At 43.1% G+C, this 99,811-nt stretch carries 90 protein-coding genes; 53 read left to right on the top strand and 37 right to left on the bottom strand.

What is annotated here, in order from left to right; all coding sequences use genetic code 11:
• The coding region (locus FTW16_RS24005) for an urea transporter (protein WP_146492766.1) at nt 1-799 on the top strand (799 nt) is incomplete at its 5' end.
• Between the two features lie 4 nt (nt 800-803).
• Here the strand turns inward: FTW16_RS24005 and FTW16_RS24000 are convergent.
• The 10 genes from FTW16_RS24000 to FTW16_RS23955 all read right to left on the bottom strand — a co-directional run bounded on the left by FTW16_RS24000 (nt 804) and on the right by FTW16_RS23955 (nt 12,118).
• The gene (locus FTW16_RS24000; RefSeq protein WP_146492765.1) at nt 804-2,078 is read right to left on the bottom strand and encodes a BatD family protein; all 1,275 of its coding nucleotides are present in this window, start codon (nt 2,076-2,078) and stop codon (nt 804-806) included.
• Nucleotides 2,065-3,660, bottom strand: coding sequence for a vWA domain-containing protein (locus tag FTW16_RS23995; RefSeq protein WP_261383519.1), 1,596 nt, complete (start codon nt 3,658-3,660; stop codon nt 2,065-2,067). Before FTW16_RS23995 ends, FTW16_RS24000 begins: the two co-directional genes overlap by 14 nt.
• The gene (locus tag FTW16_RS23990) at nt 3,657-4,823 is read right to left on the bottom strand and encodes a VWA domain-containing protein (protein WP_146492764.1); all 1,167 of its coding nucleotides are present in this window, start codon (nt 4,821-4,823) and stop codon (nt 3,657-3,659) included. Before FTW16_RS23990 ends, FTW16_RS23995 begins: the two co-directional genes overlap by 4 nt.
• On the bottom strand, nt 4,810-5,322 hold the full coding sequence (locus FTW16_RS23985) for a DUF4381 domain-containing protein (protein ID WP_146492763.1): 513 nt from the start codon (nt 5,320-5,322) through the stop codon (nt 4,810-4,812). The genes FTW16_RS23990 and FTW16_RS23985 overlap by 14 nt, the downstream gene beginning before the upstream one ends.
• Nucleotides 5,312-6,256, bottom strand: coding sequence for a DUF58 domain-containing protein (locus FTW16_RS23980; RefSeq protein ID WP_146492762.1), 945 nt, complete (start codon nt 6,254-6,256; stop codon nt 5,312-5,314). Before FTW16_RS23980 ends, FTW16_RS23985 begins: the two co-directional genes overlap by 11 nt.
• Before the next feature lie 11 nt (nt 6,257-6,267).
• Nucleotides 6,268-7,296 (bottom strand): AAA family ATPase, encoded by a 1,029-nt coding sequence (locus tag FTW16_RS23975; protein WP_146492761.1) that lies wholly within the window; start codon nt 7,294-7,296, stop codon nt 6,268-6,270.
• A gap of 63 nt (nt 7,297-7,359) precedes the next feature.
• Nucleotides 7,360-8,391, bottom strand: coding sequence for a tetratricopeptide repeat protein (locus FTW16_RS23970; protein ID WP_146492760.1), 1,032 nt, complete (start codon nt 8,389-8,391; stop codon nt 7,360-7,362).
• A complete protein-coding gene (locus FTW16_RS23965; protein WP_146492759.1) occupies nt 8,388-8,924 on the bottom strand; it encodes a hypothetical protein in 537 nt (178 codons plus the stop codon). Before FTW16_RS23965 ends, FTW16_RS23970 begins: the two co-directional genes overlap by 4 nt.
• A 12-nt stretch (nt 8,925-8,936) precedes the next feature.
• Nucleotides 8,937-10,247 (bottom strand): anaerobic sulfatase maturase, encoded by a 1,311-nt coding sequence (locus tag FTW16_RS23960; RefSeq protein WP_409994461.1) that lies wholly within the window; start codon nt 10,245-10,247, stop codon nt 8,937-8,939.
• 290 nt (nt 10,248-10,537) lie between these two features.
• A complete protein-coding gene (locus FTW16_RS23955; RefSeq protein WP_061017566.1) occupies nt 10,538-12,118 on the bottom strand; it encodes an arylsulfatase in 1,581 nt (526 codons plus the stop codon).
• A gap of 216 nt (nt 12,119-12,334) precedes the next feature.
• On the opposite strand from FTW16_RS23955, the gene FTW16_RS23950 reads away from it, so the two are divergent.
• From FTW16_RS23950 to FTW16_RS23925, 6 genes are all read left to right on the top strand, one after another.
• Nucleotides 12,335-13,114: a response regulator transcription factor gene (locus FTW16_RS23950; protein ID WP_146492757.1), complete on the top strand. Its 780-nt coding sequence runs from the start codon at nt 12,335-12,337 to the stop codon at nt 13,112-13,114.
• Between the two features lie 244 nt (nt 13,115-13,358).
• On the top strand, nt 13,359-14,186 hold the full coding sequence (locus FTW16_RS23945) for an SDR family oxidoreductase (protein WP_146492756.1): 828 nt from the start codon (nt 13,359-13,361) through the stop codon (nt 14,184-14,186).
• 359 nt (nt 14,187-14,545) lie between these two features.
• Complete coding sequence (locus tag FTW16_RS23940) at nt 14,546-15,973, top strand: sodium-dependent transporter (RefSeq protein ID WP_146492755.1); 1,428 nt, start codon at nt 14,546-14,548, stop codon at nt 15,971-15,973.
• Between the two features lie 250 nt (nt 15,974-16,223).
• Nucleotides 16,224-16,547, top strand: a complete 324-nt coding sequence (locus tag FTW16_RS23935; RefSeq protein ID WP_146492754.1) for an MFS transporter — start codon at nt 16,224-16,226, stop codon at nt 16,545-16,547.
• 2 nt (nt 16,548-16,549) lie between these two features.
• Nucleotides 16,550-17,773 carry an HlyD family secretion protein gene (locus FTW16_RS23930; protein WP_146492753.1) on the top strand — a complete coding sequence of 408 codons (1,224 nt, stop codon included), beginning with the start codon at nt 16,550-16,552 and terminating at the stop codon, nt 17,771-17,773.
• Nucleotides 17,774-18,163: 390 nt separating this feature from the next.
• Nucleotides 18,164-19,354, top strand: coding sequence for an OmpP1/FadL family transporter (locus FTW16_RS23925; protein ID WP_146492752.1), 1,191 nt, complete (start codon nt 18,164-18,166; stop codon nt 19,352-19,354).
• A 58-nt stretch (nt 19,355-19,412) separates the two neighbouring features.
• On the opposite strand, the gene FTW16_RS23920 is transcribed toward FTW16_RS23925, so the two are convergent.
• Entirely contained in the window at nt 19,413-20,174 is a 762-nt protein-coding gene (locus FTW16_RS23920) for a hypothetical protein (RefSeq protein ID WP_146492751.1), read from the bottom strand.
• A gap of 132 nt (nt 20,175-20,306) precedes the next feature.
• Between FTW16_RS23920 and FTW16_RS23915 the strand changes: the two genes are divergently transcribed.
• The 3 genes from FTW16_RS23915 to FTW16_RS23905 all read left to right on the top strand — a co-directional run bounded on the left by FTW16_RS23915 (nt 20,307) and on the right by FTW16_RS23905 (nt 22,568).
• On the top strand, nt 20,307-21,263 hold the full coding sequence (locus FTW16_RS23915; RefSeq protein WP_146492750.1) for a LysR family transcriptional regulator: 957 nt from the start codon (nt 20,307-20,309) through the stop codon (nt 21,261-21,263).
• Between the two features lie 216 nt (nt 21,264-21,479).
• Nucleotides 21,480-22,133 (top strand): OmpA family protein, encoded by a 654-nt coding sequence (locus FTW16_RS23910; protein ID WP_146492749.1) that lies wholly within the window; start codon nt 21,480-21,482, stop codon nt 22,131-22,133.
• A gap of 24 nt (nt 22,134-22,157) precedes the next feature.
• Nucleotides 22,158-22,568, top strand: coding sequence for a hypothetical protein (locus tag FTW16_RS23905; protein ID WP_060981647.1), 411 nt, complete (start codon nt 22,158-22,160; stop codon nt 22,566-22,568).
• A 20-nt stretch (nt 22,569-22,588) separates the two neighbouring features.
• Here FTW16_RS23905 and FTW16_RS23900 read toward each other — a convergent pair whose 3' ends face one another.
• On the bottom strand, nt 22,589-23,596 hold the full coding sequence (locus FTW16_RS23900; RefSeq protein WP_146492748.1) for an AraC family transcriptional regulator: 1,008 nt from the start codon (nt 23,594-23,596) through the stop codon (nt 22,589-22,591).
• Between the two features lie 133 nt (nt 23,597-23,729).
• Here FTW16_RS23900 and FTW16_RS23895 point away from each other — a divergent pair, with 133 nt between their 5' ends.
• Both FTW16_RS23895 and FTW16_RS23890 read left to right on the top strand, forming a co-directional pair.
• Nucleotides 23,730-24,080 (top strand): MFS transporter, encoded by a 351-nt coding sequence (locus FTW16_RS23895; protein WP_146492747.1) that lies wholly within the window; start codon nt 23,730-23,732, stop codon nt 24,078-24,080.
• Complete coding sequence (locus FTW16_RS23890; protein WP_146492746.1) at nt 24,074-25,297, top strand: HlyD family secretion protein; 1,224 nt, start codon at nt 24,074-24,076, stop codon at nt 25,295-25,297. The genes FTW16_RS23895 and FTW16_RS23890 overlap by 7 nt, the downstream gene beginning before the upstream one ends.
• Nucleotides 25,298-25,687: 390 nt before the next feature.
• Here the strand turns inward: FTW16_RS23890 and FTW16_RS23885 are convergent, their stop codons facing one another.
• Nucleotides 25,688-25,993: a hypothetical protein gene (locus FTW16_RS23885; protein WP_146492745.1), complete on the bottom strand. Its 306-nt coding sequence runs from the start codon at nt 25,991-25,993 to the stop codon at nt 25,688-25,690.
• 15 nt (nt 25,994-26,008) lie between these two features.
• Between FTW16_RS23885 and codB the strand changes: the two genes are divergently transcribed.
• The 4 genes from codB to FTW16_RS23865 all read left to right on the top strand — a co-directional run bounded on the left by codB (nt 26,009) and on the right by FTW16_RS23865 (nt 30,549).
• On the top strand, nt 26,009-27,247 hold the full coding sequence (codB, locus tag FTW16_RS23880; protein WP_060981651.1) for a cytosine permease: 1,239 nt from the start codon (nt 26,009-26,011) through the stop codon (nt 27,245-27,247).
• A 9-nt stretch (nt 27,248-27,256) separates the two neighbouring features.
• Nucleotides 27,257-28,534: a cytosine deaminase gene (locus FTW16_RS23875; protein ID WP_146492744.1), complete on the top strand. Its 1,278-nt coding sequence runs from the start codon at nt 27,257-27,259 to the stop codon at nt 28,532-28,534.
• 361 nt (nt 28,535-28,895) lie between these two features.
• Complete coding sequence (locus FTW16_RS23870; RefSeq protein WP_004730009.1) at nt 28,896-29,108, top strand: cold-shock protein; 213 nt, start codon at nt 28,896-28,898, stop codon at nt 29,106-29,108.
• A gap of 424 nt (nt 29,109-29,532) precedes the next feature.
• On the top strand, nt 29,533-30,549 hold the full coding sequence (locus FTW16_RS23865; RefSeq protein ID WP_060981653.1) for a GGDEF domain-containing protein: 1,017 nt from the start codon (nt 29,533-29,535) through the stop codon (nt 30,547-30,549).
• Between the two features lie 185 nt (nt 30,550-30,734).
• On the opposite strand, the gene FTW16_RS23860 is transcribed toward FTW16_RS23865, so the two are convergent.
• Nucleotides 30,735-31,331 (bottom strand): hypothetical protein, encoded by a 597-nt coding sequence (locus FTW16_RS23860; RefSeq protein WP_146492743.1) that lies wholly within the window; start codon nt 31,329-31,331, stop codon nt 30,735-30,737.
• Nucleotides 31,332-31,500: 169 nt separating this feature from the next.
• Here FTW16_RS23860 and FTW16_RS23855 point away from each other — a divergent pair, with 169 nt between their 5' ends.
• Nucleotides 31,501-33,030 carry a DUF3612 domain-containing protein gene (locus FTW16_RS23855; RefSeq protein WP_019823380.1) on the top strand — a complete coding sequence of 510 codons (1,530 nt, stop codon included), beginning with the start codon at nt 31,501-31,503 and terminating at the stop codon, nt 33,028-33,030.
• A gap of 532 nt (nt 33,031-33,562) precedes the next feature.
• Here the strand turns inward: FTW16_RS23855 and FTW16_RS23850 are convergent.
• Together FTW16_RS23850 and FTW16_RS23845 are read right to left on the bottom strand one after the other, a co-directional pair.
• On the bottom strand, nt 33,563-35,191 hold the full coding sequence (locus FTW16_RS23850) for a DEAD/DEAH box helicase (protein ID WP_146492742.1): 1,629 nt from the start codon (nt 35,189-35,191) through the stop codon (nt 33,563-33,565).
• 163 nt (nt 35,192-35,354) lie between these two features.
• Nucleotides 35,355-36,710, bottom strand: a complete 1,356-nt coding sequence (locus FTW16_RS23845; protein ID WP_146492741.1) for a diguanylate cyclase domain-containing protein — start codon at nt 36,708-36,710, stop codon at nt 35,355-35,357.
• Between the two features lie 283 nt (nt 36,711-36,993).
• Between FTW16_RS23845 and FTW16_RS23840 the strand changes: the two genes are divergently transcribed.
• Nucleotides 36,994-38,130, top strand: coding sequence for a DUF3541 domain-containing protein (locus FTW16_RS23840; RefSeq protein ID WP_146492740.1), 1,137 nt, complete (start codon nt 36,994-36,996; stop codon nt 38,128-38,130).
• 110 nt (nt 38,131-38,240) lie between these two features.
• Here the strand turns inward: FTW16_RS23840 and FTW16_RS23835 are convergent, their stop codons facing one another.
• From FTW16_RS23835 to FTW16_RS23825, 3 genes are all read right to left on the bottom strand, one after another.
• Entirely contained in the window at nt 38,241-38,849 is a 609-nt protein-coding gene (locus tag FTW16_RS23835) for a class I SAM-dependent methyltransferase (protein WP_146492739.1), read from the bottom strand.
• Between the two features lie 31 nt (nt 38,850-38,880).
• On the bottom strand, nt 38,881-39,150 hold the full coding sequence (locus FTW16_RS23830) for a hypothetical protein (RefSeq protein ID WP_146492738.1): 270 nt from the start codon (nt 39,148-39,150) through the stop codon (nt 38,881-38,883).
• 248 nt (nt 39,151-39,398) lie between these two features.
• The gene (locus tag FTW16_RS23825; protein WP_146492737.1) at nt 39,399-40,607 is read right to left on the bottom strand and encodes a NupC/NupG family nucleoside CNT transporter; all 1,209 of its coding nucleotides are present in this window, start codon (nt 40,605-40,607) and stop codon (nt 39,399-39,401) included.
• Between the two features lie 613 nt (nt 40,608-41,220).
• Here FTW16_RS23825 and FTW16_RS23820 point away from each other — a divergent pair.
• The 4 genes from FTW16_RS23820 to FTW16_RS23805 all read left to right on the top strand — a co-directional run bounded on the left by FTW16_RS23820 (nt 41,221) and on the right by FTW16_RS23805 (nt 43,964).
• On the top strand, nt 41,221-41,697 hold the full coding sequence (locus FTW16_RS23820) for a hypothetical protein (RefSeq protein ID WP_146492768.1): 477 nt from the start codon (nt 41,221-41,223) through the stop codon (nt 41,695-41,697).
• A gap of 284 nt (nt 41,698-41,981) precedes the next feature.
• Nucleotides 41,982-42,251, top strand: coding sequence for a PTS sugar transporter subunit IIB (locus FTW16_RS23815; RefSeq protein WP_017064872.1), 270 nt, complete (start codon nt 41,982-41,984; stop codon nt 42,249-42,251).
• Nucleotides 42,252-42,261: 10 nt separating this feature from the next.
• Nucleotides 42,262-43,518 (top strand): PTS ascorbate transporter subunit IIC, encoded by a 1,257-nt coding sequence (locus tag FTW16_RS23810; RefSeq protein ID WP_146492736.1) that lies wholly within the window; start codon nt 42,262-42,264, stop codon nt 43,516-43,518.
• Nucleotides 43,515-43,964 (top strand): PTS sugar transporter subunit IIA, encoded by a 450-nt coding sequence (locus tag FTW16_RS23805; protein ID WP_029405610.1) that lies wholly within the window; start codon nt 43,515-43,517, stop codon nt 43,962-43,964. Before FTW16_RS23810 ends, FTW16_RS23805 begins: the two co-directional genes overlap by 4 nt.
• Nucleotides 43,965-44,100: 136 nt before the next feature.
• Here the strand turns inward: FTW16_RS23805 and FTW16_RS23800 are convergent, their stop codons facing one another.
• The gene (locus FTW16_RS23800; RefSeq protein WP_146492735.1) at nt 44,101-45,366 is read right to left on the bottom strand and encodes an HD-GYP domain-containing protein; all 1,266 of its coding nucleotides are present in this window, start codon (nt 45,364-45,366) and stop codon (nt 44,101-44,103) included.
• 226 nt (nt 45,367-45,592) lie between these two features.
• Between FTW16_RS23800 and FTW16_RS23795 the strand changes: the two genes are divergently transcribed.
• Entirely contained in the window at nt 45,593-46,129 is a 537-nt protein-coding gene (locus FTW16_RS23795) for a GNAT family N-acetyltransferase (RefSeq protein WP_146492734.1), read from the top strand.
• Nucleotides 46,130-46,204: 75 nt separating this feature from the next.
• Here the strand turns inward: FTW16_RS23795 and FTW16_RS23790 are convergent, their stop codons facing one another.
• Both FTW16_RS23790 and FTW16_RS23785 read right to left on the bottom strand, forming a co-directional pair.
• Complete coding sequence (locus FTW16_RS23790; RefSeq protein WP_146492733.1) at nt 46,205-47,554, bottom strand: sensor histidine kinase; 1,350 nt, start codon at nt 47,552-47,554, stop codon at nt 46,205-46,207.
• On the bottom strand, nt 47,547-48,227 hold the full coding sequence (locus FTW16_RS23785; RefSeq protein ID WP_146492732.1) for a response regulator transcription factor: 681 nt from the start codon (nt 48,225-48,227) through the stop codon (nt 47,547-47,549). Before FTW16_RS23785 ends, FTW16_RS23790 begins: the two co-directional genes overlap by 8 nt.
• Before the next feature lie 533 nt (nt 48,228-48,760).
• Between FTW16_RS23785 and FTW16_RS23780 the strand changes: the two genes are divergently transcribed.
• The 4 genes from FTW16_RS23780 (at nt 48,761) to FTW16_RS23765 (ending at nt 54,707) form a co-directional block, all read left to right on the top strand.
• Nucleotides 48,761-49,318, top strand: coding sequence for a hypothetical protein (locus FTW16_RS23780; protein ID WP_146492731.1), 558 nt, complete (start codon nt 48,761-48,763; stop codon nt 49,316-49,318).
• Nucleotides 49,319-49,416: 98 nt separating this feature from the next.
• Complete coding sequence (locus tag FTW16_RS23775; protein WP_146492730.1) at nt 49,417-51,423, top strand: putative bifunctional diguanylate cyclase/phosphodiesterase; 2,007 nt, start codon at nt 49,417-49,419, stop codon at nt 51,421-51,423.
• A 250-nt stretch (nt 51,424-51,673) separates the two neighbouring features.
• Nucleotides 51,674-52,153, top strand: coding sequence for a type II secretion system protein (locus FTW16_RS23770; RefSeq protein ID WP_146492729.1), 480 nt, complete (start codon nt 51,674-51,676; stop codon nt 52,151-52,153).
• A gap of 808 nt (nt 52,154-52,961) precedes the next feature.
• Complete coding sequence (locus FTW16_RS23765; RefSeq protein ID WP_146492728.1) at nt 52,962-54,707, top strand: EAL domain-containing protein; 1,746 nt, start codon at nt 52,962-52,964, stop codon at nt 54,705-54,707.
• 21 nt (nt 54,708-54,728) lie between these two features.
• On the opposite strand, the gene FTW16_RS23760 is transcribed toward FTW16_RS23765, so the two are convergent.
• The gene (locus FTW16_RS23760; protein WP_146492727.1) at nt 54,729-57,314 is read right to left on the bottom strand and encodes an EAL domain-containing protein; all 2,586 of its coding nucleotides are present in this window, start codon (nt 57,312-57,314) and stop codon (nt 54,729-54,731) included.
• A 160-nt stretch (nt 57,315-57,474) separates the two neighbouring features.
• Here FTW16_RS23760 and FTW16_RS23755 point away from each other — a divergent pair, with 160 nt between their 5' ends.
• From FTW16_RS23755 to FTW16_RS23730, 6 genes are all read left to right on the top strand, one after another.
• Nucleotides 57,475-57,846, top strand: coding sequence for a GntR family transcriptional regulator (locus FTW16_RS23755; RefSeq protein ID WP_146492726.1), 372 nt, complete (start codon nt 57,475-57,477; stop codon nt 57,844-57,846).
• Nucleotides 57,843-58,697: an ABC transporter ATP-binding protein gene (locus FTW16_RS23750; protein WP_146492725.1), complete on the top strand. Its 855-nt coding sequence runs from the start codon at nt 57,843-57,845 to the stop codon at nt 58,695-58,697. The genes FTW16_RS23755 and FTW16_RS23750 overlap by 4 nt, the downstream gene beginning before the upstream one ends.
• Nucleotides 58,697-59,554, top strand: coding sequence for a hypothetical protein (locus FTW16_RS23745; RefSeq protein WP_146492724.1), 858 nt, complete (start codon nt 58,697-58,699; stop codon nt 59,552-59,554). The genes FTW16_RS23750 and FTW16_RS23745 overlap by 1 nt, the downstream gene beginning before the upstream one ends.
• A 1,037-nt stretch (nt 59,555-60,591) precedes the next feature.
• Nucleotides 60,592-60,879 carry a putative quinol monooxygenase gene (locus FTW16_RS23740; RefSeq protein WP_146492723.1) on the top strand — a complete coding sequence of 96 codons (288 nt, stop codon included), beginning with the start codon at nt 60,592-60,594 and terminating at the stop codon, nt 60,877-60,879.
• Entirely contained in the window at nt 60,879-61,433 is a 555-nt protein-coding gene (locus FTW16_RS23735) for a nucleotidyltransferase family protein (RefSeq protein ID WP_146492722.1), read from the top strand. Before FTW16_RS23740 ends, FTW16_RS23735 begins: the two co-directional genes overlap by 1 nt.
• Before the next feature lie 151 nt (nt 61,434-61,584).
• Nucleotides 61,585-62,010, top strand: a complete 426-nt coding sequence (locus FTW16_RS23730) for a bifunctional diaminohydroxyphosphoribosylaminopyrimidine deaminase/5-amino-6-(5-phosphoribosylamino)uracil reductase RibD (protein ID WP_146492721.1) — start codon at nt 61,585-61,587, stop codon at nt 62,008-62,010.
• A 76-nt stretch (nt 62,011-62,086) separates the two neighbouring features.
• Here FTW16_RS23730 and FTW16_RS23725 read toward each other — a convergent pair whose 3' ends face one another.
• On the bottom strand, nt 62,087-62,539 hold the full coding sequence (locus FTW16_RS23725) for an NUDIX hydrolase (RefSeq protein WP_146492720.1): 453 nt from the start codon (nt 62,537-62,539) through the stop codon (nt 62,087-62,089).
• Nucleotides 62,540-62,819: 280 nt separating this feature from the next.
• Here FTW16_RS23725 and FTW16_RS23720 point away from each other — a divergent pair, with 280 nt between their 5' ends.
• The 3 genes from FTW16_RS23720 to FTW16_RS23710 all read left to right on the top strand — a co-directional run bounded on the left by FTW16_RS23720 (nt 62,820) and on the right by FTW16_RS23710 (nt 66,265).
• Complete coding sequence (locus FTW16_RS23720) at nt 62,820-64,532, top strand: RluA family pseudouridine synthase (RefSeq protein ID WP_146492719.1); 1,713 nt, start codon at nt 62,820-62,822, stop codon at nt 64,530-64,532.
• Between the two features lie 196 nt (nt 64,533-64,728).
• Complete coding sequence (locus FTW16_RS23715; RefSeq protein ID WP_146492718.1) at nt 64,729-65,124, top strand: hypothetical protein; 396 nt, start codon at nt 64,729-64,731, stop codon at nt 65,122-65,124.
• A 124-nt stretch (nt 65,125-65,248) separates the two neighbouring features.
• Nucleotides 65,249-66,265, top strand: coding sequence for an alpha/beta hydrolase family protein (locus FTW16_RS23710; protein WP_146492717.1), 1,017 nt, complete (start codon nt 65,249-65,251; stop codon nt 66,263-66,265).
• A gap of 30 nt (nt 66,266-66,295) precedes the next feature.
• Here FTW16_RS23710 and FTW16_RS23705 read toward each other — a convergent pair whose 3' ends face one another.
• On the bottom strand, nt 66,296-67,354 hold the full coding sequence (locus tag FTW16_RS23705; RefSeq protein WP_146492716.1) for a helix-turn-helix domain-containing protein: 1,059 nt from the start codon (nt 67,352-67,354) through the stop codon (nt 66,296-66,298).
• A gap of 106 nt (nt 67,355-67,460) precedes the next feature.
• Nucleotides 67,461-68,417 (bottom strand): GlxA family transcriptional regulator, encoded by a 957-nt coding sequence (locus FTW16_RS23700; RefSeq protein ID WP_146492715.1) that lies wholly within the window; start codon nt 68,415-68,417, stop codon nt 67,461-67,463.
• 89 nt (nt 68,418-68,506) lie between these two features.
• On the opposite strand from FTW16_RS23700, the gene FTW16_RS23695 reads away from it, so the two are divergent.
• Entirely contained in the window at nt 68,507-69,070 is a 564-nt protein-coding gene (locus tag FTW16_RS23695) for a cysteine hydrolase family protein (RefSeq protein WP_146492714.1), read from the top strand.
• Between the two features lie 90 nt (nt 69,071-69,160).
• Here FTW16_RS23695 and FTW16_RS23690 read toward each other — a convergent pair whose 3' ends face one another.
• The 3 genes from FTW16_RS23690 to FTW16_RS23680 all read right to left on the bottom strand — a co-directional run bounded on the left by FTW16_RS23690 (nt 69,161) and on the right by FTW16_RS23680 (nt 72,047).
• Complete coding sequence (locus tag FTW16_RS23690; protein ID WP_146492713.1) at nt 69,161-70,519, bottom strand: Na+/H+ antiporter NhaC family protein; 1,359 nt, start codon at nt 70,517-70,519, stop codon at nt 69,161-69,163.
• Nucleotides 70,520-70,754: 235 nt separating this feature from the next.
• A complete protein-coding gene (locus FTW16_RS23685) occupies nt 70,755-71,537 on the bottom strand; it encodes a 2-keto-4-pentenoate hydratase (RefSeq protein WP_146492712.1) in 783 nt (260 codons plus the stop codon).
• A 204-nt stretch (nt 71,538-71,741) separates the two neighbouring features.
• Nucleotides 71,742-72,047, bottom strand: coding sequence for a DUF3861 domain-containing protein (locus FTW16_RS23680; RefSeq protein ID WP_146492767.1), 306 nt, complete (start codon nt 72,045-72,047; stop codon nt 71,742-71,744).
• A gap of 102 nt (nt 72,048-72,149) precedes the next feature.
• Between FTW16_RS23680 and FTW16_RS23675 the strand changes: the two genes are divergently transcribed.
• Entirely contained in the window at nt 72,150-72,575 is a 426-nt protein-coding gene (locus FTW16_RS23675) for a MarR family winged helix-turn-helix transcriptional regulator (protein WP_146492711.1), read from the top strand.
• A gap of 129 nt (nt 72,576-72,704) precedes the next feature.
• On the opposite strand, the gene FTW16_RS23670 is transcribed toward FTW16_RS23675, so the two are convergent.
• A complete protein-coding gene (locus FTW16_RS23670) occupies nt 72,705-74,489 on the bottom strand; it encodes an SgrR family transcriptional regulator (protein WP_146492710.1) in 1,785 nt (594 codons plus the stop codon).
• A 602-nt stretch (nt 74,490-75,091) separates the two neighbouring features.
• Here FTW16_RS23670 and rimK point away from each other — a divergent pair.
• Together rimK and FTW16_RS23660 are read left to right on the top strand one after the other, a co-directional pair.
• Nucleotides 75,092-75,997 (top strand): 30S ribosomal protein S6--L-glutamate ligase, encoded by a 906-nt coding sequence (gene rimK, locus FTW16_RS23665; RefSeq protein WP_019824669.1) that lies wholly within the window; start codon nt 75,092-75,094, stop codon nt 75,995-75,997.
• 32 nt (nt 75,998-76,029) lie between these two features.
• Nucleotides 76,030-76,458, top strand: coding sequence for an ATP-dependent zinc protease (locus tag FTW16_RS23660; protein ID WP_017631356.1), 429 nt, complete (start codon nt 76,030-76,032; stop codon nt 76,456-76,458).
• 129 nt (nt 76,459-76,587) lie between these two features.
• Here FTW16_RS23660 and FTW16_RS23655 read toward each other — a convergent pair whose 3' ends face one another.
• Nucleotides 76,588-77,376: an MBL fold metallo-hydrolase gene (locus tag FTW16_RS23655; protein WP_146492709.1), complete on the bottom strand. Its 789-nt coding sequence runs from the start codon at nt 77,374-77,376 to the stop codon at nt 76,588-76,590.
• Between the two features lie 370 nt (nt 77,377-77,746).
• Here FTW16_RS23655 and FTW16_RS23650 point away from each other — a divergent pair, with 370 nt between their 5' ends.
• From FTW16_RS23650 to FTW16_RS23640, 3 genes are all read left to right on the top strand, one after another.
• Nucleotides 77,747-78,349, top strand: a complete 603-nt coding sequence (locus FTW16_RS23650; protein WP_108020116.1) for a 2OG-Fe(II) oxygenase — start codon at nt 77,747-77,749, stop codon at nt 78,347-78,349.
• Nucleotides 78,350-78,552: 203 nt separating this feature from the next.
• Nucleotides 78,553-79,272, top strand: a complete 720-nt coding sequence (locus tag FTW16_RS23645; RefSeq protein ID WP_146492708.1) for a glycerophosphodiester phosphodiesterase family protein — start codon at nt 78,553-78,555, stop codon at nt 79,270-79,272.
• Nucleotides 79,273-79,432: 160 nt separating this feature from the next.
• Nucleotides 79,433-80,170 (top strand): sulfite exporter TauE/SafE family protein, encoded by a 738-nt coding sequence (locus tag FTW16_RS23640; protein WP_060981690.1) that lies wholly within the window; start codon nt 79,433-79,435, stop codon nt 80,168-80,170.
• A gap of 42 nt (nt 80,171-80,212) precedes the next feature.
• On the opposite strand, the gene FTW16_RS23635 is transcribed toward FTW16_RS23640, so the two are convergent.
• Together FTW16_RS23635 and FTW16_RS23630 are read right to left on the bottom strand one after the other, a co-directional pair.
• Nucleotides 80,213-80,986 carry a murein L,D-transpeptidase family protein gene (locus FTW16_RS23635; protein WP_146492707.1) on the bottom strand — a complete coding sequence of 258 codons (774 nt, stop codon included), beginning with the start codon at nt 80,984-80,986 and terminating at the stop codon, nt 80,213-80,215.
• A 2-nt stretch (nt 80,987-80,988) separates the two neighbouring features.
• The gene (locus FTW16_RS23630; protein WP_146492706.1) at nt 80,989-81,471 is read right to left on the bottom strand and encodes a GNAT family N-acetyltransferase; all 483 of its coding nucleotides are present in this window, start codon (nt 81,469-81,471) and stop codon (nt 80,989-80,991) included.
• Between the two features lie 209 nt (nt 81,472-81,680).
• On the opposite strand from FTW16_RS23630, the gene FTW16_RS23625 reads away from it, so the two are divergent.
• The 3 genes from FTW16_RS23625 to grxB all read left to right on the top strand — a co-directional run bounded on the left by FTW16_RS23625 (nt 81,681) and on the right by grxB (nt 83,961).
• Nucleotides 81,681-82,661: a Gfo/Idh/MocA family protein gene (locus FTW16_RS23625; protein WP_146492705.1), complete on the top strand. Its 981-nt coding sequence runs from the start codon at nt 81,681-81,683 to the stop codon at nt 82,659-82,661.
• Nucleotides 82,662-82,824: 163 nt separating this feature from the next.
• Complete coding sequence (locus FTW16_RS23620; RefSeq protein ID WP_009846296.1) at nt 82,825-82,986, top strand: hypothetical protein; 162 nt, start codon at nt 82,825-82,827, stop codon at nt 82,984-82,986.
• Nucleotides 82,987-83,328: 342 nt separating this feature from the next.
• On the top strand, nt 83,329-83,961 hold the full coding sequence (grxB, locus tag FTW16_RS23615) for a glutaredoxin 2 (RefSeq protein WP_146492704.1): 633 nt from the start codon (nt 83,329-83,331) through the stop codon (nt 83,959-83,961).
• A gap of 199 nt (nt 83,962-84,160) precedes the next feature.
• On the opposite strand, the gene FTW16_RS23610 is transcribed toward grxB, so the two are convergent.
• Together FTW16_RS23610 and FTW16_RS23605 are read right to left on the bottom strand one after the other, a co-directional pair.
• Nucleotides 84,161-86,125, bottom strand: coding sequence for a CHASE3 domain-containing protein (locus tag FTW16_RS23610; RefSeq protein ID WP_146492703.1), 1,965 nt, complete (start codon nt 86,123-86,125; stop codon nt 84,161-84,163).
• A 268-nt stretch (nt 86,126-86,393) separates the two neighbouring features.
• Nucleotides 86,394-87,227 (bottom strand): pyruvate, water dikinase regulatory protein, encoded by an 834-nt coding sequence (locus FTW16_RS23605; RefSeq protein WP_146492702.1) that lies wholly within the window; start codon nt 87,225-87,227, stop codon nt 86,394-86,396.
• A 178-nt stretch (nt 87,228-87,405) separates the two neighbouring features.
• Between FTW16_RS23605 and ppsA the strand changes: the two genes are divergently transcribed.
• Nucleotides 87,406-89,778, top strand: coding sequence for a phosphoenolpyruvate synthase (ppsA, locus tag FTW16_RS23600; RefSeq protein WP_146492701.1), 2,373 nt, complete (start codon nt 87,406-87,408; stop codon nt 89,776-89,778).
• A 79-nt stretch (nt 89,779-89,857) separates the two neighbouring features.
• Here the strand turns inward: ppsA and FTW16_RS23595 are convergent, their stop codons facing one another.
• Nucleotides 89,858-90,973, bottom strand: coding sequence for a hypothetical protein (locus FTW16_RS23595; RefSeq protein WP_146492700.1), 1,116 nt, complete (start codon nt 90,971-90,973; stop codon nt 89,858-89,860).
• A 321-nt stretch (nt 90,974-91,294) separates the two neighbouring features.
• On the opposite strand from FTW16_RS23595, the gene FTW16_RS23590 reads away from it, so the two are divergent.
• The 5 genes from FTW16_RS23590 (at nt 91,295) to FTW16_RS23570 (ending at nt 97,059) form a co-directional block, all read left to right on the top strand.
• Nucleotides 91,295-92,629, top strand: coding sequence for an MATE family efflux transporter (locus FTW16_RS23590; RefSeq protein WP_146492699.1), 1,335 nt, complete (start codon nt 91,295-91,297; stop codon nt 92,627-92,629).
• 512 nt (nt 92,630-93,141) lie between these two features.
• Nucleotides 93,142-93,807 (top strand): transcriptional regulator, encoded by a 666-nt coding sequence (locus tag FTW16_RS23585; protein WP_146492698.1) that lies wholly within the window; start codon nt 93,142-93,144, stop codon nt 93,805-93,807.
• A 24-nt stretch (nt 93,808-93,831) separates the two neighbouring features.
• Nucleotides 93,832-94,215 (top strand): RidA family protein, encoded by a 384-nt coding sequence (locus tag FTW16_RS23580; protein ID WP_017111552.1) that lies wholly within the window; start codon nt 93,832-93,834, stop codon nt 94,213-94,215.
• A gap of 37 nt (nt 94,216-94,252) precedes the next feature.
• Entirely contained in the window at nt 94,253-95,659 is a 1,407-nt protein-coding gene (locus tag FTW16_RS23575; protein WP_017102501.1) for a cation:dicarboxylate symporter family transporter, read from the top strand.
• Nucleotides 95,660-95,736: 77 nt separating this feature from the next.
• Nucleotides 95,737-97,059 (top strand): CoA-disulfide reductase, encoded by a 1,323-nt coding sequence (locus FTW16_RS23570; RefSeq protein WP_146492697.1) that lies wholly within the window; start codon nt 95,737-95,739, stop codon nt 97,057-97,059.
• An 84-nt stretch (nt 97,060-97,143) separates the two neighbouring features.
• On the opposite strand, the gene FTW16_RS23565 is transcribed toward FTW16_RS23570, so the two are convergent.
• Nucleotides 97,144-97,998, bottom strand: coding sequence for a glycerophosphodiester phosphodiesterase family protein (locus FTW16_RS23565; RefSeq protein WP_146492696.1), 855 nt, complete (start codon nt 97,996-97,998; stop codon nt 97,144-97,146).
• Between FTW16_RS23565 and FTW16_RS23560 the strand changes: the two genes are divergently transcribed.
• On the top strand, nt 97,898-99,481 hold the full coding sequence (locus FTW16_RS23560) for a sulfatase-like hydrolase/transferase (protein WP_261383517.1): 1,584 nt from the start codon (nt 97,898-97,900) through the stop codon (nt 99,479-99,481). The two genes, FTW16_RS23565 and FTW16_RS23560, sit on opposite strands and share 101 nt — an antisense overlap.
• The last annotated feature ends 330 nt before the right edge of the window (nt 99,482-99,811 follow it).

Genomic DNA, 99,811 nt, shown 5'->3' with positions numbered 1-99,811 from the left:
TGTCTACACCAACACCAACACCAACACCAACACCAACACCAACACCAACACCAACACCAACACCAACACCAACACCAACAAGGCAGCTTACGATATTGATAGTGGTATGTATGCGTTAAATGGGGCTTTAATTGGTTTATTTATCGGTAACTTTTTTGGTGTCACACCATTGTTGGTTCTAGTGGCTGTGTTAGGCGCATTACTCACAGTCCCGATTGCCAACATTGTATTCAGATTTAAAAAATATCGCGGTTACACTAGCGCCTTTATCCTCACCTCTTGGCTGATTTATGCTATCCAATCGACCTTAGATCTATCGGCATTTTCTCCATCCAACTCCGTATTGATACCAATAATCAGTTTTGAGGCAAACTCGTGGTTCAACCTACCGACAGTGGTGATCCCGTTGTTAAAAGGGATCAGCCAAGTCAGCTTTATAGACAATGCGTTGTCAGGGCTCGTTATCTTAATCGCCATCGCGCTTAACAACCTAAAGCATGCCACTTGGGTTGTGCTAGCAGTAATAATGAGCACCATTTTCAGTAAGATGATTGGTGCTTCTAACGAACTGGTTGCCCAAGGTTTTTATGGGTACAACGCCATTCTTGCCACTCTAGCGCTTGTGCTCTATCCGCGGATCTCTTGGCCGTTAATCCTATTAGGCATTCTTTTGAGCTGCCTTGTGACACTTGGCTTTCATGAACTGTCACTACTGCCACTCACCGCCCCTTTTGTTTTAAGTACTTGGGGGATTGTCTATCTGTCTGGAGTGATGAAAAAAAATCGCGTTACCAGTTAACGGTTTAATCCGCCTGATTTAGCTGACAAGAGAAAGCTATCAGTACTTTAAACAAGACTAATCGAGAACATTCATTCTTTCGTAGTTTTTCATGCTCAGAGCTTTCCTTATATCTTTGCCATATCATCTCAATACCTTCGACCGTTTCTACTCTGGGGGCCAGCACTCTAGATTGAAAATGCTCCAGTAAAACCAGATAAATCGAACTCTCGAACAAAGGTATATCTTTCTTATAGATAGCTTGAGCTAAACAAAACCATTTGCTCTTAGGCTTTGCTTTAACATAGCGGTACAACAATGCTGTACTCAAAATCACAAGAACAACGATGACAGCGAGTCCGACCAATAGCACCTTGTACTGCTCCATAAAAGAAGCAAAGGTGTGCGACACTTGCCAACTTCGCTCAGGTAAGACAAGAGTTCTTTGCTGTTGAAACTCTGAATCCCACCAAAAAACGCTAACCGCAGGAAGCGTAACCTGGCCAGCGTTGTTCACTATATAAGTCACCCTTTCTAACCTTTGAGCCTGACGCACACCCCTTTGCTCATCATCTCGATACTGAGTTGATTCAGGATATACCAAAAATTGACTCGTTAAGGAATCAGGGAGTGTCGTGATTTCCGGCAAAAGTGCACTGATGGTGTCATGCGCGGATAACGTAATTTCACGAGTGATCGCGTCGCCTACACTGAGCTGTTCTTCCAAGCTCTGTGTGCTTTCATTTTGAGAGACAAGCGTCCACTTTTCTTTTAGCCTAGCTTCAGCACCTGTTAACCATTTCTGATCAGACGTCATATTGGCAGAAGGCTTATGAGCATTGAAAGACAAAGCCTTCGTCATCACCACCCCATCAACATTATTGCTGCCGTGCTTTACGCCAATCTCAAGCGCGACAGGAGGGATTTGATACTCTCCACTATGTAATGGGTAAAGCACAATTTCCCAGAGTTGTTTGGAGTACACTTTCCCATCAATACGTTCTGTGGAGTTCACAGCAAAAGAACTCATAGGCAACACGACCGCATTATCAACCTCGATACGGTGCACCTTGGTGCCTTTGGTGAACCATGTGTCTGTCATCACTTCAATATTGAGAGTAACCTGCTCATGCACTGCAATATCTAAACTGGCATGACTCAGCCAAGTATTAAGTTTTACATTGCCTTGCTCATAGAGTGAGGCTAGCTTCTGACTGTGGGTATTAGGCTGGCTATAAGCAAAATGACTCATTAAGCTAATAGCCAAACACAAAAGCTGAAATAACTTACTTAGCTTCATCTTTCCACTCCGTTTGGTTAGCTACCCCTTGCTGATACTGCAATGCAAACTTGGTTGAGATAAAGCTCGATAGATCACTCTGAACTCGCTTCATCCATTTTTCGTTGGCACCTGGATCACTCAAGATTTGTTCAGCGGATAAGACTTCTTGAATCACTTGATCTTGTTCTACTTGCTGCTTTACACCATCCGAGCGTTTTGGCTTATCACCATTTTCTCGGCTCACCTGACGTTCATTGCTTTTCGATTGTTCCTTCGTAAAACTATCAATATAAGCAATCACATCTTCAACAATCTTTAAGTTATGAAGTGCTTCTTGATTATCAGGATCTTGCTCCAAGATCTCTCGATACAAAGACCTTGCCGCAACAAACTCTTTTTGATTCGCTAATGAAGCCGCCGCACCTAATTGCCCCTGTAAGGTATCACTGCGCATATAGAATTGTTGTGCCACTTCGTATTCGCCAGCTTGGTAATAGGCCGTTGCTTTCCAGTACTCATTTTCAAAGATTTGCGCGGCTTGTTGGTATTCTTGATCTTGATAATACAGAGCTCCCTGCTGATCTTTAGTCAGCCAAATATCGACCAACGAAAACTCTGCTGCGTATAAATTAGGGCTGTAAGTCGCGCTATAAAATAGAGAAACCACAACGCACCATTGAACTAGCCAACCTTTTCTAAACCACAATAAATACGGTACCAGCACCACCCACACCAAAGGGTAACTTGCATCAAACCAAGGCTCAGCTTGGTCTGCTGAAAGCTCAGCAAAAGACGTTACTTTCCCACTAAGGTTATGTATATCTTGGTTATCTTGAGTAAAAGCAACGAAGTCACCATGCACAGAGCTGGCTAATTGCGATAGAGTTTCAATTTCCATAGGTAACGGGGATGGAACATCTTGATTGCCAACACCATAAACAAGCAGTTGATAGCCTTTTTCCTTGAAATAACCTTGATACTCACGGTAAGCCAGTTGATTAACGGCATCGGTCACCAGCAATACTGTTGCATTGTCAGTTTCAGATACCAATTTGTTGATGATAGGTAAGGTATATTCCGCAAACTTCCCCTCTCTTGGCATTACTTCGGGGTGAATAGCCTCTAATAGAGGCTTAAACACCGCAATATCTTGCGTTAAAGGCATCGCTAAATGAGCGGAGCCCGAATAGACGACTAACGCGGTTTTCCCTTTGCCTTGCAGGGCGATAAGCCGCGCTATTTTTTGCTTTGCTCTAAACAGACGACTTGGCGCAACATCCTTTTGTAACATTGACTCAGAGACATCAAGCACAATTACCAAAGGCGTAGTGTCTTCTGCAAAAGGCGAAGGCTGACGATACCAACTTGGCCCAGAAGCAATCACTATCACGACCAAGCAGATGACACTGAGCAAAAAGATCGGAAGGTGCTTAACACGAGACGACTCACCAACACGCAAAGCATCAGACAAGTGCTTGGGCAAATGGGTTACCCACGAATTCTGTTTTTGGCTGCGGCGCCAGTTCATGATCAACACCACAACAAGTGGCACGATTAATAGCAGCCATTCAGGGCGAATAAAATGAAAATTTCCCATCATAAAGCCCTCGCTTTTAGAGTCTCAGGCGTGATACGAAGTCGCAAAACAGATCGAACCACTATAAACACTAAGTGATAGATGAAGGCGATAAGCAAAGGCACATAATGAAGGCTTTGTTTTGGCTGATAACGGTAACTTTCAAACACACTAGGTTCGAGTTCATTGATGGTGTCGTATACGTTATCCAGCTCAGTAGGTGACATCGCTAGAAAGCTCTGCCCTCCCGTTAACTTGGCAACAGTATCAATGACTTCCATATCAATCGCTTGCTCACCTGAAGTGTTCGGGCTCCCCATTGCCACAAGATGAATTTTAATGTTGTGCGCAGCAGCCACTTTCGCGGCATCAATCGGCGGCACTAAGCTGTCGGTATCATTGCCATCGGTAAGTAAAATCATCAAGTGATCTCGGCCAAGATGTTTGTGAGTAAGGCGTTCATGCTCATGTTTTTCAGGAGCAAGGTTTTGATGATCTAGGTTTTGATGATCTAAGTTTTCAGGAACAAGGTCTTCAGAAGAAAGCTGATCAGGTTGAGCGCTATCTAAGCCGGATGGCAGCTCCTGCTTGTCTTTCTGATTCTTGGAAAGAAACGTCTTAATACCCAGACCGATTGCATCACCTAAATGAGTACTTTGCCCTGCCATTGCAGGCTCGGTTTCATTTAACAGCGCTAACCATGCGGTGTGATCAGCCGTAAAGGGCGATTGTAAAAAAGCAGAATCACCGAATACTATCAGGCCGAGTCGGTCGCCACTTCGCTTTTGACTGAACGTGTCCAACACCTCTTTTGAGGCCGCCAAACGAGTCACTTGGTTACCAGCACGATTAGAGAAATCATCTGTTGCCATAGAGCCCGACAGATCCAAAACAATCATTACATCACGCCCAGCTAGCTCTCTCGTCTCTTCAGGCCCTAGCCAAACAGGTTTTGCAGCTGCCAGTACGACTAAAAGCCAACCTAGAATCAGAGAAGAACGTTGCCAAATACCCGCCTTAATCTGGTTTGATCCTTTCTCAGCACTCAGACCTATACTTGATGCTAACGCATCAAAAAAAGGCACTTTCAAGGCAATTTGAGGAGTTTGATGACTCGGCACAAAAGAGTAGATAAGAATCGGCAAGGGCAATAAGGCAAAAACCCAAAGGTATTCAAGCTCGATCATCCGTCCCCCTCACATGGCTTTTTACCCACGCAATGGCGCTTAAACGAATCTGACTTAATTCACTTTCGGTCCAGCTATAATCTGATGCGGGCTTGTATATATCTTGCTGCCATTGCAATAAAAGCACTCGGTCAAAAACCTGATGCGGTGAAGAAACAGTGAGGAACTCCCCCCATTCATTGCCACTGAGCATCGCGACCTTACTTCCAGGGAACGAACAACAAGCTACTTGCTTCAACAGACTGTTTATTCTACGTAACTCCTGTTGCTGGCGCTGATTATCAATGGGGTCTTGTTTACTTCTACTGATCGCTTTTACCGCCAGACGACGATATTTGTTCGCTTTGTAGGAGTGAAAAAGGTGGAACGATTTCCAAGCCCCCCACACTAAGATCAGAACAAATGTGGCTTTCCAACCAATTGTTGTTGGCAACCAACTGACATCAACAGTAGAGGCAGGATCGATAAAACCTTTGAGTAAAACTCGATTATCGGACACAGTAGCCCCCACTCATTTTTTGAATAAAATCAGCGATGTGGTTCCCAGACGTGTCTAATCTAACCACATCAACTCCACCAGCACTCAATAACTGATGGATATCTTGGTAGCCTTGCTGGATTGTTTGGTTGTATCGATGAAGTTTCTCGTTCAATGAGGTATCAGCCAATAGCTGCCACTCACCATCACTGATATGAATCGGTTGAGAAAATTGAAGTTCCAGTTCCATAGGGTCGTTGACAGCGATACCCATCAAATCATTGTGCTGCTTTAACCATTTGATTCGTTGAACATCTTGTTCTGTAGCATCATTGAAGTCGCTGATCATCACGATCAAACAACCCTTTAGATTTTGCTGCGTTAGCTTAGTCAAAGCATCGGATAACCCTGAACCTGAGACTTCTTTACTTTTATGTTCTGCACGAGACAAATCTTGATTCGCGAGTGCCAGAGACTGAAGAATTCGTGCAACATGTGCTGAATGACGTTGGGGTTTGTGCCAGTACAACTGCTCATTTGAAAAGATTAACGCTCCAATGCGATCACTGTCTTTTAATACTTTCCAAGCACAGCACGCAGCAACTTGAGCTGCCGCCACAGATTTCATGGTATCGACCGATGAAAAGAACATGCTACTGCGTTGATCGACGAGCAACACCACCGGCAAATCTTTTTCTTCACTTTGAACCCTGACATAAGGTTCAAGCATTCTCTGTGTGACATTCCAGTCAATACTGCGAATATCATCACCCATTTGATAGTGTCGAAACTCTTCAAAGTTAAGCCCTCTGCCACGGTAACGAGACAAGTGGTTACCGGCTTGTCGAGAACGACTTTTGGTAATGGGTGGCAACGAGAAACCTGTCGACTTCAACTTTGTCGCCATCAGAGATTCAAATGAACTAACAACTCTTACATCATCGGAGACATTCATAACAAGGTTCCCTAAGAGAGAGGCACATTGAGCAATAGCTCATCAACAATCTGTTCTGCGCTCACCGAGTTCGACAAAGCATCGAAGCTTGGAGTAATACGATGACCTAATACCGAAACCACGACCGTTCTCACGTCGTCTGGCGTCACATAATCACGCCCCGCTAACCAAGCATGAGCACGGCTGCATTTGTCTAGTGCGATCGATGCGCGAGGACTTACGCCAACATCAATCCACTTATCTAAATTTGAATCCGGGTACAAATGTGGGAAGCGCGTTGCCATAACAAGATCCACAATATATTGCTTAATGGGCTGCGAGGTATGGATACGCATTACCGCCTCCTTACCAGCTGCAATCTGCTCAACACCACCTTCAAATGCCGCAGCTAGCAATTCATTTTGTTCTTGTTGTAGCGTTCCTGAATCCATACTCTTATTCACTTCCTCATCCATTACTGCGAGCTCTTCCTTACGCACTAGATCAATAATCAACATTTCAGAGTCTCGCTCTGGATAGCCAACATTCACTTTCATCATGAAACGATCCATCTGCGCCTCTGGTAGCGGGTATGTGCCCTCTTGTTCAACGGGATTTTGCGTTGCTATCACTAAAAAGGGTTCTGGCAGTGGCATGGTTTCACCCGCAACCGTCACTGTACCTTCAGCCATCGCTTCTAAAAGCGCGGCCTGAACTTTGGCTGGTGCTCTGTTAATTTCATCAGCCAACACCATAGAACTGAAAATAGGCCCAGGTTGGAACATCAGCTTCGACTGCTCTTGATGATAAATCTGAGTACCAGTTACATCAGAAGGAAGCAGATCGGGAGTGAATTGCACACGGCTAAAAGCCATATTCAATTGTTCCGCCAATATTTTAGCGGCGCGAGTTTTTGCCGTTCCAGGAAGCCCTTCCAATAAAAGATGCCCACCCGACAACAACGCAATCATCATTGATTGTGTGACATGAGCTTGACCGATAATGGATTGGTTCGTCAGTTCAATTAACTGACAAATGGCTGCTCGAGTATCTGTAGACATAACGTTACCTTGTAAGGCTACCTAAATAAGCTGTAATTCCTGAATAGGTATATCAGCGTTGATTTAATTTGGCAGATAGAGTTTTTTTAGTTTCGATACAACATCTTGAGGTGCGACAGATTCAAGTTCAGCAAGGCACTGGTTCGCATCTTGTCCTGCAACTAATAAGGTGTCGCACAAAGCGTATAGATAGGCTGGTTGCTCATGATCTTGATAGATAGCCCGATAGACATTAATCGCAGCCTCAGCATCATGTTCTCGCGCTAAAGTCGCGTAAGTGTATCCATAAGAACCGTTCATCGATTCAAGTTCATACGCATTTCTCAGGCGACGTAGCGCCTTCACGCTTTCCCCAGTTCGCAAGTAAGACAGGCCAAGGCTATAATGCAATGCCGCCGATTCAGGAAACTCTATCAACGTTTGCTTTAAAATAGACTGAGCTTGTTCATCGTCATCAATACCTTTTAAATACTCTGCGTAAGCAATGGCCACCCTAGGCTCTTTATGATTTTCAAATCTATCTAAGTAGATCTGCTCGGCTTGTTGAAACTTGCTTTGTAAGGAGTAGATCCAAGCTCGCTCTAAATCACCATCAAGATCGTTGGAGAGTAAAGTGAGGTGCCTATCGATTGCTGGAGCCAAGCGGTCGAGATACTCACCAGACAACTGAGGCCAAAGAACAATCAAAGTTCGAACTGCTTGAGCTTCAACATCGCGATCAACATCGTCTAGCATTGGGGAGACAACATCCCATTTTGCTTTGCCCTGCCACTGTTCTGCGGCTTGTATTGCAGCCAAACGCATTTGCGGATGTTCAGAGCGTGAAGCTCTAGCGACGGCAATAACCGAATTCGGGCCATAATATATCCCCAAGTTAACAGTCGCAGCTGTACGTTGGTCTATAGGTAGAGCTTCATTTTGAGAATACTCCGCGAGTAACAACTCACGCTGTTCAGCAACAGTGGCCACTTGGCTTGCGCTTCCATTACTTAAAGGTTGAACATTTTTCGCCAGAGAGACTCGAGAATAAAGACTAAGCAAGATTCCAAGGATAATGAGCAGTGCTGCTAACCAACTAACTAACCGATGTTTCATATTGGATGGCGCTCTATATACAGTTGTTGAGATAACTCTTCAGCCCTTACCAAAAGCGCATGCATAAAGTAAATCTCATCCGTTGTCTCGAAGTCATGAAATTCAAGCCATTGATTTAGCCCTTCAAGTGTTTGAGCTTGCTCGACCTTTTCTTGCTTATCGCTTAAGTAACCCAACGTTTTTAAGCCAGAAACCAACTCTTCATAGTTAACCGGAGGCATCATCAAAGTGATAAATTGCGGCTCATTAGTCATTAAAAGTACATCGTAATTCGCTTTAGCTATCTCGTAGTTTGTGCGTTTTAGTTCGTACTTTTCATCGCATTGAGCGTTATTAGGGCGTTTTTGGCAAAGGTTAAAAAGCGAAGCAAATTCTGTATATCGTTCACTTTTAGTTTGGAAAGCCATATCAATCACAGCTTTTACCGATCCTTGATTAAATAGAGTGTCTGTCGGTGAGACCGCTTTGGTCTGGGCGGTAACCGTTTGGCTAATCAGTGCAACAACAAGCAGCACAATAGTTTTTAGTTTCATCAGATAATGCCTCTATTTAAAATTGATCTTCATTGCATCGCCATTGATGCCTTTATTCACTGGGTAGCCCATCGTCGCAACAACCATTGAAATATAAGGATCAATATGTGAGAAGAACTGCTTCCAGCCTGCACACAAATAGTTCAACCCTGTTTCGCCATCGAGGGTTTTGATGAAGCGATTTTTCGGACACTCACCAAAACAAGCAAACTGATAAGCACACTCTCGGCACTGTTTAGGTAACGTTGACTCTTTTGCTCGGCCAAATTCTTCTTGGCCTTTTGAAAATTGCAGATCTTCGAGCTTGGCATCCTTGATATTGCCGAGTTTGTAATCGGGGTAAACGTAATGGTCACAAGCAAAAACATCACCGTTATGTTCAATGGCTAAGCCCTTTCCACACATGGGAGCAAGCGTGCAAAGTGGGTTCACTCGTCCCATCCAAGTTTCAACGCAAGATTCAAAGTACGGTACATTCACGTTACCGATGTCATTCTCTAACCACTCATCAAAAATGGTGCACAAAAAATCACCCCATTGATGAGCAGAAACACACCAAGATTCGACAATTGAATTCGGGTGACTAGGCTCAGTTTCAGGCATACCTTGAAAAAGAATCTCACCTTCTGACCACTTCTGTGGTGCTGTCTCTCGGAATGATTTCGGTTCGACGATAGGGATGAACTGCATCTGTGGTGAGCGAATTTCATCACGTAGAAAGCGGTATACTTCGAGTGGATTTGAACCCGTAAGGTTGTTTACACAAGTCAACGTCGCAAAGTTGACCTTGTGTTTATGAAGAATGTCGACACCTCTCATGGTTTGTTTAAACGAGCCTCGTCCCGATCTGTTGGTACGATAAGCGTTATGAATCATTTCTGGCCCATCAATGCTCAGGCCGACCATGAAGTGGTTCTTGCTTAAAAACTTGCCCCACTCATCATTAAGTAACGTCCCGTTAGTCTGCAGGTTGTTCTCGATTTTCACACCTTTTGGGCAGTATTTTTTTTGCAAGCGGACTACGTCACGAAAGAAGTTCACACCCAATAACGTCGGTTCTCCACCTTGCCAATGGAAAACAATCTCAGGAAAATTTTGCTGCTCAATATAGGTTTTGATGTAGGTGCCGAGCATCTCTTCGCTCATTTGAGTCGCGCAGCCACGCTCATGGCCCAACAACTCTTCTTTACTTAGGTAGTAACAGTAAGTGCAATCAATATTACATGCTGATCCAATAGGCTTGGTCATGATATTCATACGTTTCGCGGGGGCTGCTTTTGGCAACATAATGGTGTTGTGTTGAGCTGATTGGGTCATTGTTATTCCTCTTCTCGTTCACTCACATTCACTGTGCGATTACTTCCCTAAGATGGAAACCTGTAACGGTTATCTAAGGCTATTATTCAACAGCACTTATCAGTCGTAATCAGTAGTATTACGGATTCTGTTCATTGTTAATAAAAACCAAAGATCTCCTAAAATCAAAAAAAGAGCGGTCACTAGGACCGCTCTTTTTAGGGGTTTATCAACTTTTCAGCGGGGGCTGATTTGACTCACCTATCAACTAAAAAATATGACTTTATTGATCAATATTATTAGCTAGTCACTCAATATTATTGGTATTGAGCGCGCTGCCAGATTTGCATCTTATCGGCGATTTTGTCGATAGAGAAAGAACCTGGAACTTGGCGTGGTGGAAATTCTTGGAATGTTTTCAAGAACTGGAATGTGTAAGCCGCACCCAAGTACATGTATGGAAGGTGCTCTACACGCCACTGTTGGTAGCCTACGCCATCTTTATGCGCATTCTCATATGGGTCTTGGCGTAGGTTAAAGATGTAAGGGAAACGCAGCTCTTCGAACTGGCACTGCCACGTTTCAACACCATGACACTCGTTCACAGTGAACATCACTTTCCAGTCGCCCATACGAACGGCTGAAATATGACCATCATCAGCTGCATAAACGAAGCCCTTACGAGGCCACTCAACAGAGTTGTCTGCTGTTGTGTTATTACCTTTCTTAAGAGCCGGCATTAAATCAAAGCCATCTAGATGAACTTTGTACTCTTTACCATTAAGTTTTTTGCCTTTTTTCAGGTCAGCAACAATGTTTTTCTCACCAGCTGCACCCAGGAATGTTGGAGCCCAGTCATTGTGCGCTGCAATTTCGTTTGCAACAGAGCCCGCAGGGATTTTGTTCGGCCAGCGCATCATTGCTGGTACACGGAAACCACCTTCCCACGTTGAGTTCTTCTCACCGTAGTAACGAGATGTTGCGCCATCGGGCCAAGACCATTTCTCTGCACCGTTATCAGTGGTGTACGAAACGATTGTGTTGTCTGCAATTTTAAGTTCATCTAGTTTATCAAGCAGTTGACCGACCATGTTATCGTGTTCAACTAGACCGTCCCCATAAAGGCCACCACGTTTTGACAAGCCTTTAGACTCTTCTTTCAAGTGGGTCCAAACGTGCATGCGCGTTGAGTTAAACCATACGAAGAATGGTTTTTTCTCTTTATGAGCGCGGTCGATAAAGTCTAATGCACCTTCTAGGAACTCTTCATCCACAGTTTCCATACGTTTAATCGTTAGAGCACCTGTATCTTCGATACGACCATCAGCGTATGAATGAATAACGCCACGCGGGCCAAAACGCTTCTTAAATCCGGGCGCTTGTGGGTAATCTGGGTGTTCTGGTTCTTCTTCTGCATTCAGGTGGTAAAGACTACCCATGAACTCATCAAAACCATTAGCCGTTGGTAAGTGCTCATCTCGGTCACCAAGATGGTTTTTACCAAATTGCCCTGTCATGTAACCCTTGGCCTTGAGCATCGTTGCGATTGTAGGATCTTCTTGGCGCATACCTTCAGCAGCGCCTGGCATGCCTACTTTTGTCAAACCCGTACGCATTGGGTGTTGGCCTGTGATGAATGCACTACGACCCGCTGTACAAGAGTTTTCACCGTAGAAGTCAGTAAACAACACGCCTTCGTTTGCAATACGATCAATATTCGGAGTCCAGTGACCAGCTTGACCACGTGTATATGCCGAAATATTGTCGATACCAATATCATCACCCCAGATAGCTAGGATGTTAGGGCGGCTCGTATCCGTCGTCGCATAACTTGCCATTGCAGTTGATGCAAGCGCGGCGCCCATCGCAAGTTGTAGGAAGGTTTTCTTTTTGAACATAGCTCAAGACCTTTTGTAATTTTAAAAGTAATTTCTTTCCGTGAGCTATTATTTAAGAAACATGAATTTGGGTAATCAGTAGTATTACTGATTTAAATGATAGTGATATATCAAACGTTGGCGATAATATTCGGTTATATAATGAAACGTTTGACGAGTAGCCCTAAAAAACGCTAGTTTGTTTAGTATTATTACTGTTGAGGCTGATTATTTTTGATGACAAATACCACTAAAATATCTTTTGAAGACCTAGTGACGGAACAATCCGACGCATTAATTGGCTCGCCTCCCAAAGATTTTGACATGACTTGGCAAAGAATCGCGCACTCTGTATTAGATTGGTTTGACATTGATAGAGTCACGCTTTTTCCCAACTCAATGATCATGCTAAACGACGGAAAGACCGTTACTATCGCTCGTGAGGGAGTTCCAGAGCTCAACGCACAGAGCTTTATTAGTGGCAATTATTTAGATTATCTAAAACAACTAAGAACCAAAAAACGTTGGCTGACATTTAGCGAACAAGATATGAGTGACCACAAGATATCCGTCCTCAGAACACTGTATACGGAAGGTGGGCGTTGGCATGGCATCATCCCTCTGAAACTGTTTGGTCAAGATTGGGGGGCGCTATCCTTTTCCAGATTTAACAATGAGTTATCGCCACTATCAGATCAAGACATGAAACGTCTCAAACTTATTTGTGATATTTGGCTGTGTTATTGGCAGCACTCAACAATGGCTCGAAACCTAAAACAAGACCAAGCGACTAATGCAAATGAAGGTGAGAAGCTTCTTCTATTATCACCTAAGCAGTGCTCTGTATTAACACTGCTCGCTCAAGGGTTTACCGCAAAACAGTGTGCAGAAAAGCTATTCTTAAGCCCCCGAACCATCGAATCTCATAAATATCGTATGATCGACATATTAGAGCTTGAGAACAATACAGAACTCATTCAGTTCGCACTTCGTAATGGCCTAGGAATCGAACAATAACCTTCCTAACTATACTAACACTTCCAACATTCTACTAAGTAGGACGCCTGTTACTTCCAAATAATAGGCGTTATTTCCGTAATACTACTGATTACAAAAGCAAGCTCATAAATTAATTTAAAGTATCAGTAAACCTATTATCTCAATATGTTTCTAATGACTATCAGCCCTTCATTTGATAAAAGTGCAAACGTCGCGGCATATAATAAGGTTTGCTTCCCAATTACTTTCTTGGAGCTTATCTATGTTAATCAAAAATGTTCTTGTTACTGGGGCCTCATCAGGTATTGGCAAAGATCTGGTCATTGCGCTACTCAAGCAAGGTCACACCGTTTACTGCGGTGCTAGACGCGTTGAAAACATGCACGATTTGAGAATATTGGGAGCTCACGTTTTAGAGATCGATGTCCGTGATGAAGAGCAGGTAAATGCTGCTGTAACCCAAATGATCTCAGAAGTAGGCAATATTGATATTGTTTACTCTAATGCTGGTTACCCAATCGCAGGCCCTGTTGAAGAAACACCGATAGAAAAAGTACACGCCCTCTTCGATACTAACGTTTACGGCGCTGCGCGTGTTGCAAGAGCTGTATTACCTCACATGCGAGAAAGAAACCAAGGCCGCATCATTTTTACTACCTCTATTGCTGCGCGTGTCTCCACCAGCATGAACTCTTGGTACTCCGCGACAAAACATGCATTAAACGGCATGGCAAAAGGGCTATCTCAAGAAGTCGCCGACTTTAATATTCAAATCTCAACGATTGAACCGGGTTGTGTGCAAACAGAGCTTGATGCAATCCAACTACGGGATATGAAAGAAACCAATCAGCTTTCAGCTTATAAAGTGATCGTCGACAAATCTCATCAATTCTTACACGACGCGTATAGAAAAGGTGCAACGCCAGAATCAACCGTAAACCACATGCTAAAAGCAGGGTTTGATTCAAAACCCAAGCTTAGTTACCAAACCACACTAGACGCAAAGCTAATGACTTTCGTACAGCGAGTAATCGGTGAAAAAGCGCTAGGCTCTATATTTCTAAAACTGATCAAGCGCACGTCAATTTAAACTCGATAATACTTGAGCACTTAGCTTGAACACTTAAATTGCTAGCTGAATGGGAACATGGAGCTACCTTCAGCTAATATTCGGATGCCCGCATTCATCCTCGAACCTACTTCCCCAAGGTTATCTACCGTTCCATTTCTCTTACCTGTCTTTTTCTTTTCCTTTTTCTAAAAAGTTGGCTCTTAGCAAAACCAACACGCACTTATACCGTAATTCTACGGTTTAGCTTCACGTTCACGCCCCATACACTGCACGGTGGTTTGAAGCAGTGCAACGTTCACAACTGCATATTGCTCTCATGACCATTAGTAAACGAAATCAAATTCAATCATTTTATTTAGAACACTTTCGGAGATGTTGTGGCGAGTAACCTTTCACAATCAAGAGACACATGGGGATCAAAGCTAGGCTTTGTAATGGCAGCGGCAGGTTCTGCTGTGGGCCTTGGGAATATTTGGAAATTCCCCTATACCGCAGGTGAGAGCGGTGGCGGCGCCTTCGTTCTTATCTACTTAGCCTTTGTCATTTTCATTGGCTTTAGTGTCATGCTAACGGAATTTGCTATCGGTCGACATACACAAAAATCAGCCGTGGGTGCATTTAAAGCGACTGATCGACGCTGGACATTTACCGGCGTAATAAGCGTGGTAAGTGGACTGCTAATTATGGGGTTTTACCCGGTTGTCGGTGGCTGGTCTATCGCTTACATCTATAAAATTGCCACAGGCTTACTCAACACTCCCCAACTAATAGGGGAAAACTTTACTGGCTTCATTTCTACACCAGTAGAGCCTTTAATGTGGATGAGTGTCTATCTCTTTTTGAATGTACTTATCGTCATGAAAGGTATTTCTGGCGGCATTGAAAAAGCAGGCAAGATCCTAATGCCAATGTTGTTCATGATCTTGGTGATCGTATCGATAAAAGGATTATCATTACCGGGTTCAAGCGCTGGCCTTAAGTTCTTATTTAGCCCTGACTTTTCTAAAGTAGACAGCAACGTTGTGCTTGCAGCACTCGGACAAGCCTTCTTCTCTTTAAGCCTAGCAACAGGTTGTATGATCACATACGGTAGCTACCTAAAGAAAAAAGAGAACCTAGTACAAACGACGGCGATGGTCGTTGCTATGGACAGTGGCGTTGCTCTACTGGCTGGTATCGCAATGTTCCCTGCAATGTTTGCATTTGGCATGGAGCCTGCTGCTGGCCCTGGCTTAGTTTTTGTTGTTGTACCTCAGCTGTTTGCAGAAATGGGTGGCGTGATCGGCTTACTATTCGCACTACTTTTCTTTGTAGGCCTTAGTGTTGCAGCACTCACTTCTTCTGTATCTCTTTTAGAGGTTGCGGTCTCGTACTTAATCGATGAGAAACAGATGACACGCTTTAAAGCGGTACTGGTATCAAGCATTACGATGATCAGTATGTGTGTACTCTCTTCACTGTCACTGGGAGGTATTGGCCCTAAGTTATTCGATACCGGCGTGTTCGATATCTTCGATCTATTGACTGACAAGATATTCTTAGCCGTTTGCGGCATGTTCATTTGTATCTTTGCAGGCTGGAGATTGAACAAAAAAGACCTAGAAAATGAGATCACCAACAATGGTGAAATTTCATTCCCTCTGTTTAACCTTTGGTACGGCTTAGTTAAATACATCATTCCTTTTGCAATCGCAATCGTTGCTTTTATGGGCGTGAAAGCTGGTTTTGACAGCGGCAAAGGCGAAGTCATGTTAATGGGTATCGCATTTATCGCGCTCACCGCGGTAATTTCTAAACGCTTCTAGAATCTGCGTCGACTTAAAGCGATGAATAACGAAAGCCTGTCATCAAACGACAGGCTTTATTTTTGGCTTTCTACTCACTCACCTACCCTTTAAATTCGCTCTAGATCATATTTTTCTCGACTAAAAATCATGACCCGTATTTTTACTGATTCACTCTGTTTAGTAGCTCCGTACCATTTCTCCACTCGTTCACTATTCTTGAGTGAACTCGCTCTAGCTTAATTTTTCATTCCCCCTTTTAGGAAGCTTTATGAGTTTAATTAGCATGCCTTTCGTCGACACTGCATTCGACACTGGCTTACACGTAGTATCAGGACTGGTACTGGTTGGTACTGTTTTAGGCGCGTTATATGCGTTTTGGAAGTTCCATGAACTACCTATCCATCACGCAGATAAAAAGAAACATGGTCAAATGGGGTTAGTCACCATTCTCACCTGGATAGGCTTTATCTGGCACTGGGTTTGGGTGCTGGCCGTTATTATTGCTTTTGTCGACACGGAAAAGAGCATACGCCGCATTCGTCATATTTGGCATGACACCGTACCAACTCAAACTACAAAGGCAGGAGAATAACGATGTTAGAAGGTTTAGCTGTTTGGGCTTTGTTTATTTATCTACTTCGCCTTGTTGGGGTGCCTTGGACAAAACCATTTAAAATGTTTGCTTATGGTGGTGGCTCTATCTGGCTTGTATTCGTATGGGTTGGCCTTATTACGTGGGCTCCGATGGATCTATCCGGCGGTTCCGTTGTGCAATCACCACATATTCAATTACGACCAGGTTCAACACGAGTAACGGGCAATATTGAAGCCCTTCACATCTCACCGAACAGTGAAATTAAAAAGGGCCAGTTGATTTACGAGCTCGATGATGACTCATACGTTATCGCCGTTAACAAAGCAGAAGCGCAACTAGCGATTGCTGAAATGGCTCATAAAGCAGCTTTACAAGATATCGATATCGCAAAGACAAACTACCGAGCTTCGCTTGAAGATATTGAGATAATCAAGAACCAGATATCTGCAGCAAAACAAGACCTGACGCTAAAACAACGCACGCTAAAGCGCTATGTCGACCAGAATGCAAAAGTTAAAAAAACGATTACAGAAAGCGTCCTTGATCAACAACGAACTGCCGTTGAAGTTGCAAAGAACCAGCTCACGATCATTGAGTCGCAATATCAGAAGTCAGAAATTACGGCAAATAAAAACCTAAACCTAATCGAGAAATCACAAATTTCCGAGATCAGTAAACAGGCCGATCTTCAAAACAAGAAAGCCGCCCTCGCTCAATCAGAATGGGATTTGGCACAAACAAAGATCTACGCACCAAGCAATGGTTATGTCACCAACTTTATGGCTCGTGAAGGTCAATTTGTTGGTGCTATACCTCGACTAAAAATGTACATCGATGAGAAGTTTGTCTTGATGAGAATTAACCATCAAGCATTTAGAAACATCAAAGTTGGCCAAGAAGCCGAGTTTGCTACCGCCATTTACCCGGGTAAAGTATTCAATGCTCACGTAGAAGGAATTGTTGAAGCGACAGGTGAGTCTCAAGGTTCTTTGCTTGCTCGTGAAACCAACGTGCGTGCAACAACAGGAAAGAACGTGATGAACAAGCACCACTTTGTTCGTCTGCGTATTACCGAACCTGAAGGCTACGACATTCCAGTCGGTGCCGTTGGACTAGCTTGGGTTAACGCAGAGAAACCAATTCCATTCTTGAATTTCTTGAATGTCATTCGCGGCATCATCATCCGAATGAAAGCTCAAATTTACTTCATATATAGCATGTAAGACCATGAATACATTTCATAAAATTTGTGATTTTGTAGATATTACGCATCGAAAAAAGAGTCAATTTATTCTACTTTCAGTATTTATTTACCTCATTTCACATTGCGCTAAGTAGTGTACTAACAGCTATATAACCATATTGGAAACTCAGCCACATCAAGGATGATGTGCCTCCCCTATAGGCTGCTGAGTTTCCATCCTTCTTGAAATCCGACTACGCGAGCTGAGCTTTAGGCTAATACTCGTGTCTAATTCATATTATTTCGCGAATTTTGAACATCTGAAATTTATGCAATACGGAAAAAATACTGAATATCTCCAACCACTCCTTCCTTACACTATCTGCAGTTTATTAATCCATGCCCTCAAGGCTAACCTGCAGGAAAAAAAATGAAAAAAACTGCTCTCGCTTTACTTATCTTTTCAAATTTAGCCAATGCTAGTGGTCTATTGCTCCAAGAAGCTGTCACTGCTAATGCTGGTACTGCAGGGGCTGGTGACGGTGTCTATACTGAAACGGCGACTGCTGGCTACACCAACCCTGCAACCATGAGCCACATGGGCGAACAAAAAACAACCATTAACACGATGGCACTGTATCTCCAGATGGACTATACCGATGCATCTAAAGATAGCAGCCTCCTAAACACCCCAGATGGCGATGCAAGTGCAGATACTTTGATGCCATCGATTGGGATCTTCCATGTACGTCAAGTAACTGAAAGTACACACATCGGAATCAATTTTGGTGCGATTGGCGGTTCTTCTATTGAGTATGGTAATGACTGGGACGGCGCTAACCATTTGGATAAAGCGTTCATGTCGGCACTGCAGTTAAACCCAAATATCAGCTACCAACTGGATGACAACTGGTCGATCGCAGCTGGTGTGCAAATAAACTACGGTTTAATTGAAGTTAGTACGACTGGCTTTGAGTCTGATATGGGTACCGATTGGGCATTTGGGTACAATGCAGGAGCAATGTACAAAGCCGAGCAATGGGCTTTAGGTCTTAGTTACCGTTCGAAATTGATTCATGATTTTGATGGCATCTCAGCCTCTCTGGTCAATGGTAGCAATGCGATTGTGGGTACTGAACTTGTTGTTCCAGCAATAACTGACATCAGTGCAAGCTACGACCTTAATGCTCAAGTAACTCTATTATCTTCCATTCAATTCCACCAATGGAGCGAATTCTCAGAGACTCCCGTCTACAACGACACACTAAATTCAGCACCAGCTCTTCCACAAGCAATAGATCGTAACTGGGAAGATGTGTGGAAATTCGCAGTGGGCGTAGATTATCAGCTTAACTCTGACTGGGATCTTAAAGCTGGATTCTCTTACGAAACTTCTCCGCAGGATGACCCAACGAAGCAATGGGTCGACTTACCTGTAGGTGAGCAATACCGTTATTCACTGGGTGCAAGTACATATTGGAACTCAACTCGTGTCGATATTTTCTATGAATACGCAGACTTTGGCACGATGGAAATTGACCGTTCCAGCAAGTCATATACTCAGATTCAAGGTGAATTTGAAGGAAGCATCCACTTCGTTGGTGCAAACTTCACTTTCTAATGTTGCTCGCAGTAACTTCAAACGCTGAACTCTCAAGTTCAGCGTTTTGTTATCAATATTAAAAGCGGTAATCAATACCAACCGAGGCGGTCACTTCTTCTGAAGTTTCATCAATGCCTCGCTCATTTTGAACAGAAATCACATCGTATTTAAATTCAAACATGATGTTGAAATCTTTGTCTTTTACTTTGGTTTTGATGCCTTGCAGCCACATTAGGTTAGCAACCTGCATTTCAGCGCCACCGTATGACGAACCAAGATTAATATTAAATACCGAAAAGTGAGTATCGTTCCAAGGGTGTAATGCGTACATGTTAACAGAACCCAAATGCGCTTCTTCGTTGCCCTGCAGAGGAGCGCCTAATCCGTTCAATGTTGAGTACGCATCACCACCATCGACATAGGTATAGTTCAACGAAGGGAAAAACAAGGTGCCATCTTCACTACCTAACGGCAGCATATAACCTGTGGTGTACATGTTCGCTGCGTCTTTTAGTTGGTAAACATCTACATAAACACCACCAAAAGAATCAAAGTGAGCAGCTCTCAATCGCGCATTCTCTGACTGAGTGTAATATTCAGCGAAACCAACCGTCTGAGATATATCACTGGTGAGGCCTGAAGCACCACCACCAGCAAGGAGTTTAAGTTCGCCTTCATCATCTGAAAATACCGCCGCTCTCATGCTGCTGTTTCGAGGGTCAGCATCATGATACTCATGACTGTTTTTTTCAAAATTTTGCTCTGCAAATACCGAAGTTGAAGCCAAAACTAATGCTGTACTAATTAGAGAAAGAGAAGCGATTTTAATATTTTTCATTGTATACACCAAAACTGACACTTAAGAAGATGGTGCCACTATATTTAGATGACTATTTCCACGCTACTTATACGAAAAATAAGCATCACTTATTCCATCGATTAATAATTTTAAGCAGAGGCTAGGGATATTATGTACAAAAAATATAATGAACAGGTGAACCTAAATTATCTACGCGTGTTTGATGCTATTTACATTCATAGAAGCACCAAGTTAGCTGCATCGGCATTGGGTATTAGCCAATCGGCGGTTAGCCAAACATTAGCAAAATTACGTGATTACACTGGCGACAGATTATTTTATTCAGCCAATGGTAAGTTACAGCCAACCCATAGAGCAGATGCTATTGGTCTAGGCCTAAATGAGCAACTCGATGCGCTAGACAATCGGATTTTTTCAGAACTTTTTGAAGATCCAAGTGAATTCAATGGTGAACTCACTATCGCAGTATCAAGCGTATTTCTTGAAGCGATGGCTACAGAATTAACGAGCTCGGTTGTGTTTAACTCATTTCCCAAAGCAAAACTGAATGTCACTACCTGGACAGATCGAACGCTCACCGACATACAAAATGGCGATGTCCATATTGGGTTGAATTTCGGTCCAATTGACACACCAAAATCTATCCGTTCCGTTGCTCTCACCTCTAGTGAACCCATTGTTATCATGAGGAAAAACCACCCATGGTCTGATGGAAATTTTAAATTGGAAGGTTTCAATAAATATCCAACGGGTGGCATTCTGGTTCCCGGGCTCACTGACTTCAACGCAATACTAGAGCGTCGAGCCCCTGAGTTTTTTAATTTTAAATATCGCTCTGCCAGTATGTCTGTTTTAACATGTCTCGCTGAACATTCTTACATTTTAGCGATTACCGAAACACTCTCTGCCTCAATGTGTCCTAATACGATTGATTGCATCCAACCTGCTTGGTTAAACGAGCTAGCACCAGATCAAATGAGCCACTCTATTTACTACTTAGAGCGAAATCACAACCACCCTTTATACAGATTCTGTATCAATATTGTACGAACTTCTCTACAAGAGAAATTAGATACGTTAAAACTGAGAACCAAGATAAATACATAGTCATTGGGTATATTTACTGATTAAAAAACCTAAATTATATGATATGAGAATTAATTCTATGTCGAAGAATAACATTTATAAAAACATATAATGATTATCTTTTAAAAAACCTTTATTGCAGTATTTTTTCGGATCATTATTTATATTAATCCGATTAAGATAACACTCATAGATATAACTAAATTTAGTCACTCACTAATTAAGAGTATAGATTCAATGAAACGTGTAATCGTAACCCTCTCTATCGCGGCTTTGCTTTCGGGCTGCCAGGCAACTCAACGACAAAATGCCACCACCGGTGAAACCGAAACTAACTCAGCAACCAAAGGTGCTTTAGCCGGCATGTTAGCGGGCGCGGCAATCGGTGCTGCGACAGGAAATAGCTCTGACGCTCTGCGCGGTGCGGCTATTGGTGGAGTTGTAGGTGGAGGTGCAGGCTATTACATGGATAAACAGGAACAGGCACTACGTCAACAACTGGTAAGTTCTGGTGTACAGGTTAAACGTATCAACGACAAAGAGCTTCAGCTGGTGATGGAAAATGGCATTGGCTTTGACTCGGGATCATATCATTTGTCATCCGGCATTTACCCAACCTTAAACAGTGTCGCGCTTGTTCTTGGGGAATACCCAGATACACGCTTAGAAATCAAAGGACATACCGATAGCTCCGGCAACGATTCAAGTAACCAAACACTCTCAGAACAGCGCGCACAATCTGTTGGTAACTACCTTATCAGTCAGCAAGTTGCATCTGGTCGTGTCGTAACACAAGGTTACGGTGAGCGTTACCCTGTTTGCGGGAACGACACGAAAGCAGGCCGAGCCTGTAATCGCCGTGTTGAAATCAATATTTTGGCCTTGAATTAATCAATCACCAAAAGGAGCCTTAATATGTTCTTTAACCGTTTTCTCAAACCTTTCCTTGTGATTGGCGGCTTAGTTACAATGTACGCAGGGATTTATGCAATTAACCCTGAAACTGCGCTGCTTGATATGAACAACCTACCCTACGACTCTAACTATGTGTTTTTGTTCAGACACTGGGGAATCATGGTTGGGTTAATGGGATTCTTTATTGCAGCTTCAGCCTACGTACGCCGCTGGAGAGAATCAATCATCCTGTACTCGTTTCTCGAAAAGCTCTTTATGGTGTATCTGTTCGTTTCGAATTTTTTCAATCCAGAAACAGCACACTTGAACGCCAGTTTCATCCCGTTCGCCATTACAGACATCACCATCTGTACCTATACTCTTGGTTACTGGTACGAAAACTACAAGATCAGAAAAAATGTGAGCGCTTAGGTTAAGAAAAGCCTTGTTACTCAAAGACTGTTGTTCAAGCGCTCCACATATTGTCTAGGTGTCAGACCTCGATGTTTCTTAAACATCCGGTTAAAACTCGCGACGTTGGTATAGCCTAGCCTCGTCGCAACTTCTTCTATCGGCACTGAATACATCAAAAGCTCTACAGCCACGTTACTTAACGCATACCCCATAACGGTAGAAAAGTTGACACCTAATTTATGTAATCGACGTTGAAATTGCTGCTCAGATAAACCAAGTAAGCTTGATACTTTATGTAGCGTTGGGAGTCCGAAATGGCGACTGTAATTGATCATTTCATAGGCCACTTTATGCTCATCAGCGGCATCGGGCATGTTGAGATAATGATCTAAGTCATGAAAGTTCATCGCCAAGCTCATCTTGCCAACTGAAGGGGATTGGTTGATCGACAATCTCAAGTTGCTTGGTATCCAAATCTCAGTTCGTGGTTGTCCCCATTGAATGTTGCACCCAAAGTACTCTTGATAAAGTTGAGTGTTTTCTCGATAACCAGCTATAGACACAGCTGCAGGGGTAAAATCGTCTCCCAAGTAGCGCCTTAATATCTTCATCATAAAGATGGCGACTCGAATAGAATCATGGACTTTGCCCGCCTCGCTATAAGCTGGGTTGTCGTAACACCACTTGATAAATTTTCCAACTTGAGTGCCATAGAGAAAGGCGCCAGATTGCAAACAGTGCAGTCCAATGTTAACTCGGCGTATGCTTGAAGCCAGATCGCGTCCAGAGAAAAACCAATTAGAAAGAGGACCTAACCTTTCAATATCGACTCTATCGGCGAGTTTCAAAATAATATCGGAGTCACCAGTTTGGTGCTGAAGTAAGCCATACCATTTATCCACCTCACTAACAGGAATAAGATTCATCGGATTATTAAATACCGACCTGGGAATGCCTAATTGCTCGACATTCACGAGCTTATTGGTCATCGCATGTTGGTAAATACCCAAAATTCCTAATGCTCTTAAGAAGTTACAATTATTCATTAGCCACCATACTTAGAAGTCACCATTACAGATCAAATCATATTGGCATCATTATTAAAGTAATTGGTAAATTTTCAACCTCTAAATCTGATATCAATCACACTCGGCGCTCAATTTAACCTAGGGTTTATCAATGAGTTTAGTCAGTGTCCCATTTGTCGGAACCGGCGCAGATACCGCACTACACGTAGTGGCAGGCGTTGTGTTAATCGCAACCATCGCTGCTGCATGTTACGGCTTCTGGCGTGTGCATGAATTACCAATCAATAAGGCTCACAGTAAAGAGCATCAACAACTCGGTTTGATCACCGCATTAACATGGATTGGTTTTGTATGGCACTGGGTATGGGTACTAGCCGTTATCTTAGCCTTTGTTGACATGGAAAAAGCCATCATCAATCTAAGAGATACTTGGAAATCACCAGTAGCACCTAGGGACAAAGCAACTTCCGACAAGCAAGATGAGGAGAGCCAAGCATGTTAGAAGGCTTAGCAATTTGGGCACTGTTCATTTACTTACTCAGACTTGTTGGTATGCCTTGGAATAAAGGCACCAAGGCATTTGCATATCTCGGTGGTACATCGTGGTTACTATTTGTATGGGTTGGCCTACTCAACTTCACTCCGATGGATTTATCAGGAGGCTCTGTCGTTCAATCCCCACATATCCAATTACGTCCAGATTCAACTAATGTGTCGGGTAAGACCACCAAAGTCCACATCCACCCGAATCAAGATGTAACTGAAGGACAGCTAATTTATGAAATTGATGACACCAAATATGTCATCGCAAAAGACAAAGCTAGCGTTCAGCTTGAGTCTGCAGAGGTTGCGCTCGATACAGCACGCCAAGAAGTGAGCATTGCTAAAATAAGCTATCAATCGGCACTTGAAGACATCAAGGCTTCAGTCGCGCAGATAGAATCAGCAAAGACAGACTTAGTGCTGCAATCAAAGACGCTTGATCGTTACCAGAAGCAAAACAGTGTCGTAGAGCATACGATTACTGAAACTGACATCGACCAACAAACAGCGAAGGTAGACTTAGCGACACATAACGTCACCACATTAGAATCTCAGCTTAGCAAGAAAGAAGTCGATGCCGAGAATGCGAAATTAAACATCCACAAAGCTGAAACCAATGTGAACAAGAAACAGACTGAGGTCGATTCAGCGAAGGCAACATTAGCGCAAGCTCAGTGGGATCTTAACAGTACCAAAATCACTGCACCAACTGACGGCTTTGTGACGAACTTTATTCTTCGTGAAGGACAGCGTGTTTCGTTAATGCCTCGTATTCAGATGTATACCGAAGAAAAGTACGTACTGATGCGAGTCAATCACCAAGCGATTCGTAATATTAAGGTGGGTCAACCAGCAGAATTTGCAACAGCGGTATACCCGGGGAAAATATTTTCTGCAACGGTTGAGGGTATCGTTGAAGCGACGGGGGAAGCACAAGCGAGTTTGCTAGGTATAGATGAACAGGTACGTGTCACTACTGGTCGAAACGTTCAGAACAAGCACCACTTTGTTCGTTTAAAAATCGACGAAGCAGAGGGCTACGACATTCCAGTTGGTTCTGTCGGGTTAGCGTGGGTAAGCGGTGAGAAGCCGATCGGTTTTATGGCATTCCTAGACGTAATACGCGGAATAATCATTCGGATGAAGTCTCAGTTGTACTTCTTCTACTCTATTTAAACACCTTCATTGGTGAAAAAATACAAAGCCCGTGTGATCAGGTATCACACGGGCTTTCTCGTCACTTAAACCTAAAATGAGAGACTTTAAGCACAAAGAGTAGCCAATAGCCAAAGAATTAGCTCTTCTTTCAACCATCACCAAATCACCACTAATTGCAAAATGCATTCGCAAAACGCAAAAAAGAAGTACTAAAACGCGAATAAATAGTCCAAATACGCACCAAATTGCTATAAAACAACCAATAAACAAGATTATTAGAGTTGGCACACTAACTGCAATGTAACTATTGACCCTTCTTAAGCCGAGGGTCACCTAGCCAACTGACGTTGTTAGTGAACCTATTATTGTTCACGAAATATATAAGCCAATTGCGGTTATTGCGATTGGCTATTTTTTTACCTGCAGTTTGGTCAACCGCTCCCCTTTCGATACAGACACCCATTCAAACGCATAATAATCAACATTCATAGCCAACCCTAAGCAGCAGATACCCAATTCGATATAGAAAACGTTTTCTATTGATTTTTTTGAAATAAATAGAAAAAATAACCCTATGTTATATAAGACAATTAGTGCAATAACTGATTTTTGAGCACCTTTACTGACAAAATTAGCATTGACTACGTGATTTATATCACCATAATGCGCACGTTTGCCTGCAATACGGCGACCGTTAAATTTAATTTTGATCATTTGCGGAGGTAAAAAATGGCTGCTGATAATAACTACAGTCTAGGGCCGGTTCCTACATCGGCTAGGAAAGGAGTCGCTTCACTCACCATGGTAATGCTTGGGCTCACTTTCTTCTCTGCAAGTATGTGGACCGGTGGTTCACTCGGGACAGGCCTTTCATTCAACGATTTCTTCCTCGCCGTTCTCATCGGTAACCTAATTCTCGGTATTTACACTTCTTTTCTTGGCTACATCGGCTCATCTACTGGCCTCTCTACTCACCTTCTAGCTCGTTTCTCTTTCGGTACCAAAGGCTCATGGCTCCCTTCTGCTCTACTTGGCGGTACACAAGTCGGTTGGTTTGGAGTAGGCGTGGCAATGTTCGCGATTCCAGTACAAAAAGCGACTGGCATTGATACCAATACCCTGATTATAGTATCTGGCTTGCTAATGACTGGAACCGTGTACTTCGGTATCAAAGCGCTCATGGTGCTTTCGGCGGTCGCCGTTCCTGCCATTGCCATTCTTGGTGGTTACTCAGTATTAACAGCAGTAGATAGCGTTGGCGGCTTAGAGCAGCTACAACTTATCAAACCAGAAACACCAATGGACTTCTCTATGGCCCTAGCAATGGTTGTCGGTTCGTTTGTAAGTGCGGGTACGTTGACTGCCGATTTCGTTCGCTTTGGTAAAAAGCCAGCAAGCGCAGTATTGATTACTATGGTCGCATTCTTTATCGGTAACTCACTGATGTTCATCTTTGGTGCTGCTGGCGCTGCCGCAACTGGCCAAGCTGACATTTCAGACGTCATGATCGCGCAGGGTCTACTTCTTCCAGCTATCATCGTGCTTGGCTTGAATATCTGGACGACCAATGAAAATGCACTTTATGCATCGGGTCTGGGTTTATCTAACATTACAGGCCGCTCAAGTACTACAATGTCTATCATTAACGGCATTATCGGTACGATTTTTGCGCTTTGGTTATACAACAACTTCGTAGGTTGGTTAACCTTTCTTTCGCTGGCAATCCCACCCATTGGTGGCGTAATCATCGCCGACTTCTTCGCGAATCGTAAACGTTACAAAGATTTTGCAAATGCAGAGTTCCAAACCGTTAACTGGGCTGGCATTATCGCGGTAGCAACAGGCGTAGCCGCTGGTCACTTCCTACCTGGCGTTGTTCCTTTAAACGCAGTATTAGGCGGTGCAATCAGTTACCTCGTGCTAAATCCTCTATTGAATAAAAAAGCTCTGAAATCTCAGGCCGCTTAAGGACACACTATGACAACCTTATTAATCAAGAACGCGAAACTTCAAGACCAAGAGGGCTTGAAACAAATCCTGATTGAAAATGGTCAATTTTCTCGCATTCTCGATAATGACGCACAAATTAACCATCAAGGTGACATCCTTGATGCTGAAGGTGGCATTGCAGTATCTCCTTTCTGTGAACCGCATATCCACCTAGATACTACTCAAACAGCTGGAGAACCTAACTGGAACATTTCTGGCACTCTGTTTGAAGGTATTGAGCGTTGGGCTGAGCGTAAAGAACTACTATCAATTGAAGACGTAAAGTCTCGTGCGAAGCAAACACTGAAATGGCAAATTGCTAATGGTGTTCAACACGTTCGTACTCACGTTGACGTGTCTGACCCTACCTTAGTTGCATTAAAAGCGATGGTTGAAGTTCGTGAAGAGATGAAGGAGTGGGTCGACATTCAGATCGTTGCATTCCCTCAAGAAGGCATTCTTTCATACCCTAATGGCAAAGAGTTACTTGAAGAAGCAGTGAAGATCGGAGCTGATGTGATTGGCGCTATCCCACACTTTGAATTCACTCGCGAATACGGTGTTGAATCGCTGCATTATGTATTTGAACTTGCACGTAAATACAACTGCTTGATCGACGTTCACTGTGATGAAATCGACGACGAGCAATCTCGTTTTGTTGAGACACTTGCAGCCCTTGCTCATAAATTTGAAATGGGCGAAAAGGTCACCGCTAGCCACACTACTGCGATGGGTTCGTACAACGGTGCTTATGCCTCTCGCCTATTCCGTCTATTGAAGATGTCTGGTATCAACTTTGTTGCGAACCCGTTAGTGAACATTCACTTACAGGGTCGCTTTGATGATTATCCAAAACGTCGTGGCGTGACACGAGTTAAAGAGATGCTAGCGGCAAACATCAATGTGTGTTTCGGCCACGATGATGTGTTTGACCCATGGTACCCACTAGGTACAGCGAACATGCTTCAGGTACTACATATGGGGCTGCATGTAACACAAGTGATGGGCTACGACCAAATCAACAACTCGCTTGATCTGATCAGTAATAACTCCGCTCGCACGCTGAACATCCAAGACAACTACGGTATTGAAGAAGGTAAGCCTGGTAGCCTACTGATTCTTCCTGCTGACAATGGCTTTGATGCAGTACGTCGCCAGGTACCAGTGCAGTACTCTGTGCGTCACGGTAAGGTGATTGCAGAGACTCAACCAGCTAGAACAAAAATTAACTTAGATCAGACTGAAGATATCAACTTTAAGCGTTAATATCGTCTATACTAATCATGGAAAGGAGGCTTAGGCTTCCTTTTCAGTTTGTCATGGCGCGTAATTTTATAAAACCATCAGCTGTTTTAGGTAGTTTTTGTTAACCAGCACAACATGACAAAAAAACTCGCTGATTTCTCAATCAATGAGTGTACAACAGGAAAGACTGTGTTAACATGCACTCGCTCTGTTAGCCGGAGTTATTTAAGTTAGATGAATAGTAAAAAATGACATGTAAAATCGTTACCCGTTTTTGTAAGTAGTTTTTCCTTATTTCTTAGCAATATTAAATAATTCAATTATCAGCGCATTGCAGTAATGCAATCAACAATTTAGAAAATTTATGAATAAGGGACAAATTATGTCTAACACAAATACTGGCACTGTAAAATGGTTTAACGAAGAGAAAGGTTTCGGTTTCATTTCTCAAGACAACGGCGGTGCTGACGTATTCGTACACTTCCGTGCAATCGCTTCTGAAGGCTTCAAAACTCTGAAAGAAGGCCAAAAGGTTTCTTTCGAAGTTGAAAACGGTCAAAAAGGCCTACAAGCAGCAAACGTTGTTGCTCAATAATTAGCTTTTAGCTAAAAAGAATTTTAAAGCGCTGATTTTTATCGGCGCTTTTTTGTATCTGTCGAAAAGTTTTCGACACTCCCTTTCCGTTGATAACTTCCTCTACCACACTCTTCAATCTCTAGCCCCCTATTTCAAACAACTACACTTTTACTCATCAATTTAGAGCGTCATTTTCTGAAATCATTGCTAAGCTTTAGTGTTGATATTTACATCGCTGATACAAAGTGAATAACCAAAAATATGTTTAAAGAACAACCCATTAGATCTTGCATATGAATACGCAATCGATATTCATAATAAAAATAAGTTATTTATCCAATCCTCATCCATTAATCATATAATTTTTAAAGCAAATACCTGCGAAATCCGCTAACCTTGTCGACAAGTGGCTTTAGTTATTTTGGTATCTGCAGTAAAAATAATGAACAAAGACGAATTTCAGAAATCCACCGCAAATCTAAAAAAAGCGGTGCCTCTTATGATGAAAAACAGGGTGTCTACTACACCTGCAAATTACGCACTTTGGTACACCTATGTCGATAACGCTATCCCACAGCTGACTCAAGACATGGACGGTGTTTTAGAACACTACGGTATTTGCCCTCCAGCCGTTGGTGAGCAGCTATATAACAATTATGTTGCGAGCAAATCCGAAACAAATATCAATGACCTTCGCGCTAATTTGGAACTGTTAGTTTCTGAAGTTTCGAATTCGATGAACGACACCCTGACCGACACCTCTGCATTTTCTGACATGATCGATAAAAGCTTTGAAGATTTAGCTCGTGTTGATAATGAAAGTTTATCGATCGATGAAGTCATGTCTTTGGTTCGTCAACTGGTTTCTGAATCACGTCACATTCGTCACTCCACTCAGTTTTTAAACTCTCAGCTAAACTCTGCAACGTCAGAAATCACCAAGCTTAAAAGCCAGCTGGTAGAAGTTCAGAAAGATGCACTCTTTGATAGTACTACGACACTCTATAACCGACGCTCTTTCGATCGAGATATGGAAACCTTGTGCGAAGCGCAGCAATCTTTGTGTTTGATTCTTCTCGATATCGACCATTTTAAAAACTTCAACGACACCTATGGCCACTTGTTTGGCGATATGGTTCTTAAAGGAATTGCTCGTAAGCTGAAGCTAAGTTGCCGAGAAGGTATCTCTGCTTATCGATTTGGCGGTGAGGAGTTCGCACTCATAGTGCCAAACAAGTCTTTGCGTATTGCCCGTCAGCTCGCAGATACCAATCGTCGATCTCTTGAAAAGCTGTCAATTAAAGATCGCCGCAGTGGTGAACAAGTCGGCAGCATCACCGCATCGTTTGGGGTTGCTGAACTTGAACCCGGCGAATCAGCACAATCGTTGATCGAACGTGCAGATAAACTGCTTTACGAAGCAAAATCACTTGGTCGCAATCGAGTCATGCCTCTTTAGCTTTATCACTGACACGACTTAACTAAAGGCAGTGAAGCATTCATCGACATACGTTTAAAAAGAACAACAAAAAGCCCCCAGGACTAACTAGTACGTTAATCTTGGCGGCTTTTGTTCAGCTATAAGTATTGACTTATTACTTACAGGGTTAAAACTCTACAGCGAGCTGAACCTACTTTGTGACACTAAAGCTGATAGCAGTAATTCAAGCAGTAATCTTCGCCACTCTTTGCTCTGAACTCTTTATCTTCGCTACATGCCTTTGGTTTACCTTTTGAATCACCTTGAATCAAGCTGATCCAGTGGCGCATAGCTGCGATAGTCTCTTCGCGCATTGTAGTCGTAGCTTCCATTGGTGATTGGCCGAATGTGGTGCATGATTCTAACTGAATATCATCAATCTCCACCAACTCGATGCAACCCGTCCCTTTATGGCAACCAAACATCACCTCTAAGTGGCTGCCACTGCCATCTCGGAATAAGATTGAGTCTGGGTCATTCTTCTCCCCCATGTACGCTACAAACTGTTTAGGGTGCTTTAGGCCACTATGCTGGCCATCTTTAAAGTAAGCCATGATATGACGGTAATCGACTACATAGCTGGTTACGTCTTGGTGTGAGCCATTCTCTAGTGGGAATAGTCGATCAAGCAACTGTTTTGCTTTAACTTGCTTCTCAGTTTGCTGGTTGGCACTGATTGTCTCCACGGCAAAGACAGCTTCAGCGATAAATGGCTTTGATTGTTTTTGGATTTCTGTTTTATCGAATGTCAGCATATTCATAGTCTTTCCCTCTTGACCAGTCCGGTGAAACTCACCGATTTCTACAGCGAAAATGTGTCCTAGAGCAATTATTCCAAACTAACGTTTAATTTATTTGTCATTTTGTGAATTGCTTAGTTTGTAGATTAGCGCTTTTTTACATACAATTTCACAACAAAAATTTTACAATGTGAATTTTACAAATATGGCCTTGTCAAAAAGTTTAGTTCGTCAGTCACATTTCCTAGGTACGAAAATACGTAACCTTCGAAAACGTAACCATTTAACGATGGAAGACCTGTCTGCGCGTTGTATTAGGATCAACCCAGAATACGCACCTTCCGTTTCTTACCTTTCAATGATTGAGCGTGGAAAGCGGGTCCCAAGCATCGATATGCTAGAAGTGATTGCCCAGGTCTTTCAGAAAAACCCAACGTGGTTCCTCGACGATGAATCGGAACAACAAGCCATTGCACCTGATAAAGGAAATCGGGGTGGAATAAGTGGCATGGCACTCGAACCGAGCTTCCTTTTTTCCAACGACATTCTTCAAATCGCGATTCCTGAGATGCTTTCGCAAACGGGAATCTCCGGTCGCCAGTTTGCGCATCTATTGATTCGGGCACACCAAGAGAGCAACCAGAACCACTTCCCTGACCTTGAGCGAGCTGCAGAAGAAGTTGGTCTAAAACGTCTTAACCTCAGCGTAGAAGACCTCATAGACATCGCTAGAAGCCTAGGAATCAACATCCGCTGGGTTACACGGACACCTCAAGACGTAGTCGACGAGCTAGGAATTAATGCCAAGCAACTGGTTACTTCATTTTTTGAGCCTCCCGGTACTATCTTCTTAAACGAAATTCTCAAGGAATACCCAACTCGTCTAAAATACGACCTCTCGGTTTATATCGGCCATTGCATTCTGCACAGCAAAGAGGGGCTAAAAAGTGTGTTGTCGGTAGGTAACAACAATACATGGGACGACAACCAAGTTTCAGGCTCTTCTCAGCTGAACTCTCAAGACATTCTTCAAGCATGGCGTGACTTCGAATCTAGCTTCTTTGCCGGAGCACTGCTGTGTCCGAAAGTCCCATTTAGACAGTTACTCGACCGCACTGGTTACGAAATCGACGTTCACAAAAGAGCAGGGGTTTCCCCCTCTGTTGCAATGCGCCGAATGACAGTAGTATCGCCCTACCCTCACTGGCATTACTTTGATGCTTACGGGCCTGGGAAGCTCAAGGCGGTATACCGCGGGAACGGGATTCCACTGCCTTGGGGAAATATGAGAACGGTCGCTGATCCATGTCAACATTGGGCTGTGTTCCGTCGATTATCGGAGCCTCGAGCGGGAAGCTCGGCTCAAATCTCCATTTTAAATGTGGGAGACGAGCCAAGAATCTACTGCTGTGAATCCATCAATATGACGGATCCCGCGGGTAACAATCGTGTGTTGTGTGCTGGTATAGATCTCAACCCTGCGATTGATGCTCAAGGCGGTAATTCAAGAGACATAGCAGAGCAGCTAAAAGCATCATGTGTTAACAACGGTGGCTCTGTGGCAATCCCGCGCAACATCAAGAAAGATCTCACGACAATAGCCAAGATTCTAAATATAAATTGGATTGAACGTGGGATAGAGACAGAGGCAAGGCTTATCTGCTCCAGAGGTGGAGAATGCCCTCGCCAACCAAGCTGTTATTCGAAGTGTGGTGAGTAAAGAAGTAATAACAAAAAATAGAACCTAAAATTCAGGCAAAAAAAAACCAATCACAATAAGGGTGATTGGTCATATATTTTGTGTGAACAAAAAAGGTTCACTAACAACGTCAGTTGGCTAGGTGACCCTCGGCTTAAGAAGGGTCACCATTACTAATGCAGTATACGTGCCAACTTTTAAAACACGTATTTACTACGCATCTGGACACGTATTGTTCGTAAATGCTTATTTGTTTTGCAAACTGAAATTGCAAATTGCAAAATCCAACAAAAACGCTAGTGATTATGTTGTTATTAATAAATCCTTAAAGATTCATTTCCCTTTCCCAAAATGCCGTACTTCCCTTAGGTTCAATCACTTTAAACAGCAATAAACCTCTCCTGAGTTACAAATCAACGCCCATAAAAAAACGCGAACATTGAAATTCAATATTCGCGCTTATTTGAGTTAGATAGCAGAAAGTCCCGAATCAACGAGAACTCTCCTAAAAAGCACTCTCGTTATTGGACCTTTATGATCTATCTAAGAGACTCTACTTCTGAGGAGCTGGCTTAGAGCGGCTTCTAGACGGTGACGGTTTGTTGCCTGTCGGCTTATTTGACGACTTGCTCGGACCGTAGCTACCACCGTAACCAGACTTCTTAGGCTTACCTGCGTTGTTTGGCTTACCTGTACCGGTAGTTTTACCCGCACCGCTTGGCTTGCTCAGAGTGTTCTGAGAACCTGCGTTATTTGCAGCAGGTTTATTGCCCGCATTACCGCGTTTAAAGTTACTGCCGTTGTTTCTTACTGATTTATCTTCACCAGTCGCGGCTGAATTGTTTTCAGTAGGCTTCTTTCCAGACGTTGGATTACGTTTTGGCGCTGAGCCATTACCTGCTACATGACGCTTATTCTTACCTGCTGGCTTGTGTCCACGAGCGTTATCACCAGAGCGTTGACCATCAGCATGCTCACGTGGCTGTTTTGCTTTTTTCGGCTTCTTAGGCTTGATTGGACGTGTATCTAAACGAGATTCTGGTAGCTTGTTTACTGGCGAGAAGCCTTCAAGCTCACGACGCTCTAGTACTTGTTGAATAAGACGTTCAATACCGAACAACTCGCCCACTTCATCAGCACAAACCAGTGAAATCGCTTTACCTACTTCACCAGCGCGGCCAGTACGACCGATACGGTGTACATAGTCTTCTGATACATGTGGAAGATCGAAGTTAACTACTTGGGGCAGTTGTGGGATATCGATACCACGAGCAGCGATATCAGTTGCAACAAGTACTCGTACCTTACCCGTTTTAAAGTTCTCTAAGGCTTTAGTACGTGCACCTTGGCTCTTGTTACCATGAATAGGTGCAGCAGTGATGTCTTGTTCTTCAAGGAAGCGAGCAAGCTTATTCGCGCCGTGTTTCGTCTTGCTGAACACCAACACTTGTCGCCAATCGTTATCTTTGATTAGCTTCGCTAGCATTGCGCTCTTTTTCTTTTTGTCTACTGGGTAGATGCTTTGCTCAACGGTTTTTGCCGTCGAGTTAGCAGGGCTTACTGAAATCTCAACAGGATTGTTAACTAAGCCTTTCGCTAAGCTGCGAATATCATCAGAGAACGTCGCTGAGAACAGTAGGTTCTGACGTTTCTTAGGTAAGAAAGCCAAGATCTTACGGATGTCACGGATGAAACCCATGTCTAGCATGCGGTCAGCTTCATCTAGCACTAGGATTTCTAGTTGGTCAAAACGCACGGCATTTTGGTTATATAGGTCAAGTAGACGACCCGGTGTCGCCACCAACACATCACTACCTTTACGCAGTTTTTGCATCTGAGGGTTAATCTTCACACCACCAAACACAACCGTAGAGGTAAGCGGTAAGTTAATACCGTACTTCACTACGCTGCCATTTACTTGCGCAGCAAGCTCACGAGTTGGCGTTAACACCAGCGCACGTACTTGGTTCTGACGTACGCGAGGGCCTTTTGACAACATTTCAAGAATAGGTAGCGTGAAGCCTGCAGTTTTACCTGTACCTGTTTGAGCAGCGGCCATCACATCTTTGCCCGTTAGGACAGCTGGCACGGCTTTCTCTTGTATTGGTGATGGCTTATCGTAACCTTGTGCTTCAATAGCTTTAAGGATCGGTTCAGAAAGGCCAAGGGAGGTAAAACTCATAGATTATTTTCTCAGTTGAATAACATTTAGTATGAGCAACACGTTAAAAAATGCGTTGCTTCAGCTTTTGCTCATCAAATACATTGATACGGAGCAAAGCGCGGTATTCTGAGGCTTTTCCCCACATTCAGCAACTAAATTCTAATCGCAGCTCAAATTCAACCTAGATAACTTGACGCTTCTGTTCGTACATTTTTTCATCAGCCGCTTTCAAGAGCGCATCGACATCATTGTAGTTGTTATTATGAATAACCCAACCAACACTAATTCGAAGATAAATAGAGTGCGCCTCGTAAACAACTGGTGCCGCGCACATCGCCTTTCGTAGTTTAGTCACGATCGACGATACGTGTTGATCATCAATGATGCGTGGCAATAAAACTAAGAACTCATCACCGCCTATCCTTGCGACGATATCTGAAACTCGTAGTTCACTCCTAATTCGGTTTGCACACTCGATCAATACCTGATCGCCAGCTGCATGACCATAAGTGTCATTGATCGCTTTAAACCCATCGAGGTCGATATTTACAACGGCAAACGTTCTCGCTCGCTGTTTTTGAGTAGTTTTAAAGGCCTGCTTGAGGCTATACATAAAGTATCGACGATTCGGTAACATCGTTAGCTCATCATGCATTGAGCGGCTATCTGCAATACGGTACAGGCGATAAATCGTAAAGAAGGCAAACGCCAGCACTAGCATTATGGAATAACCCACTAGCCTTACCGCTTGGATTCGGTACCAAGGTTCATCCATCAATACATATTCGTTACCAGAAAGAGCAAGGTACCAACCACCATATGGGAAACTTACCTGTTCGGTGGCAAACGCATTATCGAACACATCCTGAGTACCATAAAAGACAGCGCCATCTTTACCTGAACTGTTTTTACCACGTATCGCAAGTTGATACTTGTTCTCGATCTTCCCGATTCCGACATCTTCAAACAGCTCGTCTAAGCCAATAGCAGCGCTAGATACACCCCAGTAATCTTGATTGAAAGGCGGATCTCGGAAGATCGGAGTACGTGTAATAAGGGCTTGCCCTCCTTGAAACAGCTCAAAGGGACCCGCAATAAACGTATTGCCAAGATTACGAGCTATCTCTACAGACTCCCATTGGTTTGGGTGATCGCGATAATTAATACCTAGAACCTGCTCATTACCTTCCAGAGGGTAAACAAAATTTAGAATGTCGTCTTTGGCGAGTGCGATAAGTCGAATATGGAAGCCATCTTGAATGATATTCTCAGCAATCTTGTCCCAGTTTTTCACTTCACCATCAGGGTTAATGGTCACTAAAGTCGAGAAATTATTGAGGATATACATATCCGACACGATCGCGACTTCAATCCGAGAACGAATAATGGATAGTTGCTTTTTTGCCTCTGAATACGATTCGTTTTTAAGAAAAATTAATTGCTTGGCGTGAAAAAACTCAATCGCGCCAACTATCGTAAGGAAAAAAAGAACAGATACTATTTTGGCAGACCACTGCTTGCTAGAACCACTTGGCATTTACGAACCTCTAACACTTTTGTTCTATATACTGCCTGATAACGGCTCATTTCTGGCTTATTGCTCCAGTATGCCGCTAAGTCATTAAAAATCTATACTAACGTCTACTATCTATCAAATATTGTGCCATTCATCACTTCAGGTCTGTTAACTATACTAATTACTTAATCAAAAAGGGTTAGTAAACCTTATAAAGCTTACATTGTATTGACTCAAACCTTACATTAAAGGATTCATCGATGTTATTTTACATAGACTATTAATCAGCTTGGTACCTCACGACATGAAGCTAAAAACGATTACACTGTGCACATTACTATCGGCCTCAATTACGGTCGCTGTTCACGCACAAGAGAACGCTCTGGCGACAAATGTATCGAGTATTCAATCCCAAGCCGATTCGCTCAATTCTCAAGAACAATCTTTCAAGCAATCTGCTGACCTCATTCGCGCTACCTACGAAAGCCAACTTTACACCCTGCCTGCATTCAAAGAGGGTCACTACGGACTGCGCATGTATCGCCAGACATTAGATGATAAGTATTCTGCTGCGGTATGGAGTGACATGGCACGAGTGGCAAGCAAGCTCAACACCCTGTCGAATGACGTTCAAACCATGGAACAAATCGTGCTCTACTCAGAAAAGCGCGTTGCATCTTATGTTGGCGATAGCGATGAACGCAGTGTTCGACGCTACAACATCACCAAGCACATGCCAGAATACCTTTACCTAGGCGTTGACCTTCTTGGTTCTATGGCTCGTGCCAATGAATACGGTTTAGAACACAAGAACGATGCCAAACTACGTGAAATCATTCGTCGCTATGACTTCTCACGATACGTTACCAATGAAGACATGGTGAAAGCGTGGGCAGCTCAATTAGCCAATCAAGTCTACTGGCTACGCCAGCTAGGTGAACAAGATGTGGTTGATGAGTTCGTCGACACCTTCAAAAAAGCGTACCCAGACGATAAAGACAAGAAGCTCTCTAGCCAACAATACGGCAATAAGATCTATGGTATGACACACGTGATCTTTGGTGATTCGGAATATTATCAACACCAAGTAAGCGAACAAGATCATCAATGGATCTACGATTACTTCAGAGAAAACATCGATACGATATTGCTTCGTGCGAAAGAAGATGTCATTGCCGAGGTTGGCTTAACTTTCCTGTTGGCAGGCCTTGAAGATGATCCAGTTGTAGAGAAGACTCGACTTGCTATCCAATCCTCGATTGATAAGAAGCGCGGTATGATCCCTTCAATCACCGGTGATTTTGACCTTGAATACGGAGAGCACCGTAACGTATTGGCAATCATGTTGCTTGACTGGCAACAAGTGAATGAAGCACCAACCTTCAAAGGGAACCCAAAGATATTTAAAACGATTCCTTACGGGCTCGTTGAGAATAAATAGAACACTTAAGCCAGACGACAAAAACCAAAAAGCCGCACACCTTTAAGGCGTGCGGCTTTTTAATACCTGAAAAATATCAATAGCGCGTACAAAGCATAAAGCTAAAACGCTCAGACAGCCTTGTTCATCACTATCGTGAAATCCCCTTCAGCATAGCCTTCTATCAGAGAGACATCGTCACACAGCGTTTTACAAAAGCGATAAACACCTTGAGGATGATAGCTCATCAAGGTATTGCGCGAAGGGTACTGGCTAGAGTCGAGAAGATTAAATATGACGGTTTGATTCGCTAGGTCAAACATCCGAGTAATCATATTCGTCAGGTAATCAGAATCTCGAGAAATGTAATTCAATGAGCCGCTAGCAATAACCACGTCATGGGTTTCAAGAGGCATCTTGCTCATATCACCCGCAATAAATTGGCAGCGAGCTTCTGTGTACTTTTGCTTGGCCTTTTTGAGGAAGCCTGCGTGTTGGTCAACACCGGTGTAAGATTGAATGCGGTAGATGCTGTCGAGCAGCTCGAACAATTCCCCATAGCCACACCCTAAGTCCAAAACACTCTTATTTTCGAAATCAGCCGAACGAGCAATCACTTCGAAGCGACACAACTGACTCTCTTCATTGGTCCAACCTAAAGACTTTGCCTTATCCCCTTTCCAACGCTTGGTTTGCTTTCGGTGATACCAATACACCTTAAAACGATCACGCCAATGCATTACATACTACTCAATCATATGATCAAATCAGCTAGACTTTAGAGTCGTTCGAAAACAGACCACCGATCTTGTATCCAATCGCATAACACACCACAGCGGCAGTCACAAACACCAGTGCCGAGAAGAAGTACGCGACCGATGCTGCTACTCCAGTACCCCACACGACGCTAAACACCAAACCGAGATAAGCCTCTTGTGGCCACTGATAGATAGGAAACTGAGATCCACCAGCAATAAAATAAACCATCGTAAACAAGCCAATGAAAGTAGCAATAAGACCGATGATAACGCGCATATTCATGGAAAAACCTTTGATTTATTGGACTTGGTTGCCTTTGTTCTGAATCACAACCTAGTGTTCTTAATCGCAACCCGATGATACACAAGTATATCGGATAAAAGAGGTTGCCTCTATTACTCTTCCGAGTGAGCGTTACCCACCGTATAACCAATGACGTAATGGCCAGACTTAACGATCAGGCACAAAAAAGCGGACACCCTTCTCACGTTGAATCCGCAAGAAAAGTGTCCGCTTTAACTGAATCTAGCTTAAAGCAGGATGAAGATACCCGCTAAACATGCGCTCATTAGGTTTGCTAGCGTACCAGCTGCTACTGCTTTCAAACCTAGGTTAGCAACTTCAGCACGACGCTCTGGCGCCATCACACCGATAGAACCCAGTTGAATCGCGATAGAGCCGATGTTAGCAAAACCACATAGAGCAAATGTCACAATCACTTGGCTGTGTTCAGATAGCAGTGCTTTGTTCTCAACGAAATCGATGAAAGCAACAAACTCGTTCATTACGATCTTCTGACCGATGTAAGAACCCGCCATCAATACTTCATCACTCGGGATACCAATCAGCCACGCTAGTGGTGAGAACAGGTAACCAAAGATAGCTTGCAGCGTAATACCCGCAAAACCGAACGTCTCACCTAGGCTTTCTAGGCCTGTGTTGACCATCGCAATCACACTCACGAATGCAATCAACATAGTACCAACAGCCACTGCGACTTTCATACCGTTCATCGCGCCGCTTGCCAATGCATCAATCACGTTGCTTTGGTCTGCTTTATCTAGTTCAATGTGGTCGTAGTCACTCGGTGTGCTGCGTTCAGGAACAATGATCTTCGCCATTAACAAGCTGCCCGGAGCTGCCATGAAGCTTGCGGCAATAAGGTATTTAAGTTCAACACCTAAACCAGCATAACCACCAAGTACACTACCGGCTACCGACGCCATACCACCTGCCATGACAGCAAACAGTTCAGAACGAGTCATAGACTTTAAAAAAGGACGAATAAGAAGAGGAGACTCACCCTGAGAAAGGAAGATATTACCTGTCGCAACCAGAGATTCAGCTTTACTTGTACCCAGCAGTTTTTGCACCGCTCCGCCCAGGATTTGAATCACTTTCTGCATGATACCTAAGTAATAAAGCGCAGAGATCAAAGCACTGAAGAAGATAATGATTGGAAGTACGCGAACCGCGAAAATGAAGCCTTCAGTAGCAAGGTCACCGAAAAGGAAAGCAATACCAGCATCTGCAAAACCAAGCAGGCTAGAAACGCCGTTACTCAGGCTTGTTAACGCCAACTGTCCCCATGGGAAATACAACACTAGAGCAGCAAAGCCAATCTGAAGTAATAGAGCACGAGAGACCGTTTTCCAGTTAATCGAAGAACGACTTTCAGATAGCAGGTACGCGCAAGCAATCAGTGCAATAACACCGACAAAACCAAATAGAATATTCATAATGTGTCCTAGTAATCCTTATAGAGTGAACATGAGCCAAGCAAATGACATCAAAGGAACAGGACAAAGAACCGCAAGCAAAACGCTACGCGATGAAGGAGCTAACAGAGTTAGCGACTGTAACAACGAGTTGTTCATGTAAAAAATCACCTTATACAAGCAGTGGAACGTAGCTGGTCCGGTCCGTGGGGTCATTCACATATCCATGTGACGGCTTGTATTGGCTAAGCACCGGCTTAAAACCGGAAGAGAAGTATAAACAGTTAAGTGAGACTTTCATCACATTTTTTAACGCAAACGATCGCGCGGTCAAGGATTAAACAAAATGTATTGTTTGTCGTCGTTTTCGAGCTTCAAAACTGTAGACAATTTGTAGGGAGTTGAATTTGTAATGTTAAGTCTTTAAGTGTGTGAGCGTAATCACTCGGTTAATTCTGTGTGATTCTTACTACTTTTCTGTGCTCTGCCTCATTTCCCGAGACTTCAAGATTCATCTTAAGTTTAGATGCGTATATACTTTGTATGATCTCACCAAGTAATTATCTATAAAATACCAATAGAGCTGATTAGATATAACAGCCATCGAGACTAAGAGAGGAAACACGTGAAGAAAATGGAAGCTCCGCACGATATGAGCAATGGAGCTAGATTCAAAACAAATAGACACGGCTATGTGACAGTAGTTGAATATTATAATACCTATACTGTTATTGTCGCGTTTGAAAACACCGGAAATATCCGTGCTATCAGTGCGGCGAAATTACGTACAGGCCAACTAACCGATCGCTCTGTCGCACCTGAATCAATTATGATTGGAGAAAAGGTTGAATCTGTTAAACACGGAATATTAACCATTACTCAAGTTGAATCTGAAAATATTGTTGTACTGACCAATGCAAATAATGAAGAAATTAGAATGTTATTGCCTGCAGTGCAGAAAATGAAAGATAAAACTGAAGAAGTCGACAGTGAAAGTATTGCCTCCCCAAAACCAACCTCACTTAGCCAGTTGACGAAAAGAAATAAAAAAACCAAAGACGTTAATAGCATGCTTAAGAAAATGCTTACTGACTACGGTCGATACGATTAATTCTCTATTTTCTACAATAAAGCCTCTATAGATTTATATTCTGATATAAAAACTAATTAAGCCTGCCTTTCTCAATAAAATACGTTGCATATTCGAGTGAAAAGTTAAATTTGATCAAAGTCTCACTCTGGATCTTTACTACAAATTAACGAGATCTCCATCACAATCTCATTTTAGCTTTGTGATGAAGATCTTATTGAAATCTGAATATTTCCATTACTATGCTCTCACACAATAAGAGAACGAAGTTTCTCAACCCCAAAAATCCAATTGAGACAAATATTATGAAAAAGATTCTTGTAGTTTGCGGTAACGGCCTTGGTACTTCTCTAATGATGGAAATGGCAGTGAAAGAAGTCGCTAAGAAAATTGGTTTTGAAGCAGAAGTTGATCACGAAGATCTATCATCTGCAGCATCAAGCAATGCGGATATTTGGGTTGCAGCAACAGATGTTGCCAACCAACTAAAAGATGCTGGTAAAGAGAACATCATCAGCCTGAAAAATATTTTTGACAAAGCATCAATTGAAGAACAACTAAAAACTTTCATGTAAGGTCAAAATTATGCAAAACTTTTTCGAGTTCATGCTCGGCTTATTAAAAGAGCCGGCAATCATGGTAGGTTTAATAGCTTTTATTGGCCTTGTTGCACAGAAAGCTGATATTTCTACCATTCTGAAAGGCACCATTAAAACCGTAATGGGTTTCCTAATTTTAGGTTTCGGTGCAGGTGCTCTTGTTGGCGCACTAAATAATTTCTCAGTTGTATTTACTGAAGCATTCGGCGTAAGTGGTGTTATTCCAAATAACGAAGCAATTGTTGCATTAGCACAAGAAGCATTCGGTTATGAAATGGCTCTAATTATGTTCTTCGCGTTCGTTGTGAATATTTTATTGGCTCGTATTACTCCTTTAAAATATATATTCTTAACGGGCCACCACACAATGTTCATGTCTATGCTAGTGGCAGTAATTCTATCTACAGCAAACATTGAAGGCACGGCACTCGTCGCAATCGGCTCGATCATTGTGGGTACATTGATGGTTGTGATGCCAGCTCTAGGTCAAAAGTACACAGAAAAGGTGATGGGTACTGATCAGCTGGCTATCGGTCACTTCTCTACCCTTTCTTACATCGTATCTGGCTTCATTGGTAGCAAGTTCGGTGACACATCGAAAACAACTGAAGACATCCAAGTTCCAAAAAGCTTGATGTTCCTACGTGATACACCAGTAGCCGTAGCAACAACGATGGCTATCTTCTTCATGCTTGCATCTATTATCGCAGGCGGCGAGTTTGTAGAAACAGTATCAAGTGGTCAAAACTGGGTTGTATTTACTTTCATGCAATCTCTTATCTTTGCCGGTGGTGTTTACATCGTACTGCAAGGTGTGAAGATGCTAATTGCTGAAATCGTTCCTGCATTTAAAGGTATCTCTGACAAGCTAGTACCGGGCGCGAAACCTGCTCTAGACTGCCCAATGGTATTCCCTGTAGCGCCAAACGCGGTACTTATCGGTTTCCTTTGTTCTTTCGCTGCTGGTCTACTAGCGATGGCTGTACAAGGTGCCCTTGGTTGGACAATTATTGTAGCTGGCGTAGTTCCACACTTCTTCGTAGGTGGTGCAGCAGGCGTTTACGGTAACGCGACAGGCGGTCTTCGCGGTGCAATTCTAGGTTCATTCACACAAGGTCTATGTATCTCTTTCCTACCAATGCTACTGCTTCCAGTACTAGGCGGCCTAGGTCTTGAAGCAACAACATTTGCGGACTTCGACTTCGGTGTGGTTGGTCTTATCCTAGGGTGGATTGTTTCATGAGCCTATTCGATTTAATTGGTAACCAAGGCGTTATCATCAACTCTGAAGAAAACCTAACAGTTGATGCCGCAATTGATGTGACCTGCTCAACTCTGCTAGCGAACAACAAAATTGAAGCAAGCTATGTTGAAGCTATCAAGCAAAAGCACAAGGACATCGGCGCGTACTATGTTCTAGCTCCAAAGATTGCAATGCCTCATGCTCGTCCTGAAGATGGTGTGAACGAAGCATCATTGCAAGTAACGGTATTCAAGAAGGGTGTTGATTTAGAGTCGGAAGACAACGGTGACGTTTACCTTTCAATTACTCTGGCGGCAATGGACTCAGATAGCCACATCCATACGATTATGGCGCTATCAGAGTTGTTCCAAAATGATGATGACATTGATGCCATTATCGCAGCGGAAACTGAGCAAGCGATCATCGAGATCTTAAAGCGCTACTAATCTAGCCCCAAAGATCCTGATAAGACCCCCAATTAAAAAAGCGATAGCCTCGGCTATCGCTTTTCTGTTTCTGGTATTAAGTCATTTTTCATCGAGCGTGATTTAGGGAATCACACATCTAAAAGACTCACTGGCACTAAAACGCGTACATTCTTTTATCGGTCGATAATTCAAAGCAGTACTGTGCGTGTTTTTCAAGACATTCAAACACTTCTCGATCTAACTTATAGTTTTCAACATGGTCTCTCAAAATAGCCATCGTCTGTTCTAACGTCATGCCCGCACGATAAGGGCGAGACTGAGTCAACGCTTGGAACACATCCACCACAGCAACAATTCGACTCGGTTGATCCAGCTCTTCCGCCGTTTTACCCATCGGGTAGCCTGAGCCATCTAACCTTTCATGATGATTAGATGCCCACTGGCAAACCTGAGGAGAACTGAATAGCTCCTGCAGAGCGAATCGCGTGTCCGTAGCGTGGCGTTTAATGCAGCAATATTCTTCTTCAGTAAGTAAATCCGGCTTATGCAGAATGTCGTTAGGGGTTTGCAGTTTACCGATATCATGAACCAAACCCGCTAAATAAAGTTTACGCTGAGTGGTGTATGAATAACCCATCTGCTTGGCGAGGTATTCAGAGAGCTGCCCTACCTTCAGCGAGTGCTTAAAGGTAAACGAACTCTTGGTATCAACAACATTGGCAATAAATTCAGCGAAGGCGACCGTCTCATCCAACGACATTTGCTGAGAGAAGAAAGGCACAGGTTCAAAGTTATCCCTCATATTTTCAATGTAAGGGATCTCCATCGAGAACCAGAAATCATCCAAATCGACCAATTCGCACATATGTTGCACAAGGTTGGATTCGAACATTTCATCCGCTTGTTCTGTTAAGAGTTCAATAATGCTGGCTTTGCCACCGGGTGTGAGGTTTCCATAACGATCTGAAGAAGTGATGCCATACAAGTAGTCGACCCTATCGGCAAGCATAACGATGGCTGCTAACTCTTTTTCTAACTCGCTAATATGAATAGCCTTTAACTCAACCCAAGGGGTGTGATGATAAAGCACTGGCTTAGCGAATATAGAAAGAACCGGGCACTCTTTTAGAATTTGGTAGCCCTTTTGACAATGGTGGTAACTCGAGTCAGGAATGAACCCTGAAACCAAACTACGTTGCTCATCAATTTGAGAGACACCACAGTCGTGAATTAATCCCAATGAGAACGCAAGTTGCGCTTGTTCTTCTTCCCATCCCACACTCAGAGCACATCGATACGCGATGTAACCCACCCTCTGTCCATGATTTTTGCTTTCGAAACCGACGTTATCAAGCGCCTTAGCAATACCAAATAGAGCCTTCCTTAGGTCTACGGTCACGTCCTGGCAATGTTGATTCATTAATTAAGCCTAGATTTTTTATAGTTTTTATATATTTAGGCCGCTAATACTAATGCATACTTAATGATTATATACACAACTATTGTAAGGTTTAATGAGTTTCGTGATAGATCTAACGTATCACGAAAATTCCGTGCTACAAATGGTTGCATATTAAAAATCATGCGACATTATATACTGCCGACTAAGATTCACTAAAATCAGTAGCCATAAGAAAAGGAAAGACATGTTTAAAACAGTTATTGATGACGAACTATCCATCGCATTGGTTGAAGAGAGTTTCGCTGTTCATTACGCAGAGATCTCACAAAGCCAGAATGAGTACCTAAGCCAATGGCTTGTGTGGCCGCCACATTGTAAAACTGAGCAAGATTTTAGGATCTTCATCCAACGCTCGCTGCACGATTATGCGGAAGGTAAAAGCATGACATGTGCGATTATCTATAAAGACAAGGTCATCGGTAACTGTAGTTTCAATACCATTGATCATGATAAGCAAAAGGTGACGATAGGTTATTGGTTATCTGAGACATACCAAGGAAAGGGGATTGTGACACGCGTTGTCCAGAAGCTGATTGATATTGCTTTCAATGAGTTAGATATGGAAAAGGTCGAGATATCAGCAGCAACGGGCAACCAGAGCAGTCGCAAGGTATGTGAGCGCTTACATTTCACGTTAGAAGGTATCATTACACGTAACGAGAACTTGAATGGTCGCATCGTTGACCACGCTATTTATGGCCTTCATCGCTGTAAGAAGTAACTAGCTTGAAAAAGCCACAGCATAAGTCCGTGGCTTTGTTACTTGACGAGCCTGAAGAGCTCTTAAAACTACAGCTTAAGCAACCTTTGGAATCACGATACTGAACTTGGCACCACCGTGGTTACTGTCGTCAATTTTGATATTCCAAGAAAGTTTTTTAGCCGCCGATAGAGCAATCGCGAGGCCTAATCCCAATCCACCTGTGGTCGACGTTCTGCTTGAATCTAGTCGAGAAAACGGAAGAAACACTTCATCACGGCGCTCATAAGGAATACCAGGCCCATTATCCTCAACAACCACTAACCAACTTTCTGAGTTCTCATCTAACGTCACCCACACTTGGTCTTGAGTGTAGTTGCCAGCATTCTTAAGAAGATTGTCGAACACTAAACGCGCCATTGAACAATCACATTTTATCGTACTGTCTTGTTGTATCTTTGATTCGAAGCTGACATTGTCCAACTCAGAATAACGGATCCGATCTAAACAATACTCAAGTAAACTCGCTCTGACTTTCACTAACTCAAAGAACGAGTTGTCCATTACATTCAACTTCGACAGCATGATAATTTCTGACGTTAGTTCGTTGATATCCTCAATGTAGTTATCAATATCATCGAATAGAACTTGATGATTATTTGGTGCTCCCCTTCTTAAAATATCGGTCGCCAATTGAATACGACTTAACGGGGTTCGTACTTCATGTGGGATAGCTTGAGCAAAGATATGACTCTGTTTCACTTTGCTCTCGATCTCTTCAGCCATGAAGTTAAAGCTACTGGCCAAATCAGAAACAGGATGGATATCATCCAAATCAGAGCGCGTACTAAGCTTTCCCTTACCAAACTGCTTCTGCTTTTCGACGAGCAGCTCTATTCTTTCTTGAAAACGCCTCACAGGTAAGTAAACACTTGCTCCAATCGCCACAATCACAGCCAATAACAGCCCTAGCAAAAAGTGCCGTTCTGAATCCTCATACCATTCAATATCAGGAGAGAAAAAATCCCCAACCTCACTGAATCCAAAACTAAATTCAGAGTTTGGCAACTGAAATACTGCCGAATAGAGGTTATCTTCACTTAAATATATTGGCACACCGTTTAAGGTCGTATATAACTCACATCGTTGGCAGGGAGTCTCTCCCGACCAATCTTTCAACAGGCGTAAATCGAAGATATAAAATTGTTGGTAGCCTGTTCTATCGAGTGTTTTATATAGCGAGTCTTCTTGGTTGTGTTGGCGAACATACTGTTCAGCAAAGTAGATTCCATCATTAAGGAAGGTTTCGATCTCGGTCCTTCGCATGTACCCTTCACCAAGGTTCACAAATAAAAATATCGTTGCCGACATCCCAGTCACAATCCCAAGGTATAAACGAGCAAACATCGAAACCGAGCGAAGTTTCGCAGTAATGAACTTACGCAACCAGCATGTACCCCTTGTTGCGAACCGTGCGGATCAACTGTTTGTCTTTGGCGTGAATACGTAGCTTTCGGCGCAAACCAGATACTCGCATATCAATCGAGCGGTCGTTAAAGGCATAATCAATGCCTCTAAATAACTGACAGCACTGGTCTCGAGTGACAACCTGAGAAATGTTATTAACAAGAAGATTTAAGATTTCAAACTCGGCCGAGGTGAGCTTGAGGTTTTGTCCATACAGAGTGGCACTTTGGGCTGCATTGTTGATCACGATATCGCACTGTTTTTCAGCGGTTACGTCCGGAGCAGGAACAGCTCGACGTAATAACGCTTCAATTCGTGCCAACAAGGCATGACCACGAATTGGTTTTGCAACGTAATCATCCGCTCCAAACTTGAACAAGCTAACCTCGCTCATTTCATCGGCAGAGGCGGTCAACACTAAGATCATTCCATTGTAAAACTCACGAGCTTGACGACAAATTTGCGCGCCGCTCATACCTGGAAGCATCAAGTCCAGAAGAACTAAATCAGGTTCAATACTTCGGATCGCTTCAAGTGCCAAATTCCCTTCATGAACAACGCTAACATTGTAACCTTCGGCTTCGAGGTAAAGCGTAGTTAACCGAGCTATCTCTTGATCATCTTCAACAATGAGCACTTTGGTTTTCGACATTCCTATCACCAGTATTTATTAAAAGCGAGGGCAGTATATATACTGGTCATAGATCATCAATGTTGTGATCAGAGCCCTGCATTTACCGTACGCAAAACATAGTAATCACTTTTGTACATACACGTTTACAGAACAGAGAATCAACAGACTTTGTGCTTTGGCGTATCAAGGTTTCACCAGTCAGAGCGCATTATTGGGTTGTTTTAATCGCCTATCACACGCTTACATTTGCTTTATTTTCTTACGCGCACTTACATTTGAGGTATTTACAAAACCCAATCAAATCAACCGTCCATACACCAATAGCATAACAGTTAATAACACTAAAAACCCACAATTTACCAGGTTAAATGGCCAGTAAACTAGACTTACAATTAAAAGAAATCGATTACTTTAAATCTCCCTCAGAGTTTTCCATTTTTCTGCGTGAGGTAGATCCTATTAAGCAATATCTTCTTAAAGTAACATTCAGCCAATTGATGCATCGCTTTAGTATTTAGTCATTATCACTTTCTCACAGGGTTCACTTTAAGATGAATAAACCGCTTTCACTGTTACTAACCACCACAGCTTTATTTTCAACATCGCTCTTGGCTAACACCAATAAACAAGAAATGGTGAAACAGATTCAAGCACAAGTTAACTCTTGGATAGACATTCAGGTCACGCCACAAACTAGCATCATTCAAAAGATGGTCTTCAACTGTGAGTTCTACAGTGTAACCCCTTATATCAAGTCGCCCGACGGGAGCGAGAGCAGTTCTGGTTCATACCGTTTTTACTCGCACAACGGTGTTTTAAGCTCGATGACAGAACCCTTCACCACTCAACCCCTTCCGGAGTTGACGATGTGCCTTAAACAAGACTTCGTAGTCACCAACCAAGATGAAGCTCAGTTATTGTTTGAAGCTATTGAAACGGTCTACCCAAACCATTCAATGTTCGATGAGAACTTTCCTAAAGAGATCATCAATAAGCCAAATGGTTGGCACTTCATCGACGGTGAGATTTTTGATGATAAAAAAGGCTATGTCATTGAAAGCAACGCTGAAGGCAAAGTGACCAAAATCATCCGCTCACTGAATCTTTAACACGCTGTTTCTTCTGTACCATTTTGTTCTTGTTTAAAACAGCTTCTTAAAGGCTGTTAAAGGCCAGAATTCAATTTGACCAGCGACTGGCTGAACATATAAGTTCGCTGGGCGCGCTTCGACCAAAACATCAGTTCACCGAGTTCAATATGATGACCAGTTATCAACCCTTCGAGCATCTCAAGTGTCCTATTTGGATATATGACATTGATAATAAGAGAATAACTTGGGCAAATAGCAGCGCCCTCCCTCTTTGGGAGTCAGAATCTATGTTTGAGCTGACGTCGCGCGACTTTAGTATAGAGATGTCAAAGGCAATAGAAGCGACCTTGGAAGAATACCAAAGGCAATTTCTACGTAACGAAAGCATCAAGATTTGGTGGAACTTCACCCCAAACTACATCTCTAAGCGTGCATTGTGTCTATTTTCTGGAATCCCATTGCCCGATGGTCGGACAGGAATGTTGGTGCAAGTCATTGCTGAAGAAGGCAGCTTAAAGCACGACCTAACTTGCTCAGATGGCGTAAACCTTTCCCTTTTGTTTGATAGGACTGGAAACGTAGTGAGTGCTAACTCCGCATTTTATCAAAACTATGGTTCACCGTTTGGCACGCTATCCGACTTTGTTTCTAGCGAAGAGACCGCTGCACAGTGGTTGTTTGCCGCACGTAAAGGTCGTGAAATTCTAGAAGAAGTCAGCTGTCAAATAGATAACAAAACCCATCACTTTGACGTTCAAGGAAAGTGGCTATTTGATAAAAGCGAGCTGCTGTTAAACCTCACCTGTACAACCAAACAGAAAGAGAAGCTACTCAAAGCCAGATACAACGCAGAGCACGACTGTTTAACTGAGCTTTATAATCGTCGTGGAATAACTAATCTTCTAGAAACCAGCATTGCCTATCGCTCGCCCTTTGAGTTGATGTTTGTTGATCTTGACGGCTTCAAATTGGTCAATGACACTTATGGACACAGTGTCGGTGATCAACTACTCAAACAAGTTGGCGAGCGTCTTAAACAGTTGGTTGATGAAACGTGCATGATCGGTCGATTTGGGGGCGACGAATTCATTGTTATTGCTCATACCTGTCGAAATAAAAACATCCCTCTGCTTTGCACTCGTATTATTGATGCCTTGAACCGGAGTTTCCATATCAAAGGCATTGGTACCTTGTCTGTTGGTTGTAGCATCGGTACCGCACATTTCCCTGATAATGCCGTCGATCAAGAATCACTGCTTAAGCAAGCAGGTATGGCGATGCATATTGCTAAAGCCAATGGTCGAAATCGTTTCCAAACTTTTACTCCTTGCTTGGCACAAACTCTTCACCGTAAGGTAGAAATCCGCCATCGACTCACACGCGCACTAGAAAACGATGATCTCAATCTTCATTACCAACCGATCATGAACACCAACAGTGATAAGGTGAAGGGCTTCGAAGCGCTACTTCGATGGTCGGACAAAGAGCTGGGTAACATCGGGCCTGATGAGTTTATAACCTTAGCGGAAGAAACAGGTCAGATTGTACCGCTCGGGAAATGGGTTCTTAACTCGGCACTTAAACAGTTATCGATTTGGCAACGAGAGTTTGATAGCGAATTAATGATGAGCATCAATATCTCAAGCATTCAGATGCACGCGTCCTTTGCCGAGCAATTATCGGCAATGCTTGAGTTCTACAATATCCAGTCTCAAAGTGTTGCCCTTGAAATTACCGAGTCCTCAATGATCTTCAAGCACGGTGAAGTCAGACAAGCGTTAAACGATATCTCCAAGTTGGGGGTAGAGCTTCACCTTGATGACTTTGGTACAGGCTACTCGTCGCTCTCGATGTTGCATGATCTGCCAATTAGCACAGTCAAACTCGATAAAAGCTTTGTCCATGGTTCGCATAAAGGGAGCAAAGCAATTGTTCAAGCTACCCATGCTATTTGCGACAAATTGGGGCTTAAAGTGGTAGCTGAGGGTGTCGAAACAGAAGTGCAAAAAGCATTCTTAATCGATTGCGGATACCAGTATTTGCAGGGGTTTCTATTTAGCAAGCCCATCCCATCAAATGAAGTAGAAAGCCAATTTTTAACGGGTCGATTCATCGATATTTAAAATATTACTTATCAATAAGATCAAGTTTTAGAACACTCCGTAATCAGCAGAGTGGCGCAATATGAACGCTTACGTATGCTTACACAACACAAAACAATGAAAAAAACAACAACAAGCTGTTGTTTTTTATAACAATTAATTAGTGAGGTAATCCATAAACTATATAGCAGATATACCTACCTTCTGTAATGACTTTGGTATTTCGATTACCCTCAAGCGATCCCTTTATTAAATCACATAACCGGTAAATATGAGCAGACAAAGCGGCTTCACTCTCTTAGAACTTATCATCGCAGTATCGATTCTAGCGATCTTGTCTTCTACGGCTATGGTCAAGTTCTTAGAGGTTCAGGGGAGCGCCCGTGCGAGTAAAATACACGATGTGGCAGGTAACTTACGTACTGGTATCGATATGATTTACGCTAAGTCTACGATTGCAGGTGTCGAGGGTGAGTGCAACTATGTTGAGAAGACGGAAATTGAAACCTACTACGTCTGCCATGGCTATCCGATAGCCTATGTTGATTCACTAAGAAGACTGCTCAATATCGACAAAACAGAGCTCCATGTAATCAATAAAGAAGTGGTTCCTGACAGCAATGCTGAGAGAGTGGCCGCTATCTCTTTTGACGCAGATAACTACACCTATTCACCTGAAGGAAATTTTTGTCAGGTACTTTATCAACCAGAAAAAGAACCTCAGATCGTCGTACTTGATGGTGCATGTTAAATACTCACGATTGTACGCTTTCTATAGTTAACACAAAGCCACCGCAACAGATCTTTGAATGTCATGTGGTTACGCTAACATTTGCTCAAAAATAACACTACTTTGTTACTATTTTACGTCTTTAAGCACTGCCCAAGGTATAACACAAACTTAATTCTTTATAATTAGTCTGTAAATTTCTATGTGGGTGCATTTTTGATATAAATGTTAACAGTGTTTTCATTAAATACCTTTCATAAATAGATAGGTATAAATAGATTCCTTGCGCTATCTAACACCTCCCTCCTTAACTCTTCATTATAAAATTAACATATAAAAATAATAATAAAACACACGAAAAAATAAAATCATCGACTATATCATCTTGTCACATTATTTATACATCAAAAATTACATATAAATTAGATCATATTAACAATCACATAAATTGACATATTTTAATTTTATCCTGAAAATTTCTGATAAATCTTACACATCAATAAACTGAATGAATACCACCAAAAGCTACATTAGAAATCTCTAAACCTTGTAACTAAACCTACCACATAGGAGCTGTGGAATGGATAAATACCAAAACAAATGGATAAATCCCCCCTAGCCCTTGTAAATAATTGGCTTTCATTTATAAATTCAACTTTTGGGTGAACATCTCCATAACTTTTCATTCAAGACCAAATTCTGCGATTAATATCAACATCTTGAGAGAAAATGGTGACATTTTGGTTATATTATTTAGATCGAACTCTTGTGTTGAATGAAAATCCCAGCCATCACGCCAATATAATAACTATCGCTTAGGAGTTGAGCCATGCACTGTTCTTTCAATATAAATAACAATAATGAGAGCTTGCAACTGATCTACAATGAAGAAAAAATATATATAAAAAACGACAGCAATAAGATATCAGAGGAAAGTCTTAATAGTAAAGAGAGTTTTGTTTTCAAATATCTTATTGAACACTCATCAATATCTAACCCTCAATCTGCGAGAGACGTTGAAGAATCTTTTAAATTACATTTTGATGAAGAGTTCAGCTTATACGCATTAAAGAACATTATCGCTTCAATAAGAAAAAAGTATCGGAATTTATGTAAAAAAGCGAAGATCGATAATAACAGCGAACTTATCTCTAACCTTTATAAGGTGGGTTACTTCATCGATCTCGACAAAAGCTCTACAAACAGTATCGCACCAAAATACGACATCAACCGATTCAAGCCCAGTCAGATAGAGATGTTAAAACTGATGTTCAAGACTTATCATCGAGAACTGATTAAGGCTCTGATAGCCGTGCTCACCATCTCTTCATTTTGCCTCTTCGTTGTCTACTTTTTCCAAATCCTTTATACGACGAAGATTGCAGATGAATACAGCGAAAACACCAAACATATTGCGCAAGAAATCATGGACTACAGTTGCAATAACGAAGGGGCCGTACACTCGCTAAGGCACTCACTCAACCTTGATTCTGTCATTATGACGACGTCTCGCGGTTCATGTTATATATCCAAGACGCGCTCGAAAATAGTAGACCTTGATCAAGTTGATGACTTTTATGATAGTGCCGATTTTGCTTATTCACGTTTTGCAGATACCAAGCGCGACATTGACCTTACTGTGCGAATTTCTAAGCGCTCTATTGAAGCTCGATACAATAACTCATTATTGCCTCTGTTAGTCGATTCAGTCTCTATCCAGAAGAATGGTTATTACATTCTTAATCTAGGAGAAGAAAGCAAAGCTATCTATCAAGCATCACTGCCAACCGGCGCAACCATCACCTTCTACAGTGACGATATTGTTGCACTGTGGGCTGCACTTTCTCTGATTCTCGCCACTCTACTTTATCGCTCCTACATTCTTGGCTTCGTCATATACATGTTTCGTTGGAAAAACATCTCCTTCGAAGAAGAACCCATCATCAACACCGAAGATAACAGCGTTCTGTATTACGAGTTGCTATCGAGAGTTCGTAACGTTGGCGTTTTGAGCTTCATCAACACGATGAGACGCTCCAATTTACTTACCTTTCATACTATTTTGATCATCGAAACGGTAAGAAGAACTAAATTAAACAACAGCCATGAAATCTATGGTGTCAATGTATGCCCGAGTGCCTTGGTCGGCTCTAACTTTGCCAAATTAAAAGAGCATTTAGTCATGATGGAAGCGAATGAATTTGTCGTCGAGATTACCGAGTATTCAAACATTGGCTATGGATGTGAGGTTATCGATAACATTAAGGATGTCAAAAAGCTTGGTATCACCATCGCACTGGATGACTTTGGTACGGGCAATAACAACATCGAAATCATCAATGTTATATCTCCCACCTATTTAAAACTGGATCGCTGTTTTGTTAAGGATATCGAGTCAGGAGAGCACCATCAGGGTGTATTGCTTAATATTTCGGAAATTGGACGCTTATCAAACATCACGATGATTTATGAAGGTGTCGAGACACGTAGGCAACAATATATTTTGTGTCAGTTGGGCTACAACTTACATCAAGGTTATCTGTATAGCAGACCTCAAAGCACAACCGACGGGTAACTTAATAATAATATCAAACATCTATGGCTCAGCACCTGTTGGCCCTGCTGCGTCGAATGGATATGGCGTAGCTCTAATCTTAGATCGAACGCAGTCTTCAAGCTTCGCAGGAAAGTACGCGTCAACTAACCCTTGGGCAGAGAGCGGCTTATCAAAGTAATAACCTTGTAGTAAATCACAGTGGTATTGCTGTAACTTCGCCATCTGTTCTGGGGTTTCAACGCCTTCTGCGACCACTTTCATCTGGCACGATGCACCAATATCGATGATAGCTTTAACCAAGGTTTCACTGTGCTGACTGGAATTCAATTTTCCAATAAAAGAGCGGTCTATCTTTATCTCTGTGATCGGCAAGGTATTCAGGTAGTTCAGTGATGAAAATCCGGTACCAAAGTCATCGAGCGAGATGCCAAATCCATATTCTCTAAGCCTTCTCAGTACCGGCTCGACAATGTGCAGATCTTTGATGAGAATGTTTTCGGTCACCTCTAGCGTCACTCGGCAAGGAGCTATGCCCACCTCTTCGACGAGGCGAATGACCTTATCATCGAAACCAAGTTCGAAAACTTGCTTAGGTGACACGTTTACAGAAACTCCTACCGCCTCAGGTCCGTTTGGCATCAAGTTTAAGGTGTCTTCGCATGCTTTCCTTAGTACAAACTCTCCAATTTCATGAATCTTACCAAACCGCTCTGCCGCAGGAATGAAGTCCAACGGAGACACAAAACCAAGTAAGCCGTTGTTCCAACGACACAATGCCTCAACGCCTTTTAGCTGCTCAGTATGAGAATCCACTTGAGGTTGATATAGTACATTGAATTCGCCCCTCTCTAACGCAGTTCTAAGCTGCTCTTCCACCGAAAACTCGTACTTCACTTTTCGATTGATCACATCGTCATAGAAAATTGCTTCGCCTTTATTCAATTCTTTAGCCTTGTACAACACAATGTCGGCTTTGGTTAGCAGTTCTTCTACCTCAGTCCCGTCATAGGGATACATCGACACGCCAGCCGAACACTGGATAGAGACCGAAGTACCCTGAATATTAAATAGCGATTGGAATACATCTTGGATTTGTTGGACTTTCTGTTCCGCTTCCACAAGATCGTAAACTCCCGGCAGACAGAAGACAAACTCATCACCCCCAAAGCGTGAAACGATATCGTTAGTCCCTAAGATTTGTTCAAATCGCGAACCTATCTGTTTCAGCAGCTCATCTCCGCTTGCGTGGCCATATTGGTCATTGATGCGTTTAAAGTTATCTAAGTCAACAAAGACTAACGCCACCAGCTTGCCTTCAAGTTTCGAGTGAGCGATGGCTCGGTTCACTTGCACTTCAAGTTCAGAGCGATTAGGGAGAGCGGTCAAAGAATCGTGTCTTGCCATATGTTGCAAACGACGGCGGCAATTTTGGATTCGATTGAAGTCGTCGGAAATTCTCTGCTCCATTTGATCAAAGCGCAGCGATATTCGTCTGCTCACTAGAACGCTGATAAAAATACAGACCAAGGTAGCCAGCACACTCAAGATAAGAATTAGCCCAAATTCATTACGAGATTCCGAGAGTAGTTGGTCTTTTCTGTGTTCAATGGAAGCATTAACATTATTCAAGTACACGCCAGTACCCACTATCCACCCCCAATCACCTACCTTTTTGACGTAGCTACTTTTGGGACCGATAAAACCCTGTTTATCAACGGTGATGTAGTTAACAAACCCGCCAGACTCAGCTTGCGCTAAAACGTCTTGCTTGAAGTTATTTCCAAGGTCATCGTAAACATTAAGATCTTGCCCAATATGGATTTGGTGTGCGTGAAGTAAGCTGTCACCATTCTGTTCAAAAACGAACAAGTATCCATTATCACCGACCGTTATCTTCGACAATATATCGAGAATTCTTTGGTAACTGACTCGTTTAACATCATCGAGAGAAATACCAGTGCCGAAATACCAATCAAATGGTTCGAACCGACGAATGTAACTGAGTTTTTCGAAGTGCGTATTGCCGATGTGTGGCTTTTCAAAGTCTTGCCCATCAAAGCCGGGACGAGGCACAAAATAGCGGGAATAAGCACCATTATTCTGCTTAAGAAGCGCTATTTGTTGTTTGATGACCGCCACACCACGGCTATCAGTCGTTTCTAGTTGATTTGTATTTTCTAGCTCTGGATCGCGAGGGTGAACCAGCACTGTGCCCTGCATATCGTAGGCGTAAATGTAGTCTTTTTTGTCCGCGTAGCTCAGCTTTCTGATTTCATTAAAAATGAGCAATTTAAGCTCTTCTTCCGGCAGGTGTTGATTCGAGGAGTAGATATTCTGTGCAGCGGTATAGGCTCTATCCAGTCGACGTGTAATGCGCTTTTTTACCTCGATTTCAACAAGGCCCTGAGTGTGCTTTATCTGTTGCGATACTTGCAGTACTTGCGCCTCAATAGAGTCCTTTTGAGCAGAGATGTAGTCTGTTCTGATGAGGTCTACCAATGCCTTGACCTTCTGATCTACGCTGGTAAACATCGCCACATTCAAGACGATTGCAGAAAAGATGATGATGGTGATCGGCAAATATTTGGTAAACCAGACCAACTTTTTGTCATTAATATGCAACATATAAACACAACAGAGCAGAACGGGATTCCATATAATGTCATTATTTTACTGAACATCCAACCATAAAAAGTTAACATTCATCTAATTTATAGAAAAAGCTTGTTTATCTCGTAGAAAAGGATAGTGTTATACATATGTATATCACCATGCAGTTTTAATTATGACCGAATGGAAAGACGACCAGCCGATCTTTAGGCAACTTGCCGCAAAGATCAGTGACCAAATTCTTCAAGGTGTTTGGCTAGAGCTACAAGCATTGCCCTCTGTGCGTGCGGTTGCCGCCGATCTCAAGATCAACCACCTTACAGTCATGAAAAGCTACCAGTTACTGGTGGATGAAGGCCTGGTAGAAAAAAAACGCGGCCAAGGCATGTATGTGGCCGAAGGGGCACTTAAAAAATTGAAAGAGTCTGCGCACCAATCATTCATCAACACACAGATCCCAGCCATCGCTGAGACGCTAAGCATCATTGATATGAGTGTCGGAGAACTCGTGAAACAGCTAGAACAACATATAAAGGACAAGTCATGAGTACTTTACTTTCAGTGAAAAACGTAACCAAAACCTATTCAAACCAAGTGGGTGTTGAGAACATCAACTTTGAGTTAAAGCCGGGGCAAGTGCTTGGGCTGCTTGGACACAATGGCGCGGGTAAATCGACACTGATCAAATCACTGCTTGGTGGGCACAACTATCAAGGTGAGATTGAGGTGAATGGTTACCACCCTATCCACCAGCACGCAGAACTCATGCAGCACTTATCGTACATTTCAGATGTAAACGTGTTACCAGAGTGGATGACAGTGAAACAACTGCTTCGCTATACCCAAGGTGTACACCCAAGCTTCAATAAGCAAAAAGCCGAACAGACGTTAAGCAGCACTAACATTAAGCTCTCTTCAACGATTAAGCAGCTTTCTAAAGGGATGAAGGTACAACTTCACCTTGCGATCATCATTGCAACCGACACACAGGTGTTGATCTTAGATGAGCCAACGCTGGGTCTTGATCTACTCTACCGCGATACTTTTTATCGTCACCTACTAGAGTGGTTCCATGACGGCGAACGCGCGATGATCATTGCTAGCCATGAGGTTTCTGAGATCGAACATCTACTGACAGATGTACTTATTCTCAAACAAGGCCGCTGCGTGCTGCAGAAAAGTATGGAAGATATCGAAAGTGATTACTTCATTATCGAAGTTGCTAACAACCACTCTAGCGACATTCAAAAATTGAAGCCACTCACTTCACAACCAGGATTAGGAACGACTAAATGGTTATTGGAAGGTCAATACAAACCACAAGTTGAATCACTAGGTAACATCTACAACGTGGGTCTTGCCGACCTATTCCTTGCAACACAGACGGAGAAGGCATAATGCATCCAAGTTTTTACATGCTAGAAAAAGAGCTTATCGAGCACAAAATCAACACTCGATTGCCTCTGTTTGTCGGGTTGTGTGGCTTCTTGCTGTTCGTTAGCTTGTTCTTTAGTGGTCAGGCACAACACGAGTTTTTCTTCCAAATGGAAGTCAACGGCGACGTGAGCGACATCCACAGAGAGTTCGCACAAGATCTTAACTCAGTGATCTACTTTGGCGCAGGCTTGATTTCACTGCTGCTTTCGACGCTTTATATCCCTAAAACGCTGCGTAAAGAGCGCCAAGAAGGCAGCTCAATGTTTTGGAGAAGTATGCCAGTATCGAATGCCATGACTCACGGTGTGAAGCTAGGTTTCGGTTTAGTGGTGATTCCCGCTATCTGCGCTCTGTTGGTTCTGTTCGCTGATTCTCTGTTTTGGATTCTGAACATTTCAAGCGAACAACAATTAGCACTGATAGTCGAGCAACAATCGCTATTCTATGTGCTAACCAATTGGGTGGTTTTCTTTGGTCGAATGCTGCTGGTTGCGTTAGTTCTATTGCCATTAGCAACGGTTACTCTGGCGATTTCGCAACTGGTTAACTCTCCGCTGCTTGTTATTTTCATCTCAAGCTTTGCGATTAAGTGGTTGGCTATCGCGCTATTCGGATTCTATGGTATCAATGATTTCTTTTCTGTCATCGCATCGTTGCCGATGAAAGTGCTGACGACCAGCAATCCATTCAGTGCGCTTTCAGAAGTCTCTATTCTGTCGCTAAGTATTTACGTACTGCTCGGTATTGGTGGTTACCTACTGAGCCTTAAGTTAAACAGAACTGATGATGTGAGCTTGAAGACGCTGTTCCAACGCTAGAGTCACTTATTCTGAACCTGAGCCCTGAGCCCTGAGCCCTGAGCCCTGAGCGGCTAGCCTCATCAGATATCAAAATCTAAATCAAAGCTTCTGAGAAATCAGGAGCTTTTTTATTGGCTGCTGTTTATTGTTAGGCACTTTAAACCCTAACAACGGTTTTGGTGATAGAGGCAAAGGTACGGATTGGTGGTTGGTTTTGGTTTTGGTTTTGGTTTTGGTTTTGGTTTTGGTTCAGGATGCTGAATGAGGTAAAGATAAACTAGGAGGTATTAATGAGCTGACATTGAATTGCATTATTGTTAATGCCTGCCAGCTCTTTGGGGGATGATTTCTTTAGTCGCCGACCAGATGAAGGTCCTTGAGAGTGCTATTGAAATCGGTTTGTTGCGTTTACAGATCTTGTAATCAGTTCTGCTTATAAGCTTTTAATTCATCATTTTAACTTCAAGCTCTTTCGCTTTTCAGTTATCGATATAAAGCTTATTTCTTTGAAGCTTCTTTCGCTGTGTCTTTCCAGTATTGGATGCGAACGCGATGAAGCTGTGCTCTTCTCATTTTTTTCATAAGGGATATTTCCTTTTCTTTAACTGCTCTTCATGAGCTATTTTTATTGCCAACCATTCGAATCTAACGGTGTTTGATGCCCAGATCAATGATACAAATCACAAAATATATAGAGTTTTGAGTACCATTTACATCAAAGTATGACCTAGATATCAACTATGGCTCAATTCAATCCTATGAGCCTCTTTTCAAAATTAAGGTTAGTTCTCTCAGATGACAAATTCATTTCAGTATCAATACAGTTCAATGATACTAATTTAATAGACCGGACCAACGCGGATTTAGTTCCAACGTCTTATCTTTTATTGCTAATACCACCCCAAAGGTTACAGCGTAACTAAAACCAAGTTCAATGTGAACAAATAGTGACCACAACAGTCTATACGTCACAACATCAAAATGGGATTATGTTGTAACGGATAGAGCTTTTGATAGAAAAAAGCCGTAATGAATACAATTAAATGGACGTAATAATGAGTAAAGTAATTCTGCAAGGGCATATTCTGGTGCTAGACAACGATCTAGAAGCAGTGACACAAGCCTTAGTTGTGCACAAAGAACTGACACTGGAAGAACCTGGTTGTATCGTGTTTCGAGTCAGTCAAAGCACGCTTCAACCTAATCGCTTTGAAGTGTATGAAGAATTCACTAGCCGAGAAGCATTTGAATCCCACCAACAGCGAGTAAAAGCCTCTGAATGGGGTGAAATCTCCAAAAACGTGACCCGTCATTACCAAGTCTCCGACGTTCCGACATCATAATGATACATCCACTAGCCAACCGCATCGTCACATTGATCAAACAAGATCCCTTACGAATGCAGGTTTTAGACTGTGTCGCTCAGCTGGATTTACCGCAGTGCTATGTTGCTGCGGGCTTTGTGAGAAACCTCGCTTGGGATCACCTGCATGATTATGCCTCCCCGACTCCACTCAATGATATTGATGTGATCTACTTTGATCCCATTGATACCTCTTGCGAATCGACTCTTCGATACGAGGATCTGCTTAAACAACGCTTACCCGAACTGAATTGGCAAGTTCGTAATCAAGCCTGCATGCACATCAGAAATGGGGATAAGCCTTACCAAAGCTCATTAGAAGCAATGAGTTTTTGGCCAGAGAAAGAGACTGCAGTTGGTATCAAACAAAAGCTAGCCGGAGAAATTGAGTGTATTTCTGCTTTTGGCTTAGAAAGTTTGTTTGATTTGCAAATCACACCCAACCCAAAGCGTAGCCGAGAGATCTTTGATCAAAGAGTACAATCCAAGGATTGGCTGATCCAGTGGCCCAAGTTAACGATTAGTCACCGTTAACTAGCAGTCGAATTCAAACGCTAAAACCATTGACTAAAATCCCAATCAGATCGAACATGCCCCACTTGTTAGCTTATTAAGTAAGTTAGTAACTCATCAACCGCGCGTGGCGACTAGCAGCTACGCTCTCTCGTCATACTGAGTAACGACCATGAACCAACAATACATGCTGCAAGCACTCGAAGCTTCGCGCCAAGCCTTACCTGATTGCCAACCAAACCCGCCAGTAGGCTGCGTTTTGGTAAAGAACGATAAGGTGGTATCTGTTGGGTACACGCAAAAAGTCGGCGGAAACCACGCCGAGGTCGAAGCGCTCAATAGCTATGATGGAGCAATGGAAGGGGTTACCGCTTACGTAACTTTAGAGCCATGTTCATTTGTCGGCAGAACTCCCGCTTGCGCCAATACATTGGTTAAAGCCGGTGTGAAACACATAGTGGTGGCGATGCTAGACCCAGACCCTCGTAATAATGGTCGTGGTGTAGCAATACTGGAATCTCATGGTGTCAAAGTCGATGTGGGGCTATGCCAAGCACAAGCGAGTGCCTTTTTAACCCCATACCTTGGTAAGTCTTAGTGCTCAGTATCTGTGGAGTTTAGCTATTGCACTAGGATTATTGAGTACTCGTTACTCAACATCCAGTCAACCGAGACTAACCCACGTCTACTCGATAAAGTGGGTTAGCTGGCGTATCAACAAAGTATGCCCAGATATGATCATACACCGCATGTTGGTTAGGGAATGGCGCTAATGCTTTCGCTTCCTCTAAACTGCACCATCGATACTCAGTGTGTTCATGGTTTAATTCTACCGCTTGGTCTGGCGGGCAAAGCACAGCAAATATCGGGATAAGTTGAATAACATTGACGTTCGCCTCGTAGAACTGCTCCAAAAATTGAGCGTTATACAGTTCTTTCGCTTCGATTTTAGTTTCTTCTTCAAATTCACGTACGATTGCCTGCCAACCAGTTTCATCCGCTTCAATCGAGCCTGCAACATGGCACCAATAGCCGCCCTTTACGCGCTTCATTAATAGCATTTTCGTCTGTCCGTCGATCTCAGAAAGAGCGACACCAGCCACAATCGAAGTATTGAGTGGAATCATAACGTTACCTTTTTAGAACACGAAGCGAGCAAGCCTAGCACCCTTCCATCAGTAAGTAGTCCTTGATGATGGAAAACGAGATACTAATCATTAATTTGTATTCCTCCCCAAGCACTCCAACCTTATGCGGACAATCGAATTTACTGTATCAAACGACGGTGCGATTTCTTATTTGAGGCGCTTTTAGATAAAGAGTAGAATCGCCTACCTTATACTGTATTTAAGCTCTCAAAACACAGTAGACTCATAGCCATTTATCACCATCAAGTAAGACGACTATATGCACTCATCAAAACCAACGCACGACTCAGAAAACAGCCATACACCTGAGCATTGCTTCACTCGTTTTCAACAGTCGATCGAGTCATATTCGTTGCCTGAACGTTTCACCTTTCCGTTCTACTATGAACCGCACCCATTGTGTGAGATCGCCTCTCAACAGCTTCAACAATATCTAGACACACAAACCGATTGGCAGCATGACTTCGGGCTAGATTCTGACTCTGGTCGCGGCAAAATGTTTGGTGTGTTGTTAGTAAGAAGCCCAGAAGGTGATCTGGGTTACTTCTCTGCTTTCTCTGGGAAAATCGCCGACCAAAACCTGCTGCCCCATTTCGTGCCACCGGTATTTGATATGTTGAGCAGCGACAGCTTTTTCCATCAAGACACAGCTGACATGATGGCTGTGAATGCGAAATTTAAAGCGCTGCAAGTCAGCGCTGAATATCTCGAATTGTGTGAGCAGTTAGCACAGCAGAAAGCACAGGCAGAGCAAGAGATCGAAGCGCAACGTTTGTTGATTATTGAAGGCCGAAAAACACGTAAAGAACAACGTGAACAAGGTAAAGAAAATCTTGATGAGCAAGCTTTCGAACAACTAAATAACGAGCTAAACAAAGCCAGTGTTGCCGACAAGAATCAGCAGAAGTACCTTAAGCTCAACTGGGAACAAACTCTGAATGAGCTTCAGGGCAAAGTTGACGTGTTTACCACTCAATTAGCTGAACTCAAAGAGCAAAGAGCACATATATCTCATCAGCTTCAACACAAACTGTTTTCACAATACGCTTTCCAAAATGCGGAAGGCAATGTCGAAGACCTTAACCAGATCTTTGAAAATACGCCAAACAAGATTCCACCAGCAGGTTCTGGCGAATGTGCTGCGCCAAAGCTTCTGCAATATGCGTATCTGAATGGCTATACGCCACTGGCACTGGCGGAATTTTGGTGGGGCCGTTCTCCGAAATCGGAAATTCGCAAACACAAAAAATACTACGCTTCTTGTCAAAGCAAATGTGTACCAATCCTTGGCCACATGATGAAGGGCCTTGAAGTGGATCCAAACCCACTATTAGAGAACCCTGCTGAAGGCAAAGAGCTCGATATTCTGTTCCAAGATGAACACATTGTCGTGGTTCATAAGCCAGCTGGTTTTCTATCCGTACCGGGAAAAACCATCAAAGACTCGGCCTACACTCGCGTTCAAGAAATGCATCCTGATGTTGAAGGGCCATTCGTTATACACCGCTTAGACATGGCGACCTCTGGCATTCTGATATTTGCCCTTACTCGACGTGCGAACAAAAGCTTGCAGAAGCAGTTTATTACTCGTGAAGTCGAGAAGCGATACGTAGCTATGATTGAAGGTGTTCTGGCTGAAGATGAAGGTTATGTTCGATTACCGCTGCGTGGTGATTTGTACGATCGCCCTCGTCAGATTGTCTGTTTCGAACACGGAAAGCCTGCAGAAACTAAATGGGAAGTGATTGAACGCAATCAAGAAACCACCAAGGTTTACCTACACCCTAAAACAGGACGCACACACCAATTACGAGTTCACTGTTCACACGAAGAAGGGCTCCATATGCCAATCGTAGGTGATGGCCTATATGGCAACAAAGCTGACCGTCTTCACCTACATGCAGAACGACTTGCTCTACACCACCCAATTACTAAAGAGTGGATGGAATTCCAATTTGAAGCAGAGTTCTAAAGATTCTCATCAATAACGAGTCTTAATGAAAGGAGTCACACCATTTGTGGCTCCTCTTCTCCCATTTCCCCGCATTTCACGCCCTCGTTTTGCCTAACTCTTTCGGATATATCTCCACGCTTATTGCACTACATCAAGGTTCACTTCATTTTGAGGTGTAGGATGCCCCTCTTCACCTTTCCTTGAGGCCTTTGATATGTCATCAGCTGCTTTGAATCTGCATTCCAATACACAAACATCTTCTTTGGCTACTGCGCCAATACCAACACGAACACCAACAAACTTAAAGCCAATCACAACGAAAAAACCGGATCTGAATTCGGCAATGCTGAGTCTCATCGAAGAAGTTAAAAATGAACTCCCGCTCTATGAGTCAGAGACATTCATTTGTGGACCAAAAGGAAATTGCTCAGGTTGCTCTAAGAAATTGCTAGAGATGGTCGACACAGAATTGATGTACTGGGAGCACAGCATTTCAATGGGACAAGGACCAAACTTCGAAGAACTGCGTCGTTTTGGCAAGCTATGCAGCAGCGTAAGACGCGGCTTAGAAAGAAACGGCTTGGTAGAGAAACGCCCTAGAAGAAGGTGACTAGAGCCAAGTCGTTAATTTTGGTACTGAAACACGATCTAGGGCGTCCTCGATCGTGTTTGAGGTCTCGTCCTCACTGGCTTGAGCGCATATTGACTCCAATTACCTCAATTGGAGTTAAACCATGAAATGGATACATTTACTGTTCACACCCCTACTTTTCCTTTGCGCTTCATCAATCGCTTCCGATGTCGGATTCACCCAGATAACCTTAACAGACGACCCTATTCGCCCCCTCAACACTGCCATTTGGTATCCCACACAAGATGAATCAAACACGTCCTTGATTGGCGATAACCCAGCCTTTATAGGCACGAGAGTCATCAAAAATGCCAAGATCCAATCAGGTAAGTTTCCCGTTGTCCTCATATCGCATGGTTATCGTGGTAACTGGCGAAACCAGAATTGGTTGGCGACCGAACTTGCACATCTCGGATACATAGTCGCCTCAGTCAATCATCCGGGAACAGCATCTTTTGACCAATCCCCAAAGCAAGCAGCGAAATGGTGGGAAAGACCGCGAGATATCACACGAACTCTCGATTACCTGTTAAGCGAAGTGCTATGGAAGCAATCTGCTAACGCCAACAATATCACTGCAATCGGACATTCATTAGGAGGCTGGACAGTGATGCAATTGGCAGGAGCGAAAATCGATAGACCAACCTTTGAGGCCAATTGTCTCATATACCCTAACCCACGAACTTGTGGGCTTGCTGAAGAGCTAGGGCTAGACAAAGTCCAAGCTGAAGAACCAAACCAAAAAGACCTTTCAGATCCTCGAATTCAACGTGTAGTTAGCCTTGATCTGGGGCTTTCACGCAGCTTTTCAGTCGGCAGCCTAAATGAGATTAAAGTGCCAATCTTAATACTGGCGGCTGGGATTGATATTGGCGACTTACCTCAGGCATTAGAGTCTGGCTACATGGCAGAGCATATTCCTCTTAGTTCGAGACAATACAAAGTCTACGAAAACGCCACTCATTTCAGTTTCATTCAACCATGTAAATCAGGAGCCGAAGTAATACTTGAAGAGGAAGTACCGGGCGATGGCATTATTTGTAAAGACGGCTTAGGATCTTCACGCGGTGAGCTACATCAATTGATATTGAATGACATTATTGGCTTCCTGAATCGATAAACTTAGAAGTAAACAAACTCAATCTAACACTTATGGCGAGCTTCGAAACTCACTCGGAGTTTGCCCAGTAATCCTTGAAAACTCTCGATTGAAATTGGACTTGGTTTGAAAACCTGAATTGAGGAAGATATCGGTTATCGTGTCATCACTTTGCTTCAATAGAGTCTTGGCATACTCAATTCGATAAGCGTTGATCACCTTCGAAATGTTCTCATTATGAGTTTGGTTAACCGCTGACGATATCTTGCGAGCTGGGATGCCTAGCTTTCGTGCCAAGCGATTGAGAGACAGATCAGGATCCTTAAATAATTGATGCTCCCTCATTAATGCATCGAACTTAACCATGATCTGCGCGGTTTCTTCTGCTTGGTCTTCATCTAGGCTGCTCGCTAGTGTAGTCGATGTGTCGACTTCTTCTGGAGAGCGTTGTGACATGGAAGATAAATCCTGAACCTGCTTGGTTTTTTCTTCGTCAGGCGTGCTCATACTGACCACCATCACAGCGGACACAATGGCGGGAATAAGGACAAGGTAGCTTAGCGATAAAATCAGGTGGGTGTGCTGCGCATCCAACAGCAAGATATCGTAAAAGAGCACACCGTCGACTAAGGCGGAAAATAGTAGCATTACACCTGCAACTCTTTCAGCAGCCAGCACTTTCGATACATCGGTCAGCCGCACTTGTTCCGGCACTCGCAGCGACGACTTCAGCAGCAAACTACCATATCCGAGATAGAGCAAGATCAGCAATACATCAAGAGTTCCCGCCCAGAGATGCGCATAAAAAAGTGAGCCAACTAAAACAGCAATTGGGCCTAGCCAATGAAAATGTGTACTGGATTGACTTCGATGAGCTCCGGCAAAGCATAACCAAGCCGCCACTGGAACACTAGCACCGAGAATGGGTTGTAAGAAGCGAAACAACGCAATATCAAACGTCCATCGCAGGCCCACTACCGTCACCATCAACGCGCAGAGAATGATAAACCAAAATGGCTTTTGACTGGTTTGTGGGTAACGGCATCGAAGCAGCACACCTGTCATCAATAACAACAGCGCTGCGACAAATGGTAAAGGAATGGCAAGCATCAATAGTCCGTTTGAGTTCGAGAAAAGATCACTCCGCTTCAAGCACTTCATTAGCGAAGTGACTGAGCGAACCAGTGATACATATTGAATATCAATCTATGGTAAATCATTCCTCCGATAAAAATCTAGAGCGAAACCTTGATGGTGTTAAACCAATGATTTTCATAAAGACTTTTCGGAAGCTGTTAACGTCTTCATATCCAACTAAGTAACTGATTTGTTCTACAGGTTTGTGTGAGCTTTCCAGTAGCTCACACGCGCTTTGAACACGCACGTGTTGAATATAGTTAATCGGAGTCAAGGTCGTCGCTTTGGTAAATTGTCGGATAAAGGTTCTTCGCGTCATGAAGGCTTCCTCCGCCAATTGATCAAGCGTCAAAGGAAGGTGGTGATTCTTTTGAATAAAGCGCTGCACAGAGACAATCTTGTCATTCCCATGAGCGTAGTTAGGCACAAAACTTTGGTAGTAGCGCTGCTCTCTCAACCCCGTATCCAACACCAGATACTTACCCAAATTACGCGTATTGGTCGGCGTCGTGTATTTAGTCAGGATAAACAGAGCCAAATCCATCCACGACATCAAACCACCAGCAGTAATGATGTCATCGTCATCGATCAGGATTTTATCGATATCCACTTCGATTCCAGTATGTAGCTCCGAAAACAACTGTTGAGCTTGCCAGTGCGTTGTGACGGTTCGCCCTTCCAACAATCCTGTTTGAGCAAGAATGAACACGCCTGCGCACGCTGAGCACAATATTGAACCCTTTTGATGAGAGTCAATCAGGTAATCCGTTAGCCTATCATCACGGTCTAGGTAGTAACTGCCATCTAGGTTGGGCGGTAATAAAATGATATCGGCTTTAGACTCTTCACCTGAATTAGCCGATGAAACCGATAAGTCGCCATAAGGCTTAATCTCAACCTGAAACTGAACCGCTTTATTGCCAGAATCAAGGCTGTTCGCCATCTGAAGGAACTCTTTTACTCCAAACACAGCGCTCTGCAGAGACCCTGGGTAATCGATGATTTCGACCTTCACTGATTTTGTCACTATTGCCATATAGTCTGTCATTTTTGACGTGCGTTAAAAAACACAGGGTAGTCATAATATCCATACACCGCAACACACTAAATACAAAGGTATAGACTATGAAGAACACAGCCCTACTACTTATCGACTTTCAAAATGACTATTTCCCTTCATACGAAGGTGCAAAATGGCCGCTATCTGAAACAGAAAAAGCAGCCGAAAAAGGTGCACAGTTATTATCAGCTTTCAGAGACAAGCAACTTCCTGTGGTTCATGTACATCATGAGTTTCCGACGAATGATGCTCCGTTCTTCTTGCCAGAATCAGACGGTGCTCAAATCCACAGCAGCGTGACTCCGCGAGAAGGTGAGCCAGTCATCGTAAAGCATCAAATAAATAGCTTTAGAGATACAGAACTGGACAAAGTATTGAAGGAACAAGGCGTTGAAAGGTTGATCATTGTTGGCGCGATGAGCCACATGTGTATTGACGCAGTGACCCGCGCAGCAACTGACTTGGGTTATGAATGCCACGTCGCCCATGATGCTTGCACAACCTTAGACATGGAGTTCAATGGCGTTAAGGTTCCAGCAGCGCATGTCCACGCCGCATTCATGGCTGCACTGAGCTTTGGTTATTGCAATGTCGCGACAGCAAACGAGCTTGAGAGCCTGCTTAAATAAAGCTCAAAATCAAAAGCCAGCTTCTGAACAATTCTTGTAGATACAAAAAAGGCGCCGATTACGGCGCCTTCTCATTAAAATCTATTTTTACTAAGCTTGAGCCACTTGGCGTGCTGGGTGTTTGATAAACACAGCAACAACAGCCACGATAGCAAGTGCAAAACAGTAGTACGAGTTAGAGACAATCTCTAGCGGCGATAAATTGAATACCGAACCTAGTAGCAATACCTGAGCACCGTATGGCAACACGCCTTGAATCACACAAGAGAAGATATCTAATAAGCTTGCAGAACGACGTGGCGACACATTGTTCTCTTCCGCTAATTGGCGAGCCACACTACCTGAAACAATAATCGCTACTGTGTTATTTGCCGTGCACATGTTAACCATAGACACCAAACCAGCAATACCCAACTCACTTGCGCGGCCGTTCGCTTGCTTAGAGTGTGAAGAGCCGAACGCACGAATCATGCTACTTACCAGGTTAGTCAAGAACGCTAGACCGCCTTGGCGACGCATCAGCTCACTCAAACCACCGATCAGCATCGATAGTAAGAAAATTTCCTGCATGTTTCCAAAGCCTGCATAGATGTCTTGCGCGTAATCCGTTAAACCGTAGTTCTCGACTGAACCTAAGCTAACGCCACCCGCCAATAAGATACCGATTGTTAGCACAACGAACACATTCATACCTGATACCGCAAGAATCAGGATAGTGATGTAAGGCAGTACTTTAAGCCACTCAATAGGACCCGTTTCAGGCACTTGAGTTGCAGTGCTGTTAAAAGCAAAGATAACAATCGCGATCAGTGCAGCAGGAAGTGCAATACGGATGTTCTCTTTAAACTTATCTCTCATCTCACAGCCTTGCGAGCGTGTTGCAGCAATCGTGGTATCAGAGATGATAGAAAGGTTGTCACCAAACATTGCGCCACTTAAAACAACACCCGCTGTCAGTGGAATGCTCATGCCAGCAGAATCCGCAATGCCCAGTGCAACAGGCGCTACCGCCGCGATGGTGCCCATCGAAGTACCCATTGCTGTTGCGATGAAAGCAGAAATTAGGAAGATACCCGGTAGTATCATGCTCGTCGGGATCGCCGACAAACCAAGGTTTACCGTCGCATCCACACCACCAGAAGCTTTAGCAACGGCTGCAAAAGCACCTGCCAATAGGTAGATCATACACATTGCGATAATGTCTTTGTGACCTACTCCACTCAAGAACTGTTCGATAGCACGGTTCAATTTATCTTTGCTCAACAACAGCGCCAACATCACAGCAGGTAAAGCCGCAATCGGAGCTGGAAGCTGATAGAAAGCAAAATCGACACCTTGCAACGACAGGTACGTACCTACGCCAATAAACAGCGCAAGGAACACAATCAGAGGGATAAGCGCCACTGCCGAAGGGGCAATGACCGCATTAGAGTTTTTTGAATTGGACATGGAACGACAACACTATAGAACAGGAAGGAGAGCAGACTAATGTCACACTTAGGACTTGTCAACGTCTAGACGTCTAAACGCCCAATATAATGCAAAGCAATATGAACCCTATTGAACATCAAATAATAGAAAAGGCTATTTACTCACCAGTAAATAGCCTTTCGAGAAGTAATCGCCTATGCGCAAGGCAGAGTTTTGAGAGCGGCTATCTTAATCAATAGAGCTTTTAAATAACCTAGCACTTTGGTGTGAAAGTCACTTGGTACTCTCCGATACCATCATAAGCAACGGTTGTTAGCTCGTCGAAGCCAAGCTCAACAACACCACAGTAAGATCCTGTAATGATCGCCTCGCCCGCTTCAAAACTGACTCCACGCTTGGTCATGGTATCGATCAACCAGTAAACGGGATTTTGAGCTAATGCGTTAGGGTGAGTACCAGAAAATGCCTGAACTTTTCCAGCTTGAGTTATAGCCACTTCGACCTTGGCAGCAGCAAACGCTTTATCTCTCTCTATTTCAGGACCAAGAAACAGACCTTGGTTTGCCAAGCAATCGGCTAAAACTTCGTAAAACTCTGCACCACTGTCATCAGCAAAGCGAGATTGAATTAACTCAAGTGCCATATGGCAAGAGCCAATGGCATCATTGATTTGTGCTTCGCTGTAACCATTTGAGTTCGCAGGCAAAGACTTAGCCAGTACAAAAGCGATTTCTGGTTCTACTCGGGCTACCTCTTTACCTGGCACTGAGCCTGTATCTGCGAACAGTTCACAAACTTCACCTTGCTGAACGTTGTCAGCGAAAATAGGCGCTACAATAAATTTGTTTTCTGCAAGAGGTAACAGACACTTCCAGCCCACCACTCTATCTGAGCGAATTTCAATCATGGATTCTTGAATGGCTAACGCATCATCTAAACTGGTTGGGCGATAATGTTCGATTAATCTTGGCGCTTTAATTCCCGCTGTGCGACGGCTTAATAACTCTTTAGCCGCCTGCTCAAATACACTTGTCATAATATACCGTTTAATTTAGAACGATTAGAAATAGGCTCGGGCAATGGCATCACTCATGCGATGGTTGCACCATAAAGTGTTCAAAGGCCTATTGTCACATGTCCCGCAAGTGAACACATACCGCTAAGTCAATATATTAAACGAAAAGCCAGTACCTGATGATCAGTTTGCTGGCTTTTTGAATATGTCATTGCCGGACAAGCGCTACGCGCCTTTCAGCGTCTTCTTAAGATTTTGCATGAAGTTTCTGAAGTGAGGCATGAAATCTACAAACAGAGGGTGCTTTCTATCTTGCATCATCAACGGTCCCAGCAAGCGAATACTTACACCTAGTCTCGTTGCGGATTGCTCATCTAAACCACTGTCCTGCTTGAGCTTATCTACAATCGCGAACATGTTTTCTCGATCTTCAATTTCAAACTGCATGGTTTGCAGTTCACGATCTTCCTTGATGTTCACTTCTTCGATAGTGATACGGTAGTGATTGTGTTTGCCTGTGATTGTTTGCATCGTCATTACTGTCTCCTAACTTGAATTCACGAACAACTAAGTTGATAATATCAACTATAAATACAATAGTTGATAGTGTCAACTATATTCTAAGGATCGTTTATGTCTGATAACACATCGTTAGAGTCTATCTTTCGTTTAGTACACTCTTTGAAACGTCAAATGAGTGAACAGATTGAGAGCTTGGATTCTGAGATCGCACCCATGAACATTCGTGTCATGAAGATCATTACTAAGAAATCTCCATGTACGGCTATCGATATCGCGCACTACTTAAACCGCGATAAAGCGCAGGTCACGAGATTAGTTAATGCATTGATCAATCAAGAGCTTGTGAAAAAGTCTCCAAATCCAGAAGACAAGCGCAGCCAGTTATTGATTCTGACCGATAAGGGTCAAGAGGTCATGAGTAAGGTTTCGGATCTAGACCGAGACATGTTGAAGAGAATGACCAAAGGCATGGCCGAAGATGAGTTAGAGCAATTCAGGAAAATTGCAAAGAAAATGGCGCAGAACTTAGAGAGCTGATCTTAAAAATAAAACGAAAAAACGCCACCGAATCGAATAATCGGTGGCGTTTTTTGTAGAATTTGGTTTTACCTACATATAAGCATGCCAAAATCGACTTTGAAAACGCTTTATCCTACTCGGTAAGCATTAATCAGCAGACCATACATTCTTGAAATCTGGCCAACCCCAGTTCGTGATGGCTACATTCTTCAGAATACCTTGGAAACGCACGGTTTGTAGGTGATGAAACATAGGCACTAACCAATAATCTGAGATCAGAGTAGACGCGATCGGTTCTAACTCTGCCAAGTAATTAGGCAGTTCAACGGATGCTTTATGACTATCCAAACGCTGCTTGAGCCAATCACTGTTCATCTCTCCTAAAGCAGAATGCAAAACAGGATCGTTCATCATCCAAGAGAACAGCGAAGACGGGGCATTGTCATCGAGATTCAAGTTACACAGCACCAAGTCCTCCTTTAACTCGCCACTCTGAGAGAGCTCCGCCAACTCTCGAAAACTGTAGGTGTTCACCTCAACTTCCACACCATATCGTTTGAGTATGTCGGATACGCAAACCGCACATCGATACAACGCATAATAGTCATAAACCGCAATACTCATCTTTTGTGGCAGTTGTGCATCTTTCGAAGGCGTTCGATACAATTTCTTCCAACTTGGCAGTATATTTTGAGCTAAAGAGACACTAAACAGACCCTTGTTATGTTCCAACTGAGACAAGATCGCTTGTGGGTTGGTCAGTTCTGAAAGGTATTTGCGCTGCTCATTATTTAGTGAACTGGCCGCTGAGTTCTGATTGAATAGGATAAACAGACACCCATCCTCGACTCGGCTACGAAGGCCGTCTGTATCTGCAGAAACAAGTTCCGCATCGCTTTTCCCTAACTGATGGAAGCAAGATGAATCTTCATAAGGCGATACCTGCATTTGGCTGCCATCGAAGCGAGCAGTGCCCGTCATTGATTCCTCAAACTGCCAGATGGTCACCTCATCGGTTAAAGAGCGGCAACCATAATAATGTTCAAATGCGGCGAGCTTGATTCGTTCATTGTTGGTCTCAACCACTTTAAATGGGCCGGTTCCAATAACAGCATGGGTCACAGAACTTAATGGAGACGGTTCACGGGTGACTTGCGCTGCGGGTTGAATCGAATATTTAACGCCAGCAAGTAAACCAGCAAAGCCGGTATCTGCCTTGGTGAGTTGGAAGCTGACCCTCAATGGTTGTTCACTGTAAACCGAAGCGACATGGGCGAGCTCTGTCTGATAGAAAGGTAAAGTTTGCAACGCAGAAAACATCGAAACTAATTGCTTAGCATCCACAAGCTGCCCGTCATGGAAAGTAAGTCCCGGGCGCAGATAGAAAGTCCAAACTAGCTTTTCAGCATCATATTGCCAATGATGTGCCAGCTCAGGCTTCAGCTCGCCTTTGCCATTGCAAGTCACTAAACAACTGAACACTTGCCTGATCAAAAATCGTTCACTACTGCGGTGAATATGATGCGGGAACAGATCTTCGAACTTACGTTTGTAGGTTAATTGGACGTGCAGTAACCCTTCGCGCATCGTCGCACCGGATGTTTCTTGGAGAAGAGAGCCAAACACTGAGCGGTCATTATCCAAAATAGAGAGTGCTTTTTCGTACTTGCCCTGCTCTATCAGCTTGCTGGCAACATGTTGCGTCAATTGTTGATTACTAAAGCGCAATGTCAGGTTAGAACGTTGATTCCTTCCGACTTTTGGCTCCCACACCACCCATTCAGCTTGATGCATCTTGCCGAGTAAGGTTCGTGCATGACGCAAACTGGTAAACAGCTTGTCTGCGACCTCAGTTAAAGTCACCGAGTGTGAGATGTGAGGCTCGAATAAATCCAGCCGAGTGTAGTAACGCATCATGTTTAGATCAGACAAATAATGAACCTTTTAGAAACAATCCTTCCTCATAAAGCCGATTATAAAACACATTTGTCTTTAAGTGACGATAAAAGACAAAAACAGGAACAATCATCTAAAAACTCATCTGTTTATTACTTCCTGTTAAATAACCATAATTAATGGGTCAGCAAGGAACTTTGAGTTCCTACCAAAGCCCAAGACAAGAGAAGTAATCATCATGAGAAAATACTATCTTAATAAGCTAAAAAGCACCTGTAGCAAGCTCGAAAGAGAAGCACTACGAACACTTATAGAGCTATGTAACTGGCGTTATTAGTACACTTTTAAGCACCGAGTTAACGCGAGTTGAGTACAACCTAATATGCTCCTACCCCCGATATGAGTTAGGTCTCAACTCGCTTTTCCATTCCAAATCCCCTCTCAACCCAGCTGTACCAATCGCTCACGAATTCGATAAATTTCTATTATCGACTCGACAAATTTAATTCGTTTTCTTAGTTAAACGAAAAGCCTTAAGGTTCGCCCCGAAGCAAGCAAAGAGCCTCAGAAAAACTGAAAGCTCAGCTAACAACTAATTTATTTGCAGTTACCAATCAGGTATTAACTAAGGAAACGCCATGCGTATCGCAATTCTTTCTCGCAACGAAAACCTATACTCTACTTCTCGCTTAAAAGCGGCTGGAGAGGCACGTGGTCACCAGGTCGATGTTATCGACACGCTGCACTGTGATATAGATATCGCGAGTAACAATCCGAAGATTCGCTACATGGGTGAAGAGCTACCTCAATACGATGCTGTTATTCCACGTATTGGCGCTTCCATTACCTTTTACGGAACTGCGGTTGTTCGCCAATTCGAAATGATGGGCACTTTTTGTATCAATGAGTCAGTAGCAATCAGTCGTTCTCGCGACAAACTGCGCTCACTACAACTGTTGTCTCGTAAAGGTATTGGCTTACCAAAAACAGGTTTCGCTAGCCGCCCAGACAAGATTCAAGACTTGATCAAAAACGTTGGTGGCGCACCACTGGTTATCAAGCTTCTTGAAGGTACTCAAGGTATCGGCGTGGTTTTAGCTGAAACAAATAAAGCAGCAGAAAGCGTTATCGAAGCATTCATGGGCCTAAAAGCGAACATCTTGGTTCAAGAGTTCATTGAAGAAGCAAATGGCGCAGATATCCGTTGTTTTGTTGTTGGTAACAAAGTAATCGCGGCAATGAAGCGTCAAGCTGGTGAGGGTGAATTCCGCTCTAACCTGCACCGTGGCGGTACAGCTCAACTGGTTAAACTAACCAAAGAAGAGCGCGCTACAGCAATCAATGCTGCGAAAATCATGGGTTTAAACCTATGTGGTGTTGATATTCTACAATCTAAGAATGGCCCTGTTGTAATGGAAGTTAACTCTTCTCCTGGCCTAGAAGGTATTGAGAAAGCGACTGGTAAAGATGTAGCAGACATGATTTTCGAATTCATCGAAAAAAATGCAAAACCAAACGCTAACCGTACTCGTGGCAAAGGCTGATTTAACGCCGTTAACTCATGATTGGAAATAACATGAACAATAAAATGATCATAGGGAATACTGAAGCACTTTGCTTACCAGAGTTAGGGATAACTGGACTACATACACGTGTTGATACAGGAGCTAAAACCTCTTCTCTACACGTAGACAATCTACTATGTGTAAAAACAGACGGTGAGAACTTCGTTGAATTCGATCTTCACCCAGACGTTTACCACCTAGAAGAGACAGTGCGCTGCAAGGCGAAACTGAAAACAAGCAAGAAAATCAAATCATCTAACGGCGAAGTTGAACACCGTTGTGTGATTGAAACCATGCTAAAAATCGGCGGTCAGGAATGGCCTATCGATATCACGCTAAGCAACCGTCAAGATATGACTTATATGATGTTGCTTGGTCGTCAAGGCATGAGTGACAAAGTGATTGTTGACCCAGCGGGTGAATTCCTGCTGACTCACTAATCCGAGTCATCGTAACCGCTCCACAGGTTATAACTAAAGCTAGTCACAACGATATAAGGCCAGTCTCATGACTGGCCTTATTGCGTTCTATTCTTTAATTTCTAGTTTCTGCTTTTTACTTTGGCTTATCTATTTCTTGGATTTACCATGAGACTGCAAACCAAAACGCCAAATCGATAACAGCAGTTTCTTAGCTTTGATTTTGGTTACCCGCCAATGCGTCACAGGTCTTCTTGGGGCGCTCATCAATAAGTGTTCAAAGGCTGTCTCACTAAAATCGACTTGTCCTCCATGCGCCACTAGCAAAGTATCCAGCTGCATGTCATAGATACGAGATACTGACTCTCGGTACTTGTTAGGGTGAAAGATAGGGAAAGGCGGAATCAGCTTCTTCTTAACCTCGACCATTAAATCAGCCACATAAGCAACGCTATGTGATGGGCAATAGACAGAAAGATCTCTGTCGGTATGACCCGGCGTTTCTAGAACCAACCAATCATCAAACCCCGGAATACTATCCCCATCCGACAGCTTATAGTCCGGTTTCAACTTTCTTGAATACCACAAGTTCGCTTTGGCTCTTCCTAAACGGTTCGCCATCCATCTTGCTAAGGCTAGATCAGTCAAGTGCATCAAAATACCATCAATGCCGTGATACCAATCTTTGTCTCGGTTTGCTGCCACCAAATAACAATTAGTCAGTTTTCTGAGTGCATGCGCAGCGCCTGCATGGTCTGGGTGCATATGCGTCACCACCACCGTGTGTAGATCAGAAAAATCACGCATAAGCTCAGTTTCAATGAAAGTCTTCAAATGCGGGATGTCGGCTCGACATGCACCATCGAGCAACAGTAATTTGTCAGGATACTCCACCAAGTACATATCTTGGATGTAGCCTTTAATGGTATGCAGCTGCAAACCCACTCCTTGCGATAAACCAACTGGTCAGACCTACACCATAGCAAACTTACAGCCAATTGTGATCATTTTGTTAAAAGTAACAATCTCAAACAAGATAGAGAGCTCCAATCAAGATTTCTATTGGTATCCACAACGTTACTAAAATCCAATTCAACTCAGAACAATGGAAGCACATTCCGAAAATACTCATCTATTTCATCCGGTAGTTTTCACCATTATCGAATGCCGCATTGCCGTAAACCTTGCTCTATAAACCTTACGATTCAAGCTGCCAACACCATTTATCGTGACGACAAAACATGTGATTTGTTGCCCTGAGTTATTAGGACTATATATGCGCCTCTAATTTATTGTCTGAGTGCTATACATGAACCAACTAATCGATGCTCTTTCTACCCAAGGTTACTTTGTTTGGGATGACTTCTTAACGCATGAAGAAGTGGTGGCATTGAGGGATTGCATTCCAGAGAACTGGAAAAAGGCTAGGATTGGCCGTAACGATGAAGTAACACGAGAGTCGACCATTCGTAGTGACAAAATTCAGTGGGTACGCCGCGACATGGGCGAGCCAGCTTCTCTGTTCCTAGACAAGATGGAACAAATTCGTTTAGCGGCAAACCAAGCGTTCTTTTTGGGTCTGTTCGAGTACGAAGCGCACTTTGCTAAATACGAAAAAGGTGATTTCTACCAAAAGCACTTAGACTGCTTCAAAGGCAATGAGAACCGCCGTCTGACTACCGTGTTCTACATGAATGACGAGTGGACAGAAGAAGACGCAGGTGAGCTTGTGGTTTACGATCTGAAAGACAACCATATCGCGACCATTCCACCAAAGTCAGGTCGTCTATTTGTGTTCTTGTCTGAACAGTTCCCACACGAGGTACTGCCGACAAACACAGAGCGATTCAGTATCGCAGGTTGGTTCCGTATTAACGGCGTGAAAGACAACCAACTCGATATCGCACACTAAATATTGGTCTTTAACACCGGAACTTTAAAACCTCTCGATTGAGAGGTTTTTCATTAATGTGGACAACGAAAACAGTGCCACTAGAGCACACCTTCAATTTGCAGAGTAACCTCTAGACAAATCAATATAACGATTAATCTAGCGTAAAAGAGAAAAGTGATATTTAATAACTATTTACGATGCGCATTCAAGAAGGATTAATTATGTCGTCTATCATCGTAGGTCATCGAGGTGTAGCAGGCACTCACCCAGAAAACACCAAAGCAAGCATTGAACAAGCCGCTAAACTCGGCTTGAAATGGATTGAAGTAGATATTCAACCGACTCAGGATGATCAACTTGTGGTTTGTCACGACCACACCCTTGAGCGCTGCAGCGATGGCAAGGGTCGTGTCGACGAGCATACTCTTGCAGAGCTGCGTCAGCTTGATTTTGGAAGTTGGAAATCTGAACAGTTCGCGGGAGAAAAAATACTAACGCTAGAAGAGTTACTTGCACTTGTTGAGCAACATGATCTCAGCGTCAACCTCGAAATCAAAGTCGACAGCCGACATCAAGCTCCTCATGTCGTTGATTTACTGCACGAAGAGTTGATTCGCTCAAATTTGGACACCGATAAAGTCTTACTATCGAGCTTCAGCCATCAAGTGGTTGCTGAAATGGCTCGCCACTTACCGAGATACCGCGTCGGTGTGATCACAGAGCAACTGACTCAAGCTGATCTTATGCTCATTAATGAGGTTAAAGCATTCAGTTGCCACATGAACTATGAGCATGTAAATCAGAGCGTTCTCAATACGCTCAGTGAAGCAAACATTCAAACATGGTGCTACACCGTCAACGATCCATCTCACTTCAAACTCATCTCAGAAGTCGATGCCGTATTCACTGATTTTCCGAATCAATTTAGCGCTATAAATTGAGCACGCGAATACTGCAAAAACAGCCTCGAGAGACTTTAAAATTAACTCTCGGGAAACCTTAAAATTAGGTAGCAAACACAAGTGAGTAGGAGTACATTCCGCTACTCACTTGGTTTCATTAGCTCGCTCTATTTAGACAGCTTCATTGGTTACTTAATTTATGGATCTCATTTTTAGTCCAATCTTCCCAATTTTGGGGGCAATCTTCATTTTCGCCGCTATTGTTCGTGGCTTCTCAGGTTTCGGTTTCACTTTAGTGGCATTGCCGTTGAGTGCGTTATTCGTGCCCGTTATCGAACTGGTTCCTGTTTTCATGCTTATCGACCTATTGGGCAATATCCAATTGCTACCGAAGGTTCGAAAACACGTCAATTGGCGCTGGGTTTCAAAGGTGTTTATCCCTTGTCTAGCCTTCACTCCGGTCGGCTTACTTCTGCTCAAGTCTGTTAGCCAAGATACAATAATTTTGATCATTAGTGCCTTCATTTTTGCGTCTGCACTTATGATCTACAAAGGGTTCCAGTACAAAAGTGAACCTAGATTTGCTCCCTATATTCTGGGCAGCCTTGCGGGTGTAATGAACGGCGCGGCTTCAATGTCAGGGCCTCCGATTGGCACGCATGCATTGGCAAGCCCAGTCGCACCCCACATTGCCAGAGCAGGCCTGATTGCGTTCTTTGTGTTGGCAGATTCCAGTGCGTTTGTATCGGCATCTATCGCGGGGTTAGTCGACCGTGATGTGGTCTGGCTTACTCTAGCACTCCTACCAAGTAGCATGTTTGGCGGCTATGTCGGTTCTAAACTGTTCGAGAGGTTTGGCGGAGCGAAGTTCAAACCAGTCACCATTGCCCTGCTCATCGTGATTGCGATATTCAGTGCAGGTCGAGTCTTGCTGTAACTGGCTCTAGCGGTGCTGTTCAGGAAAATTGGGTACCGATACCTACCATTCGATATGGATAGGGGTACCCATTTTTACAAGTTGGAGAAATTCATCCATATCTTGATTGGTTAATGCGATACAGCCATCCGTCCAATCAAAGCTTTGAATAAAACTAGGCGAACGACGCTCACCATTTTTGATACCGTGGATCTTGATGTTCCCCCCAGGATCAACATCATTTTGCTCTGCCCATTGCATATCTGAAGGTTGCGGATAGTTAATATGTACTGAGCGATAAAAGTCCGACTCTTCCATCACATAATCGAGCTGGTATGTCCCTTCCGGCGTTCGGTTGTCCCCTTCAAAGCGTTTATGCCCTTTCGGTTGTTTGCCTAGCGCAATACGAAACTCCTGAATCACCTTTTCGCCTTTAAGCAGATACATCCTACGTTTCGATTTATCGACTTTGACCAAGGTGACCACTTGCGACAACGAATCTACCTCAGAATCGATATCCGGTACGTTGTAAAACTGCCGAGAGGAACTTTGAGGCGAACGTTTAGATGAACCTTGAGATAGCTGAGCAACTTGTTCACCAGAATCACTTTTGAGAACATCATCCACAACAATCACATGTTTGGAGTTTGAGCTCACTGAAGAGGTTGAACTAGAGGAAGAAGTCGAGACACGTTGAGAGTGAGCAGATGTCGATTCAAATACGATAGTTTCGATAGCCGTCGCGTCAGATACGATCTTTTCAACGACAACCTTCTCAGCGTATACACTCGAAGTCACAAACAGTAAACACAGTGATAAAGGCAAAAACAGATGCACCGTTAGAGCTCCTCAAAACGCATGGACATGGTTCGTGACTGGGTTTCCATCCCCAACGACTCATAAAAACCCTGAGCTTGCTGATTAAACTCCATCACTTCCAATCGAAGTTCGATCGCGCCACTCGCTTGCGCCCATTGATTGAATGACTTCATTAATGCTCTACCGACACCTTGGCTCTGAGTCTGATCATTCACCACAATCGTATTAACTCTTGCCACCTTGTGAGACTGAATGAAACTGACACCTTTGTTCTGCGTTACTTTCCCCGCTAAAAAGCCGATCACCTGCTGATCATCAACAGCAACAAAGAAAGCACCAACCGGATCAAGCATTAAGCCTAACCAATACTCTTCACTATCGGCCCGGCTCTGTGAAACTGGTGCAAACACCATAGGCGCACCTAGATGATGTTGACGGTTTATCTGCTCAGAGAGCTCCAAGATCGAGCTAATATCAGTTACCTTGGCGGTCCGGATTTGCATATTATTACCTTATTTGAATTCCATAATACCTTAGCAAAAATGGCTTAGTTGTGCACCGTTACACTGATCAACCCAGACGCTCAGTGAAGGCTGATTATTAATATTAGGTACTAAATTTGGGGAAATTGTTCCGTAAATCTCGGGCACATTGCTAGGCGTTGAGTGCTACTATCTCTGCAGAATCAATACGCTAACAACTGGATACCACTATGATTAAGTTTGCTGTAATTGGAACCAATTGGATTACACAAAAGTTTGTTCAAGCTGCTCACGAATCTCAATCGATGCAACTTGCTGCGGTTTACTCTCGAAACCTAGACAGCGCGGTACAGTTCGCTCAAGAATTTGACGTTGAAACAACTTATGATTCACTCGACGCATTGGCAAATGACAAAACTGTTGAAGCCGTGTACATCGCTTCACCAAACTCGCTGCATTGCGAGCAATCTATCTTCATGATGGAAAACGGCAAGCATGTCATCTGTGAGAAGCCTGTCGCATCGAATATTGATGAAGCAACCCGAATGTTTGAGGTTGCTCAGCAAAACGGTGTAGTGTTGTTTGAGGCGTATAAATCTCAATTCCTACCGAACTTTAAGCAAGTTCAATTTGGGTTAGAAAAGATTGGCAAGGTACATAAGGCACACATCAATTACTGCCAATATTCATCGCGCTACCAAAAATACCTAAACGGTGAGAACCCAAACACCTTCAATCCTGCTTTTTCTAACGGCTCATTAGTCGATATTGGCTTCTACTGTGTTGCCGCGACAGTCGCGCTATTTGGCAAACCCAAAAATGCACAGGCTTCTGCAAAGCTACTTGATTCCGGTGTGGATGCGCATGGTTGTGCGATCTTCCAGTATCCTGAGTTTGACGTGACGCTTGCTCACTCCAAAGTCAGCGACTCTTACGCACCAAGCGAGATCCAAGGCGAGCAAGGAGCAATCATCATCGATCACATCGCTGAATGTACTGATGTTAAGATCCGCTACCGTGATGGCAGCATTGAAAACCTCACTCAAGCACAAAGCGAGAACTCAATGAGTTATGAGGCACAAGGCTTTGTAAGCTGCATTGAGGGTGATGAAGAAACTCAAGCTCACGCCCAACAACGCGCTTTAACTGTTGCCAAGTTAATTACAGAGATGCGTCAGCAAGTCGGTGTCGTTTATCCAGCCGATAAATAACATCACTGCTAGGGTAACCAGCTGATTTTTAATAAATACCGATTTATGCATAACTAAATTTAATCTTTACGACAAACAACCGGATTAGTCGATTGGGGTACCATCTGTTTAAATCCGCGTTCGATATCTATCGTATTAATTTAATTTATTGAAGGTGTGTAAAGTGTTTTCAGTTGATGATCGCGTTGTAGCAACAAAAGGTGTTGAGCTAGGTGAAATGGTAGTAATTGGCCTAAGTGCTGGTGGCGGCTACGTTCACGTTACAACAGTAGAAGGCGCAATAATGACGCTTACTTACCCTGCAAAAGACCTTAAAAAAGCATAGTCTAACCGCTCCGCTCTTTTAGTAGTCACTCTGCTAAAGGTAACAAAATTGAGGCCTTGGCTGATTTCACTCTTCTGCATTAGAGTGAACAGCCAGGGCCTTTTTTATACCTACAATCCCTTACCAGCCTCCCATTAGTTTACTCATTGCAGTAAAACTAGCTCCAACAGACAATTGAATGAATCAAAGACTATTTGCATCAAGTACTTGTTGTTAATGCCTACAGTTTATTGGTGCTTAACGTTTATTGAGACTTAGCGTCTATTGAAGCTTAGTATTTGCAAGACTTTCTGGTACATTAGCATCATCTTATGTTTGTAATTACCTGAACTAAAGGAAGCTATGAAGCTTTATATTTACGACCACTGCCCTTTCTGCGCACGAGTAGCCTACATCGCTCAATCTCTAGGCTTAAACATCGAACTTGTTTCTGTGGATTATGATGATGCCCAAACCCTTATCGATTTGATCGGCAAAAAGATGGTGCCTGTGTTACAAAAAGACGACGGTTCTATCATGGCAGAGAGCTTAGATATCATCGCGTACTTCTTGGATTTGAAATCAAGCGATGAGCAGCGTGTGCCATCAGAGCAAGTCACTCTGTTCCAAGCTCGCGCATTCCCGCTAACTCAACAGATTGGACGCCCACGCTGGTGTAACCTCGACTTGGCTGAATATCGCTCTCCAGGAGCCAAAGAAGCTTGGCGTGCCAGTAAAGAGACTGAAGGTTTTAACTTTCAAGAGCTCTTAGAAAAGACACCTCAGTTCGTTCAACTGATTAACCCATTACTGAAAGATGCCGAGCTCTTACTGGATCTAGAGAATGGTGAGTCATCACAGCCTCTTATCGACCAAGCAGTGTATTTCTCGATGCTTCGTGGCTTCTACGCAGAGGCGACAATAGAGTGGCCACATGACTTGAACCGCTGGATGGAGAACAAAAGCAAAGTGCTCGATATCAGCTTACTGCGTTAGTCGTCTCAGCTAAAGTGACATAGTAGCTTAGAGACTAAAGTACACGCTAGAAACAAGGCAGCCTCGATACAAACATGCATCAAGGCTGCTTTTTCCTTTCTGAAAGTGAGTGAAGTGAAGTCACCTCATATCATTGAGTAAATGCTGGATATTTCACTTCTTGTGCTGGTTTAAACACTCTAGCTCCTTCACGGTTTTCTCAGCTGACATTCTTCACTTTAAATTGACCAACAATGTTCTGAAGTTGTTCCGATAAGTTCACTAGTTCTTGGCTCGACTCTACCGTTTGTTCAGCACCCACAACGCTCTCTTTAGTAATACGGCTAACATTCACTACATTCTGATTAATCTGTTCTACCGTGACACTCTGCTCTTCTGAGGCACTGGCACTCTGCGTACTCATATCAGAGATACTATTAATGGAACGAGTAATAACATCAAAAGCTTGCCCTGATTTCTCAGCATTCTCTACACTCATCTTGGCAATATCACTGCTTTTCTGCATGCTGTTCACTACATCTTTCGTCCCAAGCTGTAAGCGCTCAATTAAGCCTTGTATCTCAGAGGTCGAATCTTGTGTTCGTTGAGCAAGACTTCGCACTTCATCAGCGACAACAGCAAAGCCTTTTCCTTGCTCTCCCGCTCTCGCAGCCTCAATAGCTGCATTTAATGCAAGCAAGTTAGTTTGAGCGGCAATATCTAATATCACATCAAGAATACCGCCAATATTGGTGGCTTCACGGGAAAGATCTTCAAGACGATCCATCGTGCTTTCGATCTCAGACTCCAAAGAATTAATGCTCATCGTTGTCTCTTGCACTACGGTCAAACCTTGCATCGCTTCCTCACTCGCTTCACTTGCTGATTGAGCAGTATCAACAGCATTTCTTGCGACTTCTTGAACGGATATAGACATCTGGTTCATCGCAACAGCAACTTGATCTGTCATCAACATTTGCTCATTTGCACCGCTATTCGTAGTCACCGTAATATTGGTGAGCTGAGTTGATGAACTACTCAATCGTTCACTTGCAACCATCATGTTGCCAATGATTGTTTTTAAGCTTTCTGCGGTTGCTTTCAACGCGTTGGTTAACTCTCCAATTTCATTCTTCGCACCTTTTTCAATATTTACGGTGAGATCCCCTTTCGCTAGTTGCTTAGCGACACCGATAACGTAGTTTATCTGTGAGGTGATATTTCGAGAGATCAAAGCACCGAAACCGAAACAGAATACGACTGAAGATACACCACCAACAACGAGTACCATCAGAGCTAAATCGGAGGCTGAGCTTGCTGCCTCTTTTCTTTCTACCATGAGTACTTGCTCGACGTTAATGATTTCAGCCACTTTATTACGCAAGCCATCCATATATTGCTTGCCCTGCTTTTTGGCAAGCTTAACGTAAAGTTCATCAATGGAACTAAATCGGTTGGATTCACGCACCAATGTAATCGCGCTCGATGCATAATCGTCAATCCATGATTGAATATCACGCGATAGTTGGCTATTCCCCATAGACGCTAGCTGCTTATCAACTTTCGATTTGCCTTGATGGTAAGGTTCTAAAAAAGCTTCTTCACGATTTAGCATAAATCCACGTAAACCTGTTTCCATGTTTACCATGTGATTAATAAGAGCCTCGCCATTTAGGTAACGCCCTGTAGCAATCTCAGCTCGCAGGTTATCCATTTTCTCTTTACCGACACCACTCGCGATCAATGCTTGGAGTTGGTTAACGTAAGCCTGTCCATCATGGATACTCTTACGTAAAACAATAACTTCTTGAGCATACTTCTGCCATTCCATAGCTGCTCGATTTACTTCATCAAATCGTTGTTGCTGAGCAGGGTTGTCACTAGTGAGCATTTTGACTGTCGATAAGCTCTCTTCAAAAGCCTGCTTACCTGCATGGTAAGGTTCTAGATACTCTTCCTGGCCACCGATCGCATAACCTCGCAAGCCTGTCTCTTGGTCGACCATCGAATTAACTAAGCGATTGGATTGATCAATCACCTGGTAGGTATGCGTAACCATTGCATCGGTGCTATTCAACGTTTTAATCGAATTCCACACGACGACGCACAGCGTAACTAAAATGCTTACCGTGATGACATTACCGAAAAGTAACCTACTGCGAATAGTAAGCTCTGATATATTCATAAACTGTTTTCCCTAACCTGTTGATGAACTGACGTATGTATTTGTAATAATTATCGGTTATTTAGTTAACCGTTCTCTAAACAATAGGTACACATCCGGTAAATAGGCAAAGAAATAAGCTATTTTTTCATAAGTATTTTAGAGGAAAGAGCTAACAATGAGAGAGGGGAAGGTTGGATGTAGCAGATATAAATAACAGAAAAAGCGACTTCACTGCTCCTTATAACAGACGCAATGAAATCACAATTTAGGTATCGTCGATAACACGCTAAAGCAACCGGCGTCTCAAGCCAGTTCGCTCTAAGATTCGCGTTGAAATCTCTTCAACCGATAACGATGAGGTATTGATGTACGGCACAGCCTCTCTGCGGAACATCGCCTCTACGGTTTGTAGCTCATACAAACATTGCGAATCACTCGCGTATTCACTGCCCGCTAAACGGTTCTCACGAATCTCAGTCAGCCTTTCTGCGTCAATCGTTAAACCAAACAACTTGTGTCGGTATATCTCAAACTCAGGCAACAGCTTCAAGCGCGCTAAATCATCATGGATGAATGGGTAGTTCGCTACACGTAGACCAAACTGCATCGCCATGTACAAGCTTGTTGGTGTCTTACCGCTTCGAGATACACCTAACAAGATGATGTCGGCTTCTTCCAGCCCTTTGAGCGTGATGCCATCATCATGAGCCAAGGTGTACTCAATCGCAGCAATACGGTCGAAATACTTCACTGAGTCCTTATTTACACTGCGTGAGCGCTGCAATTTGGGAACAGGAGCCATCTGAATGTCATCCTGTACTTTCTGCACGATGCTTTCCAACACGTCATAACAGTGAGCAGGCGCTTGAAGCAATTTCGCTTTGATGTCAGGTATCACAATCGAAAAGAACACCAATGGTTCGACTCCATTATCGCGATACGAAATTTCAATCTCTTTTAATAAATCAGAAAGTTTGTCCTCACTTTCCACAAACGGGAAGGTTTTTTCATTGGCTTTGAACGGGAATTGACCTAGAACAACATGCCCTAAAGTCTCACATGTTATGGCCGTTCCATCAGAAACATAGAATACATCACGACTTTGAATATCAATTTGCATTTTTTATTTAATGTTTAAAATTATTTTGAGTAGGATGGGAACCATAATATATATAACGAAACCCTGCTGACTATTACGTCCCCCACAGCTTTTAAAAATAATTTACATTTTTTTAAACTGATACGTAATCGTTTGCCTTTAAATCCCTACAATGCTTGCTATGTTTCTGGAGAAATAAATGCAAAATAATACCCTATGGTTCAATGGCCTATCCATGGAAGATGTCGACAAAGTCGGCGGTAAGAACGCCTCACTGGGCGAGATGGTTTCTAACCTATCCAATGCTGGTGTTTCTGTACCTAATGGTTTTGCTACCACTTCGTATGCGTTTAACGACTTTCTTGATTACAAAGGTCTAGATGAGCGCATCCACCAACTACTTGATGAACTTGATGTTGAAGACGTTGACGCACTGCGTAAGACAGGTGCAACGATTCGACAGTGGGTTCTAGACGCCCCCTTCCCAGAATCACTAGAGCAAGACATCCGTGATAACTACCGCGAGCTAATCGAAGACAACGAAGAATTGTCTGTAGCTGTGCGTTCATCTGCAACTGCAGAAGACCTTCCAGATGCTTCTTTCGCAGGCCAGCAAGAGACCTTCCTTAACGTGAAAGGCATCGACGCTGTACTAGAAGCAACCAAGCATGTTTATGCGTCGCTATTTAACGACCGCGCTATCTCTTACCGCGTACACCAAGGCTTTGACCACCGTGGCATTTCATTGTCTGCGGGTATTCAACGCATGGTTCGTTCAGACAAAGCCTCTTCAGGTGTGATGTTTACGCTTGATACTGAATCCGGCTTCGACCAAGTAGTGTTCATCACTTCTTCTTGGGGTCTAGGTGAAATGGTTGTACAGGGCGCAGTGAACCCAGATGAGTTCTACGTTCACAAGCCAATGCTAGAAGCGGGTCACTACCCTATCGTTAAGAAGACGTTTGGTTCTAAGTTGATCAAGATGATCTACTCAACCAACCAAGAGATCGGCAAGCAAGTTGATATTATCGACACCGATACTCAAGAGCGTAACGAGTTCTCGCTGAACGATGAAGAGATCAAAGAACTAGCAAAACAAGCGATGATCATCGAGAAGCACTACCAACGTCCGATGGACATTGAGTGGGCAAAAGATGGTATCGACGGCAAGCTATACATTGTTCAAGCTCGCCCAGAGACAGTATGTTCTCAAAGCGACCAAAACGTTATCGAACGTTACGAGTTAAACAACAAGGCCGATGTCTTGGTTGAAGGCCGTGCTATCGGTCAACGTATCGGCTCAGGCCCGGTTCGTTTGGTTGACTCACTAGACCAAATGTCACTGGTTCAGGAAGGCGACGTACTGGTAACAGACATGACAGACCCAGACTGGGAACCTGTTATGAAGAAAGCCTCTGCGATTGTTACTAACCGTGGCGGCCGTACTTGTCACGCAGCAATCATCGCTCGTGAGCTAGGCATTCCTGCAATCGTTGGCTGTGGTACAGCGACAAGTAACCTAAACGACGGTGACACCGTGACAGTGTCATGTTCTGAAGGTGAAACTGGCTACGTTTACCAAGGCGAGCTCGACTTCGAAATCAAACGTTCTGAAGTTGATGAGCTACCAATGCTGCCAACCAAAGTAATGATGAACGTGGGTAACCCAGATCGCGCCTTCGACTTCGCACAGATTCCAAACGAAGGTGTTGGCCTTGCTCGTTTAGAGTTCATCATCAACAAGATGATCGGTATTCACCCGAAAGCCCTATTAAACTTCGATGCACAAACTGACGAGCTAAAAGCGGAAATCAGCGAACGTATTCGTGGGTACAAAGATCCTATCGACTTCTACGTAAGCAAACTGACCGAAGGCATCGCGACTATCGCTTCTGCATTCTGGCCTAAACGTGTGATCGTACGTATGTCTGACTTTAAGTCGAACGAGTACAGCAACCTAGTCGGTGGCAAAACGTTTGAACCGCATGAAGAGAACCCAATGCTGGGCTTCCGTGGCGCATCTCGTTACATCTCACCAGTATTCGAAGACTGTTTCGAGCTAGAGACTCAAGCGATCAAACGTGTTCGCAACGAAATGGGTCTTAAGAACGTTGAAATCATGATCCCATTCGTTCGTACTCCAAGCGAAGCGGCATCAGTTATCGACATTCTGGCTAAGTTCGACCTTCGCCGCGGTGACCAAGGCCTGAAAGTCATCATGATGTGTGAGCTGCCATCCAATGCGATTTTGGCTGATGAGTTCTTGAAGTACTTCGATGGCTTCTCTATCGGTTCAAACGACATGACACAGCTGACACTTGGCCTAGATCGAGATTCAGGTGACGTTGCGCACTTATTCGACGAGCGTAATCCAGCAGTTAAAGCGATGCTGAAAATGGCAATCGATGCAGCAGCTAAAGCAGGTAAGTACGTAGGTATTTGTGGTCAAGGCCCATCTGACCACGACGACCTAGCTGAGTGGTTAATGGAGCAAGGCATCAGCTCTGTTTCGTTGAATCCAGATACGGTTATCGACACGTGGCTGAAGCTTGGTAACGTTGCGAACAAGTAACGCTTAGCGCCAACAAGTAAATACAACGAAAAGTAGACACTACAAAGCCAGTCATTGTGACTGGCTTTTTTATTTCCACCTACTCCAATAAAGCTCTGGCGTTATCACCCTGCTCATAGATATAGAGACTGACACGAGACAGTATGGTTATCTCTTCTAAGCTAACTTGGAGCGAGTTCTGCCCCCTTCCTAAGTTCGCTCTTAAGCGGTCGACTAGCTGCTGTACTGCCATCAAATCATCTCTCGCTTTAGGTACGCGAGTATTCATAAAGGTGAACCACTTTTCACTCATGTTACGGCTGATCTTAGCGAGCACTTCGGCATTGGTGATTGTAAATGCCTTATCAAGATTGCCTCCGTCTCGAAGGATGTCATAGATGATGTGACCGTTCTTCTTCGCCACCATCATGTTCTTAGTATTGAGCTGCAATTCACCAATATGCCCATTGGCCATTTTTAAGAAGAACTTAATGTCTTTGTAGCCGGCATCGGTTGCGCCACAGTTGAATTTAGCATTGTCACCTTGGCTGGTACCGTAGCGATCTTTCATCGCAGATTGGTGATGTTTCAACTCGACAAACTCTTTGGTCAAAATGATCATCGCTTTAGCAATGATCATATCTTCCATACTCTCAAACACGATCGTCATACGCGCTGCATCTTTGAGATCGCCAATATCGTAATGACGTTTTCGGTTAGTGATTTTATCCAGTGCACCATGGAAATCTTTGACACCTAGATAAGCTCCGGGAGGCTGTTTGAGTGTCCCGTTACACACCGAAGCCACCTTGACAGCAAACTCTCTGAGTGCCTCTTGCGCTTCAACTGTCTCCATAAACATCAGAAACAGCTGCTTTTTCTTGAGCGTGGCATTCGCGACTTGATTTCGAGAACCAAAATCTAGGTTGCCGTTCGCTAACTTCTGACTCGATGATTCATCCAGATAGTTATGGATCTTTTCCTTCTGGGTCATGATGTCGAGAATGACCTGATCTTGCTGCTTGTTAGCGGCATTCATGTAATCGAAGTTTTCGACCTTTTGTTTCAATGCTTGCAACTTCTGTTGATAATCTTTGACGTTAACCAAACGAAAGCCCTGAGACATGATGCCTTGTTGGTTTATCTTGGCGAGTACCTTCGCCTTGTTCTTTCTAACTTGTTCTTGGCTGATCTGCATTTCTTCTGTCGTCGGCATATCTTAGTTCCCTCTCCAATATGCAGTTGATTCTGTGCTGTCGTATTAGCAATCCTTTTTCCTATAACGATACTAGTTTATGGATTTGATAATTACATTAGCCAACAAGGGCAACCCTATAAAATAAATAAGGTTTGAGAGGTAGTTCCATAAAGTATCAGCACAAAATAGGCTAACTCTATCAGTCGCAGAGTTAAGTAATATACCGAGATCCGGTAACAATTATTGGTATCGAGCTGACCTTACGTTATCCTTTACGCAATTCTTCATTGAGAGGTTTGTCACCACAACAAGCCTAACTTCAAGACCGATAAGAGTGTTATGAATTCTACTACCGCAACTCCCACGCCTTCACTTGGCCGACAACTCTATACCATGACATGGCCAATGCTGTTCGGAGTGCTTTCCCTAATGAGCTTCCAACTTGTAGACAGTGCCTTTATTGGCCAATTGGGCGTACTGCCGCTTGCTGTTCAAGGTTTCACTCTGCCAATCCAGATGATCATCATCGGTATTCAAGTCGGGTTAGGCATTGCGACGACAGCAGTAATTGCTCGTGCAATTGGTGCTAACGAAATGCGCTACGCCAAGCAGCTAGGTGGATTGGTGGTTGCGATGGGCAGCGTGAGTGTCGCGCTTTTCTCCGTCATCATCTATCTATTACGTGGGCCAATTTTACAGTTGTTGGATGCGCCACCGACGGTACTACCGATCATTGATTCTTACTGGATCTATTGGCTAGTCAGTTCTTGGACAGGTGCACTGCTCTACTTTTACTACAGTGTATGTCGTGCCAACGGTAATACTATGCTGCCCGGTTCGATGATGATCGCAACCAGTATCATCAACCTAATATTGGACCCGGTTTTTATCTTTACTCTCGACATGGGCATCAATGGTGCGGCTATCGCGACCATTTTAGCTTTTGGTGCGGGCATCTTTATCGTGGCGCCCAAAGTAACCAAGAAACATTGGATGACGTTCGACTGGCACGATCTTGATATCGGCAAGAGTGTTCGCTCAATTGGCAACATCATGGGGCCTGCAATGGTAAGTCAATTGCTTCCACCTGTGTCCTCTATGTTGGCGACTAAACTGCTGGCAGGCTACGGTACGGCTGCCGTTGCAGCTTGGGCTCTGGGTTCTCGTTTTGAATTCTTCTCGATTGTTTCGGTGCTTGCCTTGACCATGTCGATGCCACCAATGGTTGGTCGCATGTTGGGAGAAAAGAACCTGACTGATATTCGCAGCTTGATCAAGATTGCCGCAACCTTTGTGCTTGGCTTTCAAGTCGTAATTGCGCTTGTTACGTGGGTATTCTCAAGTGGATTAGCAGGATTAATGACGAGCGATAGTGAAGTGACCACAATCCTCAACTATCACCTCATGATTGTCCCAATCAGCCTTGGTCCTTTGGGTATTTGCATGCTTATGGTGTCGGTTTCGAACGCCCTAGGTAAGTCTTATACCGCATTAACAATTTCAGCACTGCGTCTGTTCGCTTTCTTCTTGCCTTGCTTATGGATTGGCTCTCATCTGGCTGGAATTGAAGGCCTGTTCTGGGGTGCCATGATAGGTAATGTGTTTGCCGGAACGTGTGCATGGTTTATGTACCAACGCGCTTTAGGCAAAGTTGAGGCTAAGCTTGCCAGCTAACCCGCGAGCAAGCTTTTAGCTTCTATTTGTTAAATACAAAAAAAGCAGCCACTTAGGCTGCTTTTTTAGTTATCCAAGTTCTGATTTACGGTCCTTCCGCTGACTATCCTTTTTTAATACAGTCTTTTCGATTAAGCCTTCATTCCAACCAAAAAAGAATGCGACCGGTCATCATTTCAATCTCAGAATTACTGGCTAGATTTACGCACATAAGAAACATCCATCGAGCCGATTTTGTGCCCCTTTAGAATTTGTTCTAGATCATTAAAGTGTTCAAAAATGCAATCTTTGATTTTAAATATTTAAACTTTGATGGAGTTTAAGAAATTAAACCATATTGAGGATAGTTTGGTGATCCTGTTCAAATTTCACTCTTAATTTCAGTTGAATTTCCATTATTTGTTGACGTTTGAGACGCTTTTTACCAGTTTACAGAAGTTTACTGCACCTTGCTCAAATACCACTAAAGGAGTACGTTTCAGTCATCAAGTTCAAAAATGTAAACCGAAACTATGAATGTAAAGCAAGTTAAATTCACCGATGAAGACAGAGAATGTTTAAACAATTACTTCCGTTTAGCAGACACGCTCGCTGATTTGATTGGCCCCTACTGTGAAGTAGTCATTCATTCATTTGAAAGCTTAGAAAACTCGGTCGTGAAAATCGTCAACGGTCATCATACCGGTCGTGAGATCGGCTCTCCTATTACAGACTTAGGTTTACGTATGTGGAGTAAATTCGAGAAAACCGGCGAAGTTTCTCCAAAAAGCTACTTCACCAATGCAGCAGACGGATCCCTACTGAAATCGACTACCTGCGTACTGGCTGGTCCACAACAAAAGCCGATCGGCATGTTGTGTATCAACATGAACTTATCTTTCCCATTTCCAGAAATCGTCAAAACGCTGATGCCGCAGTGCAATGTGCCGCAAGCCATTGTCAGCGAGACATTCAGCAACAATGCAAACGACGTAATTCAACAAGCACTGAGTTCAGCCATTAACGAGGTTGACCAAGACGAGTCGGTTTCTTCCAAAGGTCGCAATAAAGCCATCATTCGTTGTTTATTTGATAACGGAGTATTTGAGCTAAAAGAGACGACTACACAAGTATCAGAGCAACTTGGGATCAGCCGACAGGCGGTTTACAAGTTTATCCGTGAATTTAAATCAGAATAAAACCAATAATTTAGGAGTTATATCGTGAAACAGATCATTGCCACTGAACAAGCACCTGCAGCTATCGGCCCTTACTCACAAGGTACGTCTTACGGCGACATGGTTTATACATCAGGTCAATTACCTCTCGTTCCAGAAACGATGCAGTTTGTTGAGGGCGGCATCAAAGAGCAGGCTCGTCAATCGCTAGAAAACTTAAAAGCGGTATTAGAAGCGAGTAATGCGGGACTGGACACAGTGCTTAAGACAACCTGCTTCCTATCAGACATGGAGAACTTCGTTGCCTTTAACGAAGTGTACACAGAGGTGTTTGGTACAGAAAACGCACCTGCTCGCTCTTGTGTTGAAGCAGCACGACTACCAAAAGACGCACTGGTTGAAGTTGAAGCCATCGCATACAAAAAATAACCGACTTAGGTATTAATGGGTATCATAGGAGATTCTCATGAGCGTTTCATTTATCGCATTAAGCGTACTGTTCTTTGGGTTCTACGCACTGCTGTCGAACTTCAAAAAGCAAAAGAAAAGTTTTAACTTCCGCGTACTGAGTGCGCTTGCTGCTGGCTTACTGTTCGGTGGCGCAATTCAACTTGTTTTCGGTGTCGGCAACGTTGCGACATCTGGCTTTGCTGAACTGATTTCGGTGTTCGGTAAAGGCTACATCAAACTTCTACAAATGATCGTTATCCCGCTAGTATTTGTGGCGATGATCTCTTCGATCATGAACGTTGAAGGCGGCGGCGCGCTATCTCGAATCGCACCAAAAATCATCGGTATTCTACTTTTCACTTGTGCAATCTCAGCAGCCGTTGGTATCGCAAGTATTTACCTATTTGGTATCGATGCGAACGCACTAGTAAGCACAATCGGCACAAACAGTGCGATTGAAGCTCGCGGCGATTCACTGGTAGCAACACAAGATGCAATGGCGAGTAGTGGTCTGTCTGGTATGGCTCTGTCTATCATTCCAACCAACATCTTTGACATGCTAACGGGTTCTCAACGTACTTCTACGCTATCAACTGTATTGTTCGGCATGTTCCTTGGCTACTGTATCCTTCAAGTGAAAAACCGTAAGCCAGAGAAAGTGCAAAACTTCGTTGATTTCATCAACTCTGCAAAAGAAGTAGTGCTTTCAATGGTGCGTGAAATTCTGAAGCTAACGCCTTACGGTGTATTCGCTCTGATGACCACGTTCATGATGACAAACGACCTGTTCGCGCTAGCAGAAATGGGCCGCTTCCTTCTAGCAAGCTACGTAGCAATCGGCGTTATGTTCGGCATCCACTTCGTCATGGTGTCCATGTTCGGTCTTTCTCCTGCTAAGTTCATGAAGAAAATCTGGCCAGTATTGGTGTTCGGTTTCGGTTCTCGTTCAAGCATGGCAGCTATCCCACTAAACGTTGAAACACAAACTCAACGCCTAGGTGTAGACGAAGAAACAGCAAACATGTCAGCAACATTTGGTACCAGTATCGGTCAAAACGGTTGTGCGGGTATCTACCCAGCAATGCTAGCAATCATGGCGGCACAGGTCATGGGCATGCCTGTAGACTTGAGCTTTATCCTGCAACTGATAGCTGTTATCGCGATTGCTTCATTCGGTATCGCAGGTGTTGGTGGCGGTGCAACGTTCGCAGCAGTAGCGGTACTGACCATCATGGGTCTAGACATCACAGTAGTCGCGATTCTAGTGTCTATCGAAGCGCTAATTGACATGGCTCGTACTGCGCTGAACATCTCAGGTTCTATGTTGTCAGGCGTTCTTACAGCGAAGAAGAATGGCTCATTGGATACTGAACAATACGACGCTGACGTTACAGCGACAGTATCAAAAGAAGCAGCAGTATAATTCTCAAACTTAATTAAGAGCACTCCACGTGAGTGCTCTTCTGTTTTTCCTGAGTTCAGGTTATTTAGGTAGTAAATATGAAAGTTGTTGTTATAGGCGGTAGCGCCGCGGGTATGAGTTTCGCAGCAAAATACAAACGTAATCAACCATCAGACGAAGTCATCGTTTTAGATAAGCGTAGCTACATCTCTTTCGGAGCCTGTGGCTTACCTTACTTTGCAGGCGGCATGTTTGATGACACCGAGCGAATGATCTCTCGTACGCCAGAACAAGCCATCAAATCTGGTTTAGATGTTCGTGTAAAAACAGAAATGGTGTCGTTCGACCGCACTGAAAAACACATTACGGTGCGTCACCAAAACGTAGAGAGCACTATCGATTACGATATGTTGGTGATTGCGACAGGCGCACGTCCGATCGTTCCCTCATTCGGTGAATTCAGTCCAGAACACGTATACACACTAACAAGCATGGAAGATGGCTTAGCAGTCAAAGAAGCACTTAAAAATGCTAGTAAACAGCGCGTGTGTGTCATCGGTGCAGGCTTTATAGGTCTTGAAGTCTTTGATGCGGCACATGGCTTAGATAAGCACGTGACGATTATCGAACGTGAACAACACATCATGAGCCGTCAGTTCAGCCCAGAGATCATTGAAGTAGTTGAAGGTGCAATTCGTGAATCCGGTGCCGACCTTAAAACAGGTTGCAGCGTGTCTATGATTCGCGATGCCGAGCAAGGTGGTTACATCGTAGAAACCGATAACGGCAATGTAGAAGCTGATATCGTAATCCTGTCACTCGGCTTCAAACCAAACACTGAAGCCTTCGAACTACCAAAAGCAGCAAATGGCGCGTTGTTGGTAAATGAATATGGTGCCACTGAAGACGCTTACATCCATGCTGTAGGTGACTGTGCCGTTGTCCATCATATGGCACTAGGCAAACCCGTTTATGTTCCTCTAGCAACCACGGCCAACAAGCAAGCACGCATGATGGCAGACAAGCTAGCAGGTAAAGATACTTATATGTCGGGCTTCTTGGGCTCATCTTGTTTGAAAGTGCTCGATTACGAACTGGCATGTACTGGCGTGAATGAACTTCTGGCGAAAGAACATAACTTAGATGTGAAAGTATCAACCATTTCAGACAAGAACCAGACGGATTACTACCCTGGTCAAGAGGACCTCAAGGTTAAACTGGTTTATCACCCAGAGACCAATGTTCTTCTGGGTGGAGAAATCGTTGGTAAGAAAGGAGCTGTGGGCAGAATCAACGCGTTAGCTGTTGCTATCACCGCGAAGATGACCACTCAGCAGCTAGGCTATATGGACTTCTGCTATGCACCGCCATTCGCACGGACTTGGGATGCTTTAAACGTAGCAGGTAACGTGGCGAAGTAAACCACCTCTAGAAAAATCACATAGAGCATTCAGTTAAACACAAAAGCAGAGCGTAACCGCTCTGCTTTTGTGCAAGTTACAGTTTTATAAACGATCTAACGGTAGAACAAAATCGACATATATCGCGAAATTAACGATCCCATACGCTTTGATAGTGTCCAAATCCAAATCATTACTTGAATATATCATCGCTGAGATCCCCATATTACTCAGTGTGATAGCCTTTTTATATTCATTCCCAAGCGAACTGAGGTTATCACCTCGATAAGTTACAGCTCTTATTTTATTCAATTCAATCCAATCAATAACAAATGGCGTATTTAAATCTATATTTAATGCAACGTTATTGAACCCTAACCTTATTGCTTCATTATATTTCTTCAAACTAAAAACTTCGACAATAGATTTTTCTTTATCAATTATACTTTTTGATAATAGTACAAGATTTTCTATTTTGTCCGTAACTAATACAACCTCATTCTCACTTAAAATTTCAATCGCCTCTGAAATATTTAAAGTGTGATAATTATCGTTAATTGTTTTTAACTCAAACTCTTCTGAAGCAATAGGACCATTTTTATTAGAATTTGTCATCATATGGAAAGAGTTCCAGTCATGAACAGCGACGATCTTTCCATCCGACGATACAAGAAGATCTAGCTCTATCATCTTAAAACCACTTTCTATCGACTTCTCTACAGCCTCTAAGGAGTTTGTATATTTAAAACCATCGATTCCCCCGCCGGCATGTGCAATCAAACTGCCTGAATTAACGATAATATTGGAGATATTATTGTGCGTATTTGGATATGCCTTTACGTTGCCTCTCCATACATCAATGACTACACTCATCGAAGGGCCGATAAAAAAAGCTACCCAAAAACATATGAGAACTAGACAAAATATTGATATTAAGACTCTGATTCCTTTAAGTATCATGACATTTTACCTGTTGAGAACTGGGGCTGATGATAATGTATGGTTTACCCTGTCAATATTGAGTTTAAACATGTTATTTATAGCAACTATAATAGCATTTGTCGGTAATAGATTTGTATTTCTTCTTCTCACGGTAATAATGACTTTCGACTTCTACTTAAGGTTAAACTCTCTCAGCTTAGATTTAGGTGTCTTAGGTTCGGTTTTAGAGTCTAATCGAGGTGAAGCTCTTGAACATATAAAAATCATTAGCGTCATAACATATGTAAAGATTACTATATTTTCCATTCTACTTTTTTTATCATTTAACATTACCTTAGGAAAGGTTGGTAAGTCATTTTCATTAATTATGTTAATATTATTTTCCAGCATATTAATCACAAAGTTTTATAGCTTACATGATAATAAAAAGACGACATACCTCAATGAAGAATACTTAAAAACAATCCATCATGAAGTGTGGTTTAGTTTTTTAGGACTAATTACAGTTATTAAACCTATTTCTTTATATTATGAACTATCTCTTCTCGAAGGAGGAAAATCAATAATCTCTTCAAAATGGGAGAACGTCCATACAAATAAGATATTAAAGGATATTTATATCGTAAATATTGGTGAATCTGTGATTAAAAATTATTACCCATCGTATAACGAAGAGAATGGAAAGATAAAAGGAGCAGAAATATTTAATGGTGTTATTTCCCCATCCGTTGTTACATATTTTTCAGTTCCTCGAATATTATCAAAGAGCCTAGATGTAAACAGGCATGATAAAGGCTTAAATGTGATAGATCTTGCTAATGATGCTGGAATGAAAACTTATTGGATATCAAATCAAGCTAAGATCGGGCAATACGAGACACAGGTATCCGCAATCGCGAGTAGGGCTCATTACCAATATTATAAAAATACGTCTTATGATAAAGCTGAACCCGATAATATTCTCCTACCAGAAGTGATCAAAGCGATTCGTGAAGAAACTAATAAACCGAAAGTCATTTTCATTCATACCATGGGGTCACACTATGACTTTTGTAAGAGATTTGATGAGGAGATTTCACTAAAACCTTCAGATAACAAATACCTAGAATGCTATTCAAAATCAGTGGCTTATGGCGTGGCTTTTATAGAGAAGCTTAGAGACTTACTCACGATGCATGATAAAACATATAAAATCATTTATTTTTCGGATCATGGCCTAACGTCTGTAAACGTTCCACCGTATCTAATTCACGGTACTGGCTCACATTTTTCTAGGCAGGCAGTAGAAGTACCTTTCATAGCAATGAGTAATGACCCACAAGAAACGAAAATACATTCGGTCAAATACAATCTGAGAGACTTTTCAGACACATTTGCACAATGGATAGGAATATCTTCAGAACAGACAGAGCAAAACAAAAGTATCTTCAATACCAAGTACACAGGAAAAGAGTACGACTCAGTGCTAACAAGTGAGTTTAAGATAAGAAAAATCGACTAAGCGAACAACTGGTACAGAAGGCTCTGAACACCATAAAGTTACTTAGTAAGTAACCTTCTCCGCACATCAAGTTGTCTCTTATTTATCACTATGTAAGCTGATATCAGCTCGATTTTACTTATCCAAGAGCTTCATTAACTTTGTTAGCAAACAGCCTAATGAGATGATTTAGGAAGCTCTGACAGTATCCGCAAGTGAATTAAATGAATGTGTAAATATTTGGCTGATACATAATGATTTGAAGCAGATAATAAAAAAGCCCGCTGATTTCTCAGCGGGCTTTCTAATGGTGGTGGAGGGATAGGGATTTGAACCCTAGAACCGCTATTA

The sequence above is a fragment of the Vibrio sp. T20 genome, assembly GCF_007858795.1.
Classification (GTDB): domain Bacteria; phylum Pseudomonadota; class Gammaproteobacteria; order Enterobacterales; family Vibrionaceae; genus Vibrio; species Vibrio satsumensis.
Note: the sequence above shows the minus strand (reverse complement) of the source record. Positions and strands in the feature narration are given on the sequence as shown.

Coding starts and splice junctions, on each gene's coding strand:
- FTW16_RS24000 (WP_146492765.1), bottom strand. CDS start 2,078: ATGAAGCTAAGTAAGTTATTTCAGCTTTTGTGTTTGGCTATTAGCTTA.
- FTW16_RS23995 (WP_261383519.1), bottom strand. CDS start 3,660: ATGATGGGAAATTTTCATTTTATTCGCCCTGAATGGCTGCTATTAATC.
- FTW16_RS23990 (WP_146492764.1), bottom strand. CDS start 4,823: ATGATCGAGCTTGAATACCTTTGGGTTTTTGCCTTATTGCCCTTGCCG.
- FTW16_RS23980 (WP_146492762.1), bottom strand. CDS start 6,256: ATGAATGTCTCCGATGATGTAAGAGTTGTTAGTTCATTTGAATCTCTG.
- FTW16_RS23975 (WP_146492761.1), bottom strand. CDS start 7,296: ATGTCTACAGATACTCGAGCAGCCATTTGTCAGTTAATTGAACTGACG.
- FTW16_RS23970 (WP_146492760.1), bottom strand. CDS start 8,391: ATGAAACATCGGTTAGTTAGTTGGTTAGCAGCACTGCTCATTATCCTT.
- FTW16_RS23965 (WP_146492759.1), bottom strand. CDS start 8,924: ATGAAACTAAAAACTATTGTGCTGCTTGTTGTTGCACTGATTAGCCAA.
- FTW16_RS23955 (WP_061017566.1), bottom strand. CDS start 12,118: ATGTTCAAAAAGAAAACCTTCCTACAACTTGCGATGGGCGCCGCGCTT.
- FTW16_RS23950 (WP_146492757.1), top strand. CDS start 12,335: ATGACAAATACCACTAAAATATCTTTTGAAGACCTAGTGACGGAACAA.
- FTW16_RS23945 (WP_146492756.1), top strand. CDS start 13,359: ATGTTAATCAAAAATGTTCTTGTTACTGGGGCCTCATCAGGTATTGGC.
- FTW16_RS23935 (WP_146492754.1), top strand. CDS start 16,224: ATGAGTTTAATTAGCATGCCTTTCGTCGACACTGCATTCGACACTGGC.
- FTW16_RS23930 (WP_146492753.1), top strand. CDS start 16,550: ATGTTAGAAGGTTTAGCTGTTTGGGCTTTGTTTATTTATCTACTTCGC.
- FTW16_RS23925 (WP_146492752.1), top strand. CDS start 18,164: ATGAAAAAAACTGCTCTCGCTTTACTTATCTTTTCAAATTTAGCCAAT.
- FTW16_RS23920 (WP_146492751.1), bottom strand. CDS start 20,174: ATGAAAAATATTAAAATCGCTTCTCTTTCTCTAATTAGTACAGCATTA.
- FTW16_RS23915 (WP_146492750.1), top strand. CDS start 20,307: ATGTACAAAAAATATAATGAACAGGTGAACCTAAATTATCTACGCGTG.
- FTW16_RS23910 (WP_146492749.1), top strand. CDS start 21,480: ATGAAACGTGTAATCGTAACCCTCTCTATCGCGGCTTTGCTTTCGGGC.
- FTW16_RS23905 (WP_060981647.1), top strand. CDS start 22,158: ATGTTCTTTAACCGTTTTCTCAAACCTTTCCTTGTGATTGGCGGCTTA.
- FTW16_RS23900 (WP_146492748.1), bottom strand. CDS start 23,596: ATGAATAATTGTAACTTCTTAAGAGCATTAGGAATTTTGGGTATTTAC.
- FTW16_RS23895 (WP_146492747.1), top strand. CDS start 23,730: ATGAGTTTAGTCAGTGTCCCATTTGTCGGAACCGGCGCAGATACCGCA.
- FTW16_RS23890 (WP_146492746.1), top strand. CDS start 24,074: ATGTTAGAAGGCTTAGCAATTTGGGCACTGTTCATTTACTTACTCAGA.
- FTW16_RS23885 (WP_146492745.1), bottom strand. CDS start 25,993: ATGATCAAAATTAAATTTAACGGTCGCCGTATTGCAGGCAAACGTGCG.
- codB (WP_060981651.1), top strand. CDS start 26,009: ATGGCTGCTGATAATAACTACAGTCTAGGGCCGGTTCCTACATCGGCT.
- FTW16_RS23875 (WP_146492744.1), top strand. CDS start 27,257: ATGACAACCTTATTAATCAAGAACGCGAAACTTCAAGACCAAGAGGGC.
- FTW16_RS23870 (WP_004730009.1), top strand. CDS start 28,896: ATGTCTAACACAAATACTGGCACTGTAAAATGGTTTAACGAAGAGAAA.
- FTW16_RS23865 (WP_060981653.1), top strand. CDS start 29,533: ATGAACAAAGACGAATTTCAGAAATCCACCGCAAATCTAAAAAAAGCG.
- FTW16_RS23860 (WP_146492743.1), bottom strand. CDS start 31,331: ATGAATATGCTGACATTCGATAAAACAGAAATCCAAAAACAATCAAAG.
- FTW16_RS23850 (WP_146492742.1), bottom strand. CDS start 35,191: ATGAGTTTTACCTCCCTTGGCCTTTCTGAACCGATCCTTAAAGCTATT.
- FTW16_RS23845 (WP_146492741.1), bottom strand. CDS start 36,710: ATGCCAAGTGGTTCTAGCAAGCAGTGGTCTGCCAAAATAGTATCTGTT.
- FTW16_RS23840 (WP_146492740.1), top strand. CDS start 36,994: ATGAAGCTAAAAACGATTACACTGTGCACATTACTATCGGCCTCAATT.
- FTW16_RS23835 (WP_146492739.1), bottom strand. CDS start 38,849: ATGCATTGGCGTGATCGTTTTAAGGTGTATTGGTATCACCGAAAGCAA.
- FTW16_RS23830 (WP_146492738.1), bottom strand. CDS start 39,150: ATGAATATGCGCGTTATCATCGGTCTTATTGCTACTTTCATTGGCTTG.
- FTW16_RS23825 (WP_146492737.1), bottom strand. CDS start 40,607: ATGAATATTCTATTTGGTTTTGTCGGTGTTATTGCACTGATTGCTTGC.
- FTW16_RS23820 (WP_146492768.1), top strand. CDS start 41,221: ATGGAAGCTCCGCACGATATGAGCAATGGAGCTAGATTCAAAACAAAT.
- FTW16_RS23815 (WP_017064872.1), top strand. CDS start 41,982: ATGAAAAAGATTCTTGTAGTTTGCGGTAACGGCCTTGGTACTTCTCTA.
- FTW16_RS23810 (WP_146492736.1), top strand. CDS start 42,262: ATGCAAAACTTTTTCGAGTTCATGCTCGGCTTATTAAAAGAGCCGGCA.
- FTW16_RS23805 (WP_029405610.1), top strand. CDS start 43,515: ATGAGCCTATTCGATTTAATTGGTAACCAAGGCGTTATCATCAACTCT.
- FTW16_RS23800 (WP_146492735.1), bottom strand. CDS start 45,366: ATGAATCAACATTGCCAGGACGTGACCGTAGACCTAAGGAAGGCTCTA.
- FTW16_RS23795 (WP_146492734.1), top strand. CDS start 45,593: ATGTTTAAAACAGTTATTGATGACGAACTATCCATCGCATTGGTTGAA.
- FTW16_RS23785 (WP_146492732.1), bottom strand. CDS start 48,227: ATGTCGAAAACCAAAGTGCTCATTGTTGAAGATGATCAAGAGATAGCT.
- FTW16_RS23780 (WP_146492731.1), top strand. CDS start 48,761: ATGAATAAACCGCTTTCACTGTTACTAACCACCACAGCTTTATTTTCA.
- FTW16_RS23770 (WP_146492729.1), top strand. CDS start 51,674: ATGAGCAGACAAAGCGGCTTCACTCTCTTAGAACTTATCATCGCAGTA.
- FTW16_RS23765 (WP_146492728.1), top strand. CDS start 52,962: ATGCACTGTTCTTTCAATATAAATAACAATAATGAGAGCTTGCAACTG.
- FTW16_RS23760 (WP_146492727.1), bottom strand. CDS start 57,314: ATGTTGCATATTAATGACAAAAAGTTGGTCTGGTTTACCAAATATTTG.
- FTW16_RS23755 (WP_146492726.1), top strand. CDS start 57,475: ATGACCGAATGGAAAGACGACCAGCCGATCTTTAGGCAACTTGCCGCA.
- FTW16_RS23750 (WP_146492725.1), top strand. CDS start 57,843: ATGAGTACTTTACTTTCAGTGAAAAACGTAACCAAAACCTATTCAAAC.
- FTW16_RS23745 (WP_146492724.1), top strand. CDS start 58,697: ATGCATCCAAGTTTTTACATGCTAGAAAAAGAGCTTATCGAGCACAAA.
- FTW16_RS23740 (WP_146492723.1), top strand. CDS start 60,592: ATGAGTAAAGTAATTCTGCAAGGGCATATTCTGGTGCTAGACAACGAT.
- FTW16_RS23735 (WP_146492722.1), top strand. CDS start 60,879: ATGATACATCCACTAGCCAACCGCATCGTCACATTGATCAAACAAGAT.
- FTW16_RS23730 (WP_146492721.1), top strand. CDS start 61,585: ATGAACCAACAATACATGCTGCAAGCACTCGAAGCTTCGCGCCAAGCC.
- FTW16_RS23725 (WP_146492720.1), bottom strand. CDS start 62,539: ATGATTCCACTCAATACTTCGATTGTGGCTGGTGTCGCTCTTTCTGAG.
- FTW16_RS23720 (WP_146492719.1), top strand. CDS start 62,820: ATGCACTCATCAAAACCAACGCACGACTCAGAAAACAGCCATACACCT.
- FTW16_RS23715 (WP_146492718.1), top strand. CDS start 64,729: ATGTCATCAGCTGCTTTGAATCTGCATTCCAATACACAAACATCTTCT.
- FTW16_RS23710 (WP_146492717.1), top strand. CDS start 65,249: ATGAAATGGATACATTTACTGTTCACACCCCTACTTTTCCTTTGCGCT.
- FTW16_RS23705 (WP_146492716.1), bottom strand. CDS start 67,354: ATGCTTGCCATTCCTTTACCATTTGTCGCAGCGCTGTTGTTATTGATG.
- FTW16_RS23700 (WP_146492715.1), bottom strand. CDS start 68,417: ATGGCAATAGTGACAAAATCAGTGAAGGTCGAAATCATCGATTACCCA.
- FTW16_RS23695 (WP_146492714.1), top strand. CDS start 68,507: ATGAAGAACACAGCCCTACTACTTATCGACTTTCAAAATGACTATTTC.
- FTW16_RS23690 (WP_146492713.1), bottom strand. CDS start 70,519: ATGTCCAATTCAAAAAACTCTAATGCGGTCATTGCCCCTTCGGCAGTG.
- FTW16_RS23685 (WP_146492712.1), bottom strand. CDS start 71,537: ATGACAAGTGTATTTGAGCAGGCGGCTAAAGAGTTATTAAGCCGTCGC.
- FTW16_RS23680 (WP_146492767.1), bottom strand. CDS start 72,047: ATGCAAACAATCACAGGCAAACACAATCACTACCGTATCACTATCGAA.
- FTW16_RS23675 (WP_146492711.1), top strand. CDS start 72,150: ATGTCTGATAACACATCGTTAGAGTCTATCTTTCGTTTAGTACACTCT.
- rimK (WP_019824669.1), top strand. CDS start 75,092: ATGCGTATCGCAATTCTTTCTCGCAACGAAAACCTATACTCTACTTCT.
- FTW16_RS23660 (WP_017631356.1), top strand. CDS start 76,030: ATGAACAATAAAATGATCATAGGGAATACTGAAGCACTTTGCTTACCA.
- FTW16_RS23650 (WP_108020116.1), top strand. CDS start 77,747: ATGAACCAACTAATCGATGCTCTTTCTACCCAAGGTTACTTTGTTTGG.
- FTW16_RS23645 (WP_146492708.1), top strand. CDS start 78,553: ATGTCGTCTATCATCGTAGGTCATCGAGGTGTAGCAGGCACTCACCCA.
- FTW16_RS23640 (WP_060981690.1), top strand. CDS start 79,433: ATGGATCTCATTTTTAGTCCAATCTTCCCAATTTTGGGGGCAATCTTC.
- FTW16_RS23630 (WP_146492706.1), bottom strand. CDS start 81,471: ATGCAAATCCGGACCGCCAAGGTAACTGATATTAGCTCGATCTTGGAG.
- FTW16_RS23625 (WP_146492705.1), top strand. CDS start 81,681: ATGATTAAGTTTGCTGTAATTGGAACCAATTGGATTACACAAAAGTTT.
- grxB (WP_146492704.1), top strand. CDS start 83,329: ATGAAGCTTTATATTTACGACCACTGCCCTTTCTGCGCACGAGTAGCC.
- FTW16_RS23610 (WP_146492703.1), bottom strand. CDS start 86,125: ATGAATATATCAGAGCTTACTATTCGCAGTAGGTTACTTTTCGGTAAT.
- FTW16_RS23605 (WP_146492702.1), bottom strand. CDS start 87,227: ATGCAAATTGATATTCAAAGTCGTGATGTATTCTATGTTTCTGATGGA.
- ppsA (WP_146492701.1), top strand. CDS start 87,406: ATGCAAAATAATACCCTATGGTTCAATGGCCTATCCATGGAAGATGTC.
- FTW16_RS23595 (WP_146492700.1), bottom strand. CDS start 90,973: ATGCCGACGACAGAAGAAATGCAGATCAGCCAAGAACAAGTTAGAAAG.
- FTW16_RS23590 (WP_146492699.1), top strand. CDS start 91,295: ATGAATTCTACTACCGCAACTCCCACGCCTTCACTTGGCCGACAACTC.
- FTW16_RS23585 (WP_146492698.1), top strand. CDS start 93,142: ATGAATGTAAAGCAAGTTAAATTCACCGATGAAGACAGAGAATGTTTA.
- FTW16_RS23575 (WP_017102501.1), top strand. CDS start 94,253: ATGAGCGTTTCATTTATCGCATTAAGCGTACTGTTCTTTGGGTTCTAC.
- FTW16_RS23570 (WP_146492697.1), top strand. CDS start 95,737: ATGAAAGTTGTTGTTATAGGCGGTAGCGCCGCGGGTATGAGTTTCGCA.
- FTW16_RS23560 (WP_261383517.1), top strand. CDS start 97,898: ATGACTACACTCATCGAAGGGCCGATAAAAAAAGCTACCCAAAAACAT.
- FTW16_RS23565 (WP_146492696.1), bottom strand. CDS start 97,998: ATGATACTTAAAGGAATCAGAGTCTTAATATCAATATTTTGTCTAGTT.